104 protein-coding genes and 2 pseudogenes (1 of these 106 only partly in view) are annotated in these 112,617 nt (G+C 72.0%); 50 read left to right on the forward strand and 56 right to left on the reverse strand.

Annotation, left to right across the window (positions count from 1 at the left end; genetic code table 11):
- Positions 1-139 precede the first annotated feature (139 nt).
- Positions 140-1,885: a bifunctional 3'-5' exonuclease/DNA polymerase gene (locus IH80_RS0118200; RefSeq protein WP_030961696.1), complete on the reverse strand. Its 1,746-nt coding sequence runs from the start codon at positions 1,883-1,885 to the stop codon at positions 140-142.
- 112 nt (positions 1,886-1,997) lie between these two features.
- On the opposite strand from IH80_RS0118200, the gene IH80_RS0118205 reads away from it, so the two are divergent.
- Both IH80_RS0118205 and IH80_RS0118210 read left to right on the forward strand, forming a co-directional pair.
- Entirely contained in the window at positions 1,998-3,179 is a 1,182-nt protein-coding gene (locus IH80_RS0118205; RefSeq protein WP_030961697.1) for a DUF2786 domain-containing protein, read from the forward strand.
- A gap of 191 nt (positions 3,180-3,370) precedes the next feature.
- Positions 3,371-3,616, forward strand: a complete 246-nt coding sequence (locus IH80_RS0118210; RefSeq protein WP_030656519.1) for a DUF397 domain-containing protein — start codon at positions 3,371-3,373, stop codon at positions 3,614-3,616.
- A gap of 97 nt (positions 3,617-3,713) precedes the next feature.
- On the opposite strand, the gene IH80_RS0118215 is transcribed toward IH80_RS0118210, so the two are convergent.
- Positions 3,714-4,223 carry an ATP-binding protein gene (locus IH80_RS0118215; RefSeq protein WP_078906606.1) on the reverse strand — a complete coding sequence of 170 codons (510 nt, stop codon included), beginning with the start codon at positions 4,221-4,223 and terminating at the stop codon, positions 3,714-3,716.
- A gap of 340 nt (positions 4,224-4,563) precedes the next feature.
- Between IH80_RS0118215 and IH80_RS0118220 the strand changes: the two genes are divergently transcribed.
- From IH80_RS0118220 to IH80_RS0118260, 9 genes and pseudogenes are all read left to right on the forward strand, one after another.
- Positions 4,564-5,442, forward strand: a complete 879-nt coding sequence (locus IH80_RS0118220) for a helix-turn-helix domain-containing protein (protein WP_051809508.1) — start codon at positions 4,564-4,566, stop codon at positions 5,440-5,442.
- 89 nt (positions 5,443-5,531) lie between these two features.
- The gene (locus IH80_RS0118225) at positions 5,532-6,989 is read left to right on the forward strand and encodes an aldehyde dehydrogenase family protein (RefSeq protein WP_030961702.1); all 1,458 of its coding nucleotides are present in this window, start codon (positions 5,532-5,534) and stop codon (positions 6,987-6,989) included.
- Between the two features lie 61 nt (positions 6,990-7,050).
- A pseudogene (gene mrdA / locus IH80_RS0118230) lies at positions 7,051-9,126 on the forward strand (penicillin-binding protein 2); the annotation flags it as partial.
- Positions 9,127-9,235: 109 nt separating this feature from the next.
- The gene (locus IH80_RS0118235; protein WP_030961705.1) at positions 9,236-9,748 is read left to right on the forward strand and encodes a DinB family protein; all 513 of its coding nucleotides are present in this window, start codon (positions 9,236-9,238) and stop codon (positions 9,746-9,748) included.
- A 29-nt stretch (positions 9,749-9,777) separates the two neighbouring features.
- Positions 9,778-10,392 (forward strand): PadR family transcriptional regulator, encoded by a 615-nt coding sequence (locus tag IH80_RS0118240; RefSeq protein WP_030961706.1) that lies wholly within the window; start codon positions 9,778-9,780, stop codon positions 10,390-10,392.
- Positions 10,393-10,462: 70 nt separating this feature from the next.
- Positions 10,463-11,395, forward strand: a complete 933-nt coding sequence (locus tag IH80_RS0118245) for a daunorubicin resistance protein DrrA family ABC transporter ATP-binding protein (RefSeq protein WP_030961707.1) — start codon at positions 10,463-10,465, stop codon at positions 11,393-11,395.
- The gene (locus tag IH80_RS0118250; RefSeq protein ID WP_030961708.1) at positions 11,392-12,174 is read left to right on the forward strand and encodes an ABC transporter permease; all 783 of its coding nucleotides are present in this window, start codon (positions 11,392-11,394) and stop codon (positions 12,172-12,174) included. The genes IH80_RS0118245 and IH80_RS0118250 overlap by 4 nt, the downstream gene beginning before the upstream one ends.
- A 76-nt stretch (positions 12,175-12,250) precedes the next feature.
- A complete protein-coding gene (locus IH80_RS0118255) occupies positions 12,251-13,009 on the forward strand; it encodes a MerR family transcriptional regulator (protein ID WP_030961709.1) in 759 nt (252 codons plus the stop codon).
- Between the two features lie 119 nt (positions 13,010-13,128).
- Positions 13,129-13,806, forward strand: a pseudogene (locus IH80_RS0118260) (DedA family protein); the annotation flags it as partial.
- 180 nt (positions 13,807-13,986) lie between these two features.
- On the opposite strand, the gene IH80_RS0118265 reads toward IH80_RS0118260, so the two are convergent.
- On the reverse strand, positions 13,987-15,633 hold the full coding sequence (locus tag IH80_RS0118265) for a threonine/serine ThrE exporter family protein (protein ID WP_030961711.1): 1,647 nt from the start codon (positions 15,631-15,633) through the stop codon (positions 13,987-13,989).
- A gap of 173 nt (positions 15,634-15,806) precedes the next feature.
- On the reverse strand, positions 15,807-16,301 hold the full coding sequence (locus tag IH80_RS0118270; RefSeq protein WP_030031597.1) for an inorganic diphosphatase: 495 nt from the start codon (positions 16,299-16,301) through the stop codon (positions 15,807-15,809).
- Between the two features lie 163 nt (positions 16,302-16,464).
- Here IH80_RS0118270 and dacB point away from each other — a divergent pair, with 163 nt between their 5' ends.
- The 6 genes from dacB (at position 16,465) to folE (ending at position 24,055) form a co-directional block, all read left to right on the forward strand.
- Positions 16,465-17,907 carry a D-alanyl-D-alanine carboxypeptidase/D-alanyl-D-alanine-endopeptidase gene (gene dacB, locus IH80_RS0118275; RefSeq protein ID WP_037880361.1) on the forward strand — a complete coding sequence of 481 codons (1,443 nt, stop codon included), beginning with the start codon at positions 16,465-16,467 and terminating at the stop codon, positions 17,905-17,907.
- Between the two features lie 38 nt (positions 17,908-17,945).
- The gene (locus IH80_RS0118280) at positions 17,946-19,097 is read left to right on the forward strand and encodes a zinc-dependent metalloprotease (RefSeq protein WP_030961713.1); all 1,152 of its coding nucleotides are present in this window, start codon (positions 17,946-17,948) and stop codon (positions 19,095-19,097) included.
- Positions 19,098-19,407: 310 nt separating this feature from the next.
- Complete coding sequence (gene tilS / locus IH80_RS0118285; protein ID WP_030961714.1) at positions 19,408-20,487, forward strand: tRNA lysidine(34) synthetase TilS; 1,080 nt, start codon at positions 19,408-19,410, stop codon at positions 20,485-20,487.
- Positions 20,488-20,552: 65 nt separating this feature from the next.
- Complete coding sequence (hpt, locus tag IH80_RS0118290) at positions 20,553-21,113, forward strand: hypoxanthine phosphoribosyltransferase (RefSeq protein WP_030010907.1); 561 nt, start codon at positions 20,553-20,555, stop codon at positions 21,111-21,113.
- A 203-nt stretch (positions 21,114-21,316) separates the two neighbouring features.
- The gene (gene ftsH / locus IH80_RS0118295; protein WP_030961716.1) at positions 21,317-23,341 is read left to right on the forward strand and encodes an ATP-dependent zinc metalloprotease FtsH; all 2,025 of its coding nucleotides are present in this window, start codon (positions 21,317-21,319) and stop codon (positions 23,339-23,341) included.
- A gap of 105 nt (positions 23,342-23,446) precedes the next feature.
- Complete coding sequence (gene folE / locus IH80_RS0118300) at positions 23,447-24,055, forward strand: GTP cyclohydrolase I FolE (protein ID WP_030961718.1); 609 nt, start codon at positions 23,447-23,449, stop codon at positions 24,053-24,055.
- A gap of 66 nt (positions 24,056-24,121) precedes the next feature.
- On the opposite strand, the gene IH80_RS0118305 is transcribed toward folE, so the two are convergent.
- The 6 genes from IH80_RS0118305 to IH80_RS0118330 all read right to left on the reverse strand — a co-directional run bounded on the left by IH80_RS0118305 (position 24,122) and on the right by IH80_RS0118330 (position 29,104).
- Positions 24,122-24,610, reverse strand: coding sequence for a DUF3180 domain-containing protein (locus IH80_RS0118305; RefSeq protein WP_030961720.1), 489 nt, complete (start codon positions 24,608-24,610; stop codon positions 24,122-24,124).
- Between the two features lie 49 nt (positions 24,611-24,659).
- Entirely contained in the window at positions 24,660-25,268 is a 609-nt protein-coding gene (gene folK / locus IH80_RS0118310; RefSeq protein WP_030961721.1) for a 2-amino-4-hydroxy-6-hydroxymethyldihydropteridine diphosphokinase, read from the reverse strand.
- Positions 25,265-25,624: a dihydroneopterin aldolase gene (folB, locus tag IH80_RS0118315; RefSeq protein WP_030010912.1), complete on the reverse strand. Its 360-nt coding sequence runs from the start codon at positions 25,622-25,624 to the stop codon at positions 25,265-25,267. The genes folK and folB overlap by 4 nt, the downstream gene beginning before the upstream one ends.
- A gap of 132 nt (positions 25,625-25,756) precedes the next feature.
- Complete coding sequence (locus IH80_RS0118320; protein WP_030961722.1) at positions 25,757-26,200, reverse strand: nuclear transport factor 2 family protein; 444 nt, start codon at positions 26,198-26,200, stop codon at positions 25,757-25,759.
- A 25-nt stretch (positions 26,201-26,225) separates the two neighbouring features.
- The gene (gene folP, locus IH80_RS0118325; protein WP_030961724.1) at positions 26,226-27,098 is read right to left on the reverse strand and encodes a dihydropteroate synthase; all 873 of its coding nucleotides are present in this window, start codon (positions 27,096-27,098) and stop codon (positions 26,226-26,228) included.
- A gap of 158 nt (positions 27,099-27,256) precedes the next feature.
- The gene (locus IH80_RS0118330) at positions 27,257-29,104 is read right to left on the reverse strand and encodes a phosphatidylglycerol lysyltransferase domain-containing protein (protein ID WP_030961725.1); all 1,848 of its coding nucleotides are present in this window, start codon (positions 29,102-29,104) and stop codon (positions 27,257-27,259) included.
- Between the two features lie 151 nt (positions 29,105-29,255).
- Between IH80_RS0118330 and IH80_RS0118335 the strand changes: the two genes are divergently transcribed.
- Positions 29,256-30,365, forward strand: coding sequence for an alpha/beta hydrolase (locus IH80_RS0118335; RefSeq protein WP_030961726.1), 1,110 nt, complete (start codon positions 29,256-29,258; stop codon positions 30,363-30,365).
- Between the two features lie 55 nt (positions 30,366-30,420).
- Here the strand turns inward: IH80_RS0118335 and IH80_RS0118340 are convergent, their stop codons facing one another.
- Positions 30,421-31,383 (reverse strand): ABC transporter ATP-binding protein, encoded by a 963-nt coding sequence (locus IH80_RS0118340; RefSeq protein WP_030961727.1) that lies wholly within the window; start codon positions 31,381-31,383, stop codon positions 30,421-30,423.
- 149 nt (positions 31,384-31,532) lie between these two features.
- Here IH80_RS0118340 and IH80_RS0118345 point away from each other — a divergent pair, with 149 nt between their 5' ends.
- The 4 genes from IH80_RS0118345 to IH80_RS0118360 all read left to right on the forward strand — a co-directional run bounded on the left by IH80_RS0118345 (position 31,533) and on the right by IH80_RS0118360 (position 35,029).
- Complete coding sequence (locus IH80_RS0118345; protein WP_030961728.1) at positions 31,533-32,231, forward strand: ABC transporter permease; 699 nt, start codon at positions 31,533-31,535, stop codon at positions 32,229-32,231.
- A gap of 4 nt (positions 32,232-32,235) precedes the next feature.
- Positions 32,236-32,904 carry an ABC transporter permease gene (locus IH80_RS0118350; RefSeq protein WP_030961730.1) on the forward strand — a complete coding sequence of 223 codons (669 nt, stop codon included), beginning with the start codon at positions 32,236-32,238 and terminating at the stop codon, positions 32,902-32,904.
- Between the two features lie 51 nt (positions 32,905-32,955).
- On the forward strand, positions 32,956-33,933 hold the full coding sequence (locus IH80_RS0118355) for an ABC transporter substrate-binding protein (RefSeq protein ID WP_030961731.1): 978 nt from the start codon (positions 32,956-32,958) through the stop codon (positions 33,931-33,933).
- Between the two features lie 97 nt (positions 33,934-34,030).
- Positions 34,031-35,029 (forward strand): hypothetical protein, encoded by a 999-nt coding sequence (locus IH80_RS0118360; protein WP_030961732.1) that lies wholly within the window; start codon positions 34,031-34,033, stop codon positions 35,027-35,029.
- 76 nt (positions 35,030-35,105) lie between these two features.
- On the opposite strand, the gene IH80_RS0118365 is transcribed toward IH80_RS0118360, so the two are convergent.
- On the reverse strand, positions 35,106-35,699 hold the full coding sequence (locus IH80_RS0118365; protein ID WP_030961734.1) for a TetR/AcrR family transcriptional regulator: 594 nt from the start codon (positions 35,697-35,699) through the stop codon (positions 35,106-35,108).
- Positions 35,700-35,814: 115 nt separating this feature from the next.
- Here IH80_RS0118365 and IH80_RS0118370 point away from each other — a divergent pair, with 115 nt between their 5' ends.
- Positions 35,815-36,699, forward strand: a complete 885-nt coding sequence (locus IH80_RS0118370) for an NAD(P)-dependent oxidoreductase (RefSeq protein ID WP_030961736.1) — start codon at positions 35,815-35,817, stop codon at positions 36,697-36,699.
- 43 nt (positions 36,700-36,742) lie between these two features.
- Here the strand turns inward: IH80_RS0118370 and IH80_RS0118375 are convergent, their stop codons facing one another.
- Both IH80_RS0118375 and IH80_RS0118380 read right to left on the reverse strand, forming a co-directional pair.
- Complete coding sequence (locus IH80_RS0118375) at positions 36,743-36,958, reverse strand: hypothetical protein (RefSeq protein ID WP_030961738.1); 216 nt, start codon at positions 36,956-36,958, stop codon at positions 36,743-36,745.
- A gap of 173 nt (positions 36,959-37,131) precedes the next feature.
- The gene (locus IH80_RS0118380; RefSeq protein WP_030961739.1) at positions 37,132-38,274 is read right to left on the reverse strand and encodes an NADH-quinone oxidoreductase subunit D; all 1,143 of its coding nucleotides are present in this window, start codon (positions 38,272-38,274) and stop codon (positions 37,132-37,134) included.
- A 31-nt stretch (positions 38,275-38,305) separates the two neighbouring features.
- Here IH80_RS0118380 and IH80_RS46060 point away from each other — a divergent pair, with 31 nt between their 5' ends.
- The 4 genes from IH80_RS46060 (at position 38,306) to IH80_RS0118400 (ending at position 40,997) form a co-directional block, all read left to right on the forward strand.
- Complete coding sequence (locus tag IH80_RS46060; RefSeq protein WP_051809510.1) at positions 38,306-38,797, forward strand: PH domain-containing protein; 492 nt, start codon at positions 38,306-38,308, stop codon at positions 38,795-38,797.
- The gene (locus tag IH80_RS0118390) at positions 38,794-40,044 is read left to right on the forward strand and encodes a PH domain-containing protein (protein ID WP_078906607.1); all 1,251 of its coding nucleotides are present in this window, start codon (positions 38,794-38,796) and stop codon (positions 40,042-40,044) included. Before IH80_RS46060 ends, IH80_RS0118390 begins: the two co-directional genes overlap by 4 nt.
- Before the next feature lie 87 nt (positions 40,045-40,131).
- Positions 40,132-40,404: a hypothetical protein gene (locus tag IH80_RS0118395; protein ID WP_030961743.1), complete on the forward strand. Its 273-nt coding sequence runs from the start codon at positions 40,132-40,134 to the stop codon at positions 40,402-40,404.
- Positions 40,401-40,997: a hypothetical protein gene (locus IH80_RS0118400; RefSeq protein ID WP_030961745.1), complete on the forward strand. Its 597-nt coding sequence runs from the start codon at positions 40,401-40,403 to the stop codon at positions 40,995-40,997. The genes IH80_RS0118395 and IH80_RS0118400 overlap by 4 nt, the downstream gene beginning before the upstream one ends.
- A gap of 44 nt (positions 40,998-41,041) precedes the next feature.
- Here the strand turns inward: IH80_RS0118400 and IH80_RS0118405 are convergent, their stop codons facing one another.
- Together IH80_RS0118405 and IH80_RS0118410 are read right to left on the reverse strand one after the other, a co-directional pair.
- On the reverse strand, positions 41,042-41,716 hold the full coding sequence (locus IH80_RS0118405) for a response regulator (RefSeq protein WP_030961746.1): 675 nt from the start codon (positions 41,714-41,716) through the stop codon (positions 41,042-41,044).
- A 17-nt stretch (positions 41,717-41,733) separates the two neighbouring features.
- On the reverse strand, positions 41,734-42,936 hold the full coding sequence (locus IH80_RS0118410) for a sensor histidine kinase (protein WP_030961747.1): 1,203 nt from the start codon (positions 42,934-42,936) through the stop codon (positions 41,734-41,736).
- 106 nt (positions 42,937-43,042) lie between these two features.
- On the opposite strand from IH80_RS0118410, the gene IH80_RS0118415 reads away from it, so the two are divergent.
- Positions 43,043-44,020, forward strand: coding sequence for an SAM-dependent methyltransferase (locus IH80_RS0118415; protein WP_030961749.1), 978 nt, complete (start codon positions 43,043-43,045; stop codon positions 44,018-44,020).
- Between the two features lie 111 nt (positions 44,021-44,131).
- Here IH80_RS0118415 and IH80_RS0118420 read toward each other — a convergent pair whose 3' ends face one another.
- The 5 genes from IH80_RS0118420 to IH80_RS0118440 all read right to left on the reverse strand — a co-directional run bounded on the left by IH80_RS0118420 (position 44,132) and on the right by IH80_RS0118440 (position 50,902).
- The gene (locus IH80_RS0118420; protein WP_030961750.1) at positions 44,132-45,199 is read right to left on the reverse strand and encodes a C40 family peptidase; all 1,068 of its coding nucleotides are present in this window, start codon (positions 45,197-45,199) and stop codon (positions 44,132-44,134) included.
- Between the two features lie 62 nt (positions 45,200-45,261).
- A complete protein-coding gene (locus IH80_RS0118425; protein WP_030028214.1) occupies positions 45,262-45,744 on the reverse strand; it encodes a poly-gamma-glutamate biosynthesis protein PgsC/CapC in 483 nt (160 codons plus the stop codon).
- Positions 45,741-47,285, reverse strand: coding sequence for a poly-gamma-glutamate synthase PgsB (gene pgsB, locus IH80_RS0118430; protein ID WP_030961752.1), 1,545 nt, complete (start codon positions 47,283-47,285; stop codon positions 45,741-45,743). Before pgsB ends, IH80_RS0118425 begins: the two co-directional genes overlap by 4 nt.
- A gap of 6 nt (positions 47,286-47,291) precedes the next feature.
- The gene (locus IH80_RS0118435; RefSeq protein ID WP_037880395.1) at positions 47,292-49,526 is read right to left on the reverse strand and encodes a cache and HAMP domain-containing protein; all 2,235 of its coding nucleotides are present in this window, start codon (positions 49,524-49,526) and stop codon (positions 47,292-47,294) included.
- A 125-nt stretch (positions 49,527-49,651) separates the two neighbouring features.
- Positions 49,652-50,902, reverse strand: a complete 1,251-nt coding sequence (locus IH80_RS0118440) for a CapA family protein (RefSeq protein ID WP_234432286.1) — start codon at positions 50,900-50,902, stop codon at positions 49,652-49,654.
- Between the two features lie 302 nt (positions 50,903-51,204).
- On the opposite strand from IH80_RS0118440, the gene IH80_RS0118445 reads away from it, so the two are divergent.
- Positions 51,205-51,957 carry a hypothetical protein gene (locus IH80_RS0118445; protein WP_158943509.1) on the forward strand — a complete coding sequence of 251 codons (753 nt, stop codon included), beginning with the start codon at positions 51,205-51,207 and terminating at the stop codon, positions 51,955-51,957.
- A 103-nt stretch (positions 51,958-52,060) separates the two neighbouring features.
- Here IH80_RS0118445 and IH80_RS0118450 read toward each other — a convergent pair whose 3' ends face one another.
- Together IH80_RS0118450 and IH80_RS0118455 are read right to left on the reverse strand one after the other, a co-directional pair.
- On the reverse strand, positions 52,061-53,614 hold the full coding sequence (locus IH80_RS0118450; RefSeq protein ID WP_030961758.1) for a M28 family metallopeptidase: 1,554 nt from the start codon (positions 53,612-53,614) through the stop codon (positions 52,061-52,063).
- 279 nt (positions 53,615-53,893) lie between these two features.
- Positions 53,894-55,018 (reverse strand): DUF5937 family protein, encoded by a 1,125-nt coding sequence (locus tag IH80_RS0118455; protein ID WP_030961760.1) that lies wholly within the window; start codon positions 55,016-55,018, stop codon positions 53,894-53,896.
- A 197-nt stretch (positions 55,019-55,215) separates the two neighbouring features.
- Between IH80_RS0118455 and IH80_RS0118460 the strand changes: the two genes are divergently transcribed.
- Positions 55,216-55,425, forward strand: a complete 210-nt coding sequence (locus tag IH80_RS0118460; protein ID WP_030961761.1) for a hypothetical protein — start codon at positions 55,216-55,218, stop codon at positions 55,423-55,425.
- An 80-nt stretch (positions 55,426-55,505) separates the two neighbouring features.
- Here the strand turns inward: IH80_RS0118460 and IH80_RS0118465 are convergent, their stop codons facing one another.
- Both IH80_RS0118465 and IH80_RS0118470 read right to left on the reverse strand, forming a co-directional pair.
- Positions 55,506-55,706, reverse strand: coding sequence for a DUF397 domain-containing protein (locus tag IH80_RS0118465; RefSeq protein WP_030961762.1), 201 nt, complete (start codon positions 55,704-55,706; stop codon positions 55,506-55,508).
- A 13-nt stretch (positions 55,707-55,719) separates the two neighbouring features.
- Positions 55,720-56,571, reverse strand: coding sequence for a helix-turn-helix domain-containing protein (locus IH80_RS0118470; RefSeq protein WP_030961763.1), 852 nt, complete (start codon positions 56,569-56,571; stop codon positions 55,720-55,722).
- Positions 56,572-56,757: 186 nt separating this feature from the next.
- Between IH80_RS0118470 and IH80_RS0118475 the strand changes: the two genes are divergently transcribed.
- On the forward strand, positions 56,758-57,195 hold the full coding sequence (locus IH80_RS0118475; protein WP_030961765.1) for an ATP-binding protein: 438 nt from the start codon (positions 56,758-56,760) through the stop codon (positions 57,193-57,195).
- Between the two features lie 41 nt (positions 57,196-57,236).
- Here IH80_RS0118475 and IH80_RS0118480 read toward each other — a convergent pair whose 3' ends face one another.
- Genes IH80_RS0118480 through IH80_RS0118500 form a run of 5 tightly spaced genes read right to left on the reverse strand, consistent with a single transcriptional unit; the run spans position 57,237 to position 62,708 of the window.
- Positions 57,237-58,046 (reverse strand): type III pantothenate kinase, encoded by an 810-nt coding sequence (locus tag IH80_RS0118480; protein ID WP_030961766.1) that lies wholly within the window; start codon positions 58,044-58,046, stop codon positions 57,237-57,239.
- A 3-nt stretch (positions 58,047-58,049) separates the two neighbouring features.
- Entirely contained in the window at positions 58,050-59,018 is a 969-nt protein-coding gene (gene nadC / locus IH80_RS0118485; RefSeq protein WP_030961767.1) for a carboxylating nicotinate-nucleotide diphosphorylase, read from the reverse strand.
- A 2-nt stretch (positions 59,019-59,020) separates the two neighbouring features.
- Positions 59,021-60,757: an L-aspartate oxidase gene (locus IH80_RS0118490; protein WP_030961769.1), complete on the reverse strand. Its 1,737-nt coding sequence runs from the start codon at positions 60,755-60,757 to the stop codon at positions 59,021-59,023.
- Entirely contained in the window at positions 60,754-61,746 is a 993-nt protein-coding gene (panC, locus tag IH80_RS0118495; protein WP_030961770.1) for a pantoate--beta-alanine ligase, read from the reverse strand. Before panC ends, IH80_RS0118490 begins: the two co-directional genes overlap by 4 nt.
- Entirely contained in the window at positions 61,743-62,708 is a 966-nt protein-coding gene (locus IH80_RS0118500) for a Rossmann-like and DUF2520 domain-containing protein (RefSeq protein WP_386397993.1), read from the reverse strand. The genes panC and IH80_RS0118500 overlap by 4 nt, the downstream gene beginning before the upstream one ends.
- A gap of 54 nt (positions 62,709-62,762) precedes the next feature.
- Here IH80_RS0118500 and IH80_RS0118505 point away from each other — a divergent pair, with 54 nt between their 5' ends.
- The 7 genes from IH80_RS0118505 (at position 62,763) to IH80_RS0118535 (ending at position 66,809) form a co-directional block, all read left to right on the forward strand.
- Entirely contained in the window at positions 62,763-63,893 is a 1,131-nt protein-coding gene (locus IH80_RS0118505; RefSeq protein WP_030961773.1) for a threonine aldolase family protein, read from the forward strand.
- Positions 63,894-64,056: 163 nt separating this feature from the next.
- On the forward strand, positions 64,057-64,242 hold the full coding sequence (locus tag IH80_RS0118510) for a DUF397 domain-containing protein (protein WP_030961774.1): 186 nt from the start codon (positions 64,057-64,059) through the stop codon (positions 64,240-64,242).
- Between the two features lie 84 nt (positions 64,243-64,326).
- The gene (locus IH80_RS0118515; protein ID WP_030961776.1) at positions 64,327-64,911 is read left to right on the forward strand and encodes a hypothetical protein; all 585 of its coding nucleotides are present in this window, start codon (positions 64,327-64,329) and stop codon (positions 64,909-64,911) included.
- An 86-nt stretch (positions 64,912-64,997) separates the two neighbouring features.
- A complete protein-coding gene (locus IH80_RS45380) occupies positions 64,998-65,165 on the forward strand; it encodes a hypothetical protein (protein WP_030961778.1) in 168 nt (55 codons plus the stop codon).
- A 112-nt stretch (positions 65,166-65,277) separates the two neighbouring features.
- A complete protein-coding gene (locus IH80_RS0118525; RefSeq protein ID WP_078906608.1) occupies positions 65,278-65,766 on the forward strand; it encodes a BlaI/MecI/CopY family transcriptional regulator in 489 nt (162 codons plus the stop codon).
- Positions 65,767-65,777: 11 nt separating this feature from the next.
- Complete coding sequence (locus IH80_RS0118530; protein WP_030961780.1) at positions 65,778-66,308, forward strand: amino-acid N-acetyltransferase; 531 nt, start codon at positions 65,778-65,780, stop codon at positions 66,306-66,308.
- 165 nt (positions 66,309-66,473) lie between these two features.
- A complete protein-coding gene (locus tag IH80_RS0118535; RefSeq protein WP_030027396.1) occupies positions 66,474-66,809 on the forward strand; it encodes a histone-like nucleoid-structuring protein Lsr2 in 336 nt (111 codons plus the stop codon).
- Here IH80_RS0118535 and IH80_RS0118540 read toward each other — a convergent pair.
- The gene (locus tag IH80_RS0118540) at positions 66,788-67,372 is read right to left on the reverse strand and encodes an SCO3374 family protein (RefSeq protein WP_030961782.1); all 585 of its coding nucleotides are present in this window, start codon (positions 67,370-67,372) and stop codon (positions 66,788-66,790) included. The genes IH80_RS0118535 and IH80_RS0118540 overlap by 22 nt on opposite strands.
- 462 nt (positions 67,373-67,834) lie before the next feature.
- On the opposite strand from IH80_RS0118540, the gene IH80_RS0118545 reads away from it, so the two are divergent.
- Positions 67,835-70,360 (forward strand): ATP-dependent Clp protease ATP-binding subunit, encoded by a 2,526-nt coding sequence (locus IH80_RS0118545; RefSeq protein WP_030846115.1) that lies wholly within the window; start codon positions 67,835-67,837, stop codon positions 70,358-70,360.
- Positions 70,361-70,376: 16 nt separating this feature from the next.
- Here IH80_RS0118545 and IH80_RS0118550 read toward each other — a convergent pair whose 3' ends face one another.
- On the reverse strand, positions 70,377-70,988 hold the full coding sequence (locus IH80_RS0118550; protein ID WP_030961784.1) for a hypothetical protein: 612 nt from the start codon (positions 70,986-70,988) through the stop codon (positions 70,377-70,379).
- A gap of 347 nt (positions 70,989-71,335) precedes the next feature.
- On the opposite strand from IH80_RS0118550, the gene IH80_RS0118555 reads away from it, so the two are divergent.
- The gene (locus IH80_RS0118555; protein ID WP_030961786.1) at positions 71,336-71,920 is read left to right on the forward strand and encodes a M23 family metallopeptidase; all 585 of its coding nucleotides are present in this window, start codon (positions 71,336-71,338) and stop codon (positions 71,918-71,920) included.
- Between the two features lie 155 nt (positions 71,921-72,075).
- Here the strand turns inward: IH80_RS0118555 and IH80_RS0118560 are convergent, their stop codons facing one another.
- The 7 genes from IH80_RS0118560 to IH80_RS39460 form a co-directional block, all read right to left on the reverse strand.
- Complete coding sequence (locus tag IH80_RS0118560; RefSeq protein ID WP_420708808.1) at positions 72,076-72,954, reverse strand: LamG-like jellyroll fold domain-containing protein; 879 nt, start codon at positions 72,952-72,954, stop codon at positions 72,076-72,078.
- 397 nt (positions 72,955-73,351) lie between these two features.
- The gene (gene cseC, locus IH80_RS0118565; RefSeq protein ID WP_030961788.1) at positions 73,352-74,692 is read right to left on the reverse strand and encodes a two-component system sensor histidine kinase CseC; all 1,341 of its coding nucleotides are present in this window, start codon (positions 74,690-74,692) and stop codon (positions 73,352-73,354) included.
- On the reverse strand, positions 74,689-75,402 hold the full coding sequence (gene cseB / locus IH80_RS0118570) for a two-component system response regulator CseB (RefSeq protein ID WP_030961789.1): 714 nt from the start codon (positions 75,400-75,402) through the stop codon (positions 74,689-74,691). Before cseB ends, cseC begins: the two co-directional genes overlap by 4 nt.
- 34 nt (positions 75,403-75,436) lie before the next feature.
- Complete coding sequence (locus IH80_RS0118575) at positions 75,437-76,075, reverse strand: hypothetical protein (protein WP_030961791.1); 639 nt, start codon at positions 76,073-76,075, stop codon at positions 75,437-75,439.
- Positions 76,076-76,140: 65 nt separating this feature from the next.
- Entirely contained in the window at positions 76,141-76,707 is a 567-nt protein-coding gene (locus IH80_RS0118580; RefSeq protein WP_030961792.1) for a SigE family RNA polymerase sigma factor, read from the reverse strand.
- Between the two features lie 272 nt (positions 76,708-76,979).
- The gene (locus IH80_RS0118585; RefSeq protein WP_078906609.1) at positions 76,980-77,969 is read right to left on the reverse strand and encodes an A/G-specific adenine glycosylase; all 990 of its coding nucleotides are present in this window, start codon (positions 77,967-77,969) and stop codon (positions 76,980-76,982) included.
- Entirely contained in the window at positions 77,966-78,655 is a 690-nt protein-coding gene (locus IH80_RS39460) for a phosphatase PAP2 family protein (protein ID WP_051809545.1), read from the reverse strand. Before IH80_RS39460 ends, IH80_RS0118585 begins: the two co-directional genes overlap by 4 nt.
- A 124-nt stretch (positions 78,656-78,779) precedes the next feature.
- On the opposite strand from IH80_RS39460, the gene IH80_RS0118595 reads away from it, so the two are divergent.
- Entirely contained in the window at positions 78,780-79,586 is an 807-nt protein-coding gene (locus IH80_RS0118595) for a hypothetical protein (protein WP_030961795.1), read from the forward strand.
- A 126-nt stretch (positions 79,587-79,712) separates the two neighbouring features.
- On the opposite strand, the gene disA is transcribed toward IH80_RS0118595, so the two are convergent.
- On the reverse strand, positions 79,713-80,837 hold the full coding sequence (gene disA / locus IH80_RS0118600) for a DNA integrity scanning diadenylate cyclase DisA (RefSeq protein ID WP_030817598.1): 1,125 nt from the start codon (positions 80,835-80,837) through the stop codon (positions 79,713-79,715).
- 317 nt (positions 80,838-81,154) lie between these two features.
- On the reverse strand, positions 81,155-82,582 hold the full coding sequence (gene radA / locus IH80_RS0118605; protein ID WP_030961797.1) for a DNA repair protein RadA: 1,428 nt from the start codon (positions 82,580-82,582) through the stop codon (positions 81,155-81,157).
- A gap of 196 nt (positions 82,583-82,778) precedes the next feature.
- On the opposite strand from radA, the gene IH80_RS0118610 reads away from it, so the two are divergent.
- On the forward strand, positions 82,779-84,557 hold the full coding sequence (locus IH80_RS0118610; RefSeq protein ID WP_037880372.1) for a BACON domain-containing protein: 1,779 nt from the start codon (positions 82,779-82,781) through the stop codon (positions 84,555-84,557).
- A 72-nt stretch (positions 84,558-84,629) separates the two neighbouring features.
- On the opposite strand, the gene IH80_RS0118615 is transcribed toward IH80_RS0118610, so the two are convergent.
- Positions 84,630-85,511 (reverse strand): hypothetical protein, encoded by an 882-nt coding sequence (locus IH80_RS0118615; protein ID WP_030961801.1) that lies wholly within the window; start codon positions 85,509-85,511, stop codon positions 84,630-84,632.
- Positions 85,512-85,574: 63 nt separating this feature from the next.
- Here IH80_RS0118615 and IH80_RS0118620 point away from each other — a divergent pair, with 63 nt between their 5' ends.
- Positions 85,575-86,510 carry a Ppx/GppA phosphatase family protein gene (locus IH80_RS0118620; RefSeq protein WP_030961802.1) on the forward strand — a complete coding sequence of 312 codons (936 nt, stop codon included), beginning with the start codon at positions 85,575-85,577 and terminating at the stop codon, positions 86,508-86,510.
- Between the two features lie 639 nt (positions 86,511-87,149).
- On the opposite strand, the gene IH80_RS0118630 is transcribed toward IH80_RS0118620, so the two are convergent.
- The 5 genes from IH80_RS0118630 to IH80_RS39465 form a co-directional block, all read right to left on the reverse strand.
- Positions 87,150-87,896 (reverse strand): hypothetical protein, encoded by a 747-nt coding sequence (locus IH80_RS0118630; RefSeq protein ID WP_030961803.1) that lies wholly within the window; start codon positions 87,894-87,896, stop codon positions 87,150-87,152.
- The gene (locus IH80_RS0118635; protein WP_030961805.1) at positions 87,880-89,076 is read right to left on the reverse strand and encodes a hypothetical protein; all 1,197 of its coding nucleotides are present in this window, start codon (positions 89,074-89,076) and stop codon (positions 87,880-87,882) included. Before IH80_RS0118635 ends, IH80_RS0118630 begins: the two co-directional genes overlap by 17 nt.
- A 453-nt stretch (positions 89,077-89,529) precedes the next feature.
- A complete protein-coding gene (locus IH80_RS0118640; RefSeq protein ID WP_030961807.1) occupies positions 89,530-89,895 on the reverse strand; it encodes a DUF1801 domain-containing protein in 366 nt (121 codons plus the stop codon).
- Positions 89,895-90,830 (reverse strand): EamA family transporter, encoded by a 936-nt coding sequence (locus IH80_RS0118645; RefSeq protein ID WP_030961808.1) that lies wholly within the window; start codon positions 90,828-90,830, stop codon positions 89,895-89,897. Before IH80_RS0118645 ends, IH80_RS0118640 begins: the two co-directional genes overlap by 1 nt.
- Positions 90,831-90,887: 57 nt before the next feature.
- Positions 90,888-94,073, reverse strand: coding sequence for an FAD-binding and (Fe-S)-binding domain-containing protein (locus tag IH80_RS39465; RefSeq protein ID WP_078906610.1), 3,186 nt, complete (start codon positions 94,071-94,073; stop codon positions 90,888-90,890).
- Here IH80_RS39465 and serC point away from each other — a divergent pair.
- On the forward strand, positions 94,045-95,163 hold the full coding sequence (gene serC / locus IH80_RS0118660; RefSeq protein WP_030961810.1) for a phosphoserine transaminase: 1,119 nt from the start codon (positions 94,045-94,047) through the stop codon (positions 95,161-95,163). The genes IH80_RS39465 and serC overlap by 29 nt on opposite strands.
- Positions 95,164-95,459: 296 nt before the next feature.
- Positions 95,460-98,576, forward strand: coding sequence for a sacsin N-terminal ATP-binding-like domain-containing protein (locus IH80_RS0118665; RefSeq protein ID WP_386398581.1), 3,117 nt, complete (start codon positions 95,460-95,462; stop codon positions 98,574-98,576).
- Here IH80_RS0118665 and IH80_RS0118670 read toward each other — a convergent pair.
- The gene (locus tag IH80_RS0118670) at positions 98,573-99,382 is read right to left on the reverse strand and encodes an SGNH/GDSL hydrolase family protein (protein WP_030961813.1); all 810 of its coding nucleotides are present in this window, start codon (positions 99,380-99,382) and stop codon (positions 98,573-98,575) included. The two genes, IH80_RS0118665 and IH80_RS0118670, sit on opposite strands and share 4 nt — an antisense overlap.
- Positions 99,369-99,938 carry a PadR family transcriptional regulator gene (locus tag IH80_RS0118675; protein WP_030961814.1) on the reverse strand — a complete coding sequence of 190 codons (570 nt, stop codon included), beginning with the start codon at positions 99,936-99,938 and terminating at the stop codon, positions 99,369-99,371. Before IH80_RS0118675 ends, IH80_RS0118670 begins: the two co-directional genes overlap by 14 nt.
- Positions 99,939-100,049: 111 nt before the next feature.
- On the opposite strand from IH80_RS0118675, the gene IH80_RS0118680 reads away from it, so the two are divergent.
- A complete protein-coding gene (locus IH80_RS0118680; RefSeq protein WP_234432283.1) occupies positions 100,050-100,493 on the forward strand; it encodes a nuclear transport factor 2 family protein in 444 nt (147 codons plus the stop codon).
- Between the two features lie 15 nt (positions 100,494-100,508).
- Here the strand turns inward: IH80_RS0118680 and IH80_RS0118685 are convergent, their stop codons facing one another.
- Positions 100,509-102,971, reverse strand: coding sequence for a cation-translocating P-type ATPase (locus IH80_RS0118685; RefSeq protein ID WP_030961816.1), 2,463 nt, complete (start codon positions 102,969-102,971; stop codon positions 100,509-100,511).
- Between the two features lie 214 nt (positions 102,972-103,185).
- Complete coding sequence (locus tag IH80_RS0118690) at positions 103,186-103,467, reverse strand: DUF2530 domain-containing protein (RefSeq protein ID WP_030961819.1); 282 nt, start codon at positions 103,465-103,467, stop codon at positions 103,186-103,188.
- A 139-nt stretch (positions 103,468-103,606) separates the two neighbouring features.
- Between IH80_RS0118690 and IH80_RS0118695 the strand changes: the two genes are divergently transcribed.
- Positions 103,607-105,067 (forward strand): NCS2 family permease, encoded by a 1,461-nt coding sequence (locus IH80_RS0118695; protein ID WP_030961820.1) that lies wholly within the window; start codon positions 103,607-103,609, stop codon positions 105,065-105,067.
- Between the two features lie 18 nt (positions 105,068-105,085).
- On the opposite strand, the gene IH80_RS0118700 is transcribed toward IH80_RS0118695, so the two are convergent.
- Positions 105,086-105,268 carry a hypothetical protein gene (locus IH80_RS0118700; RefSeq protein WP_030010567.1) on the reverse strand — a complete coding sequence of 61 codons (183 nt, stop codon included), beginning with the start codon at positions 105,266-105,268 and terminating at the stop codon, positions 105,086-105,088.
- A gap of 141 nt (positions 105,269-105,409) precedes the next feature.
- Here IH80_RS0118700 and IH80_RS0118705 point away from each other — a divergent pair, with 141 nt between their 5' ends.
- The 3 genes from IH80_RS0118705 to thpR all read left to right on the forward strand — a co-directional run bounded on the left by IH80_RS0118705 (position 105,410) and on the right by thpR (position 107,927).
- On the forward strand, positions 105,410-105,847 hold the full coding sequence (locus IH80_RS0118705) for a MarR family winged helix-turn-helix transcriptional regulator (RefSeq protein WP_030662370.1): 438 nt from the start codon (positions 105,410-105,412) through the stop codon (positions 105,845-105,847).
- Positions 105,848-105,872: 25 nt separating this feature from the next.
- Positions 105,873-107,234, forward strand: a complete 1,362-nt coding sequence (locus IH80_RS0118710; RefSeq protein ID WP_078906611.1) for an MFS transporter — start codon at positions 105,873-105,875, stop codon at positions 107,232-107,234.
- 114 nt (positions 107,235-107,348) lie between these two features.
- Positions 107,349-107,927, forward strand: coding sequence for an RNA 2',3'-cyclic phosphodiesterase (gene thpR, locus IH80_RS0118715; protein ID WP_030961823.1), 579 nt, complete (start codon positions 107,349-107,351; stop codon positions 107,925-107,927).
- Positions 107,928-108,033: 106 nt separating this feature from the next.
- On the opposite strand, the gene IH80_RS40900 is transcribed toward thpR, so the two are convergent.
- From IH80_RS40900 to IH80_RS0118735, 4 genes are all read right to left on the reverse strand, one after another.
- The gene (locus tag IH80_RS40900) at positions 108,034-109,563 is read right to left on the reverse strand and encodes a peptidoglycan DD-metalloendopeptidase family protein (RefSeq protein ID WP_051809513.1); all 1,530 of its coding nucleotides are present in this window, start codon (positions 109,561-109,563) and stop codon (positions 108,034-108,036) included.
- Positions 109,564-109,649: 86 nt separating this feature from the next.
- On the reverse strand, positions 109,650-111,083 hold the full coding sequence (locus tag IH80_RS40905) for an FG-GAP repeat domain-containing protein (RefSeq protein WP_051809515.1): 1,434 nt from the start codon (positions 111,081-111,083) through the stop codon (positions 109,650-109,652).
- Positions 111,084-111,351: 268 nt separating this feature from the next.
- Entirely contained in the window at positions 111,352-111,525 is a 174-nt protein-coding gene (locus IH80_RS44780; RefSeq protein WP_158943511.1) for a hypothetical protein, read from the reverse strand.
- A 334-nt stretch (positions 111,526-111,859) separates the two neighbouring features.
- Positions 111,860-112,617, reverse strand: partial view of a helix-turn-helix transcriptional regulator gene (locus IH80_RS0118735; RefSeq protein ID WP_030961828.1) — the 3' portion only. It continues 235 nt past the right edge of the window; only the last 758 of its 993 coding nucleotides appear in the window; its start codon lies beyond the right edge, outside the window; its stop codon occupies positions 111,860-111,862.

Here is a 112,617-nt window from a genome sequence, read left to right on the forward strand (position 1 = left end):
CCCGCTACGACAAAACGGCCACGGTCTACCGGGCGGCCCTCCACCTCGCGGCCATCCACATCTGGTCCGCGAGGTGATCGCTAAGAAACGGCCTAGTGCTGTGAACCTTTCTGGTCACAGCACGAGGAATGCAGGGCGCTCATTTGGCGTCGGCGTAGCACTCCACGACCGCGATCGTGAACGGGAACCGGACCGGGGTGTCGCCGAAGGCGATCCGCCCGGCCCGGTGGCCGGCGGCGCGGATCGCCTCCACCACCGCCTCGGCCTCCTCGGCCGGGCAGTGCACCATCACCTCGTCGTGCTGGAAGAACACCAGCTCCGCGCGCATCCCGGCGGTCGCCTGCCGCAGGGCCGCGAGCAGCAGCAGGGCCCAGTCGGCGGCGCTGCCCTGGACGACGAAGTTGCGGGTGAACCGGCCGCGGGCCCGGGTGTTGGTGGAGGCGTAGCTCGGCGTCCAGCCCTCGTCCCGGTCCTGCCGGCTCCCGGCCCCGCCCTCCGGTTCCCCCTCGCCCGGGTCGACACCGCCGTCGCCCGCCTCGTAGCCCTCGCCGGAGCCGGCGGGCGGCGGGCAGGTGCGGCCGAGCCAGGTACGTACGAGCCGGCCCTCCTCCCCGGCCTTCGCCGCGTCGTCCACGTACGCCACGGCCCGGGGGAAACGGCGGCGGAGCGCGGCCAGGTTCTTCAGGCCGTCCCCGGAGGTCTGCCCGTACACGGCGCCGAGGACGGCGATCTTGGCCTGTTCCCGGTCGCCGGAGAAGCCCTGGCGGGAGACGGAGGTGTAGAGGTCCTCGGGCCGGCCGGCCACCTCCATGAAGGCGGGGTCGCGGGAGATCGCGGCCAGCACGCGCGGTTCCATCTGGTCGGCGTCGGCGACGACGAGCCGCCAGCCCGGATCGGCGACGACGGCCCGGCGGATCACCTTGGGGATCTGCAGGGCCCCGCCGCCGTTGGTGACCCAGCGGCCGGTGAGCGTGCCGCCGGGGACGAACTCCGGGCGGAACCGGCCTCCGTGGACCCAGTCGCCCAGCCAGGACCAGCCGTGGGCGGTGTAGATCCGGTACAGCTTCTTGTACTCGATCAACGGCTCCACGGCGGGATGGTCCAGCTCCTGGATCTCCCAGCGCCGGGTGGACTTCAGCCTGATCCCGTCCTTGGCGAAGGCCCGGACGACCTCGGCGGGCAGGTCGGGGCGTACGCGCCGGCCGAAGGCCGCCGAGACGCGGTCGGCCAGCTCGGCGAGGCGCCTCGGCTCCCCGCCGCCCGCGTACCGTTCGCCGAGCAGCTCGGTCAGCAGGGCGCGGTGCACGTCGGCCCGCCAGGGCAGACCGGCGCGGTGCATCTCGGCGGCGACGAGGAAGGCGGCCGACTCGGCGGCGACGAGCAGCCGCATCCGGTCGGGACGGTCGGTGGCGTCGAGCCGTTTCGCCTGGTCGGCGTGGACGGCGAGCAGGGCGTCCAGGGAGACCGGGGTCGGCTGCGGGTCGAACAGGGAGTCCTGGGCGCGGGGGTCGGCGGCGCGCTGCGGCGGATCGGGCGGCACGGGGGCGTCGTTCAGCCGCGCCCAGGCGGCGGCGGCCGAGCGGGGCTCGCCGGAGCGGCCCTCGTGGCCGAGGAGCAGCAGCTCGGCGTCCTCGATGTCGTGGCACCGCTCGACGCGGACGCCGGCGGCGAGCAGGCGCGGGTACACGGCGGCGGTGGAGCGCCAGACCCAGCGGGTGCCGGGCGGCGCGGAGCGGATCGCGTCGGCGGGGTCCCGGACGCGGAGCGGTGCCGCGGCCGCCGGTGCCGCGCCCGCGGGGTGCGCGGATACGGGGGGCACGGGCACGGCGTGCCACCACCCCTCGCCGTCCTCGGCGAGGGCCCACCGGGGAGTGCGGTCGCTCATGGGTGCGAGTGTCCCACCGGGGTCCGACAGCGGCGGCGCGGCGGGCCGCCGGCGGGGCCGCCGCCCCGGCCGGCCGGGGGACGCGGGCGGCGGACATGCCAAGCTGAGAGGTGTGACAGACCTTGCCGAGACCGTCGACCGAGCCTTCGCCGCAGCCCTCCACACCCAGCACGACGCCGGCCTGGACACCGGCGCCTCGCTGCTCGCCGCCGATTCCGGCCGCTGGTCCGGGGTGGGCCGGGAGCTGCTGGCGCGCGGGGAGGCGTACGTACGGCAGGGCTGGGAGCGGGGCTGGCGGCCGGCCGACGTGCTGCGGCTGGTCCGCCGGGACCTCGACGAGCGGCACCTGCGGATCACCGGGGACCTGATCGCCGCCGAGGCACGCCGCTACGCCCGGCTGCCGCAGCGCTGGACCACCGCCGAGGTGTGGTGGACGAGCGACGAGGAGTACGCCGACGCGCTCGCGCGGCGGGAACGGGCCGACCGGTTCACCCTGGCGACCGCCCTCCTGGAGGTGCTGCGGCTGCTGGTCCGGCTTCCCTCCATCGAGCCGGTGGGGCCGCTGCCCGGCGACCCGGTCGACGCCCTCGCGGAGCACGCGCACATCGAGCCGCGCATGCTGGGCCGGATCCGGGCCCTGCTCGCCAAGGCCGAGGCGACCACCTACCCGGACGAAGCCGAGGCGCTGAGCGCCAAGGCCCAGGAGCTGATGGCCCGGCACACCGTCGACGAGGCCCTGCTCGCGGCGAGCGGCAAGCGCCCCGCCCAGGTGCCGGCGGCCTGCCGGATCGGGGTCGAGCCGCCGTACGAGGAGGCGAAGGCGGTCCTGCTCGACGCGGTGGCCACCGCCAACCGCTGCCGGGCGGTGTGGAACAGCGGCTTCGAGTTCTCCACGGTGGTCGGCTTCGAGAGCGACCTGGAGGCGGTGGAACTGCTGTACACCTCGCTCCTCGTGCAGGGAACGGCCGCGATGACCCGCGCGGAGGCCGCGCAGCGCTCCGGCGGGCGCAAGCGGACCAAGACCTTCCGGCAGTCCTTCCTGCTCGCCTACGCCAGCCGGCTCGGCCACCGGCTCGCCGAGACCGCCGAGCACACGGCGACGGAGGCCCCGGACAACCTGCCGGCCCTGGTGGCGCGCGAGGTGGCGGTCACCTCCCGGGCCGAGGAGATGTTCCCGCGGACCACCACCACCCGGCTGCGCGGGGCCACCGACCACGCGGGCTGGGAGGACGGCACGGCGGCCGCCGACCGGGCCCACGTGGGCGGCCGTCGCCGGCCGCTCCCCAAGCCCTGAGGCGGGTCGTCGGCACGCGGGGCCCGGGCGTCCGACGGCACGGTGCGCATCGACCTCCCGGCGACCGGTCGGGCGCGGACCTGTCTGTGATCATCGGAACACCCCGCGTGCACGTGCATCTGCGCATGCAGCGGCTGGTGAACACAGCTATGATCCGGTGGAGTTGACATCTGCACTATCGGGGGCTTCCTGTGGACCACGCGTACAACGGGATGGCAGCTGCAGAACTCGCTTCCTTGTTTGAGCTGACGTGGCAGAAGAGCAGACACAGCAACTCGCAGGGTTCCTGCGTGGAGTTCGCGAAGCTGCCGGGAGGCGATGTCGCCATGCGCAATTCGCGCTTCCCGGACGGTCCGGCGCTCGTCTATACGCCGGCCGAGATAGAAGCCCTGCTCCTGGGCGTCAAGGACGGCGAGTTCGATCACCTGATCGGCTGACGGAACGGCGCACTCATCAAGCCATGCACGTGCACTGGCCGGGACCGATCGCAGTGATCGGTCCCGGCCAGTCGTCGTCCTGACGGGTCGCCCCGGCTCAGTCGTGGAGCAGGAACAGCGCCCAGACCACCTTGCCGGTCAGCCGCCCCGCGAGCGGGTGCCAGCCCCAGCTGTCGCTGTACGAGTCCACGAGGAACAGCCCGCGCCCGGACTCCAGGTCGAAGTTCTCCTCGGTCCGCTCCGGCGAGAACGCCCCGCCGGGCCGGTCCTCGCTGGGGTCGCGCACCGCGCACACCAGCCGGGTGCTCCACCGCATCAGGTGCAGCCGTACCGGCGGCTCCGGCTCGCCGCCCGGACCGCGCGACTCCTCGGGCAGGGCATGGCGCAGCGCGTTGGTGACGAGCTCCGAGACGACCAGGGCCACGTCGTCGAAGCGTTCGTCGAGGCCCCACTGGGACAGCGTCGAGCGGGTGAAAGTGCGCGCGCCCCGCACCGCGTCGAACCGCGCGGGCAGAGCGCATGAGGCGGACCCGGAGACAGCCGTGGGGTCGACCGGGGGAAGCCCCTGCCGTAACGGCTCGAGCATGGTCGATCCATTCGTCCCCATGCGAGGCACTCCCGGGATTCGCGGACGAAGCGGTGGCTCTGTCCAAAGAGAACTGCGGGGTGGGTCCCGCGCCGGCGCGAAGAGCACGCAGGTGCGCGGGGACCATCGTTCCGAATGCTCGGGCCTGATGCAAGGGCAGATGCACGTGCACGCGCCGGACCTGTCCCCTCACGTGATGGTTCTTGCTCATTTCTTCCTACGCATACTTACGGACTTCTTTCCCCGCACCCGAGATTCCGTTACAGAACGAGTACGGCCCGATGCGTTTTGGTGGCAGACTGCGGCCTCTGGGGTGCGGGGGCCCCGCGACGCACGCGCACACCACGCGCACGCCAATGCGATGGGGAGGGCAGTACTAGTGACCGCAGAGACAAGCGGTTCTGTGGTGCGCCGCATCCTCCTGGGCTCCCAGCTCAGGCGACTCCGAGAATCCCGCGGCATCACCCGTGAGGCGGCCGGCTACTCGATCCGCGCATCCGAATCGAAGATCAGCCGCTTGGAGTTGGGAAGGGTGAGCTTCAAGGCACGGGACGTGGAGGACCTCCTCACGCTCTACGGAGTCACGGACAGCACCGAGCGCGAGTCCCTGCTGGGACTGGTCCGCGAGGCCAACGCGACCGGCTGGTGGCACAGTTACGGCGACGTGCTGCCGGGCTGGTTCCAGACGTACATCGGGCTGGAGGGCGCCGCGTCGCTCATCCGGATCTATGAGGTGCAGTTCGTCCACGGCCTGCTGCAGACCGAGGCCTACGCCCACGCCGTCGTCAGCCGCGGCATGCCCGGCGCCACCGCCGCCGAGATAGACCGCCGGGTCGCGCTGCGCCTGGAGCGTCAGAAGGTGCTCGTCTCCGAGAGCGCCCCCGTCTTCCACGCGGTCCTCGACGAGGCCGCGCTGCGCCGCCCGTACGGCGACCGCGACGTCATGCGCGGCCAGCTGGAGCACCTCATCGAGATCTCCGAGCGGCCCAACGTCCAGCTCCAGGTGATGCCCTTCTCCTTCGGCGGGCACGCGGGCGAGAGCGGGGCCTTCACCCTGCTGCGCTTCCCCGAGTCCGACCTGCAGGACATCGTCTATCTGGAACAGCTCACCAGTGCCCTCTACCTGGACAAGGACGAGGAAGTGGGGCAGTACGAACGGGCGATGGAGCGCCTGCAGGCCGACTGCCCCGATCCCGACCGGACCAGGGATCTTCTCCGCGGCCTACTCCAACTGTCTTGATCCGCACGTAGTATGACGTCTGATCAGTGCATGATGACCGATCGGTCTCCGGTGCAGCGCACGGGTGCGCGCTCGCAGTAAGGGATGGCATGTCCATATTCAGCGACCTCGCTCACCAGTACATCGACGGCGAATGGCTGGCCGGCAACGGTTCCTGGGACATCATCGACGTCAACCCGTACAACGGGGAGAAGCTCGCGGCCATCACCGTCGCCACCGTCGAGCAGGTGGACCGGGCCTACCGCGGTGCCGAGCGCGCCCAGCGGGAGTGGGCCGCGACCAGCCCCTACACCAGACGCGCGGTCCTGGAGCGCGCCCTGCGGATCACCGAGGAGCGCGAGAAGGAGATCGTCGAGGCGATGATCGACGAGCTCGGCGGGACCCGTCCCAAGGCCGAGTACGAGGTCCACCTCGCGATGGAGTTCATCCGAGAGTCGCTCCAGCTGGCCGTCCGCCCCGAGGGCCGGATCCTGCCCTCGCCGGTCGAGGGCAAGGAGAACCGGGTCCAGCGGCTGCCCGTCGGCGTCGTCACCGTGATCAGCCCCTTCAACTTCCCCTTCCTGGTCACCCTGAAGTCGGTCGCCCCGGCCCTGGCCCTGGGCAACGCCGTGGTCGTCAAGCCGAACCAGAACGCCCCCGTCGTGGGCGGCGGCGTGATCGCCAAGATCTTCGAGGACGCGGGGCTCCCGGCAGGCCTGCTGAACGTGCTGGTCACCGACATAGCCGAGATAGGCGACGCGCTGCTGACGCACCCCGTCCCCAAGGTGATCTCCTTCGCCGGGTCGGACCGGGTCGGCCGACACGTCGGCGCGATCGCCGCCCGCCACTTCAAGCGCACGGTCCTGGAGCTCAGCGGCAACAGCGCGCTCGTCGTCCTCGACGACGCCGACCTCGACTACGCGGTGGACGCGGCCGTCTTCAGCCGGTTCGTCTACCAGGGCCAGGTCTGCATGGCCGCCAACCGGATCCTGGTCGACGCGTCCGTCGCCGAGGAGTTCACCGAGAAGTTCACCGCCCGCGTGCGGAGCCTGCGGACGGGCGACCCGCGCGAGGCCGACACCCACATCGGGCCGCTGATCAACTCCTTCCAGGCCGACGCGCTGACCGCGCTCGTGGACCAGGCCGTGGAATCCGGCGCGCAGGCGCTCGTACGGGGGTCTACGCGCGGCAACCTGGTCGAGCCCACGGTGCTCGCCGGGATCCCCGAGGACTCCCCGCTGCTGGGCCAGGAGATCTTCGGCCCGGTCGCACTGCTGGTGGTCTTCGACGGCGAGGACGAGGCCGTACGGCTGGCCAACGCGACCCCGTACGGGCTCAGCGGCGCCGTGCACACCCGGGACGTGGAGCGGGGCGTCCGCTTCGCCCAGCGGATCGAGACGGGGATGATCCACGTCAACGACTCCACGATCGGGGACGAGCCGCTGGCCGCATTCGGCGGGGAGAAGGCCTCGGGCCTGGGCCGCCTCAACGGCGAGGCCACGGTCGAGGCGTTCACCACCCAGAAGTGGATCTCCGTACAGCACGGTCGGACGGCCTTCCCGTTCTGATCAAGGGTCCCGACACCCCTAGACTCGACCGGGCGTAGGCAGCCGCCCGGGGGAGATCGAGTTGAGCAACATACCGGAGACCGGCCGGACCCCTCGGGTCCAGAACCGGCTCGTCGTCATCCAGGTCGTGGTCTTCTCCCTCCTGCTCACGCTGGGCGGGCGGCTCTGGTACCTCCAGATCCGCAACGGCCAGGACTACACGGACGAGGCGAAGAACAACCACGTCCAGCAGGTGGTCCAGCCGGCCGTGCGCGGCTCGATCCTCGACTCGCGCGGTGTCCCGCTCGCCGACAACGCGACCCACCTCGTGGTCTCCGCCAGCCGTACCGAGCTGCTGACCATGAAGGACAAGGGCAGGTCCGTCCTGACCCGGCTCGCCGGGGTCCTGGGCATGGACCCCCAGGAGGTCATCGACAAGGTCCGCCTCTGCGACTCCCAGACCAAGCAGCCCTGCTGGAACGGCTCCCCCTACCAGCCGATCCCGGTCAGCGACGAGGCGACCACCGAGCAGGCGCTGCAGATCCGTGAGCACCCCGAGGACTTCCCGGGCATCACGGCCGAGGCGACCGCGCTGCGCCGCTACGCGGGGCCGGACGGGGCGAACACCTCCCAGGTCCTGGGCTACCTCTCCCCGGTCACCGACGAGGAGATCGCCAAGGCGAAGAAGACCGACTCCCCCTACCTGCGCTCCGACCAGGTGGGCCGCTCCGGCCTGGAGCGCACCTACGACAAGGAGCTGCGCGGCAAGGCCGGCATCACCCGCTACGAGGTGGACAACCTCGGCCGCGTGATCGGGCAGGGGCGGACCGACCCGGCGCAGCCCGGCTCGAACATCGTGACCTCGATCGACTCGCGCGTGCAGGCAGTGGCCGAGCGCGAGCTGAACAACGCGATGATCGACGCGCGGAAGGTCAGGGACAGGAACACCAACCGCAACTACGAGGCCGACTCGGGCGCGGTCGTGGTGATGGAGACCAGGACGGGCCGGATCGTCGCGATGGCCTCGAACCCCACCTACGACCCCAACGCCTGGGTGGGCGGCATCTCCGCGAAGGACTACGCCTCCCTCACCGACAAGGACTCCAACTACCCGCTGCTGAACCGGGCGATCCAGGGGCAGGCGGCGCCGGGCTCCGTCTTCAAGGTGGTCACCTCGACCGCCGCGGTCAACGCCGGCTACCCCTTCAACAACCGCTACCCCTGCCCCAGCTCGTACTCGGTGGGCAATCAGACCTTCACGAACTTCGAGTCGCAGGGCCACGGCGACATCACCATCGGCCGGGCCCTGGAGGTCTCCTGCGACACCGTCTACTACCTGATCGCGGACCAGGAGTGGAAGAAGGACGGGGGCATCAGGCCGAAGAAGGACCCGAACGACTGGTTCTTCAAGACGGCCCACGAGTTCGGTCTGGGCAAGCGCACCGGCATCGACCTGCCCAACGAGGTGCCCGGCCGGGTCCCCGACCGCAAGTGGAAGCAGGACTTCTTCGACGCCAACAAGGACGCCTGGTGCCGGGACGGCAAGAAGAACGGCAGCTTCGCCGAGAAGATCGCCTACGAGAACTGCCGCCAGGGCAACCAGCTGCGCGAGGGTGACGCGATCAACTACTCGATCGGGCAGGGCGACACCCTGGTCACCCCGGTCCAGATGGCGTCCGTGTACGCGGCCATCGCCAACGGCGGCACCCTCCACCAGCCGAGCGTCGGCAAGGCGGTCGTCAGCGCCGACGGGACGTCGGTGAAGGAGATCGCCCCCAAGGAGCGGGGGAAGCTCCCGATGGACAAGAAGACCCGCGACAACATCGACGCGGCCCTCGCCGGCGTGGCCACCGACGGCAGCGCCGCCTGGCGCTTCGGCGGCTGGCCGCAGAAGCAGATCCCCATGCACGCCAAGACCGGCACGGCCGAGGTCCAGGGGAAGCAGACCACCTCGTGGTTCGCCTCGTACACCGAGGACTACGCGATCGTCATGACGATCTCCCAGGGCGGCACCGGCTCCGGGGCCTCCGGACCGGCCGTCCGCAAGATCTACGAGGCGATGTACGGGCTCGACCCGACGGGCAAGCAGGACCTCACCAAGGCGCTGCTGCCCACGCCCGCCACGGCGCTGCCCGCGATGCGGCCGGACGAGGAGATCTCCCCGAACTGACCGGAGGATCTAGGACGAGAGCTGACCTAGATCCTCCGTAGCGTGGGGGGTGTCGGGGGAGAGGCCCCCGACGACACCACGCAGAGGCGGTCCGGTCATGGCTCAGCTTTCCACCGAGGTCCCCGGCGACGAGCGCGGCACGCTCCTCGCCTTCGTCGAGTCCCAGCGCGCGGCGCTCCGTGAATCCCTCGCCGGGCTCGACGAGGAGCAGGCCGCGAGCCGGCCGAGCGCCAGCGAGCTCTCCCTGTCCGGGCTGCTCAAGCACGTGGCGGAGGTCGAGTTGAACTGGCTGCGGCTGGCCCAGCAGCGGCCGAACGAGCGGCTGCGTGACGAGGCGAGCTACGGCGACAGCTTCCGCCTCGTCGAGGGTGAGTCCATTCCGTCCGTGCTGGCCTTCTGGGACGGCGTCCGGCAGGAGACGGAAGCCTTCGTGGCCGCCGTCGAGAGCCTGGACGAGACCTTCCCGCTGCCGCCGGCGCCGTGGTTCCCCCAGGACACCAAGGTCTCGGTCCGCTGGATGCTGCTGCACCTGGTGGAGGAGTTCGCCCGGCACGCGGGTCACGCGGACGTCGTCCGCGAATCCATCGACGGCACCAAGGCGATGGGCTAGTGCTGTCGGCGGGGGCATAGCCTGGCCCCATGTCAGCGATCCGGCTTCTTGTCCTCGGCGCCGTCCGCCAGCACGGGCGGGCCCACGGGTACCAGGTGCGCAACGACCTGGAGTACTGGGGCGCCCACGAGTGGTCGAACACCAAGCCGGGATCGATCTACCACGCGCTGAAGCAGATGGCGAAGCAGGGCGTCCTGCACGCGCACGAGGTTGCTCCGAGCGCGGCGGGCGGACCGCCGCGCACCGAGTACGAGGTGACGGACGCCGGTCGCGAGGAGTACTTCAGGCTGCTGCGCGGGGCGCTCGCGGCCTTCGACCAGAAGACGGACGTGCTGTCGGCGGCGATCGGCTTCATGGTCGACCTGCCGCGCGAGGAGGTACTCGCGCTGCTCCGGGAGCGGCTGGCGAAGCTGGCGGGCTGGCGGTCGTCGGTGACCGAGTACTACACGCCCGAGGGCGGCCCGGAGTCGCTGGGCCACATCGGCGAGATCATGCACAGGTGGGTCCACTCCGCGGACGCGGAGGCGGAGTGGACGCGTGGCCTGATCGCCCGGATCGAGGAGGGCGCGTACTCCTTCGCGGGCGAGGGTGGCGAGCCGTTCGTGGGTGTCCTGGCGGACGGCCAGGAGAACCCCTACGCCTAATCAAGTTTGACTAGCTCGCGAGCGGGCATTACCTTTGCGGCTCGCGGTAATCAAGTTTGACTAGTGAGGAGTGGCTTTGGCGATCTCCGTCGCAGGTGTCCACAAGCGCTACGGCGACAAGCAGGCCCTGGCCGGGCTCGACCTGGAGGTGGCGCCCGGCACCGTGCACGCCGTGCTCGGCCCCAACGGCGCCGGGAAGACCACGGCCGTGCGGATCATGAGCACCCTGCTCCGCCACGACGAAGGGGTGGTTCGGGTGGCGGGTCACGACGTCGCCGCCGACCCGGCGGCCGTCCGCTCGCGCATCGGGCTGCTCGGCCAGCACGCCGCGCTCGACGAGGAACTGGCCGGACGGCAGAACCTGGAGATGTTCGGCCGCCTCCACCACCTGGGCGCGCGCGGGGCCGGGCGGCGCGCCGACGAACTGCTGGACCGCTTCGGCCTCGCGGACACCGGCCGCAAGGCCGTGAAGCAGTACAGCGGCGGCATGCGGCGCCGGCTCGACCTCGCCGCCTCCCTGATCACCGACCCGGAGGTGCTGTTCCTGGACGAGCCGACCACCGGCCTCGACCCGCGCGGCCGCGCCGAGGTGTGGAACGCGGTCCGCTCCCTGGTCGGCGGCGGCACCACCGTGCTGCTCACCACGCAGTACCTGGAGGAGGCCGACCAACTGGCCGACCGGATCGCCCTGATCGACGGCGGCCGGGTCGTGGCCGAGGGCACGGCCGACGAACTGAAGGCCCTCGTCGGCGCGGACCGGATCGTCGTGGTCCTGCGGGACGCGGCACGGCTGGCGCAGGCGGCGCGGCTGCTGCCCGACCCCGCCGTCGACCCCGACACCCTGACCCTGAGCTTCCCCGTCCAGGACCGGATGGCGGGCCTGGCCCGGACCCTGCGGACGCTTCAGGAGGCGGGCATCGAGGCGGCCGACCTCGCCGTCCGGCGGCCCACGCTCGACGAGGTCTTCCTGTACCTGACCGACCGCGAGGAGGTGGCCGCATGAGCGCGGCCTGGGTGGTCTCGGACTCCTGGACGATGACCCGGCGCGAGCTGGCGCACTGGGTGCGGCAGCCCGTGCAGATGCTCGTCGGCCTGGTCTTCCCCGTGATGATGCTGCTGATGTTCGGCTTCCTGGTGGGCGGCGGTCGCGGGATCGACGGCGAGTACGTCGAGTTCCTGGTCCCGGGAATGCTCGCCCTCACCATGGCCTTCGGGCTGGAGGCCACCCTCACGGCCGTCACCCAGGACCTGAACAAGGGGGTGATCGACCGCTTCCGCGCCATGCCGATGTCCTCCTCCGCGGTCCTGGTGGGCCGCAGCGCCGCCGACATGCTCCAGTCGGCCGTGGGGCTGCTGGTCCTGGCGGCGGTCGGGCTGCTGCTCGGCTGGCGCTGGCACGGCGGCGCGGCGGCCGCGCTGCTCGCCTTCGGGCTGCTCCTGCTGCTGCGCCTCGCGATGCTGTGGATCGGGATCTGGCTCGGCATGGTCGCGGGCCGGCCGGAGCTGGTCCAGGCGGTGCAGATCCTGGTGTGGCCGGTGGGCTTCCTGTCCAACGCGTTCGCCACGCCGGAGTCGATGCCTGGCTGGCTGGGCGCGGTGGTGGAATGGAATCCGCTCTCGGCGACGGCCACGGCCGTCCGCGACCTGTTCGGCAACCCGGCCGCTGCCCCGCCGTCGTGGGCCGCCGACCACGCGGCCCTGCTGGCGGTCGCCTGGCCGCTGCTGCTGCTCGCGGTCTTCTTTCCGCTGGCGGTGGGCCGTTACCGGGGGCTGAGCAGGTAGCCGCCGGAGCGGACTTGCACCTCACGCGGCGTGAGGAACCACAGTGGGGGGCGTACCCGAGCAGAGGAGGGAAGGGATGGGCTACTCAGTGGGCCAGGTGGCCGGTTTCGCCGGGGTCACGGTGCGCACCCTGCACCACTACGACGAGATCGGGCTGCTCTCCCCGGGCGGCCGCAGCCACGCGGGACACCGGCGGTACGACGACGTCGACCTGGACCGGCTGCAGCGGATCCTGTTCTACCGGGAGCTCGGCTTCCCCCTCGACGAGGTCGCGGTCCTGCTGGACGACCCGGAATCGGACCCACAGGAGCATCTGCGCCGGCAGCATGCCCTGCTGACCGACCGGATCGCCCGGCTCCAGCAGATGGCCAAGGCCGTTGAGCACGCCATGGAGGCGAAGAAGATGGGCATCAACCTCACGCCCGAGGAGAAGTTCGAGGTCTTCGGGGAGCAGGACCCGGAGCAGTACGCACAGGAGGTCGAGGAGCGCTGGGGCGACACCGAGGCGTACGCCGAGTCGCAGCGCCGCGCGGCCTCGTACACCAAGGAGGACTGGCAGCGGATGCAGGACGAGTCCGCCGAGTGGGGCCGCCGGTACGTCGCGGCCATGGAGGCGGGCGAACCCGCCGAGGGCGAGCGGGCGATGGACCTGGCCGAGGAGCACCGCCTGCACATCCACCGGTGGTTCTACGACTGCCCGTACGAGATGCACACCTGCCTCGGTGAGATGTACGTGGCGGACGAGCGGTTCACGGCGTTCTACGACGCCATGAAGCCGGGCTTCGCGGCGCACCTGAGGGACGCGATCCTCGCGAACGGCGTGCGCAAGGCGTAAGCGGAATGTCACGCGCGCGACCCCCGCCGGTACCTGGAACCGGGCGGGGGTCGTGTGCGTTGATAATTGAAACCGCCCCCATCGCTGTTCTTCCCTCGATCCAGGAGAGCCCGGAACCCGTGTATACGCTTGCGCTCGGCCCTGAGTGGCTGTCCCCGGACTACCTGATCTCGCACTTCGGCCTGATCGGCATCCTGGTCATCGTCTTCGCCGAGTCGGGTCTCTTCGCCTTCCTGCCCGGCGACTCCCTGCTCTTCACCGCGGGCCTGCTGGTCGCGGACGGGCAGTACATCAAGCAGCCGCTGTGGCTGGTCTGCACCCTGATCGTCGCCGCCGCGATCATCGGCGACCAGGTCGGCTACATGATCGGCAAGTACTTCGGGCCGAAGCTCTTCAACCGGCCGAACTCCAAGCTCTTCAAGCGGGAGAACCTGGACAAGGCGCACGAGTTCATGGACAAGCACGGCCCCAAGGCCATCGTGCTCGCCCGCTTCGTGCCGATCATCCGCACCTTCGCCCCGATGGTCGCCGGCGCCGGCACGATGAAGTACCGCACCTTCCTGACCTACAACGTCATCGGTGGCATCGGCTGGGGCGCGGGCGTCACCATCGCGGGCTACTGGCTCGGCCAGATCGAGTTCATCAAGACGAACGTCGAGCCGATCCTCGTCGGCATCGTCCTCATCTCCGTCATCCCGGTCGTCTTCGAGGTCCTGAAGGCCCGCAAGGAGAACAGGGCGAACGCCGGCCAGGCGCCGGACGTGGTCGCCGCCGACGGCACCGGCCCGCAGTCCCCGGGCCAGCGCGGGCGCCACGCCAAGCGCTGAGACCACGCGCAGGACGACACGTCGAACGGGCCGCACGCCCGCCCCGCCGGGGCAGGGGGTGCGGCCCGTTCCGCGTACCGGAGGCCGGGCGGGGCCGGAGCGGAAGCCGGGCGGGGCCGGAGCGGAGCCAGGGCGGCCGTAGCGGAAGCCTCAGTAGCCGCGGGTCCGCTTGGCCGCGGCGCGGCCCTTGACGGCGCTCGCCGCCCCGGGGATGCGCATGAACAGCCGGGAGGTCTCCGAGCCCAGGTTGACCCCGATCGCGATGGCCAGGGCGATGGCCGCGGCGTTCACCAGGGAGCCCAGCCCCTCGTTCAGCCGGTCCTCGGCGATCAGCAGCAGCCCGTAGTACGTCGCCGAGCCCGGCAGCAGCGGCCCGATGGCGGCCGTGACGTACGGCAGGGCGGACGCGAAGCGGTAGCGGGAGAAGAGCTGACCGAAGAGGCCCACCAGCCCGGCAGCGACGCACGTGGACGGCACGGGCGGGATCCCGCCCGCGTAGTGCAGGGCCCCGAAGGTCACCCACGCCACCCCGCCGTTGAGGGTGACGATCCACACCGTGGAGCGTTCCTGCTGGAGCAGGATCGCGAAGGTGAAGACGAGCACCATCGACGCCGCGATCTGGATCAGCGGCCGCTGGGTGATCTGCAGGACCTCCTCGGGCTTGGGCGAGGCGCCCAGCTGAAGCCCGAGGTAGAGCACGACCAGCACGCCCATGATGATGCCGATGAAGAGGTACATGACCTCCAGGAGCCGGGCGGCGGCCGTGATGTAGAAGCCGGTCAGGCCGTCCTGCACGGCCGCGACCAGGGCCCGCCCCGGCAGCAGCGCGAACAGCCCGCCGGTGATCACGGCGGAGGCCTTGATGTTCTCGATCTCCGCGAGCTTGAGCGCCACCCCGAAGGCTGCCGGCGGCATCGCGGCGACCACGAACTGGTAGAACTCGGGCAGCCCGCGCCCGGCGCACAGCCATGCGAGCCGGTCCCCGAGGACCGCGCCGAGCGCCGCCGCGAAGAAGACCAGCACTCCGCCGCCGACGAGGATCGAGGCGGCCCCGGCGAGCAGCCCCGCGGCCGCAGTGAGCACCCACGTGGGGTACGGGTGGCGGTTGCGACGGATCTCGGCGAGGCGCCGGTAGGCCTCCTCCAGCGAGATGTCGGTCTCCGGCGAGCTGATGTCGGCCACCAGCCGGAACACGGCCGCCAGGCGCGTGTAGTCGGTGCCCCGGCGGCGCACGGTCCGGCTCGCCGAGACCGGGTGGTCGACCAGCGACGGCTGGTGCGTGATCGACAGCATGGTGAAGGTGACGGTCGGCTCGCAGCGGTCCAGGCCGTAGGAGCGGGCCACGGCGAACATCGCGGCCTCCACGTCCTCGGAGCCCTCGCCGCCCGACAGCAGCAGCTCGCCGATGCGCAGCGTCAGGTCGAGCACGCGGCCCACGGCGGGCCCCGCCTCGCTCGGCCGCTGCACCAGGTCCGGTACGGGGCGCACGTCGACCGGCATGCGCAGCATCGTGCGCATGCGGTCCTGCCAGGGGGACTCCTTCATCTGGGCGACGGGGAAGCCCTGGCCGGGGGTGTAGGCGGGCGGGGACTGCGCGGCGCTGTAGGTGGCCGGCGCTGCGAAGGCCGAGCCCTCGGGCTCCGGCTGGGTGGGTCCGGTGTTCGGCGGACGGACGAACTCCGAGGTGGGCTGATCGTCGGCGGACGCCTCCGGCTCGATGCCGGGAGGCGGCGTGAAGGCGCTGTGCGCTTCGTCGGACTGGGGCTTCCTGTCCTCCGCCCCGTCGGCCTCCGCCACGCGTCCTCCCGTTCGTGATCACCCGGAGTATCAGTATGCGGAACCGTTTCCTCCCCGTCGAAACCTGGTTCCCCGGGAACACACGACAGCGGGCGGCATCCCAGAGGGATGCCGCCCGCCGTGTCACAGGGGGCGCGGGGCGCCGCCCCGGCCCGTCACCGCCGAGCGCGAGCTCAGTGGTGGCCGCCCTGCGCCTCCAGGCGCTTGTACGAGGCCTCGATCTCGGCCTCGGCCTCGGCGCGGCCGACCCAGTTCGCGCCCTCGACCGACTTGCCCGGCTCCAGGTCCTTGTAGACCTCGAAGAAGTGCTGGATCTCCAGGCGGTCGAACTCGGACACGTGGTGGATGTCGCGCAGGTGCTCGACACGCGGGTCGGAGGCCGGCACGCACAGCAGCTTGTCGTCGCCGCCCGCCTCGTCCGTCATGCGGAACATGCCGATGGCGCGGCACTTGATGAGGCAGCCCGGGAAGGTCGGCTCGTCAAGGATGACCAGCGCGTCCAGCGGGTCGCCGTCCTCGCCGAGGGTGTTCTCGACGAAGCCGTAGTCGGCCGGGTAGCTGGTCGAGGTGAAGAGGCGACGGTCCAGACGGATCCGGCCGGTCTCGTGGTCCACCTCGTACTTGTTCCGCGAACCCTTGGGGATCTCGATGGTGACGTCGAACTCCACGTCCTGCTCCTCCATGATCAGCTTCATTGCTTCGAGACGGCATTGATTCAACTGCGTGCGCGTCCGGCCCATCCCTGTCGGGTGGGGTGCCATGCTCGCGGCAAGACGCAGTGGTTAAGTGTCCCTCACGCATATGTGTGATCGCGAAAGGGGCTGGTCCGAGGTGCCATTGGTCAAGACCTGGCAGCTCACCGCGGGTGCGGCCGTCGCCGGCCTCGCCCTGTCGGTGGCAGCGGTGACCGCCGCCGGTCCGTGGGACTCCGGTCAGCGTAAGGCCGAGCGGGACAAGGCCGCCTCCTGGGGCCGTACGGGTGGCGCAGATCACGGTGGCGGCTCCGCCGCCGGACCCCTTCCGCAGGCCGCGCCCAGCGCCCCCGGGGTGCTGGGCGCCGTCGGTCCCGGCGTCCCGCGGGGGCAGGCGGCCGCCGCCGCGCCCACCGACGCGCTGGCCGCCAGGCTGCGGCCGCTGCTGGCCGATCCGGCGCTCGGCACGGTCCGTACCGCCTCCGTCGTGGACACCGCCACCGGGCAGGTCCTGTACGAGTCGGGGGCGCGCGACGCGATGACCCCCGCTTCCACCGTCAAGATCGCCACCGCGGCGGCCGTACTGGCCGCGCTCGGGCCCGAGCACCGGATCAGGACCACCGTCGTACCCGGCGCCACCCCCGGGCAGGTCGTCCTGGTCGGCGGCGGCGACCCCTCCCTCACCGCGAAGAAGAAGAGCCCCGCCGGATCCGGCGGCAGTCTCGTCGCCCTGGCCGCCGACGCCGCCCAGGCCCTCAAGGCGGCCGGCACCGACACCGTGACCCTCGCCTACGACGACAGCCTCTACAGCGGCCCCGTACGGCACCCGATCGGCGTCAACCCCAACATCGCCCCCGTGACCGCCCTGGCGGCCGACGAGGGCCGCCCCGACGAGTCCACCTCCGGACCCGTGGACCGCGCCGACGACCCGGCCGGGGCCGCCGCCCGCGCCTTCCGCACCCTGCTGGCGGAACGAGGCGTCAAGGTCACCGGGGAACCCGTCCGGGCCAAGGCCGCCGCCGGCGCCCAGCCGCTCGCCGTCACCCAGTCCACCCCCGTGGCCGGGCTCGTCGAACGCATGCTGACCAACAGCGACAACGACATCGCCGAGGCCCTCGCCCGCCAGACCGCCCTCGCCTCCGGCCAGCCCGCCAGCTTCGAAGGAGCGGAGAAGGCCGTCACCGCCAGGCTCGCCGGACTCGGCGTCGACACGGCCGGCTCCCGCTTCGCCGACGGCAGCGGCCTCAACCGTGCGGACAAGGTCAGCGCAGGCCTGCTGACCGGCCTGCTCGCCAAGGCCGCCGACCCGAACCACCCCGAGCTGCGGCCCGTCCTCACCGGGCTGCCCGTCGCCGGGTTCACCGGGACCCTGCGCGCCCGCAACGCGGGCACCTCCCCGGCCGCCGGCCTGGTCCGCGCCAAGACCGGCACCCTCACCGGGGTGAACTCCCTGTCCGGCACCGTCGTCGACGCCACCGGCAGGCTCCTCGCCTTCGCCTTCCTGACCGCGAACAGCCCCGGCCCCGAGGGCGCCGAGAAGGGCCTCGACAAGCTGGCCGCGGCCGTCGCGGGCACTCCGTAGGGGGTCCGCCGGAGGGCTCGCCCACGTACGGTTGACGCATGACGAGCATCAGTGGTGCGGAGATGGTCGACTGGAACCTCGCGGTGGCGACCGCGACCCGGCTGGTACGGCCCGGCCCGGAGGTCACCCGGGACGAGGCGCGGGCGGTCGTCGCCGAACTGCGCGGGCATGCCAGGACCTCGGAACGGCACGTGCGCGAGTTCACCCGGATGATCCCCGAGGGGGCCACCGTCCCCGACACCCCCGTCCTGGTCGTCGACCGGGCCGGCTGGGTCAAGGCCAACGTCGCCGGGTTCCGGGAGCTGCTGATGCCGCTCCTCGGCAAGATGCAGGACCGCCGGGCGAACGCCCCCGGCGGAGCCGTCCTCGGAGCCTTCGGCGGCAAGGTCACGGGCGTCGAGCTGGGCATGCTGCTCAGCTTCCTGGCCTCCAGGGTGCTGGGCCAGTACGAGACCTTCGCACCCGCCTCCCGCGACCTGCCGTCCTCCGCGGCGGGCGGCCGGCTGCTGCTCGTCGCCCCGAACATCGTGCACGTCGAGCGCGAGCTGGAGGTGGCCCCGCACGACTTCCGGCTGTGGGTCTGCCTCCACGAGGAGACGCACCGTACCCAGTTCACGGCCGTCCCGTGGCTGCGCGCCCACCTCGAAGGCGAAATCCAGACGTTCCTGGGCGCCACCGAACTGGACCCCATGACGGTCCTGGAACGCATCCGGGAGGCCGCCCAGTCCTTCGCCGGGGCCCGCCCGGACGCCGAGCGCGAGGACGAGGGCCGCTCGCTCGTCGAACTCGTGCAGACCCCCGAGCAGCGCGAGATCCTCGGCCGCCTCACGGCCGTCATGTCGCTGCTGGAGGGACACGCCGACTTCGTCATGGACGGCGTCGGGCCCCAGGTGGTGCCCTCGGTCGCCGAGATCCGCGAGAAGTTCCAGCAGCGCCGCGCCAGCGGAGCGGGCCGCCTCGACGCCGCCCTGCGCAAGCTGCTCGGCCTCGACGCCAAGCTGCGCCAGTACCGCGACGGCGAGCGCTTCGTGCGGGCCGTCGTCGGCCAGGTCGGCATGGACGGCTTCAACCGGGTCTGGACCTCCCCGAACACGCTGCCCACCAAGGCGGAGATCGACCGGCCCGCCGACTGGATCGCCCGCGTCCACGGCAAGGGGAGCGAGGGGGGCGGAGAGCACCGGGAGGGGTGACGCCGGGAGCACGGCCCCGCCGGGAAGCGGCGGGGCCGCCCCGCGCAGCTGCGCGGCTTCCCCCGGGTTCACCCGCGCCACACGTGACGGAGAGGCCTAAACATGTCTCCCCGGGGGAAGCAGCATCACCCGTCCGAGGGACCGTGAGCCGTATAAGGGCGTGCGATGCTCGGGGAACGGCTCGGTTCTGTCACCATCGACGCACTCTGAGTGACATCCTCCCGTTCCGCGGGGGCAGCCGGGCCAGCACCCCCCAACACACCACCCCGAAGCCTCCGAGGCATCCGAACTCCATCGAAGGGCACCGGACATGGGTCCCCATCCTGCGGTCGCGGCGATACGCCTGGCGGTCCGCCGCGTACTCCACGACGTCCTCACCGAGCTCACCGACCTCCCCCGGACCCCGTCCGGAGGTATCCCCCGTGCCGACCGTCGCACCGGCGCGGGCACCCCGCCACTCGTGCTCGTCGCCTGCTCCGGCGGCGCCGACTCCATGGCACTCGCCTCGGCGCTCGCCTTCGAGGCCCCCAAACTCGGCATCCGGGCCGGCGGCATCACCGTCGACCACGGACTGCAGGACGGCTCCGACCAGCGCGCCGCCGAGGTCGTCGCCCGCATGACCGCCCTCGGCCTGGACCCGGTGGAGTCCGTCGCCGTGCGCGTCGGCCGCGACGGAGGCCCCGAGGCCGCCGCCCGCGACGCCCGCTACGGCGCCCTGGACGACGCCGCCGACCGCCTCGGCGCCGCCGCCGTGCTGCTCGGCCACACCCGGGACGATCAAGCGGAAACCGTCCTGCTGGGGCTGGCCCGCGGATCCGGCATCCGCTCGCTCTCCGGCATGCCGGAGGTATCGGGCGGCCCCGGTGGCCCCGGTCGCCCCGGCCGCAGCCACCGCTACCGCCGCCCCTTCCTCCAGGTCGACCGGCAGACCGCCCGCAAGGCGTGCATGGTCCAGTCCCTGGCCGTCTGGGACGACCCGCACAACATGGACCCCGCCTACACCCGCTCCCGCCTGCGCCACGAGGGACTGCCCGCCCTGGAGAAGGCGCTCGGGAAGGGCGTCGTGGAGGCCCTCGCCCGCACGGCCCAGCTCTCCCGCGACGACGCCGACGCGCTGGACGCCTGGGCCGCCGAGGCGGAAGGCGGCGTACGCGACGAGGACGGCCGCCTGGAGTGCGCCAAGCTGTACGCCCTGCCCCCGGCCGTCCGCCGCCGCGTGCTGCGCAGGGCCGTCGTCGCGGCGGGCTCGCCCGCGGGCTCCCTCTTCGCCCGCCACATCGAGGAAGTCGACCGCCTCATCACCGGATGGCGAGGCCAGGGCGCCATCAACCTGCCCGGCCGGGTGGAGGCCCAGCGGCAGGGTGGCAGACTTGTCATCCGGCAGGGCTGATTGGTGCTGAAACACGGCTGAGTCCTCCGGGGGACACCTCGGAGCCCCGGCCGACAACGAAAGTGATGCGGGTGGACGAGAAGGACATGGGCAACGACCTCCAGTCGGTGCTCATCACCAAGGAAGAGATCGACGCGAAGCTGGCCGAGCTGGCCGCGAAGATCGACGCGGAGTACGCGGGCAAGGACCTGCTCATCGTCGGTGTCCTCAAGGGCGCCGTCATGGTGATGGCGGACCTGGCGCGCGCCTTGTCCACCCCGCTCACCATGGACTGGATGGCGGTGTCCTCGTACGGCGCCGGGACCCAGTCCTCCGGTGTGGTGCGGATCCTCAAGGACCTGGACACCGACATCAAGGACAAGCACGTCCTGATCGTCGAGGACATCATCGACTCCGGTCTGACGCTGTCCTGGCTGCTGTCGAACCTGGGCTCCCGCCAGCCGGCCTCCCTGGAGGTCGTCACGCTGCTGCGCAAGCCCGAGGCCGCGAAGGTCGCGATCGACGTGAAGTGGGTCGGCTTCGACATCCCCAACGAGTTCGTGGTGGGCTATGGCCTCGACTACGCGGAGAAGTACCGCAACCTGCCGTTCGTCGGCACGCTCGCCCCGCACGTCTACGGCGGCTGACCCCGCCCCGCCCCCGGGAATCCCCGGCGCCGCCGGGGAACCTGGGGGCGATTCCCGCCGTTGGACCAGGGGAAGGCGGGTCTGTCAGCCGTCCCACGGGCCGCGGGTGACAAATCAGGGGTACATTCCGAAGAACAGTCTTTACTCACACAGCAGCATTTACCTACGGGCAGGAGGGACGGGGTGCCCGGCACCCCGTATGGATGGACGTGAAGCGATACTTCCGTGGGCCGGTCATGTGGATCGTGCTGGCCGTCCTCGCCGTGGTCGTGTTGATGAATGTCGTCGGCTCCGGCGGCGGCTACAAGTCGGTGGACACCAGCGAGGTCATCAAGGCGATCAACACTGGCCAGGTGGAGACAGCCAAGCTGACCACCGGCGACAGCCAGATGATCAAGATTGAGCTCAAGCAAGGCGAGAAGCTCGGCAAGCACGACGGCACCAAGTTCCAGGCCAACTACATCGGGGATCAGGGCGTCCAGCTCGCCCAGAGCCTCCAGACCAAGTACGACGCCGGTCAGATCCCGGACGGTTACTCCGTCACTCCGGACAAGACCAGCCCGTTCCTCAGCGTGCTGCTCTCGCTCCTGCCCTTCGTCCTCATCGTCGTTGTCTTCCTGTTCCTGATGAACCAGATGCAGGGCGGCGGCTCCCGGGTCATGAACTTCGGGAAGTCCAAGGCCAAGCTCATCACCAAGGACACCCCGAAGACGACGTTCGCCGACGTCGCGGGTTCGGACGAGGCCGTCGAGGAGCTCCACGAGATCAAGGAGTTCCTCCAGGAGCCGGCGAAGTTCCAGGCCGTCGGCGCCAAGATCCCCAAGGGCGTGCTGCTCTACGGCCCGCCCGGCACCGGAAAGACCCTGCTCGCGCGCGCCGTCGCGGGCGAGGCCGGTGTCCCCTTCTACTCGATCTCCGGGTCCGACTTCGTCGAGATGTTCGTCGGTGTCGGTGCCTCGCGTGTCCGCGACCTGTTCGAGCAGGCCAAGGCCAACGCCCCGGCGATCGTCTTCGTCGACGAGATCGACGCCGTCGGCCGGCACCGCGGTGCGGGTCTCGGCGGCGGCCACGACGAGCGCGAGCAGACCCTGAACCAGCTGCTCGTCGAGATGGACGGCTTCGACGTGAAGGGCGGCGTCATCCTGATCGCCGCCACGAACCGCCCCGACATCCTCGACCCGGCGCTGCTGCGTCCGGGCCGCTTCGACCGGCAGATCGCGGTCGACCGTCCCGACATGCAGGGCCGTCTGGAGATCCTCAAGGTCCACCAGAAGGGCAAGCCGGTCGCCCCGGACGTCGACCTGGGCGCCGTCGCCCGCCGTACCCCGGGCTTCACGGGTGCCGATCTCTCCAACGTCCTCAACGAGGCCGCGCTGCTCACGGCCCGCTCGGACAAGAAGCTGATCGACAACCACGTCCTGGACGAGGCCATCGACCGCGTCGTGGCGGGCCCGCAGAAGCGGACCCGGATCATGTCGGACCGCGAGAAGAAGATCACCGCGTACCACGAGGGCGGTCACGCCCTGGTCGCGGCGGCCTCGCCGAACTCCGACCCGGTCCACAAGATCACGATCCTGTCCCGCGGCCGGGCCCTGGGTTACACCATGGTCCTGCCCGACGAGGACAAGTACTCGACCACGCGCAACGAGATGCTCGACCAGCTGGCGTACATGCTGGGCGGGCGCGCGGCCGAGGAGCTGGTCTTCCACGACCCGACCACGGGCGCGGCGAACGACATCGAGAAGGCCACCGCCACGGCGCGGGCCATGGTCACGCAGTACGGCATGACCGAGCGTCTCGGTGCGATCAAGTTCGGCGGCGACAACACCGAGCCGTTCCTGGGCCGCGAGATGTCGCACCCGCGGGACTACTCGGAAGAGGTCGCGGCGCTGGTCGACGAAGAGGTCAAGAAGCTCATCGAGACCGCGCACAACGAGGCCTGGGAGATCCTCGTCGAGAACCGTGACGTCCTCGACAACCTGGTCCTCGCGCTGCTGGAGAAGGAGACACTGGGCAAGGAGGAGATCGCCGAGATCTTCTCGACCATCGTCAAGCGCCCGGCCCGCCCCGCGTGGACCGGCTCCTCCCGCCGCACCCCCTCCACCCGTCCGCCGGTGCTCTCCCCCAAGGAGCTGCAGCTGACGAACGCGGCGAACGGCACGTCCGCCGTCACGCCGGTCTCCACGGAGAAGGGCATCGAGGTGGCTCCGGAAGACCGCCCCGAGTAACCGGAGGGTCGACCCACCCGGAATGGAAGCCGCGCCCCCCAGGTTCTAGCCTGGGGGGCGCGGCACATTTGTACGACCGCGTGTGCGGACAGGAACGAGGATGAGATGACCGACCCAGTGACCCTGACCGGTGACGAGGGCAGGATCGGCGAGTTCGACGAGAAGCGCGCGGAGGCGGCGATCCGCGAACTCCTGATCGCGGTCGGCGAGGACCCGGAACGTGAGGGCCTCCTGGAGACACCCGCACGCGTGGCGCGCTCGTACCGGGAGATATTCGCCGGTCTGTACCAGAAGCCCGAAGAGGTGCTGACGACGACGTTCGACCTGGGCCACGACGAGATGGTCCTCGTGAAGGACATCGAAGTCATGAGTTCATGTGAACATCACCTGGTCCCGTTCCACGGGGTCGCCCACGTCGGCTACATCCCGTCCACCGACGGCAAGATCACCGGCCTGTCGAAGCTGGCCCGCCTCGTCGACGTGTTCGCCCGCCGTCCGCAGGTGCAGGAGCGTCTGACGACGCAGATCGCGGACTCCCTGATGGAGATCCTGGACCCGCGCGGGGTCATCGTGGTCATCGAGTGCGAGCACATGTGCATGACCATGCGCGGGGTCCGCAAGCCCGGCGCGAAGACCATCACCTCGGCGGTCCGCGGCCAGCTCCGCGACCCCGCGACCCGCAACGAGGCCATGAGTCTGATCATGGCCCGCTGACCCGATGCCCCGCCCCGGCCGTCACCCGGCCGGGCCTCCGGCGCCGGCTACGGACCCTGGGCCGGGTCAGGCCCGGGCCGGGGTTTCCGGGGTGGGGTCCTCGTCCTCCGGGAGCTTCAGGACGCGCTCCAGGAAGAGTGCGGCCGCGATGACCGCGATGCCCGCGAGGACCGAGAAGGCGGCGTACCAGGCCTGGTCGCGGCGGGTGGGGACGTCCAGGGAGTCGGTCAGCAGGAAGACGCCCACGCCGCCGTACATGCCCGCCACCAGCGCGGCCACCAGGGCACTGGCCTGCCCGAAGACCACCGCGCGGGCCGCCATCAGCGGCTCCACGCCCTTCGCACCCGGGCGGCGCTCCCGCTGGGCCTTGAGCCTGGCCTTCAGGGACAGCGCCGTGGCGAGCAGCACCACGGCGATCACCCCCAGGACGATCGGCGCGGCCAGCGGAACGCCGGGCAGGGTGCCGTACGCGTTCCACAGCCGGGCACCGGCCCAGGACAGGACCCCGGCGACCACGAAGATGCCCGCCAGGACCCCCGGCCTCAGTTGCTTCACTTGCCCGTTCCCCACTTTCAGCGAGTAGCCGTGAACAGGCTACTAACGACTACTCGGGGAGGTGGAGTTCCAGATCGGGGCGCGGCGTGACACCGCTCAGGCCGATTCCGGCCAGGAGGCCGGCGACCGGGCCGTGGCCGGGGATCCGGGCCTCCGGGTCGATGTCGTGCCAGGGCGCCAGCACGAAGGCGCGCTGGTGGGCGCGCGGGTGCGGGAGGGTGAGGACCGGGTCGTCCGAGACGCGGTCGGCGTACGCGACGATGTCGACGTCGATCGTGCGCGGGCCCCAGCGCTCCTCGCGGACGCGGTCGAACGCCTCCTCGATGGCGTGTCCGCGCTCCAGCAGCGAGGACGGCGGCAGGGTGGTCTTCACCGCGATGACCGCGTTGAGGTACGAGGGCTGCGAGCCGGGCTCGACGCCCCACGGCTCGGTCTCGTAGACGGGGGAGACGGCCTTGACCCGCAGGCCGGGGGTGTCGCCGAGGGCGTCGATGGCCCCCTGGAGGGTCTCCAGGCGGTTGCCGAGGTTCGCGCCGAGCGCGATGACGGCCCATTTCGGGTTGGACAGGGTCACGTCCGCCGCGTCGACCGTCTCGACGACGGCGGCGGGTACCGGCTGGACGGTGGGGTCGCTCTGAGCGTTCAGTCCGTTGTTCATGCGCGGCTCCGGGTGATCGTGATGGTCACGTCGTCGAAGGGGACGGTGATGGGTGCGTCCGGCTTGTGGACGACGACCTCCACCTGTGCCACCGCTTCGTGCTTCAGGCACTGCTGGGCGATCCGCTCGGCCAGGGTCTCGATCAGGTCGACGGGCTCGCCCTGGACCACGTCGACGACTTCCTCGGCGACCACCCCGTAGTGCACGGTTTTCGCCAGGTCGTCTCCGGCCGCCGCGGGGCGGGTGTCGAGGTGCAGCACGAGGTCGACGATGAAGGTCTGGCCTTCCTCGCGTTCCCGGGGGAAGACGCCGTGGTGCCCGCGAGCCTTGAGGCCGCGCAGCGCGACACGATCCACGCGAATCACTCCTGCTTTCGTAGGTGCTTCCGGCCTCGGGGCTGCCCCGGGGCCATGGGCCTGCGCCGAGTGCGGTCGGCGTCGTCCGACTTCGAATTTACCTGCGAAACAGTCCGGTCCCCGCCGTAGGGGTCAGGAGGCGGGGTCCTCGTCGTCCTCGTCGGACTCCGTGAGGACGGGAGAACCGTGGTGGGACCACAGGCGCCAGCCCTCGGATGTGCGTCGGAACACATTCGTGGCGACGACCAGCTGGCCGACGAGCGGGCCGAGCTCTCCGCCGTCCTCGGCGGGGCCGCCGCTGAGGATGTTCTCGGTGCACGTCACCAGGGCCGTGTCGCCTATGAGGGCCACCTTGGTGTCGGTGAGGAAGAACTGGATGTACTCGGTGTGGGACATGATCAGCGCGTACGAGCGCAGCACCTCGCCGCGGCCCGAGAGGACCGGCCAGCCGGGGTGCACGCAGGAGATCTCGTCCTCCAGCCAGAGCGCCGACAGAGCGTCGAAGTCCCCCCGCTCCATGGCCTCGTAGAAGGCCGTGTTGACCTCTTCGACCGCTTCGATGTCGGTTCTGCTCACTGTTCTCCTTGTCGTTCGACGGGGGTCAGAGTGCCCCTTCCACGGCGCGGGCCACCCGAACCGCGTCGGCGGTCGCCCGTACCTCGTGGACCCGTACGGCCCAGGCGCCCTGGTGGGCGGCGATCGCGGAGACGGCGGCCGTGGCGGCGTCGCGTTCGCGGGCGGGGGGTGGGGTGGCGTCGGTCCCGCCGGCCAGGACCCGGCCGAGGAAGCGCTTGCGCGAGGCGGCGACCAGCAGCGGGAAGCCCAGGGCGCGCAGGTCGGCCATGTGCGCGAGCAGGGCCAGGTCGTGCTCGGCGTTCTTGGCGAAGCCCAGGCCCGGGTCGACGAGGAGTCGCTCGGGGGCGATGCCGCCGGCGACGACCGCGTCGATCCGGGCCCGGAGCTCGGCGGTGACCTCGGCGATCACGTCGTCGTAGACGGCGAGGCTGTTCATGCCGGCGCTGAAGCCGCGCCAGTGCATCACCACGAAGGGCACCTCGGCCGCGGCGACGGCCGGGACCATGCCGGGGTCGGCGAGGCCGCCGCTGACGTCGTTGACCAGTGCGGCGCCGGCGGCGACGGCCCGGGCGGCGACGGCCGCGCGCATCGTGTCGACGGAGACGGTGACGCCCTCGGAGGCCAGGCCGCGCACCACGGGGACCACGCGGCGCAGCTCCTCCTCCTCGTCGACGCGGGAGGCGCCGGGGCGGGTGGACTCGCCGCCGACGTCGACGAGGTCGGCGCCCTGGGCGACGAGGTCGAGGCCGCGCTTGACGGCGGCGGTGGTGTCGAACCAGCGGCCGCCGTCGGAGAAGGAGTCGGGGGTCACGTTGACGACGCCCATGACCGCGCAGCGGTCCCATTCCGGCAGACCTGCGACCCGGCCCCTGCCGGTGGCTCCGCGCTTCGTGTTCATGGGTCCAGGGTAGGGCTGACCTGGATATGACAGTCCCTGTCACCTCGCCGCCCCCGTCCCCGCGGGGTCCGTAGGGTCCGCCCGGTCCTGGCCGGGCAGGCCGAAGGCCCGGTCAGGGGCTGACCGGGCCTTCGGCGGGTGTCGCGGTTCGGCGCGGGTTACGCGGGCTGGACCTCGCGTTCGGCCTGCTTGGGGACGGACGTCATCAGGTTGTGCGTGCAGGTGCGGGCCGGCTTGGGACGGCGGCCGGCGAAGAGCCGCGGCAGGGCCAGCGTCACGAAGCCCTCGGCCTGCATGGCGGCGAAGCCGATGCGGGGCAGGTCGCGGGTGGCGCGGAAGACCACGAAGCGCGGCTCCCAGCGGGGGCGGAACTTCGCGTTGAACTTGTACAGCGACTCGATCTGGAACCAGCGGGAGAGGAAGACCAGCAGGCTGCGCCACATCCGCAGGACGGGGCCGGCGCCGATCTTCTCGCCGCGGGCCAGCGCCGAGCGGAACATCGCGAAGTTCAGCGAGACCCGCTCGATGCCCAGGGAGGGGGCGGCCTCCAGGGAGGCCACGATCAGCAGCTCGTTCATGCCGGGGTCGGCGCCGCGGTCACGGCGCATCAGCTCCAGCGACATGCCGTCCTTGCCCCACGGCACGAAGTGCTGGATGGCCTTCAGGTCGCCGAAGGGGCTGGTGTCGTCCTCCTCGACGCGGTGCGCGGTGGCGATGAAGCAGTCGCCGTCGCCCGGGTCGCCGACCCGGCCCAGGGCCATCGAGAAGCCGCGCTCGGTGTCGGTGCCGCGCCAGGCCTCGGCGGCGCCGCGGACCTGTTCCAGTTCCTCCGCGGTCAGCTCGCTGACCCGGCGGACCTTGGTGGTGTAGCCGTTGCGCTCGATGCGCTTCACCATCTGGCGGACATTGCGCATGGCGCGGCCCGAAAGGGAGAAGTCTTTGACATCGACAATTGCCTCGTCACCCAGCTCCAGGGCGTCCAGGCCGGTCTCGCGGGTCCAGACCTCGCCACCGGTCTCGCTGCAGCCCATGACGGCCGGGGTCCAGGAGTGGGCCTTGGCCTCCTCCATGAACCGCTCGATCGCGCCGGGCCACGCCTCGACGTCGCCGATCGGGTCGCCGGAGGCGAGCATCACGCCGGAGACGACGCGGTAGGTGACGGCGGCCTTGCCGCTGGGGGAGAAGACGACGGCCTTGTCGCGGCGGAGCGCGAAGTGGCCGAGGGAGTCGCGGCCGCCGTGCTTGGCGAGGAGCCCGCGCAGTTGGGCCTCGTCGTCGGCGGTGAGCCGGGCGGCCGGGTGCTCGGGGCGGAAGGCCAGGTAGATGGTGGTCAGCGCGGTCAGCATGCCGAGCGCGCCGAGGGAGTAGCCGACGGTCCAGGAGACCCGGCCGGCGTACTCGATGGGGCCCTCGTAGCCGAAGAGGCCCTGGATGACGTGGGAGAGCTGCTCGGACAGGCCGGGGTTGCCGACGACCTTGCCCGGGTGGACGTTGACGATGACCAGTCCGAGGCCGATGGAGCCGGCGCTCATGAGGACGAAGTTCGCGAGCGCCTTCCAGCGGCTGCGCGGGTCGGGCAGCGCCTTGAATTCACCCTGGTGCCGCAGGAGCAGCGCGAGGAGCACCGCAGCGATGACCACGCCGATGACCGAGTTGCGGTAGATGAACTGCGCCGCCGCGCCCGCGGGCAGCAGGACGACGGCGGCCCGCCAGGCGCGCCGCTTGTGCCGCTTGAGGCCGTGGGCGAGCAGCAGGAGCAGGACGCCCGCGCTGATCGAGAGGGCGGCCGCGAACGGGCCGAGGGAACCCGGGAGAACCTCGGTGACCGCGTGGATCCGGCTGTGCCGGAAGCGCGGGAAGACACCCGCCGCGATGTCCAGAAGGCCGACGATCGTGACGGCCGTACCTACCAGTCCGGGCACCGACTCCGGCTGTGGGCCTCTGAGGATTCGGCGGACCCGGCTCGGAACCTGTCCCGACTTATCGCCATCTATCCTGCTAGACATCGCTTCCCGTTGCTCCGCGAGAGATCATGTGGCCGAAGGCCGCGACAGCCTCCGGTGTGTGGTGCGTCCCTTAGGACGACATCGGCGGGGAACGGGTTCACTCTTCCGCCGGAAATTTCCATCCTGCCATCAGAAAGTCGACTGACTGCTCATGGGTCTCACCAGTAATACGGTCCTGGCGCTGGCCGTCCTCGCCGGTGTGCTGCTCTTCGCGGCCACCATCTGGTTCTGGCCGAAGCTCTCCGGCCGCACCTGGCGTGCGTTCGTCGGCCGGATCGGCCTCCTGCTGGCGACCCAGCTGGCGCTGTTCTCGGCAGTGGGGCTCGCGGCCAACAAGTCGTTCCTGTTCTACGGTTCCTGGGCCGACCTGTTCGGCCAGGAGACGTCGATGGGCAAGGTCGTCGACCACTCGATGAGCAGCAAGGACATCAAGGTCGTCGACAAGCAGAAGCTGGACGTGCCCGGCGGCGCCAAGCCCCAGGTCGGCGGTCAGATCCTGAAGGTGGCCATATCCGGGCAGAAGTCGAAGATAACGAGCCCGGGCTACGTGTGGCTCCCGCCGGAGTACTTCCAGCCGCAGCACAAGGACGAGAACTTCCCGGCGTCCATCGTCCTGACGGGCTACCCGGGCACCGCCGAGAACCTGATCAAAGGGCTCGACTACCCGATGAAGGCCTTCAGCCTGTCCAAGTCGGGCAAGATGAAGCCGATGATCCTGGTCATGCTGCGCCCGACGGTTGCGCCGCCGCGTGACACCGAGTGCGTCGACATCCCCGACGGCCCGCAGACCGAGACCTTCTTCGGGGTGGACCTCCCGCAGGCCATCCAGGACACCTTCCGGGTCGGCAAGAAGCCCGAGAACATGGGCTTCATCGGCAACTCCACGGGCGGTTACTGCGCCCTGAAGATCGCCGCGCACTACCCGCAGACCTTCGGTGCCGCCGCGGGTCTGTCCGCGTACTACGACGCTCCGGACGACCCGACGACCGGTGACCTGTTCCACGGGGACGCGAAGCTGAAGAAGCGCGCGGACATCCTGCACGTCATGGAGAACAAGAAGCCGGCCGGTACGTCCTTCCTCGTCACCAGCAGCGAGAAGGGCGAGCCGAACCTCGCGGACACCAAGAAGTTCATCAAGAAGGTGCAGAGCCCGGACCGGGTCTCGTCCATCATCCTCGACAGCGGCGGCCACAACTTCAACACGTGGCGCCGTGAGATCCCGCCGATGCTGATGTGGATGAGCGGCCGCATCCAGGCCTGACGGCCGTGCGGTGCGACAGCGGGAGCAGGGGTCCGACGGGAGTCGGGCCCCTTTCTCATGCCTCCTGCAACTCGGCCCGGCGCAGGGCCCGGTGGACGCCCTCCGGGGTCAGCACGCCGGCCAGCTCGCCGGTGTCCGGGTCGGTGACGCCGATGCGGCCCGAGTCCTCCTGGAGCAGCGCGGCGAGCGCCTCGCGCAGCGTCGAGCCGAGCGCCACCGACGTCCGCGGCCCCGCTCCCTCCGCCGGTGCCAGGTCGTCGGCCCCGAGCGTGGTGACGGCGAGCCGCTTGAGCCCGCGGTCGGCGCCGACGAAGGAGGCCACGTACGGGGTGGCCGGGGCTCCCAGCACCGCCGCCGGACGGTCGAACTGCTCGATGGCGCCCGTCCCGTAGACGGCGATGCGGTCGCCGAGCCGGATGGCCTCCTCCAGGTCGTGCGTGACCAGCAGGATCGTTTTGCGCACGGTCCTCTGCAGGGCCAGGAACTCGTTCTGGAGTCGCTCGCGCACCACCGGGTCCACCGCGCCGAAGGGTTCGTCCATCAGCAGCACCGGCGGGTCGGCGGCGAGCGCGCGGGCCACGCCGACCCGCTGGCGCTGCCCGCCGGACAGCTGCTCCGGGTACCGGCTCCCGTACACCGACGGGTCCAGCCCCACCAGTTCGAGCAGTTCGGCCGCCCGGGCGCGGGCCGCGGCCCTGGGGGTGCCGATCAGCTGCGGCACGGTCGCGGTGTTCTCCAGCACGGTCTTGTGCGGGAACAGCCCGACCTGCTGGATGACGTACCCGATCCGGCGGCGCAGCTCGACCGGGTCGGCGGCGGCGATGTCCTCGCCGCCCAGCAGGATCCGGCCGGAGGTCGGGTCGATGAGCCGGTTGACCATCTTCATCGTGGTCGTCTTGCCGCAGCCGGACGGTCCGACAAGTGTGACCAGCTCTCCCTCCGCCACCTCGAAGGAGAGGTCCTCGACGGCCGTCGTCCCGTCGGGGTAGCGCTTGGTCACATGCTCGAATCGGATCACGCACCCATCTTTCCTCACGGGCGCCGTCCGAATGTGAAGGGAGTGTTGCCCCCTGCGAAAGATTCCGGCCACCGGGAGCCACGGGGGTTAGGGTCGTTCACGGCCGCACGGTCGAGCATGTGTACGTTGGGTGACGGGGGGTGAGATGTGTGTCGGGGCAGAACTGCCTGGTGGCGAACGACTGGATCTGCTGGGACTACGTCACCTCCCGCTCGCGGGAACTCACCGACGCCACCGTCGAGCACGTGTGGATCACGGCCGCGTCCGTCCTGATCGGTCTGCTCGTGGCCGTGCCGCTGGCCCTGCTGGCCCGCCGCGGCCGGCACTGGGCGGCGCCCGTGCTCACCTTCACCACCCTGCTCTACACGATCCCCTCGCTGGCCCTGTTCTCCCTGCTGCTGCCCGTCTTCGGGCTCTCGGCGGCGCTGGTCGTGACCGGTCTGGTGCTCTATTCGCTGACCATCCTGGTCCGCAACGCGCTGGCCGGCCTGGAGGCCGTCCCCGAGGAGGTGCGGGAGGCCGCGCGCGGCATGGGGTACGGCCCCGGGCGGCTGCTGTGGCAGGTCGAACTGCCGCTGGCGCTGCCCGCGCTGCTCGCCGGCGTCCGGATCGCCACGGTCTCGACGGTCGCGCTGACCACGGTCGGCTCCATCGTCGGCAAGGGCGGCCTGGGCAACCTCATCGCGCCCGCGGTGAGCAGCTCCTTCAAGGCACAGGTGCTCACCGCCTCGGTGCTGTGCGTCCTGCTCGCGCTCGCCGCGGACCTGCTGCTGCTCGGCCTGCAGCGGCTGCTCACGCCGTGGACCCGGGCCGGCGCCCGGCCGGCCGTACCGGTGAAGGGGGCCTGACGGCATGGGTGCGGTGGCAGGGGCCTGGGACTGGCTCGCGGACGGTGCCAACTGGGCCGGGGAGAACGGCGTCTGGCACCGGCTCGCCGAGCACGCCTGGGTCAGCGGGCTCGCCCTGGCGATCGCCTGCGCGATCGCGCTGCCGGTCGGTCTGTACCTCGGGCACCTCGGCCGGGGCGGCACCCTCGCCGTCAACGTCTCCAACGTCGGCCGGGCCGTTCCGGTCTTCGCGGTGCTGGCGCTCTTCATGGTCTCCCCGCTGCGCAACGCGGGGTACCTGCCGACTGTGTCCGCCCTGGTGCTGTTCGCGGTACCGCCGCTGCTGACGAACGCCTACGTCGGCATGCGCGAGGTGGACCGCTCGGTGGTGGAGGCCGCCCGCGGGATGGGCATGTCCGGTGGGCAGCTCTTCTGGCGGGTGGAACTCCCCCTCGCGCGCGGCCTGGTGATGACCGGGCTGCGCTCGGGCGCCGTGCAGGTCGTCGCCACCGCCACGATCGCGGCCATGGTCGGCCAGGGCGGTCTCGGCCGGATCATCACCGCCGGCTTCAACACGTACAACACCCCGCAGGTCGTCGCCGGGGCCGTGCTCGTGGCGGCGCTGGCGCTGCTGGTGGAGGGCGTGCTGGTGGCGGCGGACCGGCTGCTGCCCCGGGCCGGCGCCCGCCGCTGATCCCCGTCCCCGTCCCCGTCCCCTTCTCCTCTCCTCGAACGGAGCAAGTCCATGACCAAGACCACGCGCGTCCTCGGCGCGTCCCTGGGCGCCCTGGCCCTGACGGTGTCGCTGGCCGCGTGCGGCGGCGACAGCCTGGAGAAGAGCAAGGACGGTGGCGCCGCCGCCCCGGCCGCGGACGGCAAGGGCAGCCTGGTGATCGGCGCGGCCGGGTTCACCGAGTCGAACGTGCTGGCGGAGCTGTACGCGCAGGTCCTGAAGGACGCGGGCTACAGCACGTCCGTCAAGACGGTCAACAACCGCGAGCTGTACGAGCCGTCGCTGGAGAAGGGCGAGATCGACGTCGTCCCGGAGTACGCGGCCACGCTCGCGGAGTTCCTCAACGCCAAGGTGAACGGGCCCAAGGCGCCCGAGGAGAAGCCCGTCGCGTCGAGCGACGTCGCGGCGACGGTGGCGGGCCTGGAGAAGCTCGCGGCCCCGCTCGGGCTGAAGGTGCTGCCCGCGGGCGCGGCGGTCGACCAGAACGCATTCGCGGTGACCAAGGAATTCGCCGAGAAGAACAACCTCAAGTCCCTTTCCGACCTCGGTAAGTCGGGACTGCAGGTGAAGATCGCGGCGGGCGACGAATGCGCGGTCCGCCCCTTCTGCGGCCCCGGACTGACGAAGACATACGGAATTCAAGTTTCCGGTATCGATCCCAAGGGCGTCGGGACCCCGCAGGCCAAGCAGGCCGTCAAGGACGGCGTCGACCAGCTCGTGCTCACCACGACCACCGACGCCACTCTCGACAGCTTCGGCCTGGTCCTGCTGGAGGACGACAAGAAGCTCCAGAACGCCGACAACGTGCTGCCCGTGGTCAACGCCAAGGACGCCGGCGCCCCCGAGGTCGCGGCCGCGCTGGACAAGCTGACCAAGGTGCTCACGACCGCCGACCTGGTCGACCTGAACCGGAAGGTGGACGCGGAGCGCGCCAAGCCGGCCGACGTCGCGAAGGCCTACCTGGAGTCGAAGGGCCTTCTGAAGAAGTAGCGGCCACCGGTTGGTGGGGGAATGCGGGGTAACTGCCCGGGAACAGATTGCCGGGTGGGTATCCCGCACGACCCCCACGCCCTGTAAATTTCAGGCCATGCCCCGTGGACGCCACCGCAATCCCGAACCCCTGCACCGGCTGCTCACGCCGACGGCCGTCGCAGGTGTATCCGCCACCAGCGCCGGCGCCGCCTGGCTGCTGGCCGGCCCCGACGACGGAACCGCGCTGAGGCTCCTCGTGGCCGTCGCCGCGGCCGCCGGGATCGCCGGCGCCGTCGTGATGCGGGCCTGGGACCGCGCCGCGGGCCGCCGGGTGGCGGAGCTCGCCCGCGAGCGGGTCAAGGACGAGTGGCGCACCGACGAGCGCATAGCCGAGCTGGAGTCCGACCTCGAAGAGGCCCGGGCGCTGCGGGCCAGGCTCGACGCCAAGCTGCGCGCCAAGCGCGTCGAACTGGCGGGCCTGCGGGGCGAGCACGCGGCACTGCTGCGCCGCTACGCGACCGCGGAGACCGAGCGCGCCAGCGCGCTGGAGAAGCGCCGGCTGCTGGCCATCGAGGCCTCGGCGACCACGGCCCCGGCCGGCCCGAAGCAGCTGCCGGCCGTCTCCGAGGAGCGCACCTCGGCGGGCGCCCCCACCTCCGTCGGCTACGCCCGCGCCCATGCGGCCATGGCGGCGCTGGCCCGCAAGGCCCAGGAGCGCGCGCTGCCCACGGCGCGGGCCGTGGGGGAGCTGCCCACGCCGTCGGCGGCCACCGCCGCCTCCGTCCCGGCCCGCCGAACGGCGGCGGCCGTGGCACCGTACGCGGCCCAGCGGCGTACGGCCTCCCGTGTCGAGGGCGGCTTCGACTTCTTCGGCACGAAGAACTCGGCGCAGGCCCGCGCGGCGATCGAGGCGGTGCAGAACGAGGACCTGGCCGACGTCGTGGGCGCCGAGGCCCTCGCCGTGCACAAGGCGGAGTCCGCGCAGGAGACGGCCGAGCCGGAGTTCAAGCCGCCGACCGACGAGACCCGCGCGGTGGGCCAGGTGATCGACCTGACGGCCCACGACGAGACCGAGCCCATCGACGTGGTCCGGCTGCGCACCGCGATCTCGTAGTCTGCGCCTCCGCCCCGCCTGCCCCGCTCGCCTCGGCCTGCCCTTCCCGCCCCTCCCGGCCCCGGTGTGCCCGCGGTCAGGGCCGGTACGAGGCCACCAGCCGGGCCAGGTGCCGACCCGCCACCAGCAGCGGGGTCCGGCTGCGGGTGACCTGTGAGGTCATTTCCGCGCCCTCCAGGGTGTTCACCACGGTGATCGCCAGGTCCCGCGCCTCCTCCTCCGGGTAACCCGAGGCCAGGAGCTTCGCGGCCACCAGCTCCTGCCAGTTGGCGAAGGCCCGGGCGCAGGCCGCCTGCAGGTCGGGGAGGCGGCCGACCGTCTCCAGGGCGGTGGCCGTCACCGGGCAGCCGTCGAGCCAGTCGGACGCCTCCAGGGCCTCCGCGAGCAGGTTCGTGACCGCTTCCACGGCCTCCGCCGGGTCGGGGCGGGCGGCGAGTCCCGCGCGCAGCAGCGTGCCGAACTCCTCGTCGCCGAAGTGGATCGCGGCCACCGCCAGTTCCTGCTTGCCGCCCGGGAAGAAGTGGTACAGCGAGCCCAGGGTGGCCCCGGCCTCCCGGACGAGCTGCTTGACCGGGGTGTTCTCGTAACCGCCGTGCTGCATGAGGCGGGAGGCGGTGCGGACCAGCCGCTCGCGCGTTCCCAGCTCTGTCGTCGTCCCTGTTGCCGCCATGGCCGGATCCTACCCGGAAAATTGGATAGAGCGCTCGTTCTAGTCCCGTGCTACGGTCGGACCGAGTGCTGGATAGAGCGCTCGTTCTAGTCACTCACTCCTGGGGGAGAGCTCCGTGAACAACACCAAGGTCACCGAGGGCGCCAAGGTCACCGTGGTCGGTCTGGGTCCGATGGGCCGGGCCATGGCCGCCGCCTACCTCGACGCCGGCTACGAGGTCACCGTGTGGAACCGCAGCACCGGCAAGGACGCCGAGCTCGTCGCCCGCGGCGCGCGCAGCGCGGCGGACATCGCCGAGGCCGTCGCCGCGAGCCCGCTGGTCGTCCTCAGCCTCATCGACGTGGAGGCCATGTACGGCACCCTCGGCGAGACCGACCTCACCGGCCGCGTGCTCGCCAACCTCTCCTCCGACCTCCCGGACAAGGCCCGCGCGGCCGCGCGGTGGGCCGAGGAGCGCGGGGCCGCGTACCTCACCGGCGGGGTCAACGTACCGCCCGCCGGCATCGGCCGGGAGGGCTCCTCGATCTTCATCAGCGGCCCGAGGGAGGTCTACGACGAGCACCGCACGGCGCTCGACCTGCTCGCCGCCACCGATTACCGCGGCGCCGACCCGGGCTACGCGCAGCTCTACTACCAGCTCAACATGATCCTCTTCTGGACCGCCTACACGGGCTGGTACCAGGCGGTCGCCGTGGCCCGCGCCAACGGCCTGACGGCGTCCGACATCCTCCCCTACGCCGGCTACACCGCCGACACCCTGCGCGGCTTCTACACCGGGAGCGCCGCGCTCATCGACGCCGACGACCACCGCGGCGAGGACCAGCGCCTGACGATGTGCGCCGCCAGCGTCGAGCACATCCTGCACACCGCGGCGGACTCCGGCGTGGACACCGCGATCCTGGCCGCGCACGCCGGGCTGTACCGCCGCGGGGTCGACGCAGGCTTCGGCGCCGAGAGCAGCTCGCGGCTGATCGGGCTGCTGGCCGCCGGGGCGGCCTGAGGGCCGGTGGACCCGGCGCCGCACCCGAGGGCGGGCCGGTGCCTCAGAACAGCGGCAGCTGCCCGGGGAACTCGGGCAGGACGAAGCCGTCCAGCGTCGGCGCGGAGGCGCCGATCACCACCCGCGCCCGGGACCCCGGACAGGACACCAGATCCGTACGGTCCCGCGGGGCGGGCGGGTCGTGGCGGGCGATGCGGCCCGCGGTGACGGCGCAGTCGCGGCCGCAGGCGGGGCAGGCCCGGCGGGGGGAGTGGGACATGCGCCAAGTCTGCCCTGCCGCACCGACATCGGTCCCGCGCGGGCTCGGCGTCGGCCCGCCGGCGCCGGGTTCGGCGGGCCGGGGCGGCGCAGGTAGCCGTGGAGCAGTGCGGCGTCATCCGGCCCGGCCCGGGCGGGCGGAGCGCGGACGCCTCTGCTCCCTTTGCGTCGCGGCTACTTGTCGATGTCGCCGACCACGAAGAACAGCGAGCCCAGGATCGACACCATGTCCGCGACCAGCTGCCCCGGCAGCAGCACGGCCAGCGCCTGGATGTTGTTGTAGGAGGCGCTGCGCAGCTTCAGCCGGTACGGGGTCTTCTCGCCCTTCGAGACCAGGTAGTAGCCGTTGATGCCGAGCGGGTTCTCCGTCCAGGCGTAGGTGTGCCCCTCCGGCGCCTTCAGGACCTTGGGCAGGCGCTGGTTGACCGGCCCCGGCGGGAGCTCCTCCATCCGGTCCAGGCAGGCCACGGCGAGGTCGAGGGAGTTGTGGGTCTGGTCCAGCAGGCACTCGAAGCGGGCCAGGCAGTCGCCCTCGGTGCGGGTGACCACCTTCAGGACGTCCTGGAGCTCGCCGTAGGCCAGGTACGGCTCGTCGCGGCGCAGGTCGAAGTCGACGCCGGAGGCACGGGCGATCGGGCCGGAGACCCCGTACGCGTGCACCGCCTCGGCGGACAGGACACCGACGCCGCGGGTACGGCCGCGGAAGATCTCGTTCCCGTGGACCAGCTTGTCGTAGACGTCCATCCGGGTGCGGACGTCGGCGATCGCGGCGCGGGCCCGGCCGAGCCAGCCGGCCGGGAGGTCCTCCTTGAGGCCGCCCACGCGGTTGAACATGTAGTGCATCCGGCCGCCGGAGATCTCCTCCATCACGGCCTGGAGCTCCTCGCGCTCGCGGAACGCGTGGAAGATCGGGGTGATCCCGCCCAGTTCGAGCGGGTACGAGCCGAGGAACATCAGGTGGTTCAGCACCCGGTTCAGCTCGGCCAGCAGGGTCCGCATCCACACGGCCCGCTCGGGGACCTCCATGCCGAGCATCCGCTCGACCGCCATGACCACGCCGAGCTCGTTGGAGAACGCGGACAGCCAGTCGTGCCGGTTCGCGAGCATGACGATCTGCCGGTAGTCGCGTGCCTCGAAGAGCTTCTCGGCGCCGCGGTGCATGTAGCCGACCACCGGTTCGGCGACGGCGATCCGCTCGCCGTCCAGGACGAGGCGCAGGCGCAGCACGCCGTGCGTGGAAGGGTGCTGGGGGCCGATGTTGAGCACCATGTCGGTGCTCTCCGCCGCTCCGCCGATGCCGACCGTGGTCTCCGTCATGCGGGCATTGTCTCAGTCCTACGCTGGGGGGATGGATACGGGGACGAAGGGTGAGACGGGCGACCTGCGGTGGGTGGGGCTGCCCGGCGGGCTGCTCACCATGCGCCGGACGCTGCTCGCGTTCTGGTGCGGTCTGCTCGCGGTGGCGACGGGGGTGCTCCTCGGCCTGCTCGTGGGCCCGGCGTGGGCGGCGGCCGGGGGGTTCTGGCTCGCCGCAGGGGCCTGGGGATGGGCGCTCCTGGGCCGGAACTGGCGGTCCTGGCGGTACGCGGAGCGCCCCGACGACCTGCTGATCAGCCGCGGGGTGCTGTGGCGGGAGCAGACGGTGGTCCCGTACGGGAGGATGCAGCTGGTCGAGGTCACCTCGGGCCCGGTGGAGCGGCGGTTCGGCCTGGCGTCGCTGCAGCTGCACACGGCGGCGGCCGCGACCGACGCGCGGATCCCGGGGCTGGTGCCGGCCGAGGCGGAGCGGCTGCGCGACCGCCTCGCCGCGCTCGGCGAGGCAAGGTCGGCGGGCCTGTGACCTCCGGTCCGGGGGGCGGCGGGGCGGGCGGCCCGGGTCCGGTGGGGGTGGCGGACCTGTCCACGCTCCTGCGGCTGGCCACGCTGGCCGGAGTGCTCCTGGTCTTCGGCGTGTACGGGTTCCTGAGCTGGTGGTTCACCCACTACGCGGTGACCGACACCGAGCTGCGCATCCGCACCGGGCTGCTCTTCCGCCGCACCGCGCACATCCGGCTGGACCGGCTCCAGGCCGTGGACGTCACCCGGCCGCTGCTGGCCCGGCTGACCGGTGTCGCCAGCCTGCGGCTCGACGTGATCGGCGCCGAGGAGAAGGACCAGCTGTCCTTCCTCGGTGAGAAGGAGGCCGTCGCCCTGCGCGCCGAGCTCCTGGCCCGCGCCGCGGGCTTCGCTCCCGAGGAGGCGGTGCGCCTGGGCGAAGCGCCGCAGCGCGAACTGCTGCGGGTGCCCCCGGGCGAGCTCGCGGTGTCGCTGATGCTCAGTCTCGGCGTCTGGGCGGCCCTGGCCGGCGGCATCGTCGCGCCGTTCGTCGTGTGGTGGTTCAGCTCCAGCCCGTGGGTCGCCGTGGCCACCCTGCTCCCGATGCTGGGCGCGGTGTGGGCGGGTACCGTCGGCCGCTTCCTCACCGAGTACGACTGGCGGGTCGCCGAGTCCCCGGACGGGCTGCGCCTGGACCACGGGATGCTGGACCGGGCCCACGAGACCGTGCCGCCGGGGCGCGTGCAGACCGTACGGATCGTGGAGCCGCTGCTGTGGCGGCGCAGCGACCGGGTCCGCGTCGAGCTGGCCGTGGCCGGGTCGAAGAACGAGGTCCTGGTGCCGGTGGCCTCCCGGGCCGACGCGTACGCCGTGATCGCCCGGGTCCTGCCCGGGGTGGACCTGGCGGGCCTGTCCTACGCGGGCTCCCCGGCCTCCGGTTCGCGCTGGGTGGTCCCGGTCTGGTGGAAGGGCTACGCCCTGGCGCTGTCCCCGGAGGTGTTCGCCGCCCGGCACGGCCGTCTGTGCCGCCGTACGGAGATCGTCCCGCACGCCAAGGTGCAGAGCGTCCGGTACACGCAGGGCCCGTGGGCCCGCGCCCGCGGTGTCGCGGACGTCCACGTGGACACCGGGGCGAACGGCACGGTCACCGCCCGGCTGCGGCCGGCCGCCGAGGCCGCGCAGCTCCTGTACGACCAGGCAGCCCGCTCCCGGACCTCCCGCGCGACGGCCCGCCCGGACCGCTGGATGACCTCCCCGGGACCCGATGCCTGAACCGGTGCCCACCGGCGCGGGGCGTACGCGGGACCCGGACGTCAAGGAATTCTTGACAAGGTGATCATGTCAAGGTTTCCTTGACGCATGTTGATCTTGCGATCGAAGGGTCACCGGGACCACACGCCCGCCGCCCCGGCCATGGCCCCCGCCCTGCCGGTGGCCGTGCTTCTGCCCGCCGTGAGCGTGATGTTCGGCGACCGGCTCGGCACCCCCGCCACCATCGCCCTGATCCTCGGGGGCCTCGTGTTCATCGGCTGCACGGCCGCCCAGGGCGCCCGGGCGGCGCGCTCCGAGCAGGCGCGTCGCGACCAGGAGGTCCTCGATGCCCTCGAACCCCTTGCCGGCCCGGGCCGATGAGCGGCGAACCGCTGCTCCAGCCGGTGGAGGCGGACCGGATCCGGGAGGGGATCGCCGCGGTCGTCCTCGGCGCCCCCGAGGGGCTGGCGGAGTCGCTCGAACACGACCCCCACGGATACCTGCGCCTGTTGGACGCCTCGCGCGTCGGCGCCGAGGAGTCGAGCCGGCTGCTGCGCGAGGCCGTTCAGGGCGCCAGGGCCGCCGGACACAGCTGGGACGCGGTGGGCCGCGTCCTGGGTGTGAGCCGGCAGGCCGCCCAGCAGCGCTTCGCGGGCAAGGCAGGGGGCGGCGCGGGCCCGTCGGCGCCGTCCGCCGGGGAGCCCGGCGGCCCGGAGCGCCGGACCCTGGGCGGCCTGACCGCGTTCAACGAGATGGCCGCCCTGGAGGAAGCGGGCCGCGAGGGCTGGCACGCGGTCGGCTACGGCCCCTTCTTCCACGAGGTGGAAGCCTCCGACCATCCCTGGGAGCACTGCCGGGTGACGCTCCCGTCCGTCGCGCGGCACCGGCGGATGGAATCAGAAGGCTGGATTCCGGTCGGGGCGGGCTGGTTCCCCTGGCGCTACTACAAGCGCCCCCTCGACCAGGGCACCTGACAGCGGCGGCGGCAAGGGGCCGACGGGGCGGCCGCCGGGGCCGGCTATCCGGCCCCGCCGCCCGCGCGGACCAGGCCCGTTTCATAGGCCAGGACCACGACCTGGACGCGGTCGCGCAGGCCCAGCTTGGTCAGGATTCGGCCCACGTGGGTCTTCACCGTCGCCTCCGACAGGACCAGCCGGGCCGCGATCTCGCCGTTCGACAGGCCCTGCGCCACCAGCAGCATGACCTCGCGCTCGCGCTCCGTCAGCCGCTCGATCTCCTTGTGCTCCGGTTCCTGCGTCGTCGTCGGCAGCATCGGGGCGAAACGGTCCAGCAGGCGCCGCGTCGTGGACGGCGCGACCACCGCGTCCCCGCTGTGCACCGAGCGGATGGCGCCCAGCAGTTCGGCCGGCGGCACGTCCTTCAGCATGAAGCCGCTCGCGCCCGCCTTCAGGCCGGAGAAGGCGTACTCGTCCAGGTCGAAGGTGGTCAGGATGATCACCTTCGGGTGTTCCTCGGGCTCGCAGATCCGCCGCGTCGCCTCGACGCCGTCGAGCCTCGGCATGCGGACGTCCATCAGCACCACGTCCACCTTCGTGGCCCGCAGCACCTCCAGAGCCTCCAGCCCGTCACCCGCCTCGGCGACGACCTCCATGTCCGGCTGGGCGGCGAGCACCATGCGGAAGCCGGTGCGCAGCAGGACCTGGTCGTCGACCAGCATCACTCGGATGGACATCAGTTACCTCGTCCTCGTCATCTCTTCTTCAGGGGCAGCAGTGCGCTGATCCGGAAGCCGCCACCGGGCCGCGGCCCCGCGTCCAGGGTTCCGCCGACCATACCGATCCGCTCGCGCATGCCGATCAGCCCGTGTCCGGCGCCGTCCGCGCCACCGTCCTCGTACAGCTCGTGGGCCGCGCCCCGGCCGTCGTCCTCGACCAGCAGGCCGAGCCCGTCGTCGAAGTAGACCAGCCGGACGCTGGCCGTCGCGTCGGGGCCGCCGTGCTTGCGGGTGTTGGTCAGCGCCTCCTGCACGATCCGGTACGCCGTCAGCTCGACCCCGCTGGGCAGCGGCCGAGGGGCGCCCTCGACCTCGAAGTCCACCGTCAGCCCGGCCGCCCGTACCTGCTCGACCAGGACCTCGATCTGCTCGACGTCGGGCTGCGGCACGTAGTCCTCGGACTCCTGCGGCTCGCCCGTGCGCAGGACGCCGAGCAGCCGGCGCATCTCGGCGAGGGCCTGGCGGCCGGTCCCCGAGATGGTCTGCAGGGCCTCCTTGGCCTGCTCGGGGGCCACGTCCATGACGTACGCGGCGCCGTCCGCCTGGACCACCATCACCGAGACGTTGTGCGCGACGACGTCGTGCAGCTCGCGGGCGATCCGGGCGCGCTCGGCGGCCACGGCCACCTTGGACTGGGCCTCGCGCTCCTTCTCCAGCCGCTGGTTGCGCTCGACCAGCTGGGCGTAATAGGCCCGCCGGGTCCGCAGGGAGTCGCCCAGTACCCAGGCCAGGACGAAGGGGACGATCATGAAGACGGCGAAGAGGACGTTGTCGACGTCGTTGGCGCCCTTGTCCACGCCGTACCGCAGGAAGTAGAGCGGCGCCGCCACCAGCCCCCAGCCCAGCGCGGTGCGCGAGACCCAGCGCGGGACCTCGCTCGCGGCGACCGTGTACAGGATCACGAACATGGCGATGTCGTAGAACCCGGCGACGATCCCCGCGGCCAGCTGGAGCAGGCCCGCCCCGAGGGTGAGCCAGAACATCGCCTGCGTCCACTTGCGGCGCAGGGCCAGGGCCGTGCTCAGCGCGATCACCACCGGAACGGCGACGATCTTCAGGGGTCGGCTGATGTCGGGCTCGCCCGTGACGTTCAGCATCGAGACCCCGAAGAAGAGCACAGCCCAGAAGCTGTCGACGCCCGTCGGGTGTCTGCGGAGGAAGTCGTAGAGGCGCTGCACGTAACCCAGAGTAGGGAACGGCGATAGGTGCTGGAGTCAACCAGAGGTCCGAACCTGGCACCGGGGACATACTCCCCAAGGTGGAGGGTGAGCATAGCCTTCGGTAATGAGCACTCCTGGTGGACCCGGCGCAGCGGTCCGGTGGCGCAGCGCGATGGAAGCCGCGCTGTACGGGCCCGGCGGCTTCTACGTGCGCCCCGCGGGCCCCGGTCCCGCCGGCCACTTCCGTACCTCCGTGCACGCCTCCGCCCTCTACGCGACGGCCGTGGCCCGGCTGCTGCGGTGGGTGGACGCGGAGCTCGGGCAGCCGCGGGAGCTCGCCCTCGTCGACATGGGCGCCGGGCGCGCCGAACTGCTGTCCGGGGTGCTCGCCGCGCTCGATCCGCAGACGGCGGCGCGGGTGCGCCCGTACGCCGTGGAGCGGGCGCCGCGGCCCGAGGGGCTGGACCCGCGGATCCACTGGACCGGGGAGCCGCCCGAGGGCGTGACCGGGCTGCTCTTCGCCAACGAATGGCTGGACAACGTCCCCCTCGACATCGCCGAGGACGGGCACTACGTACTGGTCGCGCCGGACGGTACGGAGAGCCGCGGCGGCCCGCTGGAGGACGTGGACCGGGCCTGGCTGGAGCGGTGGTGGCCGGGCGGCGGCCGCGCGGAGATCGGCCGCCCTCGCGACGAGGCCTGGGCGGCGGCCACCCGGACCCTGGAGCGGGGTCTGGCGGTGGCGGTCGACTACGCCCACACGCGGCGGGACCGGCCCCCGTTCGGCACCCTGACGGGGTTCCGGGGCGGCCGGGAGGTCGCGCCGGTCCCGGACGGCGGCTGCGACGTCACCGCCCACGTGGCGCTCGACGCCTGCGCCGGGCCGGGAGCGGTCCTGCTGACCCAGCGCGAGGCCCTGACCGCCCTCGGGGTCTCGGGCGCCCGCCCCCCGCTCGCCCTGGCCTCCTCGGACCCGGCGGCCTACGTACGGGCCCTGGCCACGGCCGGTGAAGCGGCGGAGCTGACCTCCCCGTCCGGGCTGGGCGCCTTCGGCTGGCTGGTCCAGCCGGTGGCGGTGCGGGCCTGGCCCGCCGCGGACTGACCGGGCGGCGGGCGGCGCACGCAGGCCGGGCGGGAACGGCGGGAGCCGACACACACGGAGCGCGAGGGCGCCGCTGAAGCCGCCTGGGTGTGACGTCCCGGGACAGCGCGTCTAGAGCCGCTTCGCGCTGCGCAGGGTCGTCGCGTAGTAGCCGTTGCCGTCGAGGCGCGAGGTGCCGCCCTTGTCGCCGATGGTCGGGCCGTTGGCCTCCTCCCGGCTGGAGATGAAGATCTTGTGGCCGTCGGTGTCCGTGCCCAGGTAGATGCCCGTGTGGTCGATGCGGTCCCCGGTGCGCGCGTCGAGCTTGAAGAAGAGCAGGTCGCCCGGCTGGATGACGTCGATGTTCGCGGGCCGGTCCTGCGCGCCGACGCCCTTGAGGGGGAGGATTTCGGCGCCCAGGGTGGCGCGGGCCATGCCGTTCGCGGTCCGCGGCAGACCGGAGCCGGACGTGTCACCGGACAGGAGCGGGTATCGGGCCCGGTATCCGAAGACGGTGCGGACGAAGCCGGAGCAGTCCATCGACCGGTACCGGGCGGTCTGGGGCTGCTTCTTGGTGCCGTCGCGGAAGGTGTACGGCGTGCCGAGGTAGTCGTAGAAGTCCGACTGCTCCAGGCGCAGGTCGTTGCCGGCCGAGCCGTTGGGGTTGAGCGGACCGAAGGAGGCGTCACCCGCGTACGAGGTGCCCTGCGCGTCCTTCTTCACCGGGGCCTGGTCGCCGTACTGGAAGGCCATCGCGAAGATGTCGTCCTCCTGGCTGCCGAAGTACTTCTTGAACCACTCCTTGAACCACGACTCGTTCTCCGCGCCCGCCTTCCACGGCTCCGGCATGAGGCGTACCCAGTTCTCGGTCACGACCCGGGCCGTGGTGTTGGCCGGCTCGGTGAAGGTGCGGCTGGGCCCGGTGAGGGTGGCCGTGCGGGCGCCGTCGGTGAAGGTGGCCAGTACCTGCCCGGTGCCGTCGCGCACCACCGACCGGTCGGGGCTGGAGAGCCGTTCCCACTTCTGGGCACCGGCCTCGCCCGAGCCGGCGACGTGTCCGTCGACGACCTGGACGGCGGGTGCCTTGGCCTGCTCCTGCGCGCGGAGCGTGTAGGTGAGGTAGCCGCTGCCCGCGAGCAGGGCGATCAGGGTCGCCGCGTGCAGTGCGGAACGTGCGCGGCTCTTCGACTTGGCGGTCATGCGGGGGCTCCGGAGCGGTTGGGGAGGGGCACGGCGCGGGCGCGGTGGTGGACGGCCTGGGGCTAGGCGGCCGGCATGACGCCGAGCAGGATGCCGGCGGTCAGCACGACGTACGTCATGAGCGTGGTGCTGCCGGTGGCGAGCAGGGTGGCCCCCTTCGGCTGGCGGACCAGCTGGTAGCCGATCAGGCCGGGCACGATGAAGCCGAGGGTCTGGTTCGCGTAGAGGAGGGGGAACTCCATCTGGAGCACGATCACCACGGTGGCCTGGAGCAGGACGCCGAGCAGTACGACGGCCGCGAACAGCCGCTTGCCGTAGAGGATCACGAAGCGCTGCACGACCAGCGTGAGCGCGTACGTGGCGACGGTCACGCCGACCACGAGGGCGGCCCGCTGGAGGTCCTCCAGGAGGGTCAGCGCGAGCCAGCCCGGGGTGATCATTCCGCCGGGGGAGAGGTTGGTGGTGAGGTAGCAGACGAGCGAGAACAGCAGACCCAGGGCTATGCCGATCGCGGCGATCTCGGGGGTGAGGACGGCGGGGATCAACGGGGTTCTCCTGGGGTGTGCCGTTGCCCCTGCGGGGGGCTCGGGTGGATCTGCGGCCGCGGCTGCGGCCAGGCCGGTATGGGCGTGGTGGCGCGGATGCCGTGCGCGTCGGAGGTGGGGTCCTGCGCGTACGGGCCCTGCGCGTACGGGCCCTGCGCGTACGGGCCCTGCGTGTACGGGCCCTGCGTGTGCGGGACCTGGGCGTACGGGTCGGCGCCGTACGGAAGCTGCGCGTACGGGTCCTGGCTGTACGCGGTGTCCGCGTACAGGGGGAAGGGCTGGGCGGTCCGGACCGCCGGGTCGTCGGCCTCCCGCACGGGGCCGCCGTCCTCGGAGCAGACCGCCTCGGAGTCGGCCGCCTCGTCCGCCGGCAGCTCGGCGAGGTGCTCCAGCAGCACCTCGCCCTGCCCGTGGATGTTGCCGATGGCGACGAGCGAGGAGCTGGGACCGAGGTGCCCCAGCAGCTCCTGCATGAACTCCTCGCCGTCGCGGTGGTCGCCGCCGAGGTCGACGGCGCGGTCGCGCCACTCGGCCGGGATCGCGTCGATGGCGCTCTTGGCGGGGTGGCCGATCACGAAGACCTTGTCCGGCCGCAGTTCGGGGATGATCGCGCCCATCTGGCCGTTGCGCTCGACCCGGTCGGGCCGGCAGTTGATCACCACGCTCAGGGGGCGGTCCACCGCACCCAGGTCCAGCAGCTGGTTGATGTTCATCAGCGTCGACTCGGGGTCGTTCGCCGCGAAGACGTTGGCGAAGCGCAGCCGCTTCCCGCCGGGGGCCAGATACCGCTCGACCGAGAGCACGCCCGGGTCCGGCGGGGCCTCGTACATCCCGCGCAGGGCGGTCTCCCGGTCGACGCCGAGCAGCTCGGCGACCAGCAGCGCGATGGCGACGTTCTCCTTGAAGGTGAACCAGCTGAAGCCGCGCAGCTCCTCGTCGCTGACGGTGTCGGGGTCGGCGTAGAGCAGCCGGCAGTCGCGGGCGTCGGCCTCCTCCTGGAGGACGTCGAAGCGCTCTTTCTCGGCGGTGACGCAGATCCCGCCGTGCGGCATCGACCGGGACAGGGAGCGCGCGATGTCGTCGAGGGTCGGGCCCATCTCCGCGACGTGGTCCTCGCGGACGTTGCACAGGACGCCGATGGTCGACTGGATCAGCTTGGACTGGTTGATCTCCTGGAGCGCGGGCATGACCGCCATGCACTCCATGACGAGCGCGTCGGGGCGGTAGGCGGAGGCGCGCCGCACGATGCCGATCTGCTCCACGACGTTGGCGATGCCGAACTTGCGGTAGACCGGCTCCTCGGTCGCGTCGGGGTGGATGAACCGGGCTGCGGTGCCGGTGGTCTTGGCGACGGTGGTCAGACCGCCGCCGCGCAGCGCCCCCGCGCACAGCCGGGTGATGGAGCTCTTGCCGCGGATGCCGTTGACCAGCACCCGGTTCGGGATGCGGTGCAGGCTGGCGAAGTGCCGCCGCTGTTCCACGATGCCCGCGACGAGCATGATCGCGCAGCAGGCGAGCAGCACGCAGTAGAGGAAGAGCACGGGGGATCAGTTCCTTCCGGCCGGTGCGGACGCTCGCCCGCCGGCCTGCTTGCGCTGCTGCTGGAGCTGCTGGCGGATGATCTCCAGGCTCCGCGTCACGGCGCCCACCTCGTCGTGGTGGCGCGGGTACAGGACGGTGCGGCGGTCGCCGTCGGCGAGCGCCTCGGCGCGCCGGGCGAGCTCGCGCAGCGGGGCGATCACGATGATCTGGAGCCAGCCCAGGCAGGCCGCGCCGACCGCGAAGCCGAGCAGGCCGGCGAGCACGGTCCGGTTCTGCAGGCTGTACTCGTGGATGGCCAGGCCCTTGGCGGACTGCCAGCTGACCACGGTCCAGTCCAGGGGCTTGGCGGCGCCGCCGCCCACGAACGGCGCGGCTGCCGCGATGACGTGGTCGCCGCCGCTGCGGTACAGGACGCTGCCGGGCCGCGGGGCCATGCCGACCTTGAGGGCGGAGCCCTCGACGAGGGCGTCGAGCCGCTCGTCGCCGAGCTCCTCGAAGGCGCGGTAGCCGTTGTTGGAGGCGATGACCCGGTGCTGGGAGTCGACCACCCGGATCTCTCCCAGGCCCGGCCGTTTGAGCAGCGAGTTGAGGAAGTCGATGCGCAACTCGCCGACGACCGCCGAGCCGCTGTCGCCCGGGAGCTGGGCGGTCGCGACGACGACCGGCTTCTTGCCCTCGTGGAGGGAGATCGGCTCCTTGCGGGGGCCCTTGGCGCCGGCGGCCTGCGGTGCGCCGCCGGCCTGGGCGAGGACCTTGCCGCCGGCGTCGAGCACGTAGAGGGAGTCGTAGCGCAGGTGTTCCCGGGCCGTGCGTTCCAGGACGGTGGTCATGTGCTGCGGGGTCGTGTCGTCGCCCATCAGCGAGGCGACGGACTGCAGGTCGGCCTGGCCCTCGTTGAGGGCGCGCCGGATCCGGTCGTTGAGGGTGTCGGTGCGCTCCCGCTGGTCGTTGACCAGCTGTTGCGGTACGACGACGTCCGCGCCGGCCCGGTTGACCAGCAGGCCCAGCGGCACGCACCAGGCCAGGAGCAGGACCCCGCACAGGGCGAGGAGGGTGCGGGCGCCCGTACGGCGCTTCCGCCTGCCGGAGGGGTCGGGCGGCCGGGGCGCGTCCTGGTCCGCCAGCTGGCCGCGCAACCGCTCCAGGGCGGTCCCGATCCGGGCCGCCTCGCTCCCGCGGGGGACGGACACCGGGCGGGTCAGGTCCCCGCGGGTCAGTCGCCGGCTCTCCAGGAACAGGGTGATCAGCGGCCGCTGCACGGTGCCGACGAGCAGAGCGACGACCAGGGCGCCGACCAGCAGCAGGGCGCCGGCCAGGAGCAGTCCGGCGAAGGCGTCGGAGGTGCGGGCCGGGTTCTGGGCGACGTTGACCATGGCGACGACGGTCAGCTCCAGGCTGGTGGCGCTGGTGCCGACGCCCGGTTCGGGTCCGGCGAGGCGGGCGTAGCCCGCGGCGGCGCGTTCACCGCCCCACTCGCCTCCCGTCAGGCTGCCGCTGACGCCGGGGAAGCCGCCGGAGCCGGGCTCCTTCGTGGTCAGGGGGTTGGCCTTGGTCCGCTTCGCCGCGGTCTTGGCGAAGGAGCGCAGCTGCTTGGTGTCGCGTTTGACGTCGGCGCGCTGGAGGTCGGTGAGGACCATCTCGGGCTCGGGGATGCCGTCGCTGCTGAGCACCGTGCCGTCGGAGCCGACGACGGCGATGGCACGGAAGTTGCCGAGGCTGATGCCTGGGAAGCGCAGGCTGCTGGAGGCGACCAGCAGCTGTTGCGGCTGGTCCTTGAAGGACAGCAGGGAAAGGGTGAGCAGCCGGGTCTCGCCGTTGGACAGTTTGACCATGCGGGGGGCCAGGCCGCCCTCGCCGGTGAGCCGGGTGCGGTCGATCGCGGTCAGGGGGAGGTTCTCGCCGCGGGCGGCCAGCAGCCGGCCCGAGCTGATCTCGACGACCGCGGTGCCGCGCCACTTCTGGTAGACGCTGCCGATCTTGTCGAGCACGGCGTCCGGGGGGACGGGCTTCCCGGTGGAGAACAGGGACGCGGCCCGGTCGAGGTCGGTGACGCTCTCGTCCAGCGAGGCGCGCAGTGCGACGGCGCCGTCCTCCGCGAAGTGCTGCTGGGAGGTGAGCACCGCGGCGGGCAGCCGGCCCTCGCGGACGCTGCCCAGGGTCACCGCGGTGAACCCCGCCAGGGCGAGCAGCAGCACCGACAGCACGGTGATCGGCGGCCTGATGCCGCCGAGCAGCGACATGTCGGCCCTGCGCCCGGCCTTGTGCCGCCGCTTGCTGCGGGGTGCGGCCACGGCTGGTTGTCCTTCCTGGGACGGCTTGGAGAGCGGGGAGGTCGTTTCTTCGCCTGCTGGTGTACGGAGCGGGGTCACCCGGGCAGCCCCCGCAGGGGGCGCAGCCCGTCCTTGCCGGCGCCGCGGTTGAGCATGGTGCCCTGGGTGCGCTCGAAGGCCAGGCGGTAGCGGGCGCGCTGTTCCGGCAGCAGGCCGCTGTCCTTGCCGAGGGCCTCCACGACGTCGACCAGGCGGTGGTCGCGCACCGGCTGCGCGTCCCCGCCGGGCAGCTCCGATCCCGGGGTGCCCTCGGGGTCCGGCGGGATGTCGGTGAAGGTGGGCACGAAGCGGGCCTGTACGTCCCACGAGCCGTTCTTCTCGCTGAACTCGAACCAGCCGATGGCGCCCTCCTCGGTCAGCCCGCTGGGCACGTCGTGGCGGGCGAGCTGGTTGCCGAGCCCGTAGGCGACCCACGTGCCGTCGACCTTCTCCATCGGCTGCACGACGTGGGCGTGGTGGCCGATGACCAGGTTGATCCCGGTCTCCTTGGCGATCTTGCGGGCCAGTGCCAGTTGCGGGTTGCTCGGGTTCGGCTGGTGTTCGCGGCCCCAGTGGATGGACAGGATCACGACCTCGGCGCCGGCCGCGCGGGCCTTCTTCTCGGCCGCGGCGATGGCCTTGAAGCTGGTCAGGTTGGCCAGCCAGGGCTTGTCCTTGGGGACCTCGCGGCCGTTGAAGCCGAAGGCGAAGGAGATCTGGCCGACCTTGACGCCCTTGACGTCCAGGATCAGGGGTGTGTCGTGTTCCTCCCGGCTGCGGGCGGATCCGGTGTGCTTGAGGCCCTCGTGGTCCAACGTGTCCAGGGTGCGGAACACGCCGTCCGGCCCGTGGTCGAGGGTGTGGTTCGAGGCCGTCGAGCAGGTGTCGTAGCCGACGTTCTTGATCGCCTTGGCGATCTGCGGGGGGACGAGGAAGTCGGGGTAGGTCTGGAAGGGGCCGTTCGGCTTTCCCAGGACCGGCTCCATGTGGCAGATGCCGAGGTCGGCCTTGCTGATGACCGGTTTGACCCCCGCCATGATCCGGTCGAAGTCGTACCCCGTCTGTCCGGCGGCCCTGGCATCCCGGGCGGCTTGGTCGGTCAGCTGCGGGTGGATGAGGATGTCGCCCGCGGCGGCGACGGTGAAGGAGCGGCCCGCGCCCTTTGCACCGGCGCCCGCCGCGTCGCCCGACGGCCCCTGGTTCTCCTGTGGGCCGCCGAGGAGGCCGCACCCCGCGAGCGAGAGGCTCAGCGGGAGGACGAGGAGCGCCGCGCGGGTCAGGGCGGGGGCCGGACGGGGAGAGGCGATTTTCACTCGGCTATTTTCAGCCAGTGAAAACTGTGAAGTTCACACAGGGCGTGGCGATTGGTGTGATCATGTGCGGCGTGATTGCGGCGCTGGTGGCTTACGTCGTTTTTGATCCAACTAATTCGGTCGAAAAGGGAACCGCCGCCTCCCCGCCGCCTGTGGCGGAGGACATAGATCTGCTGAGTCGCGTTACCGACTTCGCCGGGGAGTTCGGGGTGACGGGCGGTTACCGCGCGCCTACGCAGACCGAGAAGACGATCATTGTCGAGGGTGTTTCCGGCCTTTTTGACGGGAATATCGACTTGGCGCGTCAGCGGTTGGCCGAGGTGGACTACAGGATCGACACCTTCACCGACACGGCCGGCGGACGCCGCTTCGCGGAGGTCTCCGACGCGGCGGGCCGGTCCGGATCCGCCAACCGCGGCTGGGGCCGCGTCTACGTCGACCTCGGCGCGCCTCCCCGCTGGTCGGTACAGGTCCCCCACCCCGTCGCCGACCAGGGGACCGAGCGGCTCGGGGCCCGCGTCCTGCGCGGCGCGCCCGGCGGGGTCATGGTCATGGCGGGGGCCCACCGTACAGCGGGTGTGACGGGCCCGGGCGCGCCGGAAACGGAAGGGACGGGCGACGAGGCGGACGGCGGGGACGAGGGGAACCCGGCCGACATGGCGCACCGCACCGACTCGGTCTTCCACGCCGTGGTCGCCGAGCTCACCCGGCGCGGCCTGCCGGGCATCCAGCTGCACGGCTTCGCCGACGACTCCGTACCCGGCAGCGACTCCGTCGTCTCCACCGGCGCGGGGAGCCGGGGGGTTCAGGACGCCGAACGGCTCGCCGACAAGCTGGCCGGCCAGGACGTCGCGGTGTGCCGGGCGTGGTCCGCCCCGTGCAAGCTGTCGGGCCGGACCAATGAGCAGGGCCGGCTCGCCGCCCGGCACGGGACCCGCTTCCTGCACGTGGAACTGAGCCGGACCGTCCGCTCCGGCTCCCGTCGGCTGGACGAGACCGCCCAGGCGATCACGTACGTCACCACGAGGTGGTCGCGGGGCACTCGCTAGTGCCGTGGCCCGGTGAACCTTGGCGGTCACAGCACGAGGAGCGGCGAGGGGGCCGGGATCCCGTTCGCGCGGGATCCCGGCCCCCTCGGCCGACGGCGTGCGGCTACTGCGTGACCTCGTCGTGGCCCGCGTGCAGACCGCCGCCACCGCCGCTGCCGCCGGGGGTCGGCGTCGAGACGACCGGCTTCGACAGCGGGGCGAGGTCGTGGGCGTAGTGGCCGACCGCGTCCGCGATGACGTCGACGTTGATGTCGAGCGCCTTCTGGTCGATGTTGGTGATGTCGTCACCCTTGCCGTGGTAGTTCACGTCGTAGGCGACACCGGCCTGGCCACCGAACTTCGCGGCCTCCTCGGGCGTCTTGATGCCCTCGGCGCCGGTGAAGGTGCCGCCGGAGGGGATGCCCACCTCGATGAACGGGCCGTAGTCCGAACGGCCGGAGAAGTCGGTGCCCGCGTGCGGGATCTTCTTCGAGTCGAGGAAGTCGGTGATCCCCTTCTCCAGCTGCGCGGAGCCCTCCGGGCCGGGGCCCGCGCCGACGCCGTCCGAGTCGTCGCCGTCGTAGACGAAGTACGCGGCGTTCGGCGAGGCGATCATGTCGAAGTTCAGGTAGAGCTTGATCTGCTTCTTCTGCGCGTCCGTCAGACCGCCGACGTACGCCTCGGAACCGAGCAGGCCGAACTCCTCCGCCGACCACCAGGCGAACTTGACCTTGTTCTTGACCTTCTTCTGCTCGCTCGCGAGCCGCTGGGCGACCTGGAGGATGCCGGCCGAGCCGGAACCGTTGTCGTTGATGCCCGGGCCGGCCGCGACCGAGTCCAGGTGCGCACCGAGGAAGACGGTGTTGTTCTCGTCGCCGCCCTTGGTCTCGGCGATGACGTTGAAGGTCTTGCGGTTCTCGCGCAGCTCGCGGATGTCGAGGGTCAGCTCGACCGGTCCGGCGGCGGCCTCGGCGGCCAGCTTCTCGCCGTCCTCCTGGGTGATGCCGCCGGTGGGGACCTTGCCCGCGGCCGGGTCGCCTATGGTGCCGTTCAGGGCGCCCGCGGTGTTGTTGTAGATGACCGCACCGACCGCGCCGGCCGCCGCGGCGTTCTGCTGCTTGGCCGCGAAGGTGCAGCCGCCGCGCTTGATCAGGGCGATCCTGCCGGTGAAGGCGCCGGCGGCGAAGTCGCCGGGCTCGCAGCCGTTGGTCCCGTCCGCGTCGACCGGGGTGACGGCGACCGGGGCCGTGACACCGCCCTCCGGGGAGTTCGCCGTGTAGGTCATCAGGTGGATCGGGACGTCGCGCCCGTTCGCGCCGTTGACCGACAGCTTCTCCTCGATCGTCTCGACGAAGACGAAGTCGAACTCGTTGCGGGTGACCGTGTAGCCGGCCGCCTTCATCACGGCTTCGACGTACTTGGCCGACTGCTCGTGGCCCTTGGAACCGGCCGCGCGGTTGCCGTTGTTGTAGTCGGCGATCGACTGCAGGACCTTGAGGTGGTTGAAGGCTCCCTTGCCGGTCGCGTCCTTGACCAGCTTCCGGGCCAGCGCGTCCGCCCTGGCGGCGTCGCTCTGCGGGCTCCCGGTGGCACCGGCCGGTCCGGCGAGCAGCAGGGGCGAGACGAGGGCCGCGGCGGCCAGGGCGGCGGTTGCTGCGGCTATACGGCGTGAGGGCATGAAGGTCCTTCCACGACTGGGCGAGCAGGGCAGGGCGGAGCTGGGCACGACCGTCGGAACGGGGTTGATCCGGGCGCGACGGGCGGAACAGGGCACAGCACGGCGGAACGCGACGGACCGGACGTGCGGACGCGGTGCGCGTTACGTGGGCGAACAGTGAGCGCACGTTAGACAGCAAGTGGCCATCATGGCCAGAGTTTTCGCTGATTTCGGTTTATGAATTCCGTATATCGGTGACTCTGGGCCGGTCAAATCCGGCCAACTACCTGCCGGTTGGCGCTACCGGAGGATGCCCTCGATGAAGTCGGAGCCGATCCGGGCGACCGTGCCCAGATCCAACTGGTGCTGGGCATAACGGCCCTGCCTCCGCGTATGCATCAGACCGGCCCTTTTCAGGACGGCCAGGTGCCGCGACACCTCCGGCGCGGTGATCCCGTGCACGTTCGCCAGTTCGCTCGTCGTGTACGGGGCCCGGGCCAGACTCCGGCACAGCATCATCCGCATCGGGTGCGCCAGGGCCTCCATCCGCAGCCGGAGCAGCTCCACCGAGCCCGGCCCGGAAGCCGGCTCGGGGGTGCCGAGCGGATAGTGGACCACCGGCCGCCAGTCCGGTGCGTGCAGCACCAGCAGATGCGGCCAGCCGAAGTTGGTCGGCACGAAGACGAGGCCGCTGCCTATTCGGGGATCGGTCGCCGTGGCCGTCCCGTGGACCATCTTGTCGGCCGTGATGGTGGTGAGGCCCTCGTCGACGCTCAGGGCCGTCGAGACGTCCTTCAGCGCGGCCGCCAGGCCCTTGCGGCGCAGCAGCTCGGCCTTGTGCCGGGCGTCGGCGCTCTGCCCGGGCTCCAGGCGCTCCCACGTCTGCGCGAAGAACGCCGCGTCGCAGTCCTCCAGGAGCCGCCGGAGCCACACCCGCACGGCCGCGGTGTCGTCCAGCAGCCGCACGGAGAACTCCAGCTGCCGCGGCCCGCGGGCGGCGGCGAGCTCCAGCGCCCTGGCCCGGGCCACCGGGTCCTTCAGCGGCGAGGGCCCGCCGCCCTCGTTGTAGAGCGCCAGCCGGCAGTGCTCCAGCGCTGCCCCCACGAACCGCTCGTCGTCCAGCCGGTCGAGTACGTCGAGCTCCTCGGCCAGCGTCGCCGCCGGCAGCCCGGCCTCCCCGGGGATCCCGGCGAAGGGCATGAAGATGTCGGAGAAGGAGCTGCGCCACAGGAACTCGGCCTCCAGCAGACGGTCCGCGAGACACGGATCGAGCGAGGCGGAGGTGGCGGTGGTCCAGGAGGTGAGCCGCGGGTGGTGGGCCGGCTGCGAGAGCGCGTGCAGGGCCATGCAGAGCTCCGCGAGCGGGGAGGGCGCGAAGACGATCCGCTCCGCGGGGAGCCCGGCGATGTCGATGGTGACGCTCATCGGGCCATTCTGTCCGTCCCCGCACGTCGGGGGCGGCCGGCCCGGCCACTCCGCGCCTCCGTACGAGTGGCCGCGCGGGCCCCGGCGCGGCCTCCGTACGAGTGATCGTCACCGCCCGGGGCGGCAACCGGCCGGGACGGTTGACGCGGAACGTCAACCGTCGTGCGCGACGGGGCCGACGGGGTGAGGGTGGATGCATGACAGCGATCGAGCAGTACCTCATGGACACCTACCGCGCGTCCCAGCACGGGGACCCCATGCCCCCGCCGCCCGGACGCGACGACGTGGCCGTCGTCCGCGCGGCCCGCTCCTACCAGCAGTTCCAGGCCGTCGTGGACGGCGGCGAGGCCCGCCACCCCTGGAGAGCAGCCCTGCGCCGCATGCTGACCCGCCCGCACCCGTGCTGAGCCGTACCCGGGAGTGACCGGTGGCTGCCGGACGGTGGCTGCCGACCAGTGGCAGACGTCCGCCCTTGCCCGGCCCCGGCTCAGCCCTGTCGCCCCTGAGGGGCAGCCCGGACCGCCTGGAGGAAGGCCGCCCACGCGGCTGGGGAGACGGTGAGGTGGTCCTTGCCGGGGTCGGCGCTGCGGGCCACCTTCACGGCCGCGTCCGGGGCGGTCGTCGCGACGTGCACACAGGCTTCGCCGGTGCCGCAGTAGGACGACTTCTGCCAGGTGAGCACGGACATTGAGGTCTTCCCTTCACAGGGTGCGCAGGATGCTGTGGATGAACTCGCTGCTCTTCTCGCGGCTGAGGGCCATGGCCTCCATGCGGCCGAGGAGGAGCCGGTATCCGTCCAGCCGAGCCTCGGCGTCCACCAATGCCGGACCGTGTGACTGGTCGAGGTGGACCGTGTCGAGCTGCGGCACAGGACCGTGGGCGTAATAGATCGACTGGCCGGCGCCGGGGAACGATCCCGCGTCGAAGGGGATCACCAGGATGCGGACTTGGCTCCGTTGCCCCATCTCCATGAGGTGGGCGAGCTGCCCCTTGACGACGGCGCGTCCGCCGAACTGCATCCGCAGGGCCGCTTCGTGAATGATCGCGGTATAGGGGATGGGACTGCTCCGGTAGAGCACGTCCTGCCGCTTGATCCGGTGGGAAACCCGGTGCTCGACCTCGGGAGGGGTCAGCTCTGGAACCACCTGTCGGAAGACCTCCCGCGCATGGTCCGCGGTCTGCAAGAGGCCTGGGACATGAGCGGTGTAGGCGGCGCGCAGCGCCAACGCGTGGTGTTCAAGCTCGGCCAAGTCGAGGAGGCTGGGCGGAAGGACCTCACGGTACTGGTCCCACCAGCCGTTCGTGCGGTCGGCGGCCATCGCGGCGAGCGCGTCCACCAGTTGCGGGTCACAGACCGAGTACACGCGCGCCATTGCACGGACGCGGTCAGGGCTCACTCCGAACCGGGCCGTCTCCACATTGCTCAGCTGACCCGAACTGGTGCCGATCGCAGCCGCGGCCTCGGCAGCGGTCATACCGGCTCGCTCGCGGAGTTTGCGCAGTTCAGCGGCGAGCCGGGCGCGACGGGCCGTTGCTACGGGGCGGGCGACCATGTTCACTCCTCACTCACACGAGGGAATCAAGGGATCGAAGACCTTGGATTCGCGCAAAGAATCTTTGGCGGCCTCTAGTCTGGGACGCAGGCCACCCCGCCCGGAAGTACCCCGCTCGACGGAGCGGCACGGTCACCGGGCAGCAAGCGCAATGCGACCAACACCCCTCCGTGATCGGAGACTTCCATGCCTGCCACCGTATCTCCGTCGTGGGCCTACAGCCTGCAACTCCCGCAAGATCCCCGCGCCCCCGGCCTCGCCCGCCAGACCCTGCGTTCCGTGCTCCGGACGCACGCGATGAGCGCACTCGTGGAGACGGCGGAGCTGTTGGCCGGTGAGCTGCTGGCCAACGCCTACCTCTACTCCGACGGTCCGTACACGCTCCGGCTCCGTGCCATGGGGTCCACCCGGCTGCGGGTCAGCGTCTGGGACAGCAATCCGCACATCCCGCCGCCCTTCGGAGCGGACTCACCCGTCGCGACACCGCAGTCGGGCGCCGAGCGGGGCCGCGGGCTGTTCCTCGTACGGGCGTACGCCGCCAACTGGGGCGGCTATCCGCTCGGCGGGACGGGGTCGTACGGGGACGCCGCGGGAAAGCTGCTGTGGGTCGAAGTCCGCGCCTGACCGGGAGGGCGGCCGTGTCCGCGGCCCCCCTCCCGGCGGCGTCACTCGAAGTTCGGCGCGTTGCGCTGGTACACCAGCCGCAGCCCGATCAGCGTCAGCCACGGCTCGTGGTCGTCGATCACCGACGACTCGCCCAGCACCATCGGGGCCAGACCACCGGTCGCGATGACCCGGACGTCGTCCGGATCGCCGTTCGGCCCGGCCAGCTCCTTGGCCATCCGGGCCACGACCCCGTCGACCTGACCCGCGAAACCGTAGATCACGCCCGACTGCATCGCCTCGACCGTGGACTTGCCGATCACGTGGCGCGGCCGGGCCAGCTCGATCTTGCGCAGCTGGGCTCCCCGTACGCCGAGCGCCTCCATCGAGATCTCGATCCCCGGGGAGATCACCCCGCCCACGTACTCGCCCTTCGCGGACACCGCGTCGAAGGTGGTCGCCGTACCGAAGTCGACCACGATCGCCGGACCGCCGTAGAGCTCGACCGCCGCGACCGCGTTGATGATGCGGTCCGCGCCGACCTCCTTCGGGTTGTCCATCAGGATCGGCACGCCCGTCTTGATGCCCGGCTCCACCAGCACCGCCGGCACGTCACCGTAGTAGCGTCGGGTGACCTCGCGCAGCTCGTGCAGGACCGACGGCACCGTCGAACAGATCGCGATGCCGTGGATCCCGTCGCCGAGCTCGCTGCCGAGCATCGGGTGCATGCCCATCAGGCCCTGCATCAGCACGGCCATCTCGTCCGCCGTGCGCCGCGGGTCGGTCGAGATGCGCCAGTGCTCGACGATCTCGTCACCGTCGAACAGGCCCAGGACCGTCTGGGTGTTGCCTACGTCGATGGTGAGGAGCACCGGTTACACCGCCTCGCGCAGATCGAGGCCGATGTCCAGGATCGGCGAGGAGTGGGTCAGCCCGCCGACCGCCAGGTAGTCCACGCCGGTCTCCGCGTACGCCCGGGCGGTGTCCAGCGTCAGCCGGCCGGAGGACTCCAGCACCGCCCGGCCGGCCACCAGCGTGACGGCCTCCTCGGTCTCCGGGACCGTGAAGTTGTCCAGCAGGATCAGGTCGGCGCCCGCGTCCAGGACCTCGCGGACCTGGTGCATCGTGTCGACCTCGACCTCGATCGGGACCTCCGGGAAGGCCTCGCGCACCGCGGTGAAGGCCTGCGCGACACCGCCCGCGGCGACCACGTGGTTGTCCTTCACCAGTGCCGCGTCCGACAGCGACATGCGGTGGTTGACGCCGCCGCCGCAGCGGACCGCGTACTTCTCCAGCGAACGCAGGCCCGGCGTCGTCTTGCGGGTGTCGCGGACCTTGGCCTTCGTGCCCTCCAGCACGTCCGCCCAGCGGCGGGTGGCCGTCGCGATGCCCGAGAGACGGCACAGGATGTTCAGCGCGCTGCGCTCGGCCGTCAGCAGGTCACGGGTGCGGGCGCGGACCGACAGCAGCACCTCTCCGGCCTTGACGGTGTCGCCGTCCTCCGCGTGCCGCTCCACCTCGAAGGCCTCCGTGCACACCACGGAGAACACCGCCTCCGCGATGCGCAGGCCCGCGACGACACCGTCCTCGCGGGCGACGAAGTCGGCGATGGCCTCGGCGTCCTCGGGGACCGTGGCCACGGTGGTGACGTCCACGCCCCCGTCGAGGTCCTCGGACAGCGCCATGTGGGCGATGTCCTCGACCTCGATGGGGTCCAGGCCCGCGTCCGCGAGCAGCTGGGCCAGCGCCGGGTCGAGGCCGCTCTCCTCGCCGTCGCCGCAGGCGCAGTCGTCGCCGCAGCCGCCGTCGTTCTGGTCGATGAGGGGAAGTTGGGGGGTGCTCACGGTCACTGCTCCAGGCTCGGGGTGCTCAGGGGGTGCACGGACGGGAAGTCCGCGGAGTCGGTGGGTACGACGACAAGGGCCCGCTTCTCGGTGGCCGAGAGCCGGACCACCAGGTGGCGGCGCCACCGCGCATCGTCCCGGTCCGGGTGGTCCTCGCGCCAGTGGCAGCCGCGGGTCTCCGCGCGCCGCTGCGCGGCGGCGACCAGGACCCGCGCCACGCACAGCAGGTTCGTGGCCTCCCAGGTGTCCACACCCGGTTCGGCGGTCTTGCCGTGCGCCTCGAGATCGTTCAGGGCGGCGGCGTACAGCCCTTCCAGGGCGTCGGCCGCCGCTTCCAGCGACGCCGCGGAGCGGAGCACGCCCGCGCCGTCCGTCATGATCCGCTGGATCTCGTACCGGGCCGCGGCGGGCTGCAGCGGGCCGGTCGAGGGGACCGGCACGCCCGGGCCGCCCCCGCCCTGCTCCCGCGAGGTGATGTCCGCGGCGATCCGCTCGGCGAAGACCAGGCCCTCCAGCAGGGAGTTGGAGGCGAGCCGGTTCGCGCCGTGCACGCCCGTGCAGGCCACCTCGCCGCAGGCGTACAGACCGGGGACGGTGGTGCGGCCGTGCAGGTCGGTCCGTACGCCGCCGGACGCGTAGTGCGCGGCGGGCGCCACCGGGATCGGCTCGGTCACCGGGTCGATGCCGTGCGAGCGGCAGGCGGCCAGGATCGTGGGGAAGCGCTGCTCCCACATCTCGGCGCCGAAGTGCCGGGCGTCCAGGTACATGTGCTGGGCGCCCTGCTCCTGCATGCGGCGCATGATGCCCTTGGCGACGATGTCGCGCGGGGCCAGCTCGGCGAGCTCGTGCTGGCCGACCATGAAGCGCACGCCGTCCCCGTCGACGAGGTACGCGCCCTCTCCCCGGACGGCCTCCGACACCAGCGGCTGCTGTCCCTCGGCGTCCGGGCCGAGGAACAGCACCGTCGGGTGGAACTGCACGAACTCCAGGTCGGAGACCTCGGCCCCGGCGCGCAGCGCGAGCGCCACGCCGTCGCCTGTGGACACCGACGGGTTGGTCGTCGCGGAGAAGACCTGCCCCATGCCGCCGGTCGCCAGGATCACGGCGGGCGCGTGGACGGCGCCGACGCCGTCGTGCTGGCCCTCGCCCATGACGTGCAGGGTGACACCGGCCGTACGGCCGTGCGCGTCCTGGAGGAGGTCGAGGACGAGCGCGTTCTCCACGGTCTCTATGCCCGCGGCGTGCACGGCCTCGACCAGCGCCCGCGAGATCTCGGCGCCGGTGGCGTCGCCGCCCGCGTGCGCGATCCGCCGGCGGTGGTGGCCGCCCTCACGGGTCAGCTCGATCTCCCCGGTCTCGGCGGAGGTGTCGAAGACCGCGCCGGTGTCGATCAGCCGCCGCACCGCGTCCGGACCCTCGGTGACGAGCAGCCGCACGGCCTCCTCGTCGCACAGGCCGGCGCCCGCGACCAGGGTGTCGTCGAGGTGCTGCTCGGGGGTGTCGCCCTCGCCGAGGGCCGCGGCGATGCCGCCCTGGGCCCAGCGGGTGGAGCCGTCGTCGAGCCGCGCTTTGGTGACCACGACGGTACGGCGGCCCGCGGCCGCGCAACGCAGCGCGGCGGTCAGCCCCGCCACGCCGGAGCCGACGACCACGACGTCGGCGTCCAGGGACCAGCCGGGCGCCGGCGCGTGCAGCCGTATGCCGGTGCTGCCTGCGGGGCCTCTGCCAGGGGTGCTCACGAGTGTGCTCCGAACTCCAATGGGATGTTGTCGATCAGCCGGGTCGTGCCCACCTTCGCGGCGACGGCCAGCACGGCCTGCCCGGTGAAGTCGGGACCGGCCTCGGTGAAGTCCTGCGGGTCCACCAGCGCCAGGTAGTCCAGCACGAGCGGCGGCTCCGAGCGGGCCGCGTCGGCCAGCACGTGGCGCGCCGCGGCCCGGACCGCGTCCGGCAGGCCCGTGCAGGCCGCCGAGACGGCGTGCGCGTCGGCCGAGGCGCGGATCTCACCCAGCCGCGCCAGGGCGGTGGCCCGCTGGTCGGTGGCCGGGGCGGCCTCGGCGCGGGCCCGCAGTGCGGCCTGTGCGGCGAGCCGGTCGCGGCCCGCGAACAGGGCCCGGGACAGCGCCAGGGCGGTCTGCCGGTCCGCGGCGGACAGGTAGCGGTTGCGGGACGACAGCGCCAGCCCGTCCTCCTCGCGGACGGTCGGTACGCCGACCACCTCGACGGGGAAGTTCAGATCGGTCACCATCCGCCGGATCAGGGCCAGTTGCTGCGCGTCCTTCTGGCCGAACAGGGCCAGGTCGGGCCGGGTCAGGTGGAGCAGCTTGGCGACGACGGTCAGCATCCCGTCGAAGTGGCCGGGCCGGGTGGCTCCTTCGAGGCGCTCGCCCATCGGGCCGGCGCTGATCCGCACCTGCGGGTCCCCGCCCGGGTAGACCTCGTCGACGGCGGGGGCGAACACCGCGTCGGCGCCCGCCTCTTCGGCGATCCTCAGGTCAGCGTCGAGGGTGCGGGGGTAGCGGTCGAGGTCCTCGCCCGCCCCGAACTGCAGCGGGTTGACGAAGACGGTGACGACGACCTGGCCCTCGGGCCCGGCCTGTTCGCGGGCCGTGCGGATCAAGGTGGCGTGGCCCTCGTGGAGGGCGCCCATGGTCATCACCACGGCCCGCCGCCCGGTGCGCGGCAGCTTGTGCAGCTCGTCGGCGGTGTGCAGCAGCAGCTCGGTCACTGGTCGCCCCCGTCAGGGTCCGTGTCGGCGAGTACACCGAGCAGGTCCTCGGCGAGTTCGGGCTTGAGCAGACCGTGGGCGAGGGCCCGGTCGGCGGTGGTGCGGGCCATGGCCAGGTAGCCGGCGACCGTGCCCGGCGCGTGGCGGCGCAGCTCCGAGACGTGCGCGGCGACCGTACCGGCGTCCCCGCGGGCCACCGGCCCGGTCAGGGCGGCGTCCCCGGACCGCAGGGCGTTGTCGAGAGCCGCGCCGAGCAGCGGGCCGAGCATCCGGTCGGGGTGAGCGACCCCGGCCTTGCGCAGCAGCTCCAGGGACTGGGCGACCAGTGTGACGAGGTGGTTCGCGCCGAGGGCCAGCGCCGCGTGGTAGAGCGCCCGGTTCTCCTCCGCGATCCACTCGGGCTCCCCGCCCATCTCGATGACCAGGGCCTCGGCGGCCAGCCGCAGCTCGTCGGGGGCGGTGACGCCGAAGGAGCAGCCGGCCAGCCGCTGCACGTCGACCTCGGTGCCGGTGAAGGTCATCGCGGGGTGCAGGGCCAGCGGCAGGGCGCCCGCCCGGCGGGCCGGGTCGAGCACGGCGGTCCCGTACCGGCCCGAGGTGTGGACGAGCAGTTGTCCGGGCCGGACCGCTCCGGTCTCCGCGAGCCCCTCCACGAGCGACGGCAGCGCGTCGTCGGGGACGGTCAGCAGGACCAGGTCGGCCAGCTCCAGCACCTGCGCGGGTGGCACGAGCGGCACGTCGGGCAGCATCCGCGCGGCGCGGCGCACGGAGGTGTCGGACACTCCCGACACGGCGACGGGCCGGTGGCCCGCCTGCTGGAGCGCACGGGCCAGCGCCGGGCCGACGCGGCCCGCCCCGACGACGCCGACGGCGAGCCGGGCAGGGCGTGGCTGCTGTGATGGATTCACGCGGGGAATGCCTTCCGTTCCAGTCCGCAGGGGTACCGGACGATACGCCGCCATGCTAGCCCGTGAGGCTCTTGGCCGGTCGGGGACGAGCGGCGAGGATCAGGGGCCATGAGCGACAGCAACGAGGAAACGCAGCGCAACGAGCGGCTCGCGGCGGCCTGGCGGGCGGCGGGCAGGACCCTGACCCGCAGCCCGCGCGAGGCCACGGTGGGGGAGTCCCTGGCCCGGCTCGCCGAGGCGCCCTACGACATGGACACGCCGGCCGACGTCTACGGCGACGGGATCGTCGAGGAACTGGAGCGGCGGGTCGCGGAGCTGCTCGGGACGCAGGACGCCGCGTTCTTCCCCAGCGGCACGATGGCCCAGCAGGTCGCCCTGCGCTGCTGGGCCGGCCGGACCGGGAACCCGGTCGTCGCGCTGCACCCCGTGAGCCACCCCGAGATGTGGGAGGGCGACGCCCTGTCGACGGTCTCCGGGCTGCGGGTCGTCCACCCGACGACCGAGCCGCGCCAGATGACCGCGGAGGAGGTCGAGGCCGTCCGGGAGCCCTTCGGGACGCTGATGCTGGAGCTGCCGCTGCGCGAGGCCGGGTTCCTGCTGCCCACCTGGGAGGAACTGGTGGCGCTGGTGGAGGCGGGCCGGGAGCGGGAGGCGGTGATCCACTTCGACGGGGCCCGGCTGTGGGAGACCACGGTCCGCTTCGGCCGCCCGCTGCCGGAGATCGCCGGGCTCGCCGACTCCGTGTACGTCTCGTTCTACAAGTCGCTGGGCGGGCTGAGCGGGGCTGCCCTGGCCGGTCCGCGGGAGTTCGTGGAGGAGACCAGGGTCTGGCGCCACCGCTACGGCGGCCAGATCTTCCGGCAGTTCCCCCAGGCCCTGTCCGCGCTGGCCGGACTGGACCGGGAGCTGCCGCGGCTGCCGTCGTACGTGGCGCAGGCGCGGATGGTGGCCGGGGCGCTGCGCGAGGCCTTCGCGACGTCCGGCGTCCCGTGGTCGCGCGTCCACCCCGAGGAGCCGCACACGCACCAGTTCCAGGTGTGGCTGCCGCATGACCCGGACCGGCTGACGGACGCGGGGCTGCGGCAGGCGGAGGAGACCGGCACGGTGCTGTTCCGCCGCTGGTCGGCCGCGGGACCGCCGGGCCTCGCGGTGACCGAGCTGGACGTCACCGAGCCGGGCCTGTCCTGGACGGAATCCGACGTCCATGACGCGGTCTCGGCCTTCGTTTCCCGCATCTGACCCGGCCGCCGGCCTGCGACGGGCCGGCGCCGCCGTGTACCACCCGCACCCCCGGAGGGCAGCGGCGAAACGCCGAATTGCGTGAAAGTCGCCGGTGAGGACCGGCTGCGGAGTTACCGTCCCTTGACCGCATTTACCGGCCACCGTGCCCGGAGGAGACACCATGACCGCTCAGCCCGCGTGGCGGAAGTCCTCGTTCTGCGGCGACGGCGACGCCTGCGTCTACGTCGCCGTCACCCCCGGAGCACTCGTCAAGGTCGCCGACCGCGTCGACCCCGCCCACCTGGTCCTGGCCACGACCCAGGCCGCCTGGACGGACTTCCTGCGTGCCGTCAAGGAGACCGGCTGAGGCTCGGTGCCGGGTCCGGCCGCGCCGCGCCGCAGCCACCCCTCTTAAGGGGATTTTGTCCGATTAGCGCGTATCTTCGGGCCCATGCCCACGCCCTACGGATCCCGCGGCGGCATGGCGTTCAGCGCCGCTGAGCTGCACGTGCTCAGGCGTTCGCTCGCCCACGCCCTTCAGTCCTCCTCGGCCCCCCTGGCGGCCGAGGAGGTCCAGGACTGCCTGCACCTCGCGCAGTCGGTGGACGAAGCGGTCCGGGAGGCGGGCCGGCTCAGAGCCTTCGTCCTGGACGATCTGGTCCGCTACCGCGGCGCCCTGCCCGGCAGCCTCCCCGGCTACCTGGCAGTGCTCCGGGAAGCCCTCGCCGCCGGCTACGAGCCGGTCCCCGACGACCTCGCGGCCCTGCGCGCGCTCCGGGCCAATCCCGCCGCCGCCGCGCTGCTGGAGCGGGCCCGGGGGGTCGCGGAGCGATCCGTACGGCGCCGGCTGACCACGGCCGCCGCGCCCCGCACCCGCCTGCTGACCCTGGCGGGCGGCCAGGCGGAGCCGCCGCGGCCGGCGCCCGCGCCCAAGGAGCGCCCGCGCCCCGAGCGGCCGGTCCCCACCCCCGGCGAGGTCTTCCCGCCGCGCCGCAAGCCCACCGCACCCCCGGCGTCCGGGCTCGCCGTCATGTGAGCGCGCCCGGGCGGTCCGGGTGAGGGGCGGGACCCACCCCTCACCCACCCGGACCGGACCGGGCGCGGGTGGCTACGCTGGGGGGCATGGACTACGTCTCCGCGCTCGTGCCCCCCTTCGTGATGGCCGCGTTCTTCATCGCCCTCGTCGTGACGATCGTGAAGAGCCAGGGCGGCTCCAACAAGTCCAAGGAGGATGCGGCGGTCGACGCCGTGATCGCCCGGGCCGAAGCCACCCGCCAGCAGCAGAACTAGAGCGCGGGTCCCTCCGCGCGGGCGCACGGGTACGGACCGTGCGCCCGATTTTGTTGCGCGTTGCCGGGTGAATAGTCGGGCAATTCCGCACAACCCGCACTATCGTGCTGTTGTGCCTCGCCCCTTGGGAGAACTCGAAGACGCCGTCATGACGCGGGTGTGGCAGTGGAACCGCCCGGTCACCGTTCGGGAAGTCCTGGAAGACCTCCAGCAGGAACGGTCCATCGCGTACACCACGGTCATGACCGTTATGGACAATCTCCATCAGAAGGGCTGGGTCCGCCGGGAAGCCGAAGGCCGGGCCTATCGATATACGGCGGTCTCCACCCGCGCCGCCTACTCGGCCGCACTGATGAACGAAGCCTGGTCGACGAGCGACAACCCCGCCGCCGCTCTCGTCGCCTTCTTCGGCATGATGTCCGCGGAACAGCGCGAAGCCCTCCGGGACGCCGTCCGGGTCGTCCAGTACGACGACGAGTCCGCCACCGAGGCCCCCGCGGAACCCCGCACGGAACCCCGCCCCGAAGTCTCCGCGGAACCCCCCGCGCCACCCGAAGGCGAACGGGAGTCCGCCGAGCCCCCGACGCCGCCGGAGCGATAGCGTCCGCAGCCATGGGTGAGTTTTCCTCTGCACACGCAGAAACAGTGACGATCCGCCGTGCCCGCACGCGCGATGTTCCCGCGCTGCGCCGCCTCCTCGACCAGTACGTGCAGCAGCGGATCCTGCTCGACAAAGCACCGGTCGTCCTTTACGAGGACATCCAGGAGTTCTGGGTCGCGGAACGCGACTCCGATGCACAGGTGGTGGGCTGCGGTGCACTCCACGTGATGTGGGAAGACCTGGCCGAAGTGCGCACTCTCGCGGTCGACCGCGACTTGAAGGGCACCGGCGTCGGCCACCAGGTGCTCCAGCAGTTGTTGAGCACCGCCCGCACGCTCGGGGTGAGCCGGGTTTTCTGCCTCACCTTCGAAGTCGAGTTCTTCGCGAAGCACGGCTTCGTCGAGATCGGCGAGACCCCGGTCGACACCGATGTCTACATGGAGCTCTTGCGTTCCTATGACGAGGGCGTCGCCGAGTTCCTCGGTCTCGAACGAGTGAAGCCGAACACCTTGGGCAACAGCCGGATGCTTCTGCACCTCTGATCGATGGCCTCAGCTTTTCCGGCGCTCCGCGCGCCCGTGGCCTATGTCCGAATCGCGCACGTTTCCCGCCTCGTTGCGGTCCTGAACCTCTCCCGGGGGGTTTGTGTTTTCCTGGCAAAAGCGGTTTCCTTTCCGCGTACTGCTTTTCGATGAAAGGAAATCCCGGTGGCACAGAAGGTTCAGGTCCTTCTTGTCGACGACCTCGACGGTGGCGAGGCGGACGAGACGGTGACGTTCGCTCTGGATGGCAAGACCTACGAGATCGACCTCACCACCGCCAACGCTGAAAAGCTCCGCGGTCTGCTCGACCCGTACACCAAGGGCGGCCGCCGCACCGGTGGCCGTGCCACCGCGGCCCGCGCCAAGGGCCGCGCAGCGGCGACCGGCAACCCGGACACGGCCGAGATCCGCGCGTGGGCCAAGGAGAACGGCTACAACGTCAACGACCGCGGCCGCGTCCCGGCCGAGATCCGCGAGGCCTACGAGAAGGCCAAGGGCTGACGGACCCCGTTCGTACGCCGGCCCAGGCGCGCCCGGTGGCATTCCGTCGCCGCCGCCGCGACCAGGCGTACGAGATCGGGACCGTGAGCGGGCCCTGCGGCCCGCCCGGGACCGGGCAGGGCCGGCAGCAGTGCCTCACACCCCTGCTCGGGGGGTCGCAGCCATACGGCGGCCCCCCGAGGGCTTTCTCCCAGGGGCGGCCCCGGGGGAGCCGGGGCGGTGATCCGCCCGCCCGTACCCAGGGCGGTCAGATCCAGGGCGACCCCGCCCCACTCCAGCCAGTCGAGCAGCCCGTCGAGCTCCTCTGCGCTCCCCGGGGCCACCAGGAACCGCATCCGGCGCCCCATCACGGCCACCGGACCCGTGGCGACCGGCCGGCGCAACAGCGCCGTCCCCGCGTCCGACGGCAGCTCCAGCACGTCGAAGCCGACACCGGTCACGAGCTGGACCGGCGGCCCGCCCGTGACGGTCCAGCCGAGCACCTCCCCGTACCAGGCGGCGCAGGCGTCCTCCTCGGGCGCGACGCGCGGCGGCGGGACGGTCGGCAGGACGGTTGCGGCCATACCCGGAGCAACTGCAGAAACGCTTCGCGGTTACGGCGGATGTGACGTTCCGCACTCGAGGATGTGCAGAACGTAAACGTCCGTGGAGGCGGAGTCCCACATTCGAGACGGAACTCTGTTCGCCCTCAGCGGAGGGAACCGGCGTCACCGGCATGGAGTGTCAGCCCTTACGGGTAAGACATTCCTAGTGGATCGGGGCGACACGCTGATTTGACCGGCTTCCGTTCGCCGTCGGCGTACACGCATGACGGGTATCTGCCTGGCCTGCGGGAACATCGTCTCGCACCATCGAGTTGGAGCAGTTGTCGGCTCTTCAAGCCGGTTTTCCCGCTGATGCAGGGGTGAGCCGTGGACGGATGTCGGCAGTTGGAATGAGCTGTCCCGCCCCACGGGACTAGCATGCGGAAGGACAGGGCGGGGACCGACCCCGAACTGCCCGACCGCTCTGAGGAGCGATAAACGATGTTCGAGAGGTTCACCGACCGCGCGCGGCGGGTTGTCGTCCTGGCTCAGGAAGAAGCCCGGATGCTCAACCACAACTACATCGGCACCGAGCACATCCTCCTGGGCTTGATCCACGAGGGTGAGGGTGTCGCCGCTAAGGCCCTGGAGAGCCTCGGGATTTCGCTCGAGGCTGTTCGCCAGCAGGTTGAGGAGATCATCGGTCAGGGGCAGCAGGCCCCGTCCGGCCACATCCCCTTCACCCCGCGGGCGAAGAAGGTCCTGGAGCTTTCGCTCCGAGAGGCCCTCCAGCTCGGCCACAACTACATCGGCACCGAGCACATCCTGCTCGGCCTGATCCGCGAGGGCGAGGGCGTCGCCGCCCAGGTCCTCGTGAAGCTGGGCGCCGATCTCAACCGAGTCCGGCAGCAGGTCATCCAGCTGCTCTCCGGCTACACCGGCGGGGGCAAGGAGTCGGCCACGGCCGGCGGCCCGGCCGAGGGCACCCCCTCGACCTCCCTCGTCCTGGACCAGTTCGGCCGCAACCTCACCCAGGCTGCCCGCGAATCCAAGCTCGACCCGGTCATCGGGCGCGAGAAGGAGATCGAGCGGGTCATGCAGGTGCTGTCCCGCCGTACGAAGAACAACCCGGTCCTCATCGGCGAGCCCGGCGTCGGCAAGACGGCCGTCGTCGAGGGCCTGGCGCAGGCGATCGTCAAGGGCGAGGTCCCCGAGACCCTCAAGGACAAGCACCTCTACACGCTTGACCTCGGCGCCCTGGTCGCCGGTTCCCGCTACCGCGGTGACTTCGAGGAGCGCCTGAAGAAGGTGCTCAAGGAGATCCGCACCCGCGGCGACATCATCCTGTTCATCGACGAGCTCCACACCCTCGTGGGTGCGGGTGCCGCCGAGGGCGCGATCGACGCCGCCAGCATCCTCAAGCCCATGCTGGCCCGTGGTGAGCTCCAGACCATCGGTGCCACGACGCTCGACGAGTACCGCAAGCACCTCGAGAAGGACGCGGCCCTCGAACGCCGCTTCCAGCCGATCCAGGTGGCGGAGCCTTCCCTCCCCCACACGATCGAGATCCTCAAGGGCCTGCGCGACCGCTACGAGGCCCACCACCGCGTCTCCATCACGGACGAGGCCCTCGTCCAGGCGGCGACGCTGGCAGACCGGTACATCTCGGACCGCTTCCTCCCGGACAAGGCGATCGACCTGATCGACGAGGCCGGCTCCCGGATGCGCATCCGCCGGATGACCGCGCCGCCGGACCTCCGCGAGTTCGACGAGAAGATCGCGGCCGTGCGCCGGGACAAGGAGTCGGCCATCGACTCCCAGGACTTCGAGAAGGCGGCTTCTCTCCGCGACAAGGAGAAGCAGCTGCTGGCGGGGAAGACCAAGCGCGAGAAGGAATGGAAGGCCGGCGACATGGACGTCGTCGCCGAGGTCGACGGCGAGCTCATCGCCGAGGTCCTCGCGACCGCGACCGGCATTCCCGTCTTCAAGCTCACCGAGGAGGAGTCCTCGCGACTGCTCCGCATGGAGGACGAGCTCCACCGCCGGGTCATCGGCCAGAAGGACGCCATCAGGGCGCTCTCCCAGGCGATCCGTCGTACCCGTGCGGGTCTGAAGGACCCGAAGCGTCCGGGTGGCTCGTTCATCTTCGCCGGTCCGTCCGGTGTCGGTAAGACCGAGCTCTCCAAGACGCTCGCCGAATTCCTCTTCGGCGACGAGGACGCGCTGATCTCCCTCGACATGTCGGAGTTCAGCGAGAAGCACACGGTTTCGCGCCTCTTCGGTTCGCCCCCCGGTTACGTGGGCTACGAAGAGGGCGGCCAGCTCACCGAGAAGGTGCGCCGCAAGCCGTTCTCCGTCGTCCTCTTCGACGAGGTCGAGAAGGCCCACCCGGATATCTTCAATTCCCTTCTCCAGATCCTGGAGGACGGTCGCCTGACCGACTCCCAGGGCCGGGTCGTGGACTTCAAGAACACGGTCATCATCATGACGACCAACCTGGGCACCCGGGACATCTCGAAGGGCTTCAACCTGGGCTTCGCGGCGCAGGGCGACACGAAGACCGGCTACGACCGGATGAAGGCGAAGGTCAACGAAGAGCTCAAGCAGCACTTCCGGCCCGAGTTCCTCAACCGTGTCGACGACACGGTCGTCTTCCACCAGCTCACCGAGGAAGACATCATCCAGATCGTCGACCTGATGATCGCGAAGGTCGACGAGCGCCTCAAGGACCGCGACATGGGCATCGAGCTGAGCGGCGACGCGAAGCTCCTGCTCGCCAAGCGCGGCTACGACCCGATCCTGGGTGCCCGGCCGCTGCGCCGCACCATCCAGCGCGAGATCGAGGACGTGCTGTCGGAGAAGATCCTCTTCGGCGAGCTGCGGCCCGGTCACATCGTGGTCGTCGGCAAGGAGGGTGAGGGCGAGGAAGCCAAGTTCACCTTCCGCGGCGAGGAGAAGTCGGCGCTGCCCGACCTCCCCCCGATCGAGGCCACGGGCTCCGGCCCGGACCTGTCGAAGGGCGCGTAAGCGCGACTGAGCGGTATCAGGGGCGGCCCCGGGACTTCCGAGTCCCGGGGCCGCCCCTTTCGCCTGCTCCCTCCCGGGCGTATGCGCGGGTGTCGAAGCGGCCCCACAGCCGCACGAGGGCCTCCCGCACCTCGGATGAGGCCGTGTCGCGGAACCGGGCCAGGTAGGGGATGGCCAGCTCCGAGAGGGTCTCGCCGGCCGCCGTCACGGCCATCAGGGCCTCGTGCTCGTCCGCCGTGGCCGGCAGGTGCAGGCAGGCCAGGTCGACGAGGCGGTCGTGGAAGAGGTTGGCGTCCCGGGAGAGCCCGGTCGCCGGTGCGGCGGCCCGGAGCCGGCGGGCGAAGGCCGCGGGGCCGAGGCGGACGGCCTCCACGTCGGAGAGGGTGAGGTCGCCCAGCGCGTGGAGGGTCGCTACGAGCGCCGCCGCCACCCCGGCCTCCTCGCCGGGCGGGAGCGGCCGCTCGCCGGGGGCCCGCAGGGCTTCGCGCACCAGGCGGTCGGCGAGCCTGCGCAGGTCCGCCGCGTCGAGGTCGCGCTTCTCGCGCAGCGCGAGGTAGGAGGAGATCCGCTGCGGGCGGTCCACCAGGCCCGCGCCCGCGCCCTCCGGCCGTAAGAGCTTCGCGTCCACGAGCCGGGAGCGTAGCGCCGGTCACATTCGCACGGTTCCGGAGCGGTCGGTTCTGGGACGGGCCGGTGACAAGCCGCACAGAACAAATCGGACATACGAGGGGGTTTCGTAGATCGAAAGGGCCCCGTGGAGGCCGTCGACGAGGTTCGGCCACGGAAAATCCTGTCAACGGACCACGTCACCCCGGCGCGCCTACGAGCCCCGGTAGTAAACGGGGACGTTTGGGGATGTCCGGACATACGGGTTACCAAAGATGAGCCAACCCGGCACATGGCTGAGCGTGCCGGGTCACTTCATGCCCGAGACGGGCGTGATCGCCCACGTCCCCGGCCCCGGAGGTCTGCTCTATGTCCGCGAAGCGCGTCATCACCCGTTCTACCCGTGTCACCGTCGGCGCAACCCTCGGTGCTGTGCTGGCTCTCGGGGCCGGGACGACCGCTGCCTTCGCCGACGCCCCGCAGACGGTCCCCGCCGCCGCCACCGACGCCGCCGCAGCGGCGAAGAAGAAGGCCGGTCTCTGGGACAAGCCGCTGGAGAAGTACACGCTGTCCGCGACCTTCGGCAAGGGCGGCAGCATGTGGGCCCGCAAGCACTCCGGCCAGGACTTCGCCGTCCCGGTCGGCACCCCGGTCAACGCCGCGGCCGCCGGCGTCGTCGTCAAGGCCGGCCCGAACGGCGGCGGCGACGGCCCCGCGTACGGCAACGCCATCGTGATCAAGCACGCGAACAACAAGTACTCGCAGTACGCGCACCTGTCGAAGATCCAGGTCAAGATCGGCCAGAAGGTCTCCGTCAAGCAGCGCATCGGCCTGTCGGGCAACACCGGCAACTCCAGCGGCCCGCACCTGCACTTCGAGATCCGCACCACCCCGAACTACGGCTCCGCCCTCAACCCGGTGGCCTTCCTGCGCACCAACGGCGTCAGCATCTGACCTGCATCTGGCCTGCGGCTGACCTGCGGCTGACCTGCGGCTGACCCGCGCGAGACCCTTTCACGACGACGCCGACCGCCCCCCGGGGCCGGTCGGCGTCGTCGTACCCGTCCGCGGCGGGCCGGGTCGGGCCGGGTCGGACCGGTCGGGCCGGGTCAGGTGAGCAGCCAGGCATGCGCCGGCTTCGGCGCCGGCGAGAGCTTGCCCTCCTTGTACCCGGCGGCCTGCTCCTCGGTGAACGCCGAGTCGTACACCCTGATGTTGTGCAGGCCGCCCTGCCACGGCCCCGTCCAGATGTCGTGGTGCCTGGACCGGCCGAGCTGCATCGGGCCGGGGGCCTGCCAGATCCCCGGGACCGGCGTCTCGCCGGCCTTCTTGCCGTCCACGTAGAGGGCGATGGCCTTCTTCTCCGCGTCGTACGTGGCCATCAGCAGCGTCGGCGTCTTGAGGATGGTGAGGCCCTCGGCGGCGACGGTCCGCGTGGTCGCCTCGGCGCCCTTGTCGCCCGTCTGCACCCGGAAGATCCAGGCCTGCTTGCCGTTCACCTCGTTCACGCCGAGCTCGAAGGAGTAGGACTCCCCGTCGCCCTGGCTGATCGCGATCCGCGAGCCCTTGGTGGCGGAGCTGTAGACGCGCGCCGTGACCGTGAAGCTCTTGGTGACGTCGACGACGGGCTCGGCGGACTGCCCCCACGAGTTGCCGTTGCCCCTGCCGACGACCTGGAACCGCTTGCCCAGCGCGCTGACCCTGAGGTCGGAGCCCAGCCGGATGCCCGTCTGCCCGTAGCTGTCGCGCAGCAGCGTGTCGTCACCCGCGACCGTTGCCGTGTAGGCCGTGGGCGACTTCGACCCCTCCGGTTCGGGCGTGGCCGACGTCGACGTCGACGGCTTGGCGTTCGTCCCGTCCGGGGAGTCGCCCCGGCCGCTCATCAGAAAGAACGTTCCACCGCCGGCCAGCAGCACCAGTGCGGTCGCCCCGCCGACCAGCACCCGCCGCTTCTTCTTGCGTCGCGCCGCCTCGGACCGGTCTGCCATGGCCTCCCAGTCGGGCTGCTCCGCCGCGCCGGGTATGTCCGGACCGGCCAGCCTCGTGAACCCCGGCTGGGCCGGGGCCGAGGAGGCGGGCGGCCACTGACCGCCGCCCGCGTCCTGCTGGTACGGGTTCGGCTGCTGCCCGGGCTGCGGGTAGCCGTAGCCGTCGTTTCCTGCCGGGTAGCCGTAGCCGCCGTAGCCGTTCTGGGCGGGCGGCCCCGGCGGGAACCCGTATCCGCCGCTGCCGGGGGCGGGCTCGGGCTGCGGGCTGCTCGGGGGATACGTGCCGTCGGTCATGGCAGGGAGCCTAAGACACACACCCGTGGACGGGTACGGCCCGGTAGCCGCCGGCCCGGCACCCGCCGGCCCCGTACCGGGCCGGCGGCAGCGTGCCCCTCCGTCAGCCCGGTGGCAGCTTCAGGACCGGGAAGCTGCCCGTCGCCGTCGGTGCGTGCTCCGGCAGCCACAGCACCGCGACCGCTCCGGCCGCCGCGCCGACGGGCGTGCCCTCCGGCGTCACCGAGCGGTCCAGTACACCGGGAGCCGCCACGTTGCGGAAGGTCAGCCGGGCGCCCAGCACCCGCGCCTGACCCTCCGCGATGGTCAGCCCCAGCCCGTGCCCCACGCCGGCCCGGTCCGTCGACCCGGTACGGAACCGGCTCGGCCCCTCGCGCAGCAGTGCCTCGGGGAAGCCCGGCCCGTGGTCGCGGACCCGCACCACCCGTCCCTCGACGTCGACCTGGACCGGCGGCCGCCCGTACCGGGCTGCGTTGGCGAGCAGGTTGCCCAGGATCCGCTCCAGCCGGCGGGGGTCGGTGCTGACGATCTCGTCCGCCACGATCCGTACGGTCGCCTCCGGCATCAGCACCTTCACGCGCCGGCTCACGAACTCGCCCAGCGCCACTTCCTGGAGCTCCGCCCGCTCCGAGGCGCTGTCCAGCCGGGCCACCTCCAGCACGTCCTCGACCAGTGCGCGCAGCGCCTGCGCGCGGTCCCGGACCAGCTCCGTGGGCCGCCCCGGGGGCAGCAGTTCCGCGGCGGTGAGCAGACCCGTCACCGGGGTCCGCAGCTCGTGCGCGATGTCCGCGGTCACCCGCTGCTCGGCCTCCAGCCGCTGCTGCAGGGCATCGGCCATGGCGTCCACGGCCCGTGCGAGGTCGTCCGTCTCGTCGCGGACGACACCGCCGACCGCGTCCCGCACCCGTACGTCGGGATCACCGTGCGCCACCCGCTGCGCGGCGGCGGCAGCCTTGCGCAGCCGGCGCGAGATCTGGCCGCCGATGAGCACGCCGAGCGCCGATCCGCCGATGACGGCGGCGAGTCCGCCGACGACCAGCGCCCGGTCCAGGTCGGGGAGCAGGTCGGCGCTCTCCCGGAACGGCGTGTGCAGCGACAGCACCTGGCCGTTGCCGAGCGGTACGGCGGCCCATACCTCGGGTACCCCGTGCGGGCGCTCCTGGATGTACGTCCCCCGCCGCCCCGACTGCGCCTTCTGCCGCAGTTCGGCGGGCAGTTCGGGATCGTTGAGCTTGGCCCCCATGGGGGGCTTGCGCCCGGCCTCGGCGTTGCGGGAGATGAACTGCACGCGTTCCAGCTGGACTTCGCGCGCGCTCCCCAGCATCGACACGCGGGCGGCGCTGTGCACCACCAGACTCAGCGCGATCGTCACGAGGGCGCCCACGGCGGCGATGGCGAGTGTGATCTTCCAGCGGATCCCCGTGCGGAGGGTGAACCGTCTCATGCTTTCAGCTTGTATCCGAAGCCCCGGACCGTTTCGATGCGGTCCTGCCCGATCTTGGTGCGCAGCCGCTGGACGTGGACGTCCACGACGCGGGTGTCGCCGCCCCAGTCGTAGTCCCACACCCGCTCCAGGAGCCGGTCGCGCGACAGGACGGTGCCGGGTGCGGAGGAGAACTCCAGCAGCAGCCGCATCTCCGTCGGCGTCAGCGCCACGTTGGCGCCCGACCTGCGGACCTCCATGCCCTCGGTGTCCACTTCCAGGTCGCCGAAGGAGAGCACCCCGCGTTCGCCGTCCGGGCCGTGGTCGGGGGCGCCCGCGCCGCCGTTCTGCGCGCCGCCGGAGTGGTCGAAGCGGCGCAGCACGGCGCGGATCCGGGCGACGAGCACGGATCCGTCGAAGGGCTTGGTGACGTAGTCGTCGGCGCCCGCCTCCAGACCCAGCACCACGTCGATGGAGTCGGCGCGCGCCGACAGCATGATGACGGGGACGGTGGACTCGTCGCGGATGCGGCGGCACAGGCTCACGCCGTCCATGCCCGGCACCATCACGTCCAGCAGGGCGATGTCGGGCCGGCGCGCGCGGAAGGACTCGAGGCCGGACAGGCCGTCGGGCATGGCCGTGACCACGAACCCGTCGCGCTCCAGCGCCAGGGTCGTGGCCTCACGGATGACGTCGTCGTCCTCCACGAACAGGACATGGGTCTCGGCCATGCGCAAGCCTCGCCTCGTTCTTCTTGCTCAGTGCTCAGTTCTTCTGACTCGTCGCCGGGGCCGGCTGCACGCCGCCGTCGACCACGTTGCTGTACTCCGAGTGCACCCGGTCCTGCTCGGTGAACTTCTCCCCGTTCCAGCGGTACGTGATCACGTCCTCGCCCGACGGATAGGCGAGCGTGTCGCTCTTTCCGTAGACCTGCTTCGTGACCACCAGGTCGCCCCGGTCGATCTCCGCGTAGACGGGTGGCTGTTCGTCCGAGAACACATTCTCGTACGAGCCGCCGTCCGCCCGGTACACGTAGGAGCCGCGGCCCAGGGCGTCGGCGCAGGAGAGGACGTTCACGACGATGTCCGTCACCGGGCCGCCGGTGACCCTCCCGTAACTCACGTCCACCGGGTACTCCTTGCCCGTGCAGGGCTTGAGGCCCCGCTTGACCTCGGAGCTGACCTTCGGGTCCGCCATGATCAGCGCGACCGGGTCCACCTTCTTCAGGGGCGTGCCGGATGCGGACGACGAGACCGAGGAGGACTCGGAGGACGAGCCGGACGGCGTGGTCCTGGCGACGGTGTCGGTACGGGCGGGGCCGCCGTCGCGCAGGCCGGTGCCGCCGGTGGCGCAACCGACCGCGAACACGGCTGTGCCGACGAGGACGATCGTCCCCGCCGACACCAGCACCAGACTGCCCCTTCCCCCGAACGAGGGGGGAGAGCTCCTGCCGTTCAGATCTTGGCCGTTCAGGCCGCGCACCGCTCACGCCCCTCGTACCGCACGGTGTGGTCACCGCGCTCCAGCGCACGCATGTCCAGGTCCCGGCTCTCCAGCTCCTGCCGGAGGCGGGCCAGGGCGCGGTGCAGAGTGCTCTTCACGGTTCCCGCCGACATTCCGAGCGCCGCGGCCGTCTCCTCGGTGCTCATCTGCTCCCAGTGTCGCAGGACGACCACACTGCGCTGCTTGGGCGCGAGCACCTTGAGGATGTCCATCAGCAGGGCGCGGTCGGCGCGCTGGTCGGAGCCGTCCTCGACGGACGCGTCCGGGAGCTGCTCGGTGGGGACCTCTTCGAGCTTGCGGGCGCGCCACCACTCGGTACGAGTGTTGATCATGACGCGGCGGAGGTAGGCGTCGGCCAGCGACTTGTCCGCGATCCCGTCCCAGCGGCCGTAGGTGCGCACGAGGGCCGTCTGGAGCAGGTCCTGGGCGTCGGTGGGGTCCGGGACCAGGCGCCGCGCACTGCGCAGCAGGGCGTCCTGCCGGGTGCGTACGTACTCTTCGAACCCGAGCACCTCGCCATGCGCCTGCGCCATTTCAGACCGCCTCCGTTCCCGTCCGACCGCTCCACCGCTGTCTTACGGGGACGACGGTACGGAGGGGTTGTCACGGGCCTGTGCGAGCCAGCCTTCGGTGGGAGCACGGACACCCATAGGTTGTGTAACAGTGCCCTGAGCTGCGGTTTCCAGGCAACAAGCGGAATTGCTGACTCAGCTTCAGTGGTGGCTACGGGCGGTGGCGGGCCGGTGCACGGTCCGTTTCCGAACCGTCGCGGTCCGGTCGCGCACCCTCCCCGGCCCGCCGCCCGTCACGCCTGCGGCCGGCTCTGCGGGAGCCGGTAGAGGCCGCCGTCGAGGGGTTCCACCAGCCCGTCGGAGACCAGTCCGTCGAGAGCGCGGGCCCGTTGCACCGGCTCGTTCCACACCGTGTCGAGCACGGCCTGCGGCACAGGGCCCACCGCCTCGCGCAGGACGGCCAGCAGCTTGCCGCGCACCTGCCGGTCGGTCCCGGCGTACGTCTGGCCGCGCCGCGGCGGCCCGTCGTGCGCCGGCTTCCCGGCCAGGCGCCACGCGCACAGCCCGGCCACCGGGCAGCGCGCGCAGTCAGGGTTCTTCGCGGTGCACACGAGCGCGCCGAGTTCCATCGAGGCCGCCGCCCAGCGGGCCGCGGTGCTCTCGTCCTCGGGCAGCAGCTCGCGGGCCAGGCGCCGCTCGGCGGCCGTGGTCGCGTTCGGCGGGTACTCGACCCCGGTGGCGGCGCGCGCGAAGACCCGCCGGACGTTGGTGTCGAGGACGGCGTGCCGCTGCCCGTACGCGAAGGAGGCCACCGCGGCGGCCGTGTACTCGCCCACCCCGGGCAGCGCCAGGAGCTGCGCGTGCTCCTGCGGTACGTCGCCCCCGTGCCGCTCCGTTATCGCGGCGGCCGCGCCGTGCAACCGCAGGGCCCGGCGCGGGTAGCCGAGCCGTCCCCAGGCCCGTACGGCCTCACCGGGGGCCTCGGCGGCCAGGTCGGCGGGGCGGGGCCAGCGGGCGAGCCACTGCTCGTAGACCGGCAGGACCCGGCTGACCGGGGTCTGCTGGAGCATGAACTCACTGACCATGACGCCCCAGGGGCCGGACTCGGGGCGGCGCCAGGGCAGGTCGCGGGCGTGCTCGTCGAACCACGAGATGACGGGCGAGTGCAGCGCGTGGGCGGAGTCGGCGGAGACGTCGCGACGTGCGTCGCGGGACGCGTCGTCGGTCACGGCGTCGGTCGTGGGGTCGGTCATGTCGTGGGAGGGAGAGGGGGATGCAGTCATGGCATACGGCATCCTGGCACGTTTCGGACCTCGGGGGAGGACGCGTCGGCCGGTCCCGGCCCGGTCAGCAGCACGACCGCCCGGATCCGGCCCGCCCGCACCGCGCGGACGGCGGAGGCGGCCGGACCGGTGAGAACGAGGACGAGCAGGGCGGCGACCGCCCCGCCCAGCAGCAGGCCCAGCGCCACGTCGTGCGGGTAGTGGACACCGACGAAGACGCGGGAGAAGGCCATCAGCAGTGCGAGCGGCACCACCAGCGGCGCGAGCCGGCGAGCGGCCATGACCAGGGCCACGGCGGCGGCGCCCGCGATGGTCGCGTGGTTGCTGGGGAAGGACCCGTCGCCGGGCGGCGGGCAGCCCACCAGGGAGGCCGCCGCGCCGCCGACGGCGCGGCACGGACGCTCCTCGTCCACGACGGACTTCACCGTCTCCGACACGACGTACGCGGCGGCGGTGGCCACCGGCGCGAGGAGGGCGAGTGCCACCGCCCGGGCACCGGCACGGCCGCGCGCCCGCCACCAGACGGCGGCGGAGAGCACCCCGAAGAGCAGCAGGCCGTATCCCGTCCACACCTCGGCCGTCCACTGCACCCACACGGGTGTGGAGCGGGCGAAGCCGGTGACGACGCGGTACAGGCCGGAGGTGTCCATGGTCACTGAACGTACTGAAACCGGATTAATCTCCATGTCAGCCCTTTGGCCGGTTCTCAGCGCCTCCGCCTGGGCCCGCAGGATGATCATCGGCAAATCAAGTCCGTTGCGCGGCATGTGGGGCACTGATCGCGTCGCGAACTCTCGTAAAGTTCCCTCCGTGGGATCTCTGCGCAATCCGGTCGGGCCGCTCCCCTCCTCCATCTACTGGCGACGGAGGGCTGTGCTGGCGTCCGTCGTCGCGCTCCTCGCGCTCCTCGCAGTATGGACCGTCAGTTCCGGTGGGGGGAGGACGAGTACGAACGGAAAGGGCGAGGGCGGCCCCGATCCCGTCACCTCGATCACCCCGGGCCCGTCCGGTACGGGCCCCGCCATCAGCGCCGCCCCCGGCGGGCGCGCCGAATCCGGCGGCAGCGGGTCGGCAGGCTCCGGGGGCGGCTCCGGCGGCGGAGCCGGCAAGAACGGCGAACCGGGCAACGGCACCGGCGCGGGCGGCGGTTCGGGCTCCGCGAGCGGTGGCGGCGCGGGCGGCCCGGCGGCGGTCCCGGCGGACTCCCCGCTCCCCACGTGCGCGACGAGCGCGCTCCAGTGGGAGGTCAAGAGCGCGAAGAACGAGTACGAGGCGAACGAGAAGCCCCGCCTCGAACTGGTCGCCCGCAACATCTCCGGAACCACCTGCAAGGTCGATCTCGGCCCGAAGCAGGCGGTCATGACCATCCTTCAGGCGAGCAGCAACAAGGCGGTGTGGTCCTCTGCGGACTGCCCGACGGGCGCGGGCAACGCCTTCTTCCGCCTCCCGGCCCAGGGCGAGACGAAGCACGCGCTCGACTGGGACCGCAAGTTCAGCGCGGCCGACCAGTGCCAGACGCCTCCTGCGGGGACCGCCGCTCCGGACACCTACGTGGTCGAGGTCAAGTCCCCCGGCATGCCGGTCGCCCGCACCTCATTCGTCCTCAAGCAGAACTGAACTCCGGCTCCGCCTTCAGCCCGGCCGGCGTTCGAGGCGCGGAGTCCGGGGGCGGCGCCCCCGGCAGCGGCGCGCACGCCGAACGGGCACAGGGGCCCGGGTGCGTCGGCCGAGCGGAGCCGCAGGCTAGACGTACCGCTCCAGGATCGACGACTCCGCCAGACGGGACAGGCCCTCGCGGACACTGCGCGCACGGGCCTCGCCCACGCCGTCCACCGTCTGCAGGTCGTCGACGCTCGCGGCGAGCAGCTTCTGCAGACCGCCGAAGTGCTCCACCAGCCGCTCGATGATCGCGCCCGGCAGCCTCGGCACCTTCGCCAGCAGCCGGTAGCCGCGCGGCGACACCGCCGAGTCCAGCGTCTCGGGCGAGCCCGTGTACCCCAGCGCCCGCGCCACGATGGGCAGTTCCAGCAGCTCCGGGTGGGTCAGCGCGTCCAGCTCCGCCAGCGCCTCGTCCACCGTGCGGGAACGCTTCGCCGTCGGCTCGGGCACGTAGTCCCGGATGACCAGCTCCCGCTCCTGCTCGATCCCCACCGTCAGCTCGTCCAGCTGGAGGGACAGCAGTCGCCCGTCCGTGCCCAGTTCGACCACGTACTCGGCGATCTCGGTCGCGATCCGGCGGACCATTTCCAGCCGCTGCGCGACCGCCGTCACGTCGCGCACCGTGACCAGGTCCTCGATCTCCAGCGCCGACAGCGTGCCCGCGACCTCGTCGAGGCGCAGCTTGTACCGCTCCAGCGTGGCCAGCGCCTGGTTCGCCCGCGACAGGATCGCCCCGGACTCTTCCAGGACCCGCCGCTCCCCGTCCACGTACAACGCGATGAGCCGCATCGACTGTGACACCGACACCACCGGGAAGCCGCACTGCTTCGACACGCGGTCGGCCGTACGGTGGCGGGTGCCCGTCTCCTCCGTGGGGATCGACGCGTCCGGCACGAGCTGCACGCCGGCCCGCAGGATCTTGGTGAGGTCCTTGTCGAGGATGAGCGCGCCGTCGAGCTTGCACAGCTCGCGCAGCCGGGTCGCGGTGAACTCCACGTCCAGGACGAAGCCGCCCGTGCACATCGCCTCGACGGCCTTGTCCATGCCGAGGACGATCAGGCCGCCGGTGTTGCCGCGGACGATCCGCTCAAGGCCGTCGCGCAGGGGCTGACCAGGTGCGACCGCGCTCAGCGAGGCGCGCATGAGCGCGTCGTGCTTGGAGCTCGCGCCGGACTTCCCGGGTGCTGATGCCCCGTCCTTGGCTGCCACTGCACTCCTCCGGTCGCGGGTTGCGCCGCCGAGCGCGGGGGCACGAGGACGTGCGTACGGCCGGGCGGACCAGCACAAAGTCTACCGGCGCGCGCTGCGGCCCCGCCGTGGCTTGGCCAGCTACGGCCCGGCCGGGGCCCGTACGGACCCCCTGACCAGGGCGGCGACCGGTCGGTCGGCCGGGTCGATCATGACGGTCCGCTCGGTTCGATCATGCTGCCGGTGCGCGGTGCGCGGTGCGCGGTGCGCGGTGCGCGGTGCGCGGTGCGCGGTGCGCGGTGCGCGGTGCGGTTCGCGGGCCGCCCGGTACCGGACCCCTAGTCCGCCGCCGCGGCCCGCTCCTTGGCCTCCCTGGCCGGTGTACGGGAACGGCCGCGCGGCAGCACCCGCAGGGCGTCGCCCATGTCGGCGACCTCCGTGACCTTCATGCCGGGCGGCACCCTGCCCGGATCCGCCGGCACCAGCGCGTGCGTGAAGCCCAGCCGGTGCGCCTCCGCCAGCCGCCGCTGCACGCCCGTCACCCGCCGCACCTCCCCGGCGAGGCCGACCTCCCCGATGGCCACCAGGTTCTTCGGGAGCGGGACGTCACTGGCGGCGGACGCCAGCGCGAGCGCGATCGCCAGGTCCGCGGCCGGCTCGGTCAGCTTCACCCCGCCCACGGTGGCGCTGTAGATGTCGCGCTTGCCGAGCGCCGTGATCCGGCCGCGCTGCTCCAGCACCGCCAGCATCATCGACACGCGCGAGGTCTCCAGGCCCGAGGTGGTCCGCCGGGGGGAGGGGATCTGCGAGTCCACGGTCAGCGCCTGCACCTCGGCGACCAGCGGCCGCTTCCCCTCCAGGGTCACGGTCAGACAGGTCCCCGGAACGGCCTCGGCGCGCCGGGTCAGGAACAGCCCGCTCGGGTCGGCGAGCCCGGTGATCCCCTCGTCGTGCAGCTCGAAGCAGCCGACCTCGTCGGTGGCGCCGTACCGGTTCTTCACGCCGCGCACGAGCCGCAGCCGGGCGTGCCGGTCGCCCTCGAAGCTCAGCACCACGTCGACGAGGTGCTCCAGCAGGCGGGGACCGGCGATGGCCCCGTCCTTGGTGACGTGGCCGACGAGGAGGGTGGCCATGCCCCGCTCCTTCGACGCCCGGATCAGCGCGCCCGCCACCTCGCGCACCTGGGCCATGCCGCCGGGCGCGCCGTCGATCTCGGGGGAGGCGACGGTCTGTACGGAGTCCAGGACGAGGAGGGACGGCTTCACGGCGTCGAGGTGCCCGAGCACCGCCGACAGGTCGGTCTCGGCGGCGAGGTACAGGTGGTCGCTCAGCGCCTTGATGCGGTCGGCCCGCAGCCGCACCTGGCTCGCCGACTCCTCCCCCGTGACGTACAGGGTGCGGTGGGTGTCGCTGGAGGCCTTCGCCGCGACGTCCAGCAGCAGCGTCGACTTGCCCACGCCGGGCTCACCGGCCAGCAGTACGACGGCGCCGGGCACCAGCCCGCCGCCCAGGACGCGGTCCAGCTCGTCCACCCCGGTGCTGCGCGCGGTCGCCGTCCGTCCGTCGACCTGGGCGATCGGCAGCGCCGCGGTCGACACCCGGCCGGCCGCGGTGGTCCGTACGGCGGGCGCGCCCATCTCCTCGACGGTCCCCCAGGCCTGGCACTCGGGACACCTGCCGAGCCACTTGGCCGTGGTCCAGCCGCATTCGGTGCAGCGGTAGGACGGTCGGTCCTTGGCGGATGAACGAGCAGTGCGGGCAGCCATGCCGTTCACGGTAGCCGCCTGCACCGACAGCGCGGGCCGCGGTGCCCCTCGGGGCGCACGGCTCCGGGCGCGGACGGCCCCGGGCCCCCGCCCGTGTCAGGGCCGTCGTCAGTGCACCGCCGATCTGTTCACCCATAAGGGCTAAAACCGGGGAAGGCTTCCAGAGCGCCCCCGGCGCGCCGCCTACGGTCGCCAGGTGAACAGCAGCCACCAGGCCCAACCCTCGCCGCGCACCGGCGCACACCGGGCGCATGGGCGCACGCCTCGCGAAGAGGAGCCGCCGCGCCCCTTCCGGCACGAGCCGTACCTCGACGGCCTGTTCACCTACTGCCTGTCGGTCCTGTGCGACCACGACACCGCGACCGACGTGCTCGGAGACGTCCTCGCCGTGGCGGAGCGGCATCCCGGCCGCTGCCCCGACGAGGGCGACCGGCGCGCCTGGCTCTACGCGCTCGCCCGCTGGGGCTGCCTGCGCCGACTATCGGAGCAGCGGCGCGTTCGGCAGGGAGCGCATTCCGCCCGGCGTGCGCCGGAGCATGCGGGGAGTGACCGTGCGCCGGGGGGCGTGACGGACGACGGCCCGGCCCAGGACGCCCGTCGACAGCTTGACGTCGACGCCTACCGCCGTACCGAGCTGGCCCGGCTCGCGTGGCCGGAGGCCGCGGGGACCACACCCGCGCAGCGCGAGGCGCTCGAACTCGCCGTCCGCCACCGCCTCGCCCTCCCCGAACTCGCCGCGGTCCTCGGCACGCCCCCCGCCGTCGCCCGGGAACTGCTGACCGGCGCCGCCTGCGAGGTCGAGCGCACCCGCGCCGCCCTCGCCGTCGTCGAGACCGGCAGCTGCCCCAGCGTCTCCCAGCTCACCGGCGGGGACGCGGACGGCAACGGCGGCAGCGGCGACGTGCTGCTGTCCAGCACCCTGCGCGCCGAACTCGTCCGGCACGTCGACGACTGCCCCCGGTGCCGGCGCGTCGCCGAACGCGTCGGGGCCGCCGCCCCCTGGCCCGGCTGCGCAGGCGTCGACAACGCCGCACTGCCGCTCGTACCCGCCCCCCGCACCGCGGTCCACGCCGCGATGCTCCGCTCCGGCCGGGGCCGCGGCCGCAGCCCCGGCCCACGCTTCGACCGCACGGGCTTCCCGATGGACCCCAAGGACCGCGCGGCCCGCCGCGACCGGCTGCGGGCCCGGGCGGTCACCACGACCGTCGTGGCCACCGTCGTCGCGGCCCCGGTCCTTGCGCTGTGGGCCTCGTACCGCGGCGAGCAGGGCACCGGCGAACCCGCCGGGAACGGCTCCACCCGTATCTCCGCGAGCGAGACCGAACTCCCGACCGCCCGGATCGACGGCCGCCCGCTGACCGCCTACGAGAACACGGGGAACGCAGCCGCCACCACCGGCGGCCCCGGCTTCGCCGAGAGCAGCGACTCCTCCGACGTCTCCGTCGAAGTGATCAGCAGCGGACCGCCCGCACCCCCCGACCAGGCCGGTGCACCCGGCCGGCTCTCCGTGGCCGCCACCTCGCGGGGCGCCCTCACCCTGCTCACCCTCACCGCCTCGGGCGGCGCCCCCGTGGACTGGCGACTCTGGTCGGACGCGCCCTGGCTGCGCGCGAGCCGCACCGCGGGCACGCTCGCCCCCGGCGAATCGGTCACGCTGCACATCGCCGTCGACCCCGAGTCACAGCCCGTCGGCGCCTGGAGCGCCCGGGTCGGGGTCGACCCGACCGGCGCGGTGGTCTCCATCCGGGGCCGCGGCCGGCCCGCGTCGACGGCGACCCCGCAGCCGGAACCGACGCAGCCCGCGAGCCCGCCGGCGTCACCGGACCAGACCCAGGGGCCGACGCCGACACCGGCCCCGACGGAACCGACGATCCCGCCGCCGTCCCCGACGCCCGCGCCGACCTCGTCGGACGGCGCAGGCGGAACGGTTTCCCCCGCGCCGGACCCCGCTCCGTCGGGCCCGGCGGGGGGCTGACCGGCTCCGCTCACCGGCTTCGCCTGCGGGTCGCCTGCGGGGTTCGCCTGCGCGCTCCGCCTGCGGGCTTCGCTACGGGGCAGGATCCGCGGGGTGCGGAGCCATCGGCAGCAGCGAGGCCAGCCGGGCCTCGCACAGCCGCACGAGCGCCTCGTACCCCTCCTTGCCCATCAGCTCCGTCAGCTCCGCCCGGTACGACACGTACACCGGATCCCCGGCGCCGTGCGCGGACGTCGCCGACGTGCACCACCAGTGCAGGTCGTGGCCACCGGGGCCCCAGCCCCGGCGGTCGTACTCGCCGATCGACACCTGGAGCACCCGGGTGTCGTCGGGCCGGTCGATCCACTCGTACGTCCGGCGGATCGGCAGCTGCCAGCAGACGTCCGGCTTGGTCTCCAGCGGCTCCCGGCCCTCCTTCAGCGCGAGGATGTGCAGCGAGCAGCCCGCCCCGGCGGGGAACCCGGGCCGGTTCAGGAAGATGCACGCTCCGTCCCAGCGACGGGTCTGCTTCTCCCCGTCGTCGTCGTTCTGCGTCCACCCGCTCTCGCTGCCCACGTCGTGGAACTGCCACAGCTCGGGCGTCAGCCGGGCCACGTGCTCCGCGACGCGCTTCTCGTCGTCCTCGTCGGAGAAGTGCGCGCCGAGCGTGCAGCAGCCGTCCGAGGCCCGGCCCGCCTGGATGCCCTGGCAGCCGCTGCCGAAGATGCAGGTCCAGCGCGAGGTCAGCCACGTCAGGTCGCAGCGGAAGACCTGCTCGTCGTCGGCGGGGTCGGGGAACTCCACCCAGGCCCGGGGGAAGTCGAGCCCCTTCTCGTCGGCCACGGCCCTGCCCTTCGCGGGCTTACCGGGCGTGCCGGGCTTGCCGCTCTTGGCGCGCTTGATGCTCGCGCCCTGGTCGTCCTTGCCCGTGTCCTTCTCCGACCGGGTCTTGTTGGCCTTCTTCGTATTTGGCACAAACCCAAGCCTAAGCGCCCCTTACACAACCCCTGAGCGTTCCTCGCAGTAGCGTTTCCCCCTATGAGACTCGGTGTCCTAGATGTGGGTTCGAATACCGTCCATCTGCTGGTGGTGGACGCGCACCCCGGTGCGCGCCCGCAGCCGGCGCACTCGCACAAGGTGGAGATAAGGCTGGCGGAGCTCCTCGACGGCGCCGGCGCCGTCACCCCTGCGGGCGTCGAGCGCCTCCTCTCCGTCATCAACGAGGCGGTACAGGCCGCGGAGGACAAGGGCTGCGAGGACGTCCTCCCCTTCGCCACGAGCGCTGTGCGCGAGGCCACCAACGCGGACGAGGTGCTGGCCCGTGTCAAGATCGAGACGGGCGTCGACCTGCCGGTGCTGAGCGGAGAGGACGAGGCGCGGCTCACCTTCCTCGCCGCGCGCCGCTGGTTCGGCTGGTCCGCCGGGAAGCTGCTGGTCCTGGACATCGGCGGCGGCTCCCTGGAGATCGCGTACGGCATCGACGAGGACCCGGACGCCGCCGTCTCCCTCCCGCTGGGCGCGGGCCGCCTCACCTCGGGCTGGCTCCCCGGCGACCCGCCGGACGCCCTGGACGTCCGGGCGCTGCGGCGGCACGTGCGGACGGAGATCGCGCGGACGGTCCGCGAGTTCAGCCGGTTCGGGGCCCCGGACCACGTGGTGGCGACGTCCAAGACCTTCAAGCAGCTGGCCCGCATCGCGGGCGCCGCCCGCTCGGCGGACGGCCTGTACGTGCAGCGGGACCTCAGCCGCAAGGCCCTGGAGGAGTGGGTCCCGCGCCTGGCCGCGATGACGACGGCCCAGCGTTCCAGCCTCCCGGGCGTCTCGGAGGGCCGGGCGAACCAGCTGCTGGCGGGTGCGCTCGTCGCCGAGGCCACGATGGACCTCTTCGGTGTCGAGGAGCTGGAGATCTGCCCGTGGGCCCTGCGCGAGGGAGTGATCCTGCGCAGGCTGGACCACCTCCCCACCCCGGCGTAGCGGGTACGGGGGCACGCGCGGGCGGGGTCCCCCACCCCCGCGGCCCCGCCCTCCGGGCCAGCGGCTGCCCACCCCCCTCGGGGGCGCGGCGGGGGGAGCTGGAAGGCCCGGCGGTGGTGGCAGGGGGCGGCGGTGTGGTGGGGCGGTGGTCAGAGTGGCGTAGGGGGTTTCCCGTCAGTCCCATCGTCTCTCCGTGTCGTGCCGGTCCCTCAAGGGCGCTCCCTTCGGTCGCGTCGCTGCGCGATGTCGCTGCGCTCCACCCTTGACCGACCGTCCCGCCCCGGAAATCCGAAAGACTGCCGGGAACCCCCCGAAGGAACGGGCCGGGGGAGCAGGAGGAGACAGACGGGGCGGTGCCATGCCCGGGCGGAGCCCGGAGCGCGTCACATCGCTACGCGCTCCCGCCCGACGGCGTCCGCGTCGTGGGCCGGGCATAAGCCGCCACAGATCGCTACGCGGTCCTCCAAGACGGCGTCCGCGAGCCCCTTGGGCTGGACATAAGCCGCCACAGATCGCTACGCGCTCCTCGATTTCGCGACTGCGAGTCGTCCGGGGCTGGGCACAGGTCGCCCCGGATCGCTGCGTGCTCCTCGACAATCTGCCGGGCAGGGGTGGGCTTCGGCTCAGCCGTCGTTTCCCTCAGGTGGGCGGCAGCAGGTCGCTTTCGCTGACGGTGTAGGTCAGTGGGGGGTAGAGAAAGTCCGTTTCGTGGTTCTCGCGGCGCCGTAGGCGGTAGAACTCGCGGCTCTGTTCGTCGTCGGCCGACGTGAGGCGTGCGCCTTGCGGGAGGTACGCGTGTCCGTCGCGAAACCGGAGGAAGGTCTTCGACGTCCGGAACGTCACGCCCAGCCATTGGTTCTCCGGGGCGGGGGCGTCCAGCACGATCTTGTGCTTGAGCCGCCGATTCGAGTCCACGGAGAACATGACCACGCTGTGCTGAGTGAGCGGGATCTCGAACGTGGCGTCGGACTCCTTCGCCTCGAAGATCAGCTTCCGCGGGGGGCTCGCTTCGGGGTGTTGATAGCAGGAGAAGACGGCGATGAAGGAATCGTCGGCCAGATCCAGGGCTTGGTCGGAATGGCTGCCCATGGTCCGGTAGGCGTTCGTGTAGCGCTCGATGAGTGCGTTGTTGAAGCCGACCGGGAGGTCCGCACGTTCCTGGATCTGCAGCGCCAGCCGTTCGTGCACCGCGCGGAAGCGCTGGGTCGGGCTGCTGTATCGCGTGGTGGTGCGCACGAGGGGCGTACCGCGCTCGTCGATCCTCGTGAGCACGGCCCCCCGGCGGCCCTTTCCCAGCTCTTCCCATTGGGCCGACGCGGACAGCTCCGCAAAGAGGTTCTGCTCGATCGGCAGAACGTACGACGAGATCCTAGGCTCGGGGGGCAACGTAGTCTCCCGAGTTCATGCTGAAGAGGAACTGGTCGCCGTAGTCGATGAAGGACGCAGTCCTGTTCTCCTCGGCGTACAGCCTGCGCAGCTCGTCCATGCCCTCAGGGGTCGGCGGGCCCAGCTCCACCAGATCCTGGGCTGTTTTGAGGAACGTCTGTCCGTTCCGGTGGACGGCTTCGGCGCTCGAACAGCGCACCACGTATCCCAGTCGGGTCGGGAGCGCCTCGGCGTTCAGCGTCGAGGGGCGAATCTCGTGCGTATAGAGGCGGTTGGTGGACAGCGGCATGAAGAAGACGGAGCCCGGATAGAGGGTCAGGGCGAACTGAGCGGGCAGCGCGCTGTCGGCCGGCTCCTTGAGGCGGAAGTGGAGCCTGGTCAGCCCGCTCGCGCGCTTCAGGCCGTGGTCGAAGGCGTCGTCCGCCATGGGCTGCAGCTTGTCGAGCCCCTCGTAGAAGGTGCAGAAGGCCATGATGCCGTTGCCGGGCATGTCTTTGGTCTTGTCGGCATGGGCAGATATTTTCGCTTTGGACTGCTTGCGCTCCGCCGTGGCAAGCGTGTTGTGGTAGATCTGCGCGAGAACGTGGTTCAGCGGCGCATGGTTCCGGAATACGGAGGCCGCCTCGCGGTTCAGCGCATCGACGATCTCCGTGTCCGTGGTACGGAACCCCTCGGTCGGCCCCGAGAGATTCGTCGAGCACCGGAGCAGACGGAAATGCAGTGCGTCCCCGTCCTGCGTGACGGGCGTCAGATAGATTCCGCTCCGGTGGGCCGTGCCGGGCTTGTTGGACTCCGTCAGCGACTGGAAGGCGTGCTCCGCCTCGATCCGTCCGAAGTGATCGGCGTCGAGGTCGAAGAAGCGGCGGTAGTACACGCCGGCGCCGTGCACTCGGACGGGAACCCGCCCGCCATCGACGACGGTCCAGGGCCGGTCCGGCCCGCACCCCTGGGACAGCTCGCGGATGACGAACACCCGCGCCGCCGCCCGCAACTGGCGGCCATCGATTCCGGACACGTCGCCACACAGGTAGACGGCCCTGCCCGCGAGATCGGCCGAGGCCAGCTCCTCGGGCGTGATCGTGGCCCCGAAGAAGTCCCTGATCAGGAAGTGGTCGCGCAGCGTCGAAGGCGCAACCAGTATGTTGCCCGCCTCATCGAGGATGGCTTCGGTCCGGTGCATCAAACGGCACCTGCCCTTCACAGAAATGGATGAGTTACTCAAAGCATCGTCCCTCAATCAGCCCCGGACGGACCGCAGTCGCGTGATCGAGAAGCGCGTAGCGATCGGTGGCGGCCTGTGCCCGGCCCCAGAGGCTCGCAGTCGCCGTAGTCGAGGAGCGCGTAGCGATCGATGGCGGTTTGTGACCAGCCCAAGGGGCTCGCAGTCGCCGTCTTGGAGGAGCGCGTAGCGATTGGGGGCGCTCCGGGCTCCGCCCGGGCATGGCACCGCCCCGTCTCTTTCCTCCTGCTCCCCCGGCCCGTTCCTTTGGGGGTTTCCCGGCAGTCTTCGTATGTCCGGGGCGGGACGGTCGGTCAAGGGTGGCCGAAGGCCATCGCGAAGCGACGCGAGGAACGAGCGCCCTTGAGGGGCCGGCCCGAACCGGAGAGACGATGGGACTGACGGGAAACCCCCCTACGCCACTCTGACCACCGCCCGAGCCGCTCCCGCCCCCGCACCACCGCCGCGCCTCACACCCCGATCGAAGTCGACCTTGGCGGGGTTGCGGAAGCGGAGGCAGGCTTTGCCCATGTCGTGGGCCGCCAGGCGGTCCGCGAAGGCGTCCCGGACGTCCGTGCGCATCAGGTAGAAGGAGATGTACTGCTTCTGGTTCGCCCAGGCGATCTCCGCCTCGGTCCCGCCCGGCCGCACGTACACCGGCATGCCGTACGCGATGCCCTCCTCGAAGCCCTCCAGTTCCCTCACGCACAGCTCGCGCAGACGGGCGAGGGCCGGCCTGCGGTCTTCGGGGGCGGCGGAGAGGTAGGCGGCGACGTCCATCAGGCGGCCTGCTTTCCGATCTGGGAGCGGACCGCGCCCATGCTGGCCGCGATGACGAGGGCGATGGCGACGGCGTCGAGCGGCGACAGCGCCTGGCTCAGGACGAGGAAGCCCGCGGTGGCCGCGATGGCCGGCTCCAGGCTCATCAGGATCGCGAAGGTCGGGGCCGGCATCCGCCGCAGGGCGAGGAGTTCGAGGGTGTACGGCAGTACGGAGGACAGGACGGCCACGCCGACGCCCAGCGCCAGGGTGCTCGGGACCAGCAGGTCCGTGCCCGCTTCGAAGACGCCCAGCGGCAGGGAGAGGACGGCGGCGGCCGCCATCGCCAGGGCAAGGCCGTCCGCCTGCGGGAAGCGTCGGCCGGTGCGCGCACTGAACACGATGTACGCCGCCCACATCGCGCCCGCGCCGAGCGCGTAGGCCGCCCCCAGCGGGTCGAGGGAGCCGAAGCCGAGGCCGCCCCCGCCATGCCCGGACAGCAGGGCCACGCCGGCGAGGGCGAGGCCGGCCCAGAGGAAGTTCACCAGCCGCCGTGAGACGACGACCGAGAGGGCGAGCGGCCCGAGGACCTCGAGGGTGACCGCCGGACCGAGCGGGATCCGGTCGATGGCCTGGTAGAAGAGGCCGTTCATACCGGCCATCGCCACGCCGAACGCGGCGACCGTGCCCCAGTCGGAGCGCGTGTACCCGCGCACCTTCGGCCGGCACAGGAGCAGCAGCACGATCGCGGCGGCCGCGAGGCGCAGGGTGACCACGCCCGCCGCACCCGCCCTCGGCATGATCATGACCGCGAGGGCGGCCCCGAACTGGACCGAGACGCCCGCCGAGATCACCAGTGCGACCGGCCCGAAGCGGGACCGTGCCCCCTCGGCTGAGGGGTCGGCGGGGAGTGCGGCGGCGGGGGTGGTCGTCGGGGACGCGGTAGGTGCGGGCATGGGTCCAGCCTAAGCCGCCGTAAGGAGTGTTGCCGCTCCTGCCGCCTTACATCTTCACTAAGGCTGCGTGTCGGGAGCGTCCTCGGTGGCTCTGGCGGCCAGTCCGTCCGCCAGCAGTTCCACGAGGTGACGGGCTCGGACGCCGCCCAGCTGGGCGATCTGGGTCCGGCAGGAGTAGCCGTCGGCCTGGACCAGCGCGTCCGGCGGGGCCGCGCGCAGGGACGGCAGCAGCTGTTCCTCGGCGCAGGCCACCGACACTTCGTGGTGGCCGGGCTCGAAGCCGAAGTTGCCGGCGAGGCCGCAGCAGCCTCCGGCGGGCTCCCCCACGAGTCCGGCGCGCTCGCGCAGCCGGCGGTCCGCCGCGTCGCCGAGGACGGCGTGCTGGTGGCAGTGGGTCTGGCCGACCACCGCGCGGTCGAGGCGGGGCGGCAGCCAGTCCGGGGCGTACTCCTCCAGGGTCTCCGCGACGGTGCGCACGGCTGCCGCCAGGCGGGCCGCGCGCGGATCGTCGGGGAGCAGGGCGGGCAGGTCGGCGCGCAGGGCGGCGGCGCAGCTCGGTTCGAGGACGGTGACGGGCCCGGGGACCTCGCCGAGGGTGTCCAGGGTCCGGCGCAGGACCTTGCGGGCACGGTCGAGGCGGCCGGTGGAGAGGTAGGTCAGGCCGCAGCAGACCAGGCCGCCGCCGCGGGGGAGGGACACGTCCAGGCCGGCCGCCCGGAGCACGCGGAGTGCGGCGTGTCCGACCTCGGGGGCGAGGTACTCCGTGAACGTGTCGGGCCAGAGCGTCACGGCGGCCGCGCCCTCGCCGGCCCCATCCGCCCTGCCTGCCACCGGGCCTGCCGTCGGGGCCGGCGTCGGGCCTGCCACCGGGCCTGGCGTCGGGGCTGGCGTCGGGCCTGCCACCGGGCCTGCCGTCGGACCTGTCACCGCCGCCGCGTCGCGCGTGAACGGCCGTTTCGCGAGTTCCGGCAGGGTCCGTTCCCGGGCCAGGCCCGGTACCGGGAACGGCAGCAGGCGTGCGGCCGCGTTGACGGCGCCCGCCGCTCGGAGTCGGGCGATCAGGCGCAGCCATGCCGGCAGGCCGCCCAGGGTGTAGTGGGCGAGCGGCCGGATCCGGCCGGCCCAGTGGTGGTGCAGGAATTCCGACTTGTACGAGGCCATGTCGACGCCGACCGGGCAGTCGCTGAGGCAGCCCTTGCACCCCAGGCACAGGTCGAGCGCCTCGGCGACCTCCGGGGAGCGCCAGCCACCGGTGACGACCTCCCCCGCGAGCATCTCGTGCAGCAGCCGGGCCCGGCCGCGCGTGGAGTGCTGTTCCTCGCCGGTGACCCGGTAGGAGGGACACATCACGCCCGAGCCACCCGTCCCACCGGGCGGAACCGTCACGCCCGAGCCACCCGGCACACCCGGCACACGCAGCACACCCGTCCCGCCCGGCTCACCCAGCACGCCCGACCCAGCCGTCCCGCCCGGCGCACTCGTCCCACCGGGCGCAGCCGTCCTGCCCAGCACACCCGTCCCGCCCGGCGCAGCCGTTCGGCACTTGGCGACGCCGACGCACCGTGCGACCTCGCCCGCGAACGGGGTGGCCGGGAGGACCGCGAAGCGGAGGTTCTCGTCCAGCCGGGCCGGCCTGACCAGCACGCCCGGGTTCATGCCGCCGGCCGGGTCCCACACGTCCTTGTACGCCCCGAAGAGCCGGACGACGTCCGCGCCGTACATCTTCGGCAGGAGTTCGGCCCGCGCCTGCCCGTCGCCGTGTTCGCCCGACAGGGAGCCGCCGCGGGCCACGACCAGGTCGGCCAGTTCCTCCGAGAAGGTGCGGAAGCGGGCCACGCCGGCGGCCGACGCCAGGTCGAAGTCGATGCGTACGTGCACACAGCCCTCGCCGAAGTGCCCGTACGGGGTGCCCCGCAAGCCGTGCGCGGCCAGCAGGGCCCGGAACTCCCTCAGGTACGCGCCCAGCCGGGCCGGCGGGACCGCGCAGTCCTCCCACCCCGGCCAGGCCATCCGCCCGTCGGGCGCCCTGGTCGCGGTACCCGCGGCGTCCTCGCGGATGCGCCACAGCGCGCGCTGTCCCGCCGGGTCCGTGACGACCAGCGCGTCCAGCGCGTCGGCGCCGCGTACGACGGCCCGTGCCGCGCCCTCGTCCGGCATCTCGACGAACAGCCAGGCCCGGCCCCGGGGCAGTGCCGCACGTGCCGCGTCCGCGCCCGCCGCACCCACCGCGCCCGCCCCGCCCCCGGCCGCACCGACCAGGTCCTCGGCCATGCCCTCGACCGTCAGCGGCCGGTACGGCAGCAGCCCGGCGGCCGCGTCCGCGGCCGCGCTCTCGTCGGCGTACCCGAGGACGGCCAGAGCGGGCGCGGGCGGCAGTTCCACGAGGCGCACCACGGCCTCGGTGACCACCCCGAGGGTGCCTTCGCTGCCGCAGAAGGCCTGCGCGAGCCGCACGCCGCGTTCCGGGAGCAGTGCGTCCAGCCCGCCGTAGCCGGAGATCCGCCGCGAGAAGCGGGGTGGCATGCCGGTGCGCAGCAGGCCGAGGTGCGCGCCGACCAGTTCCCGCAGGCCGTCGGGGGCGCCCGCCCAGCCCGTGCCGATGCGGTGGGCGGTGCCCGCGTACGTGGTCACGGCGAGCTCGGTGACGTTGTCGGCGGTGGTTCCCCAGGCCACGGAGTGGGCGCCGCACGCGTTGTTGCCGATCATGCCGCCGAGGGTGCAGCGGGAGTGGGTGGAGGGGTCGGGTCCGAAGGTCAGTCCGTACGGGCGCACCGCGTCCCGGAGCCGGTCGAGGACGAGGCCGGGCTGGACGACGGCGGTGCGGGCGGCGGGGTCCACGGACAGGAGGCCGTTCATGTGCCGGGTGAGGTCGAGGACCACGCCCGTGCCCGTGGCCTGCCCGGCGATGGAGGTGCCGCCGCCGCGCGGGACGACGGGGACGCCGGCCTCGGCGCACACGTGCAGGGCGGCCGCGACGTCGTCGGCGTCGCGCGGGGCCACGACGCCGAGGGGGACGCGGCGGTAGTTGGAGGCGTCCATGGTCACGAGGGCGCGTGCCGCGGCGCCGAAATCGACGTCTCCGCGCAGCTCGGCCCGCAATGTCCGCTCGACTTCACCAGGTGTCGTCACGGCGCCCAGCCTGCCACCGCCGCGCCGCGTCTCATCGGGTGGACGCGCGTCCGGAGCGCGGACCGGGACCCGATACGCTCCGCTCGTGGCTGAGATCCAGATTCCCGCTGACATCAAGCCCGCCGACGGACGCTTCGGCGCGGGCCCCTCCAAGGTGCGGACCGAGGCGCTGGACGCCCTCGCCGCCACCGGTACCTCCCTGCTCGGAACCTCACACCGCCAGGCCCCGGTCAAGAACCTGGTCGGATCGGTGCGCCAGGGCCTCCGGGACCTCTTCTCGCTCCCCGAGGGTTACGAGGTGATCCTGGGCAACGGCGGCTCCACCGCCTTCTGGGACATCGCGACCGCCGGTCTGATCGAGCGGAAGTCCCAGCACCTGACCTTCGGCGAGTTCTCCTCGAAGTTCGCCAAGGCCGCGAAGCTCGCGCCGTGGCTGGACGAGCCGTCCGTGATCTCCTCCGAGCCGGGCACGCACCCCGAGCCGGTGGCCGAGGCGGGCGTGGACGTGTACGCGTACACGCACAACGAGACCTCGACGGGTGTCGCGGCGCCGATCAAGCGCGTCGCGGGCGCGGACGCCGGGTCCCTCGTTCTGGTGGACGCGACCTCGGGTGCCGGCGGTCTGCCGGTGGACATCACCGAGACGGACGTCTACTACTTCGCGCCGCAGAAGTCCTTCGCCTCCGACGGCGGCCTGTGGCTGGCGGCGTTCTCCCCGGCGGCCCTGGAGCGCGCGGCACGCGTGCACGCGTCGGGGCGGCACATCCCGGAGTTCTTCTCGCTGCCGACGGCGATCGACAACTCGCTGAAGAACCAGACGTACAACACCCCTGCGCTGGCCACGCTCTTCCTGCTGGACCAGCAGCTCGAGTGGATGAACAGCCAGGGCGGCCTGGAGTTCACCACGGGCCGTACGGCGGCCAGTGCGCGCAACCTGTACGGCTGGGCGGAGGCGTCGAAGTACGCGACGCCGTTCGTCGCCGACGCCGACAAGCGTTCCGCGGTCATCGGCACGATCGACTTCTCGGACGACATCGACGCGGCGGCGGTCGCGAAGGTGCTGCGCGCCAACGGGATCGTGGACACCGAGCCGTACCGCAAGCTGGGCCGCAACCAGCTGCGCATCGCGATGTTCCCGGCGATCGACCCGGCGGACGTGCAGGCGCTGACGGCCTGCATCGACTACGTGATCGAGAAGCTCTGACCGTCGTCCGTCCGGTACTGCCGAAGCCCCCGGTGACTCGTCGTCGCCGGGGGTCTCGGCTTTCCGGTGCCGGCTCCGCTTTCCGGTGCCGGCTCCGGCACCGGCGTGGTGCGGGGACCTTGGTCCCCACACCCGAGCTGCGGCTCATCGCCTGCGGCGCCACCCTCACGAAGGACCGCCACCGGGACTCCGACGTCGTCGTGTTCGCCCACCTCACGGGCAAGGCGCAGCCCGGCACGCGATACCTTCAGGAGTTCCGTTGGGCGAATCTTGGAGGCAGCGGCGTGAGCGTGCGAGTGACGGCGGCCCAGAGCGGCGTGGACCCCTTCGGCACGGCCCGGCTGCGGCGGGGGGTGCTCGACGCCTGGGGTGCCGGCCCGGCCCGGTTCCGCGAGGACGCCAATGCCGAGGAGGACCTCGCCCTCGGCGGCTACCGGGACCGGCTCGTCGTCGAGCTGGCCCAGAACGCGGCCGACGCCGCGGCCCGGGCCAAGGTGCCCGGCCGGCTGCGGCTCACCCTCCACCCGGGCGAGGGCGGCCCGGCACTGCTGGCCGTCGCCAACACCGGCGCACCGCTGGACGCGACGGGCGTGGAATCCCTGAGCACCCTGCGCGCCTCCGCCAAACGGGAGCCCGCCGCGGAGAGCGTCGGCCGCTTCGGCGTCGGCTTCGCGGCCGTCCTCGCCGTCTGCGACGAACCGGCGGTCCTCGGCCGCCACGGCGGCGTCCGCTGGTCCCTCGCCGAGGCCCGCGAACTGGCCCGCGAGGCCGCCGTCGGCAGCCCCGGCCTCGGCGACGAACTGCGCCGCCGCGACGGACACGTACCGCTGCTGCGGCTCCCCCTGCCCGCGGAGGGCACCGCCCCCGAGGGCTACGACACCGTCGTGGTCCTCCCGCTGCGCGACGCCGCCGCCGAGGACCTCGTCGAGCGGCTGCTCACGGGCATCGACGACGCCCTGCTGCTCACCCTGCCCGGGCTGTGCCAGGTCGTCGTGGAGACCCCCGCCGGCACCCGCACCCTCGACCGTCGCGACGAGGGCGCCTACACCGTCGTCGAGGACACCACCGGCTCCGGTACGCACACCAACCGCTGGCGCACCGTCCGCCACGGCGGTGCCATCGAGAAGGCGCTGCTCGCCGACCGGCCCGTGGAGGAACGCCTGCGGCCCTCCTGGGCCGTGTCGTGGGCCGTGCCCGTCGACACCGACGGCGCCCCGCTGCGCCCGACCACGGCCCCCGTGGTGCACGCCCCGACACCGACCGACGAGCCGCTGGGCATCCCTGCGCTGCTCATCGCGACCCTGCCGCTGGACACCAGCCGCCGCCACCCCGCCCCGGGACCGCTGACCGACTTCCTCGTGGAGCGGGCGGCCGACGCGTACGCCGAACTCCTGGGCACCTGGGACCCGGTGGGCACCGGGCTCGTGGACCTGGTCCCCGGCCCGCTCGGCAAGGGCGAGCTGGACGGCGCCCTGCGCGCCGCCGTACTGCAGCGGCTGCCCCGCACGGCCTTCCTCGCACCGGCCGCGCCGCCCGAGCACGCGGAGGAGCGGGTCGCCCTGCGCCCCTTCGAGGCCGAGGTGGTGGAGGGCGCGGGCGCGGACACCGTACGCGTCCTGGCCGAGGTCCTGCCGACCCTGCTGCCGGCGGGCCTGGAACGCCGTACCGAGCTGCGCACCCTGGGCGTGGGCCGGCTGCCGCTGGGAGACGCCATCGAGCGGATCGCGGGCATCGAACGGACCCCCGAGTGGTGGTACCGGCTCTACGACAGCCTCGCCGGAGTGGACCCCGACCGGCTGTCGGGGCTGCCCGTACCGCTCGCCGACGGCCGCACCACCATCGGGCCGCGCCACGTCCTGCTCCCGTACGCGGACACCCCGGAGGACCTGGCCCGGCTGGGGCTGAAGGTGGCCCACCCGGAGGCGGCGCACCCGCTGCTGGAGAAGCTCGGCTCGCTCCCCGCGACGGCCCGCGCCGTCCTGACCACCCCGCAGGTGCGGGCCGCCGTGGCCGCCTCCCTGGACGCCGGGGAGATCTGGGACGAGGACGCCGACACCCTGGACGCCGACGAGCTGGCCGAGGTGGTCCTCGGGCTGGTCCGCGATGCGGAGCTGGCGCCCGGGGACGAGCCGTGGCTGGGTGCGCTGGCCCTGCCGGACGAGGACGGGGAACTGACACCCGCGGGCGAACTGCTGCTGCCGGGCTCACCGTTGGCGGCCGTGATCCGCGAGGACGAGGTCCCGTACGTGGACGCCGAGCTGGCGGAGCGCTGGGGCGAGGCCCCGCTGACGGCCTGCGGGGTGCTGGCCGCCTTCCAGCTGGTGCGCGCCACCGACGTGGTCCTGGATCCGGACGAACTGGAGCCCCGCGAGGGCGACTTCGCCGAGCCGGACGACGCGGGGCTGCTGGACGCGGTGGACGTGTGGTGCGAGGACGTTCTGGACCAGCTGCCCGACCTGCCCGTCCCGCCGGTGGCGACCGAGCTGGTCGCCGTGCGCGACCTGGACCTCGTCGACGACGACTGCTGGCCGCAGGCCCTGGCCATGCTGGCGCGGCCGCCGCTGCGGGACGCGCTGACCCAGCCGGTACGGCTCCTGCTGCCGGACGGCACCACGCAGTCGGTGCGCCCGTACACGGCGTGGTGGCTGCGCGACCACCCGGTGCTGGACGGCCGCCGCCCGGCGGGCCTGCGCGCGGCGGGCGGCGACCCGCTGCTGGAGGGCCTCTACACCTCGGCGGACGCCACCGGTTTCGAGGACGAGCAGGTGCTGCGGGCGCTGGGCGTACGGACGTCCGTGCCGGCGCTGCTGGACGAGCCCGGGGGCGCGGCCGAGCTGCTGGGCCGGCTCGCGGACCCGGAGCGGGAGGTGACGGACCGGCAGCTGCACGGCCTGTACAACGCGCTGGCCGATCTCGACCCCGAGCAGGTGACCCTGCCCGACGAGCTGCGCGCGGTGGTGGACGGCGAGGTGGTCGTCGTGGACGCGGCGGACGCGGTGATCGCGGACGCCCCGGACCTGCTGCCGCTGGCGGCGGGGCTGCCCCTGCTGCCGGTGTCCCCGGTGCGTGCGGCGGACCTCGCGGAGCTGCTCCAGGTGCGCCGCCTGTCGGAGACCGTGCCGGCGGAGGTGACGACGCCGGGCGAGGTGCACGAGGTGCCGGAATCGGTGCGGGTGCTGCTGGGCCCGGCGACGCCGGCGACGTACCTCGAGCACGAGGAGCTGGTCGCGGGCGGCACGGAGCTTGACTGGCGGCGCACGCCCGACGGCACCCTGCACGCGTCGACCCTGGAGGGTGTGGCGGCGGGCCTCGCCTGGTCGGCGGGCCAGTGGCCGCGCCGCTTCGAAGTGGCGGCCCTCCTGGAGGACCCGTCCCGTACGGCGGAACTGGCCCGGGACCGCTGGTTCGACTAGGACGCGGCCGCGGTCTCCGGGCCGGTGCTCCCCGCGGTGACGGGGAGCAGGTCGGGGCGTTTGGCGGTGCGGCCGTCGCCGGAGGAGCGGCCGCGCAGGCGGCGGCCCAGCCAGGGGCCGAGGAAGGCGGCCGCCCAGCGCAGTTCGGCCGCGAGGGCCGCCCCCGGGGTGGGGGCGGTGCGCGGTGGCAACGGGTGCGTCCAGGAGTCGTCGCTGCCGGGGAGGCCGACGGCGTGGGCGAGGGCGGCGGCGATGCGTTCGTGGCCGACGGCGCTGGCGTGCAGCCGGTCGGTGGTCCACATCCGCGGGTCGGCGACGGCTTCCGGCAGGGCGGTTTCGGCGACGGTGACGCCGTGCCGGGCGGCGGCGTCGCGGATGCGGTCGTTGAGGTCGGCCAGGCGCGGGGCGAGGGGCCGGGCGAGGGGGACGACCCGGCCGAGGTCGGGGAAGGTCACGGTGGCCACGTGCGTCCCGGCCGCCGTGAGCGCGGCGAACATCGCCTCGACGTGGCCCGCGACCTCCGCCGCGTCGAACCGGGGCCGCAGCACGTCGTTGACCCCGGCGACGACGGTGGCGATGTCGGGGCGCAGGGCCAGGGCGGCTTCCAGCTGTCCGGCGCGGACCTGGCCGGCGAGCCGTCCCCGGACGGCGAGGTTGGCGTACTGCAGGCCGGGGCGGGCGGCCTCCAGGTGTCCGGCGAACCGGTCGGCGAAGCCGCGCAGGCCCGCGGTGTCGTCGCCGTCGCCGAGGCCTTCGGTCTGGCTGTCGCCGAGGGCGACGTAGCGCCGGTACTCAGTGCTCGGCACGGGTGGTCCGCCTCTCTCGCAGGATCGCCGCGCTGCGGCGGCACCAGTCACGGTGGCCCTGCTCGAAGGCGATGCCGCGCAGGCAGGTCAGGTACCCGCCGATGCGTTCGCCGTGGAGCAGGAACTCCTCCTCGTCCAGGTCGCCGCGCATCTTGCGCAGGACCTTGCCCAGGAGTTCGAGCTTGGCGTCGGCCGCGGACGCCCGTTCCTCGAGCTGTGCGATCACGGGCCCGGTGCCGATCCGGTCGGCGTTCTGGACCTTGACGAGGAGGTCGTCGCGGATGACCGAGGGTTTGGACGCGGCGGCCGCGAAGTCCTCCAGCTCGGCCCGGCCGGTGTCGGTGACCCGGAAGAGGCGTTTGTTGGGCCGTGTCTCCTGGACCACCTGCCGGCCCTCGACCAGGCCTTCCTTCTCCAGTTTGGCGAGCTCGGTGTAGAGCTGCTGGGGCGAGGCGTGCCAGAAGTTCGCGACGCCGATGTCGAAGGACTTCGCCAGCTCGTAGCCGCTGAACTCGCCGTCCAGCAGCGCCGCCAGTACGGCGTGTCGCAGGGCCATCGCGGCTGCCCCCTTCCTTTTCCTCGTGCTCCCCCGCATGATACTCACGAAACTGACTAGTCAATTCCTTGAGTATCACCAGTCGTGTTCGTATCCGCATCTGGAGGAGCCGTGGAGTCCGTGGAGTCCGTGGAGTCCGTGAGGGAGACCGCCGAACGCTTCCGCGCCGCCGTGGAGAAGCGTGATCTCTGCGCGCTGGAGGACCTGTTCACCGAGGACATCAGGCTGTACAGCCCGGTGAAGTTCCGCCCGTTCGAGGGCAGGCCGATGGTGCTGGGGCTCTTCGGGGTCCTGCTGCGCGTCTTCGAGGACCTGCGCTACGTCGGCCATTTCGACGGCGCGACGCAGACCAGCGGGGACGGCACCGAGGCGCAGGCGTCGGTCCTGCCCTTCCGGGCCACGGTGGACGGCAAGGAGATCCACGGCATCGACATGCTGCACTTCGACGGGGCGGGCCGGATCAAGGAGTTCACGGTGATGGTCCGCCCCCGGTCCGCGGTCCACACCCTGGGGCAGGCCGTCCTGGCCGGCCTCCAGGCGGACGGCCTGGCCTGAGCCCCGTCGTACCGGTCAGGCCGGGAACTTGCGGTCGACCCAGCGGAAGGTGAACTCGATGAGGGTCGCGGCGGCCGCCGCGACCGCCACCGCGGTCCACGGCATCGTGGTTCCGACCAGCTTGAGCTGGAAGAAGTCCTGGAGCCACGGCACGATCAGGACGATCAGGAAGGCACCGCCCATCGTGCCCACCAGGGCCACGCGCCACCACGTGTACGGGCGGGCGATGATCGCGAGGACCCACATCGAGGTCAGGAACAGGGTGAGCGTCGCCGCGCTGGTCTCCGCGGGCAGGGCTTCCGCGCCCGTGTAGTGGTGCCGGGCGATGAGGTAGGTGACGAAGGTGGCCGTCGCCGCGATCACGCCGCCGGGGATCGCGTACCGCATCACCCGTCTCACGAAGTGCGGCTTCGCGCGTTCCTTGTTCGGGGCCAGTGCCAGGAAGAAGGCCGGGATGCCGATGGTGAGGGTGGACAGCAGCGTCAGGTGGCGCGGCAGGAAGGGGTACTCGACCTGCGAGCAGACCACCAGGATGGCCAGCAGGACGGAGTAGACCGTCTTGGTGAGGAAGAGGGTCGCCACGCGCGTGATGTTGCCGATGACCCGGCGGCCCTCGGCGACCACCGACGGGAGAGTGGAGAAGCTGTTGTTGAGGAGGACGATCTGCGCGACCGCGCGGGTGGCCTCCGAGCCGGACCCCATCGAGACGCCGATGTCGGCGTCCTTGAGGGCGAGCACGTCGTTGACGCCGTCGCCGGTCATGGCGACGGTGTGGCCCCTGGACTGGAGGGCGCCGACCATGTCCCTCTTCTGCTGCGGGGTCACGCGCCCGAAGACCGAGTTCCCGTCCAGGGCCTCGGCCATCTCGGCCTGTTCGGGGGGGAGCTTGCGGGCGTCGACGGTGTTCTGCGCGCCGGGCAGGCCCAGCTTGCCGGCGACCGCGCCGACGGAGATCGCGTTGTCGCCGGAGATGACCTTCGCCCTGACGTTCTGGTCCTCGAAGTAGCGCAGCGTGTCGGCGGCGTCGGGGCGCAGCCGCTGCTCCAGGACGACCAGGGCGGTGGGCCTGACGCCGGTGGCGACGGCCTCGTCGTCCAGTTCGCGGGCGGAACGGGCGAGCAGCAGGACGCGCAGGCCCTGTTCGTTGAGGTCGTTGATCTCGTCGAGGGCGGAGTCCCCCGCCGGCAGCAGGACGTCGGGCGCGCCGAGCAGCCAGGTGTTGTTCTCGCCGTCGCCCTCGCTGAAGCTGGCGCCGCTGTACTTGCGGGCGGAGGAGAAGGGCAGGGACTCGGTGCACCGCCACTCGGCGCTGTCGGGGTAGGCGTCGATGATCGCCTGGAGGCTGGCGTTGGGGCGCGGGTCGGACTCGCCGAGCGCGCCGAGCACCTTCTTGACGTACGCGGGGTCCGCGCCGCCGAGCGGCCGCAGCTCGGTGACGTCCATGCCGCCCTCGGTGAGGGTGCCGGTCTTGTCGAGGCAGACCACGTCGACGCGTGCGAGGCCCTCGATGGCGGGCAGCTCCTGCACGAGGCACTGCTTGCGGCCGAGGCGGATGACGCCGATCGCGAAGGCCACGGAGGTGAGGAGGACGAGCCCTTCGGGGATCATCGGCACGATCCCGCCGACGGTCCGGGCGATGGCGTCGTTGAGGTTGTTCTCCTTGACGACGAGCTGGCTGATGATCAGGCCGATGGAGGTCGGGATCATCATCCACGTGACGTACTTGAGGATGGTGGAGATGCCGGAGCGCAGCTCGGAGTGGACGAGCGTGAAGCGGGAGGCCTCTTCGGCCAACTGGGCGGCGTAGGCCTCGCGGCCGACTTTGGTGGCGGTGAACGCGCCGCCGCCGGCGACCACGAAGGAACCGGACATGACCGGGTCGCCGGGCTTCTTCAGGACGGGGTCGGCCTCGCCGGTGAGCAGGGACTCGTCGATCTCCAGGCCGTCGGCCTCGCCGACGGACCCGTCGACGACGACCTTGTCGCCCGGGCCGAGTTCGATGACGTCGTCGAGGACGATCTCGGAGGTGGAGATCTCGGCGGTCCGGCCGTCGCGGCGGACGCTGGGTTTGGCCTCGCCGATGACGGCGAGGCCGTCGAGGGTCTTCTTCGCGCGCAGTTCCTGGATGATGCCGATTCCGGTGTTCGCGATGATCACGAAGCCGAAGAGGCTGTCCTGGATCGGCGCGACGATGAGCATGATCACCCAGAGGACGCCGATGATCGCGTTGAAGCGGGTGAAGACGTTGCCGCGGACGATGTCGGTGGTGGACCGCGAGGAGCGCACCGGGACGTCGTTGACGTCGCCGCGGGCGACGCGTTCGGCGACCTCGGCGGTGGTCAGGCCGCCCGGCTTGAAACGGGGCGCCGGTGGCTGCACGGGGTGTACGGGGTCCAGCTCCGCCCCGGCGTCGATGGCCGTGCCGGGTCCGCCGCTCGGCTCCCGCCCGTCATGGTCGATCCTCGCCCGCTCCGTCATGCCTTCGACGGTAAGCGGGGTCGGATGGCTTCACCCGCCGGGGAGCCCGAAGAAACGACTTCGGGATGACCCGAATCGTCCGCTGGTAGGAGGCCGTGCGCCCCACGGGGAGCCGGTTCCCGGGCGCGCTTCGCCCGGGGCCGGCACGGGGGCCGGGTCTGGGTCTGGGGCCGGGCACGACTCCGGTGCGGGACCGGCCGCCGGAAAGGAGTGGCTAGGGGGTGTCCTGCCGGGTGTGCCCGGCAGCAGTGGCGGCGGCGTGGCGCTTGAGGGCGGCGTCGCGGCCGCGGACGTACCAGATGCCGATCAGGCCGAGGAAGCCGCCGGCCGCGCAGGTCCAGACCCACCACAGCTGGCCGCGGTCGGCGAACCACCCGTAGAAGGGCAGCTGGACCACGAAGAGGGCGAACCACAGGATCGTGCCACCCGTGACCGTCGCGACGACGGGGCCCTCCAGGGGCTCGGGCGCCTCGTGTCTCGCAATCCATTTCGCCATGTCGCAAGTTTAAGCGGGAGCCGGATCGGCCCCACGCATGGTCTACGCGCGGAGATGGACGGCGATTCCCTGGTGTGTTCATACTGAAACGGTTTGGGCGCGGCCCATTTTCTTCGTATGAACCACCAATGAGGACCGTATGAGCACCCCGGCCCCCGCCCCCGCACCCGCCTCTCCGGAGCCCGCCCCGCGGGAACCCTCCGGCGGGCTGGACCGCTTCTTCAAGATCTCCGAGCGCGGCTCGACCGTCGCTCGCGAGGTTCGCGGCGGTTTCGCGACCTTCTTCGCCATGGCGTACATCATCGTGCTGAACCCGATCATCCTGGGCAGCGCGAAGGACATGTACGGGCACCAGCTCGACAGCGGCCAGCTCGTGACGGCCACCGTCCTGACGGCCGCCTTCACCACGCTCCTCATGGGCGTCATCGGCAACGTCCCCATCGCGCTCGCCGCCGGCCTCGGCGTGAACACCGTCGTGGCCCTCCAGCTCGCCCCGCGCATGAGCTGGCCCGACGCGATGGGCATGGTGGTCCTGGCCGGCTTCGTGGTGATGCTGCTGGTCGCCACCGGGCTGCGCGAGCGCGTCATGAACGCCGTCCCCCTGAGCCTGCGCAAGGGCATCGCCATCGGTATCGGCCTGTTCATCATGCTGATCGGCCTGGTCGACTCCGGCTTCGTCTCCCGCATCCCGGACGCCGCGCACACCACGGTCCCGCTCCAGCTCGGCAGCGACGGCCACCTGCACGGCTGGCCCGTCCTGATCTTCGCGATCGGCACGCTGCTCACCCTCGCCCTGCTGATCCGCAAGGTCCCGGGCGCGATCCTGATCTCCATCGTGGCCATGACCCTGGTCGCGGTCGTCGTCCAGCTCGTCGCCGACCTGCCCGACTCCGGCTGGGGCCTGACCGTCCCGGCCTGGCCCGGCAACCCGGTCGCCTCGCCGGACTTCGGGCTCGTCGGCCAGGTCAGCCTGTTCGGCGGCTTCGGCAAGGTCGGGCTGCTGACCGGCATCCTGTTCGTCTTCACCGTGCTGCTGTCCTGCTTCTTCGACGCCATGGGCACGATCCTGGGCGTCGGCGACGAGGCCAAGCTGATCGACAAGAAGACCGGCGAGTTCCCCGGCATCAACCGGGTCCTGTTCGTCGACGGCCTCGCCGTCGCCTCGGGCGGCGCGACCTCCTCCTCGGCGACCACCTGCTTCGTGGAGTCCACGGCCGGTGTCGGCGAGGGTGCCCGTACGGGTCTGGCGAACGTCGTGACGGGCGGCCTCTTCGCCGTGGCGCTGTTCTTCACCCCGCTGGCCACCATGGTCCCGTCGCAGGCCGCCACGCCCGCACTGGTCGCGGTGGGCTTCCTGATCCTGGCGGGATCGGTCAGGGACATCGACTGGAGCGACTTCACCGTCGCCGTCCCGGCCTTCCTGGCCATGGTGATGATGCCCTTCACCTACTCGATCACCAACGGCATCGGCATCGGCTTCATCGCCTTCAGCGTGCTGCGCCTGGCGACCGGCCGGGGCCGCGAGGTCCCGACCGCCATGTACGTGGTGTCGGCGGTGTTCGTCTTCTACTACGCGATGCCCGCGCTCGGCCTCGGCTAGCCGGCTCCGGGGGCGGGCTCACGTCAGCCCGTAGAACTTCTCCGTCTCGTCGACGGCCGCCTTGAAGCGCTCGTCGAAGTCGTCGCGAATGAGCGTCCGGACCACATAGTCCTGGACGCTCATTCCGCGTTTGGCGGCATGGATCCGGAGCCTGTCGAGGAGCTCCCCGTCTATGCGCATGCTCAGCACATGTGTCCCCATGCCGAAAGAGTCGGGGCAGAGGGGGCGCACGCGGGTCACTTTCGGCCGCCGACTCACCCGTACGAGTGACCTGGCACATACCGGGTGCATGACCGGGAAAACCGGTGTTCCTTAGCGAGAGTAATGAGTTATTCTAAGTACATGCCTGACCTCTCCCATGGCGACGACGCTGCCGCCGTGAACGACCTCCGCTCCGCCGTCATGCGGCTGGGGCGGCGCCTGAAGCACCAGCGCGTCGACGAGTCGCTGAGCCCGACCGAGATGTCGGTCCTCGGCACCCTCGCCCGCTGCGGCCAGGCCACACCCGGTGAGCTGGCGCGGCGGGAGCACGTCCAGCCGCCGTCCATGACGCGCATCGTCGCGTTGCTGGAAGCCAAGGGACTGGTCACGCTGGAACCGCACCCCGACGACCGCCGCCAGAAGGTGGTCCGCCAGACGGAGGAGGCCGAAGCGATGCTCGAAGAGAGCCGCCGCAAGCGCAACGCCTTCCTGGCCGGGCTCGCGGCAGAGCTGACCGAGGACGAATGGGCCAAGCTGCGCGCGGCCGCACCCGTCCTGGAGAAGCTCGCGCACCTGTAGGAACGACGCCAGGAGGCGAACGCTTTTGAGTACGGGAAACGGAGCAGACTCCGCACCCGGCCACATATCCACCACCACTACCGCCGCGGGACCCGCGGCACCCGCGAGCACGAACCACGGGATGTTCAGCTCGCTGAGGATCCGGAACTACCGGCTCTTCGCGACCGGGCAGGTCGTCTCGAACACCGGCACCTGGATGCAGCGCATCGCCCAGGACTGGCTGGTCCTCTCACTGACCGGCTCCGCCTCCGCCGTCGGCATCACCATCGCCCTGCAGTTCCTGCCGATGCTGGTGTTCGGCCTCTACGGAGGCGTACTCGCCGACCGGCTGCCCAAGCGGCCCCTGCTCCTCGCCACCCAGAGCGCCATGGGCCTGACCGGCATCGCACTGGCCGCCCTCACCCTGGCCGGACACGTCCAGGTCTGGCACGTCTACCTCGCGGCCCTCCTCCTCGGCCTGATCACCGTCGTGGACAACCCGGCCCGGCAGACGTTCGTCCCCGAGATGGTCGGCAAGGACCAGGTCGCCAACGCCGTCAGCCTCAACTCGGCCAACTTCCAGTCCGCGCGGCTGGTCGGCCCGGCGATCGCCGGCGTGCTGATCACCGCCGTCGGCTCCGGCTGGGCGTTCCTGCTCAACGGCCTGTCCTTCGCCGCACCCATCGCGGGCCTGCTGATGATGCGGACGAAGGAACTGCACCCCGTCGAGCCACGGCCCCGCGCCAAGGGACAGCTGCGCGAGGGCCTGCGCTACGTCGCCGGACGGCCCGAGCTGGTCTGGCCGATCGTCCTCGTCGGCTTCATCGGCACCTTCGGGTTCAACTTCCCGATCTGGCTGTCGGCGTACGTGAGCGACGTCTTCCACGGCGACGCCGGCACCTACGGGCTCTTCAACACCCTGATCGCGGCCGGCTCCCTCGCGGGCGCCCTGCTCGCCGCCCGCCGCGGGCAATCCCGACTGCGGCTGCTGGTGGCCGCGGCCGCACTGTTCTCCGTACTGTTGTTCGTGACGGCCTTCGCCCCCGGCTTCTGGCTGTTCGCCGCGCTGCTCGTGCCCATCGGCGTCTTCGGCCTGACCGTCAACGTCACCGCCAACTCCAGCGTGCAGATGGCCACCGACCCCGAGATGCGCGGCCGGGTCATGGCCCTGTTCATGATGGTGTTCACCGGCGGCACCCCGCTGGGCGCCCCGCTCCTCGGCTGGATCACGGACACCTACGGAGCACGCGTCGGCATGGCCTCGGGCGCCCTGATCTCCCTGGCCGCGTCCGTGGCCATCGGCGTCGTCCTGGCCCGTGTCGGCAACCTCCGGCTGCGGGTCGGCCGCCACGGGGTGACCTTCGTCCCGGCCGTTCCGCGCCACCGCGAACTGGTGACGGTGGCCTGACCGGATACCTCCGGCGGGGTCCGGCCCGGTGCCTCACGGCGCTCGGCCCCGGACCCCGCCGGGCTCCGCCCCGGACCCCGGCGGTCGGCGGCGCGCAGGGCATACGCTCACCGCATGAGACTGTTCGCCGCCGTTCTGCCGCCCGAGAAGGCCGTCGCCGAGCTCGCCGCCGCCGTGGACGCGGTCCACGACGACCGGCTGACCTGGACCACCCGAGCCGGCTGGCACTTCACGCTCGCCTTCATGGGCGAGGTCCGCGACGACGCGCTCCCCGAGCTGTACGCCCGACTGGAGCGGGCCGCCCACCGTACGCCGCCCTTCGCCCTGCGCCTGCGCGGCTGCGGGCACTTCGGCGACCGCGCCCTGTGGACCGGCGCCGCCGGCGAGCTCGACACCATGCGCCTGCTCGCCGACCGGGCCGACGCCGCCGCGAGGCGGGCCGGGATCCCGATGGAGCAGCACCACCGGTACACCCCGCACCTCACCCTGGCCCGCAACCACGGGCACGGCCACGGGCAGGGCCACGGCGGGGCCGCGCCGCTTCGCCCGTACCTGGACGCGCTCGCGGACTTCGAGGGCACGGCCTGGCAGGTGGACACGCTCAGCCTGGTCCGCAGCCACCTGCCCGTGAGCGGGGTGCGGGGTGAACAGCCCCGCTACGAGACCGTGCGCGCCTGGCCGCTGGCCGGCTGATCCGCGCAGGCGGCTCGCGAACGCCGTGAGGCGGCCCGTCCTGCAGGGACGGGCCGCCTCACGTGTCTTCACTTCAGGTGGTCACCACCCGCTGCCCAGCCGGTGCTTACCAGCCGCCGACGCCGATCTCCTTGCGGGCGCCCAGGCCGCCGGCACCGGTGCCCGGGTAGAGGAAGAGCTTGCCGGTGGAGTTCTGGACGGCGATCAGGTCGTCCGAGAGCTGCGAGTTCAGCAGGTCGCCGCCGATCAGGTCGGACATGCCGTTCCAGCCGCCCGAGCCGATCAGGATGCGCGGGCTCAGGTAGCCCTTGTCGCCGGGGTACATGAACAGCTTGCCCGTGGACTTCTCCACCGCGACCAGGTCCTGGCGGCCGCTGTTGTTGAGGTCCATGCCCGTCAGGTTGGACATGCCGTTCCAGCCGCCCGAGCCGATCTCCTTGCGGGCGTTCAGGCCGGTGCCGTTGCCCGGGTAGAGGTACAGCTTGCCGGTGGACTTCTCGACGGCCGCCAGGTCGGCGATCTTGTCGCCGTTGAGGTTGAGGGCGGTCAGGTTGGACATGCCGTTCCAGCCGCCCGAACCGATCAGGACGCGGCTGCCGCCGGAGGAGATCGTCGAGTTGTCGGCGCCCTTGTAGAGCCACAGCTTGCCGGTGGACTCCTCGACCGCGACGATGTCGTCCTTGCCGTCGCCGGTGAAGTCACCGCCGGTCAGGTTGGACATGCCGTTCCAGCCGCCCGAACCGATCAGGACGCGGTTGCTGCCGGAGGCGATGGTGCCGTTGGAGGCGCCCTTGTAGAGCCACAGCTTGCCGGTGGACGCTTCCACGGCCGCTACGTCGACGACGTTGTCGCCGTTGAGGTCGGCCGAGGCCAGGTCGACCATGCCGGTGGAGCCGGCACCCCCGTCACCGGGGCCCTCAGGCTTCGGCTCCGGCGCCTTGGTCTCGCAGTTCTTGCTGGTCAGCGACTTGGACCAGGAGCCGGAGCCGCCGAAGGCGCTGCCGTTGAAGACCGTGCGCTGGTCGACCAGGTCGTGACGCTGCTCGTAGTGCAGGTGGGCGCCGGAGGAGTTGCCGGTGCTGCCGACGATGCCGATCTGCTGTCCGGCCTTGACCGTGGCACCGGTGGACGTGTTGAAGCCGTTGAGGTGGGCGTAGACGGTGGACCAGCCGCCGCCGTGGTTGATGACCACGTACTTGCCGTAGCTGGAGCCGCCGAGGTCCCTCACCTTGGACACGACGCCGTCGGCGCTCGCCACGACCGGGGAGTTGACCGTCGAGCCGCCCTGCGTCCAGTCGATCGCGTTGGCGCTGGGGCTGTGGTGGGAGCGGGAGGCGCCCTGCCAGGTCTCGCCGCACTTGAACGGCATCTGGAAGTCGGGGCGGTCGTCGCCCGAGGTGGCCGCCATGGCCATCATCTGCGAGGCCTCGGGCAGGCCGAGGTCGGCGGCCGTCAGCTCGGTCATGTCGCCGTGCGGGTCCTCCGGGCCGCCGTCGGCGTTCGCACCGCCGGCGGAGAGGGCGACCGCGGCGACGGTGGCGCAGACGAGGCCGGTGGCGATGCGGACCCGGCGGGACATCAGGCGGGAGAAGGCGGAGGGGGCCGAGGTGGTGGCGGTGGTGGTCTCAACAGACATGGGAGTGCTTCCAAACCGGCACGAGGGTGCCAAAAAGAGCGTCAGGGAGGGGAGTTGCGAAAGGAGAGCGGGGAGATGCGCCGTGGCTACCAGCCGCCGGAGCCGATCTCCTTGCGCGCCCCCAGACCCGTGCCGGTGCCCGGGTAGAGGTAGAGCTTTCCGGTGGCCTTCTCGACGCCGACGAGGTCGTCGTTCGCGTTCGAGGTGAAGTCGCCGCCGATGAGGTCGTTCATGCCGTTCCAGCCGCCCGAGCCGATCTCGGTGCGGGCGTTGAGGCCGGTGCCGTTGCTCTTGTAGAGGAAGAGCTTGCCCGTCGAGCTCTCCGCCCCGACGACGTCGGTCCTGCCGTCGTTGTCGACGTCCATGCCGACCAGGTCGTGCAGTCTGTTCCAGCCGCCGGACCCGATCAGGACGCGGCTGCTGCCGCCGCCGATCGATCCGGTGCCGTTGCCCTTGTAGAGCCACAGCTTGCCCGTCGACTTCTCGACGGCGGCGACGTCGGCCCTGCCGTCACCGTTGAAGTCACCGCCCATCAGCTCGGTCATGCCGTTCCAGCCGCCGGAGCCGATCTCCTTGCGGGAGGAGAGACCGCTGCCGGTGCCCGGGTAGAGGTACAGCTTTCCGCTGGCCTCCTCGACCGCGACGATGTCGTCCTTGCGGTCGCCGTTGTAGTCGCCGGCGGCCAGGTTGGCCATGCCGTTCCAGCCGCCGCTGCCTATCTCCACGCGGTTGCCGCCGGAGGCGATGGTGCCGTTGGAGGCGCCCTTGTAGAGCCACAGCTTGCCGGTCGAGGCCTCGACCCCGACCACGTCGTCCACGGCGTCGCCGTTGATGTTGGCCGCGACGAGGTCGGTCATGCCGGGCTTGGGCGCCGGCGGGGTGGTCACGTCGTCGGCGATGTTCTTGTAGCGGACGGGCGCATAGGGGCCGTAGCCCGGGTAGTACGGGTAGTCGTAGACGCGGTGGTGGACGCCGCTGGGCGTGAAGTCGAAGCCCCAGTACTGCGTGCGGTCGGAGTTGGCCCACTTCTCGAAGAGGACGACGTGTCCGGAGGAGCCCGGGTCGTCGTCCAGGAGCGCGTCGCCCGCCTTCAGTTCGGACTTGGTGATCGACTCGGTCACGCCGCGGGAGGCGAAGCTGTTGGTGGCCGGCTGGAAGTCCAGGTCCCAGGCCATCGAGACGTAGCCCGAGCAGTCCGTGCGGTATCCGCCGTGACGGGCGCCGCTGTTGTAGTCCAGGCCTATGCCGACCCAGCTCTTGGCCCGGGCGATGACCGAGCTGCGGGTGATCTGCGTGGTGGTCGCAGCGGCGAAGGTCGTCGCCCGGAACTCCCCGTCGACCGCTTCCTCCTCGCCCTGGCCGGGGCTGCCGTAATCGGGGTTCGCGGGGGGTTCGGCGGTGACGGCCGCCGGTGCGGCGACCGCCGCGGAGTCGACGGCGACCACGGTGCCGGCGGCGACGGCGCCGGCGATCAGTGCGGCGACGGCTGCGTGGCGGGTTCTGGGCAGGTGTCGGGACATGGCTGTGCTCCGGTTCTGGTGGGTCAGGAGGTCTGGAGGGCCGGGAGCGAGGGCTCGACCGGCGGTCGTGCGAGGTGCGACGTGCTGGGTGCGATGCGCTGGGTGCGACGTGCTGGGTGCGATGCGCTGGGTGCGATGCGCTGGGTGCGACGTCCTGGGTGCGATGCGCGGCGTTCGAGGTACGGCGGTACGAGGTGTGGCGGACGGACAGCTGTCCTGCAGGTACAGCGGTCCTGGGGATCCTGCGGATGGTGCGGGCGCGGCGCGTCTAGCGGGAGCCGGCCACCCCGGTGAGCGGGGCGGGCGGGGTACCCGCCGGGCCTGCCGTTCCGGTCGCCGGGACCGGGTGGGCCGGGGCGTGGGCGGAGGCCATCGGGGCGACGGAGGTGATGCCGAGGGTGAGGGCGACGACCGCGGTGGCCCTGAGGATTCCCGTACGCATGGGGGCTTCGTCCTTCCGAAACGAAATGATCTGGTGGCTGGAACCCATCGCCCCAGGACGTCCCGCGGTCCCGTCCGTTGAAGGGCTTTCAGGGCCTTCGGTGCTCGTCCCCGGGGGGCTGCCCCGCTGACAAGAAATAGATTCGCCGCTGCCCGGGCCGGACGGAAGAGAGATCGACTGGCCCGAACGGGCCATGGCCGGACCCGTCCACGATGGCCTGATCCGGCCCCTCGTCCGCCCTCCCCATCCCGCACACACGAAAGCCGCCCGGCGGGACCACTCTCGTGGTCCCGCCGGGCGGCTTTCGTACGGCGTGACGGCTGCGGTACCCCCGCTAGGCGCGCGTGGGCAGCCAGCCCTCCTGGACGGCCCGGACCCCGGCCTCGAAGCGGCTGCGGGCACCGAGCCGCTCCATCAGCTCGTTGGCGATGCGCCGGGCCGTGCGCGAGGAGACGCCCAGCCGCTTGGCTATCGCGTCGTCCGTGTGCCCCTCGGCCAACAGCCTTACTGCTGCTGCCTGTTGCGCGGTCAAACCGTCCGGCCCGAGGACCGCCACCTCCGCCAGCGGCTGCGCCGCCGCCCACGTCGACTCGAAGAGCGCGCAGAGGGCGACCAGCATGCCGTGCCCGGTCAGGACGACCGCGCCCGCCGCGGAGTCGTCGCTCACCGGGATCAGCGCCGTCCTGCGGTCCACGATGAGCATCCGCGTCGGCAGCGACGCCACCGTACGGACCTGGCCGCCGAGCTCCGTGAGCCAGTTCGCGTGCTCGATGGAGGGGCGGCTGTTGCGCACGCTGTCCAGGTAGACGGTGCGCATGCGGACGCCGCGTTCGAGCAGCGTCCTGTTCAGCGGGCGCGACGCGGCCAGGGCCGTCTCGCTCAGCGTGGCGTCCGGCGAGAACGCCAGGAGCTCCTCCTTCGTCTCCCGGGTCAGCGCGACCAGCCGGTCACGGACCGCGTCGAGGCCGATGAGCTGCTCCACGCCCGGATGCCGGGCGGCCGGCCGCAGCTCCGAGTACTCCGAGATCAGCCGGGCCGCGGCGGCCCGGGACGCCTCCAGCCGCTGCTGCTGCGCGGCGAGTTCCGCCTGCC

The sequence above is a fragment of the Streptomyces sp. NRRL S-378 genome (assembly GCF_000720645.1).
Lineage (GTDB): Bacteria > Actinomycetota > Actinomycetes > Streptomycetales > Streptomycetaceae > Streptomyces.

Bases quoted from the DNA above. Each gene is read 5' to 3' on its own strand.
- IH80_RS0118700 (WP_030010567.1), bottom strand. From the start codon at position 105,268: ATGGGGACACATGTGCTGAGCATGCGCATAGACGGGGAGCTCCTCGAC.
- radA (WP_030961797.1), bottom strand. From the start codon at position 82,582: ATGGCTGCCCGCACTGCTCGTTCATCCGCCAAGGACCGACCGTCCTAC.
- IH80_RS0118375 (WP_030961738.1), bottom strand. From the start codon at position 36,958: ATGTCCCACTCCCCCCGCCGGGCCTGCCCCGCCTGCGGCCGCGACTGC.
- IH80_RS40905 (WP_051809515.1), bottom strand. From the start codon at position 111,083: ATGTCCCGACACCTGCCCAGAACCCGCCACGCAGCCGTCGCCGCACTG.
- IH80_RS39460 (WP_051809545.1), bottom strand. From the start codon at position 78,655: ATGGAGATTAATCCGGTTTCAGTACGTTCAGTGACCATGGACACCTCC.
- IH80_RS0118470 (WP_030961763.1), bottom strand. From the start codon at position 56,571: ATGGTCGCCCGCCCCGTAGCAACGGCCCGTCGCGCCCGGCTCGCCGCT.
- IH80_RS0118420 (WP_030961750.1), bottom strand. From the start codon at position 45,199: ATGACCGCCAAGTCGAAGAGCCGCGCACGTTCCGCACTGCACGCGGCG.
- IH80_RS0118405 (WP_030961746.1), bottom strand. From the start codon at position 41,716: ATGTCCATCCGAGTGATGCTGGTCGACGACCAGGTCCTGCTGCGCACC.
- IH80_RS0118450 (WP_030961758.1), bottom strand. From the start codon at position 53,614: ATGCCCTCACGCCGTATAGCCGCAGCAACCGCCGCCCTGGCCGCCGCG.
- cseB (WP_030961789.1), bottom strand. From the start codon at position 75,402: ATGGCCGAGACCCATGTCCTGTTCGTGGAGGACGACGACGTCATCCGT.
- IH80_RS0118355 (WP_030961731.1), top strand. From the start codon at position 32,956: ATGACCAAGACCACGCGCGTCCTCGGCGCGTCCCTGGGCGCCCTGGCC.
- IH80_RS39465 (WP_078906610.1), bottom strand. From the start codon at position 94,073: ATGTCAGCGGGAATCTGGATCTCAGCCACGAGCGGAGCGTATCGGGTC.
- IH80_RS0118435 (WP_037880395.1), bottom strand. From the start codon at position 49,526: ATGTCGCTGCTCGGCGGCATCAGGCCGCCGATCACCGTGCTGTCGGTG.
- IH80_RS0118505 (WP_030961773.1), top strand. From the start codon at position 62,763: ATGAGCGACAGCAACGAGGAAACGCAGCGCAACGAGCGGCTCGCGGCG.
- IH80_RS0118240 (WP_030961706.1), top strand. From the start codon at position 9,778: ATGTCAGCGATCCGGCTTCTTGTCCTCGGCGCCGTCCGCCAGCACGGG.
- IH80_RS0118395 (WP_030961743.1), top strand. From the start codon at position 40,132: ATGTTGATCTTGCGATCGAAGGGTCACCGGGACCACACGCCCGCCGCC.
- IH80_RS0118220 (WP_051809508.1), top strand. From the start codon at position 4,564: ATGGGGAGGGCAGTACTAGTGACCGCAGAGACAAGCGGTTCTGTGGTG.
- IH80_RS0118360 (WP_030961732.1), top strand. From the start codon at position 34,031: ATGCCCCGTGGACGCCACCGCAATCCCGAACCCCTGCACCGGCTGCTC.
- IH80_RS0118455 (WP_030961760.1), bottom strand. From the start codon at position 55,018: ATGAGCGTCACCATCGACATCGCCGGGCTCCCCGCGGAGCGGATCGTC.
- ftsH (WP_030961716.1), top strand. From the start codon at position 21,317: ATGGACGTGAAGCGATACTTCCGTGGGCCGGTCATGTGGATCGTGCTG.
- folK (WP_030961721.1), bottom strand. From the start codon at position 25,268: ATGAACAACGGACTGAACGCTCAGAGCGACCCCACCGTCCAGCCGGTA.
- IH80_RS0118540 (WP_030961782.1), bottom strand. From the start codon at position 67,372: ATGGCCGCAACCGTCCTGCCGACCGTCCCGCCGCCGCGCGTCGCGCCC.
- IH80_RS0118640 (WP_030961807.1), bottom strand. From the start codon at position 89,895: ATGGACGTCGCCGCCTACCTCTCCGCCGCCCCCGAAGACCGCAGGCCG.
- IH80_RS46060 (WP_051809510.1), top strand. From the start codon at position 38,306: ATGGATACGGGGACGAAGGGTGAGACGGGCGACCTGCGGTGGGTGGGG.
- IH80_RS0118585 (WP_078906609.1), bottom strand. From the start codon at position 77,969: ATGACTGCATCCCCCTCTCCCTCCCACGACATGACCGACCCCACGACC.
- IH80_RS0118555 (WP_030961786.1), top strand. From the start codon at position 71,336: ATGTCCGCGAAGCGCGTCATCACCCGTTCTACCCGTGTCACCGTCGGC.
- IH80_RS0118380 (WP_030961739.1), bottom strand. From the start codon at position 38,274: ATGACGGAGACCACGGTCGGCATCGGCGGAGCGGCGGAGAGCACCGAC.
- IH80_RS0118560 (WP_420708808.1), bottom strand. From the start codon at position 72,954: ATGGCAGACCGGTCCGAGGCGGCGCGACGCAAGAAGAAGCGGCGGGTG.
- IH80_RS45380 (WP_030961778.1), top strand. From the start codon at position 64,998: ATGGACTACGTCTCCGCGCTCGTGCCCCCCTTCGTGATGGCCGCGTTC.
- IH80_RS0118475 (WP_030961765.1), top strand. From the start codon at position 56,758: ATGCCTGCCACCGTATCTCCGTCGTGGGCCTACAGCCTGCAACTCCCG.
- IH80_RS0118255 (WP_030961709.1), top strand. From the start codon at position 12,251: ATGGGCTACTCAGTGGGCCAGGTGGCCGGTTTCGCCGGGGTCACGGTG.
- IH80_RS0118280 (WP_030961713.1), top strand. From the start codon at position 17,946: ATGACGAGCATCAGTGGTGCGGAGATGGTCGACTGGAACCTCGCGGTG.
- cseC (WP_030961788.1), bottom strand. From the start codon at position 74,692: ATGAGACGGTTCACCCTCCGCACGGGGATCCGCTGGAAGATCACACTC.
- IH80_RS0118235 (WP_030961705.1), top strand. From the start codon at position 9,236: ATGGCTCAGCTTTCCACCGAGGTCCCCGGCGACGAGCGCGGCACGCTC.
- IH80_RS0118510 (WP_030961774.1), top strand. From the start codon at position 64,057: ATGACCGCTCAGCCCGCGTGGCGGAAGTCCTCGTTCTGCGGCGACGGC.
- IH80_RS0118675 (WP_030961814.1), bottom strand. From the start codon at position 99,938: ATGGCCCTGCGACACGCCGTACTGGCGGCGCTGCTGGACGGCGAGTTC.
- tilS (WP_030961714.1), top strand. From the start codon at position 19,408: ATGGGTCCCCATCCTGCGGTCGCGGCGATACGCCTGGCGGTCCGCCGC.
- hpt (WP_030010907.1), top strand. From the start codon at position 20,553: ATGCGGGTGGACGAGAAGGACATGGGCAACGACCTCCAGTCGGTGCTC.
- IH80_RS0118645 (WP_030961808.1), bottom strand. From the start codon at position 90,830: ATGCCCGCACCTACCGCGTCCCCGACGACCACCCCCGCCGCCGCACTC.
- IH80_RS0118415 (WP_030961749.1), top strand. From the start codon at position 43,043: ATGAGCACTCCTGGTGGACCCGGCGCAGCGGTCCGGTGGCGCAGCGCG.
- IH80_RS0118500 (WP_386397993.1), bottom strand. From the start codon at position 62,708: ATGGCGGCGTATCGTCCGGTACCCCTGCGGACTGGAACGGAAGGCATT.
- IH80_RS0118350 (WP_030961730.1), top strand. From the start codon at position 32,236: ATGGGTGCGGTGGCAGGGGCCTGGGACTGGCTCGCGGACGGTGCCAAC.
- IH80_RS0118635 (WP_030961805.1), bottom strand. From the start codon at position 89,076: ATGCACCGGACCGAAGCCATCCTCGATGAGGCGGGCAACATACTGGTT.
- IH80_RS0118685 (WP_030961816.1), bottom strand. From the start codon at position 102,971: ATGACGGAGCGGGCGAGGATCGACCATGACGGGCGGGAGCCGAGCGGC.
- IH80_RS0118250 (WP_030961708.1), top strand. From the start codon at position 11,392: ATGAGCGCGGCCTGGGTGGTCTCGGACTCCTGGACGATGACCCGGCGC.
- IH80_RS0118695 (WP_030961820.1), top strand. From the start codon at position 103,607: ATGAGCACCCCGGCCCCCGCCCCCGCACCCGCCTCTCCGGAGCCCGCC.
- IH80_RS0118545 (WP_030846115.1), top strand. From the start codon at position 67,835: ATGTTCGAGAGGTTCACCGACCGCGCGCGGCGGGTTGTCGTCCTGGCT.
- IH80_RS0118580 (WP_030961792.1), bottom strand. From the start codon at position 76,707: ATGGCGCAGGCGCATGGCGAGGTGCTCGGGTTCGAAGAGTACGTACGC.
- IH80_RS0118330 (WP_030961725.1), bottom strand. From the start codon at position 29,104: ATGTCTAGCAGGATAGATGGCGATAAGTCGGGACAGGTTCCGAGCCGG.
- IH80_RS0118690 (WP_030961819.1), bottom strand. From the start codon at position 103,467: ATGGCGAAATGGATTGCGAGACACGAGGCGCCCGAGCCCCTGGAGGGC.
- IH80_RS0118400 (WP_030961745.1), top strand. From the start codon at position 40,401: ATGAGCGGCGAACCGCTGCTCCAGCCGGTGGAGGCGGACCGGATCCGG.
- IH80_RS0118365 (WP_030961734.1), bottom strand. From the start codon at position 35,699: ATGGCGGCAACAGGGACGACGACAGAGCTGGGAACGCGCGAGCGGCTG.
- IH80_RS0118465 (WP_030961762.1), bottom strand. From the start codon at position 55,706: ATGTCCGTGCTCACCTGGCAGAAGTCGTCCTACTGCGGCACCGGCGAA.
- IH80_RS0118225 (WP_030961702.1), top strand. From the start codon at position 5,532: ATGTCCATATTCAGCGACCTCGCTCACCAGTACATCGACGGCGAATGG.
- IH80_RS44780 (WP_158943511.1), bottom strand. From the start codon at position 111,525: ATGCGTACGGGAATCCTCAGGGCCACCGCGGTCGTCGCCCTCACCCTC.
- IH80_RS0118515 (WP_030961776.1), top strand. From the start codon at position 64,327: ATGCCCACGCCCTACGGATCCCGCGGCGGCATGGCGTTCAGCGCCGCT.
- folP (WP_030961724.1), bottom strand. From the start codon at position 27,098: ATGAACACGAAGCGCGGAGCCACCGGCAGGGGCCGGGTCGCAGGTCTG.
- thpR (WP_030961823.1), top strand. From the start codon at position 107,349: ATGAGACTGTTCGCCGCCGTTCTGCCGCCCGAGAAGGCCGTCGCCGAG.
- IH80_RS0118335 (WP_030961726.1), top strand. From the start codon at position 29,256: ATGGGTCTCACCAGTAATACGGTCCTGGCGCTGGCCGTCCTCGCCGGT.
- IH80_RS0118215 (WP_078906606.1), bottom strand. From the start codon at position 4,223: ATGGGGACGAATGGATCGACCATGCTCGAGCCGTTACGGCAGGGGCTT.
- IH80_RS0118530 (WP_030961780.1), top strand. From the start codon at position 65,778: ATGGGTGAGTTTTCCTCTGCACACGCAGAAACAGTGACGATCCGCCGT.
- IH80_RS40900 (WP_051809513.1), bottom strand. From the start codon at position 109,563: ATGTCTGTTGAGACCACCACCGCCACCACCTCGGCCCCCTCCGCCTTC.
- IH80_RS0118460 (WP_030961761.1), top strand. From the start codon at position 55,216: ATGACAGCGATCGAGCAGTACCTCATGGACACCTACCGCGCGTCCCAG.
- folE (WP_030961718.1), top strand. From the start codon at position 23,447: ATGACCGACCCAGTGACCCTGACCGGTGACGAGGGCAGGATCGGCGAG.
- IH80_RS0118200 (WP_030961696.1), bottom strand. From the start codon at position 1,885: ATGAGCGACCGCACTCCCCGGTGGGCCCTCGCCGAGGACGGCGAGGGG.
- IH80_RS0118705 (WP_030662370.1), top strand. From the start codon at position 105,410: ATGCCTGACCTCTCCCATGGCGACGACGCTGCCGCCGTGAACGACCTC.
- IH80_RS0118620 (WP_030961802.1), top strand. From the start codon at position 85,575: ATGAGACTCGGTGTCCTAGATGTGGGTTCGAATACCGTCCATCTGCTG.